Source organism: Microbacterium sp. PRC9, assembly GCF_031844125.1.
GTDB lineage: Bacteria > Actinomycetota > Actinomycetes > Actinomycetales > Microbacteriaceae > Microbacterium.
Genome location: NZ_JAUZUR010000003.1, coordinates 230,687 through 344,778, shown reverse-complemented (window position 1 = coordinate 344,778; position 114,092 = coordinate 230,687). Strand labels below are relative to the sequence as shown.

The window sequence follows — 114,092 nt, the reverse complement described above, 5'->3', positions numbered from 1 at the left end:
GAGATCCTGCTGGTCGCCTCGTACGTGCTCATCACGCTCGGCTCGACCGAGTCGCGCATCCGCACCGGCGTCGTCTACATCGTCGTGTCGCTGGTGTCGTCGATCCTCTTCCTCGCCGCGATCGCCATGATCTACGGTGCCCTGGGCACGGTGAACATGGTGCAGATCTCCGAGCGCATGGGCGAGCTGCCGCAGGAGACGCAGCTCATCCTGCACCTCATGCTGCTGCTCGCGTTCAGCATCAAGGCGGCCGTCTTCCCGCTGTCGTTCTGGCTGCCCGACTCGTACCCGACCGCTCCGGCGCCCGTCACCGCGGTGTTCGCCGGATTGCTGACCAAGGTCGGCGTCTATGCGATCATCCGCACCGAGACCGAGCTGTTCCTCGACAACGACGTGAACCAGCTGCTGATGTGGGTGGCGCTGGCGACCATGATCGTGGGGGTGCTCGGCGCCGTCGCCCAGGCCGAGCTGAAACGGATCCTGTCGTTCACGCTCGTGAGCCACATCGGCTACATGATCTTCGGGCTCGCGATCGCGACGCCCGCCGCGATCGGCGCGACGATCTACTACATGGTCCACCACATCGTGGTGCAGACGACCCTGTTCCTCGCCGTCGGCCTCGTCGAGCGCCGCGCGGGCTCGACCTCGATCCTGCGGGTCAAGGGCCTCATGAAGGCGGCCCCCGTGATCGCGGTGCTGTACTTCATCCCCGCGATCAACCTGGGGGGTCTGCCACCGTTCTCGGGCTTCATCGGCAAGTTCGCGCTGTTCGATGCCGCCGCGCAGGTCGGCACGCCGATCATGATGGTGCTGATGGTGGGCGGCATCCTCACCAGCCTCCTCACGCTCTACGCCCTCATGCGCGCGTGGAACCTCTCGTTCTGGCGTGAGGACGAGGACTCGGCCGAGACCGAGGCCCGCATCTCGTACCTGGGTTCGGCGCCTGCGGCCGGCATCGAGACCGAGCGTCGCGTCATCCCGAAGATCATGACCGCGGCGACCACCGGCATGGTGGCCATCACGGTCGCGCTCACCATCTTCGCCGGACCGCTGTACGACGTCTGCACGCGCATCGGCGAGGCGCTGCTGCAGCCGGTCTCGCTGACGCAGCTCGAAGACGACGCCGCGGGAACGGAGAAGGCGCCGTGAGCCCCGACCTGCCCCAGAGCCGGCTTCGTCGCGGATTCGCGACCGCGTGGCGGCAGCTGCCCTTCTTCGTGTGGCTCATCGCCCTGTGGATGCTGCTGTGGGGCCAGTTCACGTGGCTCGCATTTCTCACCGGACTCGCTGCGGCGCTCGTCGTGACGCGCGTCTTCCGCCTGCCGCCGGTGGAGCTGTCGGGTCGCGTGAACCTGTGGTGGGGCCTCGTCTTCGTCGTCGAATTCCTCCTCGCGGTCGTGCAGGGCTCACTCACCGTGGCATGGCAGGTGCTCGACTTCCGCCGCCGGCCCGGGGCCGCGATCATCGCCGCTCAGCTGGTCACCGACGACGACCTGATCATGACGCACACCGCGGTCACAGCATCCCTCATTCCGGGATCCCTCATCGTCGACACCGATCGCGACCGGCGCATCCTGTACCTGCACGTCATCGGCGTGCGCGACGACGCCGACGTCGAGAAGCAGCGCGCGAGCGTGCATCACTGGGAGGAGCGCATCGTGCGCGCCGTGGGCTCGCACGCGCAGCTGCAGGCGATGCGCGACGCCGCGCCCCACGGCACGGTGGATCGAGGAGGTGCCCGATGAACATCCTGCTGCTCGCGATCTACGTGATCTTCGCGGTCGCGGCGCTGCTCACGCTGTGGCGCATCGTCATCGGACCGTCGATCCTCGACCGAGCCGTGGCATCCGATGTTCTCCTCACGCTCGTGATGTGCGTGCTCGGTGCCGAGATGGCGATCAACCACCACACGCGCACGCTCCCGGTGCTGCTCATCATCGCCGCCGTCGGCGTGTTCGGATCGATCTCGATCGCCCGGTTCGTCGCGAGAAGGGACCAGGACCGCTGATGGACGCCATGCTCGATCTCGCCGCCGTGATCCTGATCCTCATCGGCGCGCTGCTGTGCCTGACCGCCGCGATCGGCGTGCTGCGGTTCCGGGATGTGCCGACCCGCCTGCACGCCGCGACCAAGCCGCAGGTGCTCGGGCTCATCCTGATCTGCCTCGCGATCGCGGTGTCGCTGCGGTCGTGGCCGGTCGTCGCCTTCCTGGTGCCGGTCGTGCTCATCCAGCTGGCCACCGCCCCGCTCTCGGCGCACATGGTGGGACGCCAGGCCTACCGCAACGGCACCGTCGACGAGACCGGCCTGTACGTCGACGAGCTCGCCGAATCCAAGCGCACTCCGCCCGCCTCGGGCGGCTGACGCGTCAGGTCGACCCGCTCTTCTGCCGCTCACGATAGGCCTTGGCCTTCATGCGGCTGCCGCACGTCGCCATCGAGCACCACTCGCGGCGATGACCGCGCGAGTGGTCGAGGTACACCTGCGTGCACTCGGGTCGCGCGCACTCGCGCAGCAGCGCCGTCTGCTCGCCGCCGATGATCTCGACGGCCTCGCGCGCGATGTGCGAGAGCGCCTGCCGCGGTGTGCCGGACCGCGCCCAGCCGTCGGGCGTGAGCGCGGCGGTGAGCGGAGGCGTCGCCGCGGCGGCGTTCAGCCTGTCGACGGCCTCGGGCGGGAGCGGCTGGTCGTGGAGGCGCGACCACACCAGCGCGTAGATCGTCTCGCGAACTTCGATCGCAGCACGGAGGTCTTCGGGGACGGATGCCTCGGCCCGGGGAACGAGGCCGGACTCGACGAACCATGCATCGAGGTCTGAGGGGGCGGCGAGCTTCTCGGTGGGTTCGTCGTTGCGGCGCGCGCGCAGCGTGCCGACGAAGTCGAGGCTGAGCGTCCCGCAGGGGAAGGCGTGGATCACATCACCATTTTGACAGGTAACGGGAATGCATGGCACGGTAGTCACCGTTCTAACCGGTAACGCACCGATCGAAGGAGAATCCCATGGACCTGAAGCTCGAAGTCGTCGTCATCCCCGTCGCGGACGTCGACCGTTCGAAGGCCTTCTACGAGAGCCTCGGCTTCCGCCTGGACGCCGACTTCCGCACCGAGCGCGGGCTCCGCGTGGTGCAGGTGACCCCTCCGGGGTCGGCAGCGTCCGTCATCTTCGGCGACAAGCTCACCACGGCAGAGCCGGGCTCGACGCAGGGGCTGCATCTCGTCACTGCCGACATCGCCGCCGCCCGCGCCGACCTCGTCCAGGGTGGCGCCGAGGTCAGCGAGCTGTGGCACGACGCCGACGGCGTCTTCCACTGGGCCGGCACCGACAACCGCGTCGCCGGGCCGCACCCGTCCGCCGACAGTTACGGCACATTCGCCTCGTTCGCGGACCCCGACGGCAACGGCTGGGTGATCCAGCAGATCGTCACGCGCGCACCCGGGCGCTGAGCGGGAAGGACACCGACGATGACACGGATGCCGCATCCCGACGCCGAAGCACTGCTCAGGGACCTCCTCACCCGCACCGCGGAGGCACACGGCCGTTTCGAGAGCGAGGACCTCGGCGGGGTCTACGACGAGGCGTGGCCCCGGTGGTACGCCGCCTTCATGGCGCGGGAGCTCGCCGCCGACGGGTACGTGATCGAGCGGGCGGCCTGACCCTCAAGGCTTCAGCACGAGGGTGTCGGTCGTGGCCGCCTCGACGGCCTCGGGAGTGAACGCCCAGGGCGTGAGCTCTGCCTTCTGCCACGACTCCACCTGGTCGATGTAGTTCGTGTGGAAGGCGTGGCCGCTCTCGCCGGTGAGCTGGTTCCAGCGTGACGCGTCGAAGTCCGACAGGTCGACGATCATCCGCATGGACGGCACGGTGACGGTCGAGAAGCTCTGGGTCAGATCCCAGCCGGTCGCATTCACGACCGACGAGCCGCCGCCGACCGGGAACGGCCCGCGGTTGAAGAGCCACTCGATCGCGGCGATGCCCGACTTGCCGAAGCTGCCGTTCTCGAGCGGAAGGGCGTGCAGGCCGCCCCAGTTCCACCGAGAGGGGTTGTCGCCCTGGGCGTCGACGAGTCGCTCGTACGCATCGATCGCCGAGCGCTTCAGCATGTCGGTCATGCCGTCCACGCCGAGCTCGTCATTGACCCACCAGGGCGACGTCTCGTCGTCGAGCAGGGCGTCCATCACGAGGAACTGACGGCCCTGCCCGGTCATCGGCGCCGCGTTCGCGCGCCCGTCGACGAACACGTTGCCGGCGAGGGTGTCCCACAGCACGTTCGCGTACGCGGCGGCCGCCGAGTCGGCGCTGCTCTGCGCGTCCCACTCCTGCAGCAGGTCGAGCGCCGCATCCGTCTCGTCATCGCCCGTGGTGATGCCGGCGTAGGCGGCCGTGAGGCGCATGCCGATGAAGGAATAGTTGTCGGCCTGGATCGCGTTGAGGTCGTCCGCCGTCACCGGGCCCTGGGCGATCGCGCGGTCGATCAGCTCCGTGATGCGGGCCGCACGCCAGCCGTAGTCCCAGTCCCGCGTGAGCGGGTAGGTGTAGTCCTGCGTGACGATCGCGTTGTTCGCGGTGACGATGTAGCCCTCGGTCGGGTTGTACGAGACCGGAAGTTCCTCGAACGGAATATATCCCTGCCACGCGTACGCCGAGTCCCACCCGGGCTGCGGCATCGAGCCGTCGCCGGCGCCACGGATCGGAAGCTTGCCGGGCGTCTGATAGCCGATGTTGCCGTCGACGTCGGCGTAGATGAGGTTCTGCGCCGGCACGTCGAACAGGGCCGCGGCGCCGCGGAAGTCGTCGAAGTCCTTCGCGGTGTTGAGGGCGAAGATGGCGGATGCCGTGGTCCCGGGCTGCAGTGCGGTCCAGCGCAGGCTCACCGCATAGTCGCCCTCGGGTGCGTCGGCGGGCGCCTCCGTCACGGTGCCTCCGGTGCCGATGTACGGGGCCTCGGCGATCGCGGTGAAGTCGTCGGTGAGGCCCGAGATGATCGGTCCGTTCGCCGTGGCACGCACGTCGAGCTCGACGTCTTCGGAACCCGCGACCTTGAACGTCTCGGTGTGCGTCTCGAGGGGCACGAGGGCGCCGTCGTACCAGTACGAGTCGCCCTCGACCTTCTCGAGGTAGAGGTCGGTGACGTCGGTGGTGAGGTTCGTGAAACCCCACGCGACGCGCTCGTTGTGGCCGATCACCACGCCGGGAAGCCCCGAGAAGCCGAAGCCGGCGACGTCGAACGGGCACTCCTCGGTCACGGTGGAGCACTTGAGCTGGATCTGGTGCCACACGCTCGGCAGCGACGCGCCGAGGTGCGGGTCGTTGGCGAGCAGCGGCATGCCGGTGTCGGTGACGCTGCCCGACACGACCCACGAGTTCGAGCCGATGCCCTCGCCGGCGTCGCCGACGAGCTCGCCGACGGCTTCGATCACGCTGCCGACCTCGGTCCATTCGATCGACGAGGTGGACGCGTCCGTCTCGGGGAGGTCGGGAGCCGTGCCGACCGCCGGCACTGTGGAGATCTTCGGCACGATCACCGGGTTCCGATCGAACGGGTACGCCGGGTAGAGCTGGTCGATCTCGGCCTGGGTGAAGTCCGGCGCCATCACCGCGCGCTCGGTCTCGCTCTCGATGTTGCTGCGAAGGTCCCAGGCCATCGCCTTGAGCCACGCGACCGAGTCGGCCGGCGTCCACGGCTCGATCTCGTAGTCGGAGTTCTGCAGCCCGAGAACGGCGTACTCGAACGACGCGTCGGCTCCCTGGTGATCGGCGAGGTACGCGTTCACGCCGTCGGCGTAGGCGTCGTAGTACGCGCGCTCGGTGGCGTCGAGGGCGTCGACCTCCTGTTCGGCGATGTCGTGCCAGCCGAGGGTGCGCAGGAACTTGTCGGTGCCGAGCTGCGACGCGCCGAACATCTCCGAGAGGCGTCCGCTCGTGACGTGCCGGCGGAAGTCCATCTCCCAGAAGCGGTCCTGCGCGTGCACGTAGCCCTGCGCGAAGAACAGGTCGTGCGACGAGTCCGCGGTGATCGTCGGGATGCCGAGCACGTCGCGCTGCACCGTCACCTCGGCCTCGAGGCCGGGCGCCTTCACCTCGCCGCTCAGCTGTGGGAACGAGCGCTGCGCCGTGTACGTGACAACACCCACCGCGATGAGGGCGAGCACCACGACGGCCGCGAGGATGCTGAACAGGATGATGCCGATCGTCCTCCCCGCGGACCGGCGATGCACGGTGTCGTCGACGGCGTACGGAGAGGGCTGGGGCTTCGACATTGAAAGGGCTTTCCGGGCGGGGTGGGGGGATCCGCGGTGCCGGACACCGCGACATTCGGTGTCACGCGCGTTCGGGTCACACCGGCACCATCCCGCATGCTAACCCCGAGTCGTGCCTCGCGCCGAATCGCGTGGGGTTTTCACCGCGCGACCGGGCTCTTGTCGGGAGCGCTGCGTGCTGTCAGACTCTTCCCGTCACTGGCCGATCTCAACTGGGGGAGATCCACTATGCCCATGCACACGCGCGCCTCGCGCAGGGCGACTGCTCTTGCAGCCGCCGTCTCACTCACCGCGGTCGTCGCGCTCGGGAGCGCCGCACCCGCATTCGCATCGAAGCCCGCCGACGGCACGCACAAGGTCGCGTACTGTCACGCGACGCACAGTGCGAAGAACCCGTACGTCTACATCGAAACCGACCAGCTCGCCGTCGTGCGCGCCCACGAGAAGCACCAGGATGACGAGGACATCATCCCGGCCTTCTGGTACGAGCGTCACGGCGAGGTGCTGTGGTTCCCCGGCAACGGGGACGCGTCGCAGATCGGCGACGGCACCTGCGACGGCGGCGGAGTCGGCTGAGAGGCACTGATCGACACGGATGCCGCGGGCCGCGGCATCCGTGTCGTCGGAGCGCCCGCTAACCGATGACGCTCGGCTGCAGGTCGCGGAGCGTCCGGAAGTGGGTCATTCGGGTGACGCCGATCGCGGCGATCGCGCCCGCGCCGACGAGCCAGGCGAGCAGCACGGCGAGGTCGAGCCAGACGCGGTCGGCGCTGCCGCCGTACATGACCTGGCGCATCGCGTCGACGACGTAGCCCATGGGCAGCACGTGGTGCAGCGCCGCCAGCGGTGCGGGCAGCGTCTGCCACGGGAACGTTCCGCCGGCGGTCACGAGCTGCAGCACCATGAGCACGAGGCCGAGGAACTGCCCGACCGAGCCGAGCCACACGTTGAGCGCGAGCACGATCGCGGCGTACGTCGCCGAGGCGAGCAGCAGGATGCCGAGGGTCGCGAGCGGGTGTGCGAACGAGAAGCCGAGCGCGAGCGAGAGCACGCCGAAGAGGCCGAGCATCTGCACGCCGCCCAAGAGGGCAGGGGTGGCCCACCCGGCCAGCGTGATGCGGATCGGCGAGTGCAGCGCGGTCACCGCGCGCTTCGAGACCGGCTTGACGATGAGGAACAGCGCGTAGATGCCGATCCAGCCGGCGAGTGCGGCGAAGAACGGCGCGAGGCCGGCGCCGTAGTTCTGCGCCTGCGTGAGCGACGAGCGCTCGACCTCGACGGGGGCGGCGAGGGTGTCGGCCTGCGCGTGGCGGGTGTCGGCGTCGTACGACGGCAGTCGGGCGGCGCCCGCGGAGAGCCCGTCGCGCAACTGTGTCGCGCCGTCTTCGAGCTGAGTGAGCCCGCTGTCGAGGGTTGCCGCGCCATCGCGCAGCTGTGCGGCGCCGTCGGCGGCCGTCGCGGTGCCCGAGGCGAGCGTGGACGATCCTGCCGCGACGGATGCTGCTCCCGCCGAGACCTGCTGCGCGCCGGAGTTCAGCCGGTCGATCTGCGCGACGGCTCCCTGCACGCGGTCGTCGACGGCATCGAGCCGCTCGCCGACCGGGTCGAGCGTGGCGAGCACATCATCGATCCGGGCCTGGTCGAGGCCGGCCTCACCGAGCTTCGCGGCGATGTCGTCGCGAACCTGCGGCAGTGCCGAGATCGCGGACGAGGATGCGGCGCCGATCCGATCGGCGATGGCGTCGAGCTGTGCGGTGCCTCCGGCGACCTGCGACGCGCCGTCGGCGACCTGTGCCGCGCCGGCGGAGAGCTGAGCGGCACCGTCGCGCAGCTGTGCGGTGCCGTCTGCGAGCTGCCCGGCACCGGAGGAGAGCTGCGATGCGCCGTCGCCGGCCTGCGCGAGACCGTCGACCAGCTGCGAGGCGCCGGTGGCAGCATCCGTCAACTGCACGCGGATGGTGTCGAGGGCGTCGAGCATCGTGAGACCCGCCTCGGCCACGACCTTCTCGGTGATCGTCGCCTGGATGCGCTCGACCGCCTGCGTGCCGATCGTCGAGGCGAGGTAGTTGTTGGCGTCGCTGGTGCGCAGCACGATGTCGGCCGTCCGCGGCTCGCCGGTGGTGATCGACGCGATGGCCGCCGTGAAGTCGGCGGGCAGCTCGATCGCGAAGTCGTAGTCGCCCTCGTCGAGTCCGGCGTCGGCCTCGTCGGCGGTGGCGAGGTGCCAGTCGAAGGTGCCGTCCTCGATGAGCTCCTGCGCGACCTCGTCGCCGAGATTGCGATCGGCGCCGTTGAGTTCGGCGCCGGTGTCGGCGACGACGAGCGCCACCGGCACCTGGTCGAGCTGGCCGTAGGGGTCGCGGTTCGCCCACAGGTACAGCCCGCCGTAGAGGATCGGCACGACCATGAGGGCGATCAGCGCGATGAGCGACATGCGGGTCGACGCGAGCCGCCGGAGCTCGGCGAGGATCATCTGGGGGACCTTCATGCCCGGCCCCCCTTCGTGGGTGCGGTGAGCCTGCGGACACGAGGTCGTCCGATGGTCCGGGGCGTTTCGGCTCGCTTCGCTCGCTCAACGACCGGAAGGGGGGTCCGCCCGGCGACCGAGAGGGAGGTCCGCGCGGCGACCGGGAGGGAGGTCCGTCCGGCGACCGGGAGGGAGGTCCGTCCGGCGACCGGGAGGGAGGTCCGTCCGGCGACCGGCTCCGACGCCTGGCCGGCGATCACGAGCACCGCGTAGCCACGCGCGGCGAAGTCCTCCGCCACGGCCCACCACACGGCAGGCTCGCCGCCATGGCGGTCGGGGGAGACCAGCACGATCGCCTCGACGCCCTTTCGCAGCGCCGCCAGCTCGCACAGCGCGCGCACGCGGGCGGCGGGGTCGACGTTCGAGACGGGAACGGATGCCTCGTCCCCGAGGCCGTGCTCATCCAGCCAGCGCCGCACCGCGACGGGGTCGGACCGGCGTCCGGCGAACATGAGCTCCTCGGCGGCGACGCCGGCGAGCGTGACGTTGGGCTCGGGCTCCGACACCTCGGGAGCATCCACCAGGGCGACCCGGCGGCGAAGTGCCGAGGCATCCGTCCTGCCGTCCAGCGTCACCCTGCCGGTGTCGGGGCGCATGCGGCCCGACGCGATGAGTCCGAGCACGGTCGGCCGCTGCGCGGTCTCGGCAGCGACCAGCGTCGCGACGCCGGACTCGAAGGCGGCCGAGGTCGCGGGCAGCGCGTGCTCGCGGCGGCCCTTGCCGACCGCATCGAGCGCGACCCTCACGCGCTCGCCGCCTCGGGGGTGGCGACGATCTCGGGGTGCTCGTCGAGCAGTGCGTCTGCCTGGCGCCACGACAGCCCGGCGATGCTCAGTACGGCGCGCACCGCGAGGTCGCGGGCGGCGGGCGACGAGGCGTCGATGCGGGTGATGACGGTGCGCGCGGTCTCTTCGACGAGGCGCGCGAGCGTCGGGGCGGCGACGTCGGTGCGCAGCACCTCGGCGTCCTGCCCATCGCGCACGATGCGCACGACGGTGCGGCGCAGCGGTGCGAGGGCCGTCGCCGTCTCGTCGAGGTGGGCTTCGTCGAGGGCGATCGCCGCGAGCACCTGCACGTGCGCGGCTTCGTTCCACAGGGCGGCGGCGAGACGGGCGAGTGCGACCCGCGCGTCGGCGTCGTCGATCGAGGCGGCGACGGCGTTGAAGCGTGCCGCGCCCTGCGCGACGAGCTCGCGCACCAGGGCGTCGCGGTCGTCGAAGTGGCCGTACAGCGCCCGGCGCGAGAGGCCCGCTTGGCGGGCGATGGCGTCGACGGAGGCGCGGGGGTCGTGCGCCAGGGCCACATGAGCCGCGGCGAGGATGCCCGCGCGGTTCTCGAGGGCGTCGCGCCGCGGACGGCGCGCAGCATCGATCGGGGAGGTCATGCCTCCAGGCTAGATAAGTTGCACAGTAGTGTGCAACTTATCTCGGTGACTCACGGGTGAGGTCCAGCTTTCGGCGACTCCACGCCCTCCACGGCTGCGAAGTCCGGACTTCGCAGGCGGGAGATTGCGCCGGGTTGCGAGCGGGGTCCTGGTTTCGCGGCTTTCTGTACGGAAACGGCTGCGAAGTCCGGACATCGCCCGTTGGAGGAGACGGTGGGGCCGCCAGGCGGAGGGGCGGGCGGAGGGGGGCAGTCCGGGTCAGTCGGTTCCCAGGTCGAATGCGGACGCCTCGTTCGCGGCATCCGTCGCCTCTGCGAGCTCTTCCTGCGCGGCGCTGTAGTTCTCGGCGCGCTCGGTGATCTCGCCGGCTTCGCCCTGCGTGAGGTGACCGACGAGCTCGCCCGTCGCGCCGCCGATGAGACCCTTCGACGCGTAGTACTCGAGGCGCACGCGCGAGTCGGCGATGTCGAGGTTGCGCATGGTGAGCTGGCCGATGCGGTCGGTGGGACCGAACGCGGCGTCGCCGACGCGCTCCATCGAGAGCTTGTCGGGGTGGTACGACAGGCGCGGGGCGGTGGTGTCGAGGATCGTGTAGTCCTCGCCGCGGCGCAGGCGCAGCGTCACCGAGCCGGTGATCGTCGAACCGACCCACTTCTGGATCGACTCGCGCAGCATGAGCGACTGCGGCTCGAGCCAGCGGCCCTCGTACATGAGGCGGCCGAGGCGACGGCCCTGCTCGTGGTACGTCGCGAGCGTGTCTTCGTTCAGGATGCCGTTGACCAGGCGCTCGTACGCGGTGAACAGCAGCGCCATGCCCGGCGCCTCGTAGATGCCGCGGGACTTCGCCTCGATGATGCGGTTCTCGATCTGGTCGCTCATGCCGAGGCCGTGGCGGCCGCCGATGCGGTTGGCCTCGAAGACGAGCGCGACCGGGTCGGCGAACTCGACGCCGTTGAGGGCGACGGGGCGGCCGGCCTCGAAGGTGACAGTGACGTCCTCGGTCTCGATCTCGACCGACGGATCCCAGAAGCGCACGCCCATGATGGGCTCGACGGTCTCGAGCGACACGTTCAGGTGCTCGAGGGTCTTCGCCTCGTGCGTCGCGCCCCAGATGTTCGCGTCGGTGGAGTAGGCCTTCTCGGCGGAGTCGCGGTAGGGGAAGCCGTGCTCGACGAGCCACTCGCTCATCTCCTTGCGGCCGCCGAGCTCGGTGACGAAGTCGGCGTCGAGCCAGGGCTTGTAGATGCGCAGGGCCGGGTTCGCCAGCAGGCCGTAGCGGTAGAACCGCTCGATGTCGTTGCCCTTGTAGGTGGAGCCGTCGCCCCAGATGTCGACCCCGTCCTCCTTCATGGCGCGCACGAGCAGCGTGCCGGTGACGGCACGGCCGATCGGCGTGGTGTTGAAGTAGGTGCGGCCGCCCGAGCGGATGTGGAACGCGCCGCACGCGAGGGCGCCGAAGCCCTCTTCGACGAGCGCGGGCTTGCAGTCGACCAGGCGCGAGACCTCGGCGCCGTACTCGAGCGCGCGGCTCGGGATGGCGTCGATGTCGTCCTCGTCGGGCTGACCGAGGTCACCGGTGTAGGTGCAGGGGATCGCGCCCTTGTCGCGCATCCACGCGACGGCGACGGAGGTGTCAAGGCCTCCCGAGAAGGCGATGCCGACGCGCTCGCCGACGGGCAGGGACTGGAGGACCTTCGACATGGCCTCAAGTCTAGTTAAGGGGACGGATGCCGCCCCGCGATGCGTCGGCCGTCACACCAGTCACGCCAGCAACAGTGGCGCCGCGCCGACGGGCCTGGCTAGGCTGACCGCGAGGTGTGAATCCGGTCGTGACTTCGGGAGTGTGACCGGCCCATTCGTCGCAGTGCCAGTGGACCGGGGGGTTACTTGTTCTCCAGAGCGCGCTCACGTATCGCGGCAGCCGTCACGATCCTCGCGGTGGCCGCCGCGACGCTGATCGCCCCGGCAGCCGTGGCCGCCCCGATCCTGCCCGATCCGCAGGCGGGCGACATCACGGCGGTGGCGACGCTCGACAAGACCGCGTCGGTCACCGAGGTCGCGCCCGGTGAGACCTTCACGTACACGCTGACCGTCGGCTGCTCGGCCATCACCGATCTCGGCTGCCGCGGCGCGGTGCTCACCGATGTCGTGCCGGCGCCCTTCGTGGTCGTGGAGGCCGTTGTCGGCGGCGGAGCCAACACCGCCGCCGAGCCGGTCATCAGCGGCAACACCGTGACGGTGACGTGGACGACGCCGCTCGGCGACGGCACCGTCGGCATCCTCGACAACACGACGGGCATCGTCGAGATCACGGCGCAGCTGCCCGCCGACGTCTCGTACGACGTCAGCGGAACGGCCGTGATCAACGAGGCCACGATCGAGGGCACGAACTTCGCGGACGAGGACGCCGTCGCCCCGGTGACGCCGATCGTGCCGCTGGAGCTCGCGACCACCGCGACCAAGACCTTCACCCCGACGGAGGCCATCGCCACGCCCGGGGCCGCGGTCTCGGCTGCACTCGGCGGCACGAACACCTCGAATGCGACCGTCGAGTCGCTGTCGATCCAGGATCCCGTCGACCCCGAGGCCGCGCCGAACCCCTTCGACTCGCTCGCCTTCGCCTCGTTCGGCACGGTGACGCCTCCGACCGGTGCCGACCCCGCCCTGACCACCTACGAGGTGTACGTCGACGGCGTGTGGGTCGAGGCACCCGGCGGGGCGCTTCCGGCCGGGGTCACGCCCGACGAGGTCAAGGGCACGCGCGTGACCTTCCGCGGGGCGATCCCTGCGGGCGCCACGGGCTCCGTCGCGCTGAACCTGACGGTGACGGATGCTGCGGCATCCGAGCCCGATGGAACCTCGGTGCCGAACGACGTGCGGTCGACGGTCGCGATCGGCGACGAGACCGCCACCGGCGACGCGGAGGCGTCGTTCACGCTTCGTCAGAACACCGTGACGGTGGCCGCCAGCAAGTCGTTCAGCCCGGACCTGGTCATCGCCGGCGAGTCGACCACCGTCACGATCGCCGGGCGCAACGCCTCGACGATTCCGATCGACACGCTGACGATCCGAGAGCCGGCGAGCGGGACGTTCCCCGATGCGTACACGTTCGGCGGGTTCACGGGGCCGGTCGACTGGCCGGCCGGCGCGACGTCGGGGGAGGTCGAGTACGTCCTCTCGGACGGGACCTTCGTCGTCGTTCCGTTCGCCGACGGCACGGTTCCTGCACTCCCCGACGGGGTGGACCCCGCCGACATCGCCGCGTTCGAGTTCACCTTCACGGGCGACATCATCCCCGGCGGCGAGACCGAGATCCCGTTCACCGTCGACACCGACCCCGACCTGACCGGACTCCCGCTCACCGTGCCCAACATCGTCGGCGTCGAGGGCGAGAACGCCGGCACCACGGGGACGGCCGAGGCGACAGACGACCTCTACATCTACGACGAGGTGCTCGAGCCGTACATCTCGAAGCAGATCCGGCCGACGCCGATCCTGGCGGTGCCCGGCGAGGTCGTCACGGTCACACTGAACGGTGGTCTCACCGAGCGCCCCTCCCCGCCGGACAACCCCACCGGCACCACCGGCCGCGCGCAGCAGGTCGTGATCCAGGATCCCGAGGATCCGGTCGAGGGCGACCAATGGTGGAACGCGTTCGACCTGACCGCGATCACGCAGACGCCGGTGCCGGCCGACTCGACGCTGACGATCGAGTACTACGACACGACGACCGGGACATGGGAGACGCTCGCCGGGCCGATCGACGGGCCGACGATCTACTCGCAGCAGGTGCCGTCCGACATCAGCGACGTCGCGGGCGGCGTGCGGTTCGTCTACGACTACACGGGTGACGCGGGCGGCTTCGCGCCCGGCACCGACTTCGCGCCGAACTTCACCTCATCGCTCCGAGCGGACGGCCGCTATACGGAGGTGCCACCGTTCAGCGATGACGAGAGCACCTTCGTGCCGAACTGCGCGCAGACGGATGCCTCGAGCGAGAACCCGAGCGTGCCCGACGGGCGGGCCGTGATCCCGCCCGACGACTGCCCCGTGCTCGAGCTCATTCCGCCGGACCCCGGCAACGCCGACCTGATCGACAAGTCGTTCGGCACGTCGAGCTCGGGCGGCACCAAGTCGGTCATCGCGCGCTCGGGAGACACGATCCCGTCGACGCTGCGCTGGTCCACCGGCGGCTACTCGAACCTCGAGCACGTCGAGATCACCGACATCGCCGCTCCCGAGACCACGGCGATCACGGCCTCGCTGTACAACGCGTTCGACCTGACCCGCATCAACGCCATCACGACGGCGACGGATCCCCTCATCACGTACGACGCCGTTCAAGCGGTACAGCTCTACAACGGCACCACGTGGGTGACCGCGGCGAACAACCCGTGCAACCCGCTCTGCGTCGGGCAGTTCCCGGGCATGAACCTCACGACGGCCGAGCGCGCCTCGACCGTGGGCGTGAAGCTGACCTTCGTCGAGAGCCCTGACCGCGCGGCCGCGTCGGCCGGCGACCCGACGGCGCCGCCCGTGGGATCGGGCGTCGCCCGCTCATTCGCGAACGACCGGCCCGTGACGCTCGTGTGGCAGGTGCGCGACGAGCGCCGCAGCGACGGCAAGGCGGTGCTCGGCGACGAGCTCTACAACCTGACGACGGACGGAGTCGTGCGCAACACGGCCAATGCCACCGGGTTCCCGGCCGACGGCGGCGACTCGTTGTCGGCGAACGACCAGGACGACGTCATCATCGTCGACGTGCCGCTGACGACGACGACCGACAAGAATTGGCAGGGCGGCCCGCTCGCGGTGCCGAACGACCCCGACATCCTTCCGAGCCAGTACCCGCTCAGCCGGGTCACCGTCACCACGCGGAACACGACGCCGGCCAGGATCGACATGCTGCAGATCACCGACACCGCCCCGGGCTCGGTGACCGATCGACGCCAGGATCCGTTCCAGGCGTTCACCTTCAACAACTTCGTCCGGATCGACCAACCGTCGGGGACGACGGGGACCGTGGTCACGCTGTCCTGCTTCGGCGGCGGTCCGATCGAGCTGACCCGAACCGAGGCGCTCGCGCTCACCCCGAACACGATGCCCTGCGACGTGTCGGGCGTGCAGGTGACCTACACCGGTCGCATCGCGTCGAACGCCGCGGGAGTGGTTGAATTCGACCTGCGGTTGCGTCCCTTCTGGCAGGGGACGACCGAGCGCGTGTCGGTCGGCGATTCGCCGATCGCCAACACGGCCGAGGGCGTCATCGCCGATGTCGACCCGTTCACGACCTGCCCGCCGCCGGAGGGCGCCCGCTGGGCCTGCGACGACGCGTCCGCGTCGATCGCACTCGAGGAGCCGACGTTCTCGGTCAGCGCAGGCAAGACGATCGCGCCGGCGCAGCAGAAGGAGAACGACTTCTCGCCGGTCACAGTGACGCTCACCGGTCAGCCAGGCGGATCGGCCCGCGCGTACACGATGCTCATGACCGACGACGACCCGACGTTCTGGAACGCGATGGACTTCGTCGGGCCCGACCCCGACTGGCAGCTGCCCCCGCCCATCGGCAAGGTGCAGGTGTGCTACCTCGACGGCGGCGACTTCACCGACGCGAACGTGGTCGCCGACACGGTCGGCGGCACCTGGACGTGCATGCCCCGTCTGGGAGACCTGTCGGTCGCGGCGGCCAAGACGTTCCTCGAGAATGCGCCGAGCACGCTGCACGGGCTGAGCTTCCAGTTCTGGTCGGATGTCGAGCTCGGCTGGACGAACCCGGTCAATCCGATCATCAACGTCCCGTTCTTCGTGGAGCGCCGTGCGGACCTTCGCACCGGCGAGCCCACCCCGACGACGCGCAGCGATCAGGTCCCCGCGCCGGGGGAGCAGGATGCGGGCGTCTTCTTCGACACGGTCACCGTCGAAGGCATCTCGGCCCAGGTCGGACTCGGAGATCGGCTCACCGCTGAGGAGACGGCCGAGGCGGAGTACCGCAACCTGCACCTGCAGGCATCCGTCAACGTGGTGAAGTCCCCGACCGGGGACGTGCGTCCGGGCGTGGAGATCCCGTTCACCCTCGCCTATACGAACACCGGCGAGCGGGCGCTGACCGACGTCGTCTTCACCGACCAACTGCCGTTGACCGCCACCGGCGAGCCGCAGCTGATCTTCAACCCCGACCGGGACCCGAGCGTCCCGCCGTGGTCGTTCGCGCTCACCGGCGCTGCCCCGACGCCGCCGGGCGGGGATCCGCTTCCGACCGACCCGGCCGACGTCGAGGTCGAGGACCTCGGCACGAGCATCGTCTTCACGATGCCGGAGGGATCGGTGCTCGAGCCCGGGCAGACGTACACCATCACGCTGCGCATGATGCTGCGACCCGGCCTCACGCCGAACGACTCCGTCACCAACACGGCGACGGTCGACGTGGCCGAGCCGCTCGACGAGTGCGTGCCCAGCTACGACGAGGCCACCGGACTGTGCGCCGACACCGCCACCGTGAGGCCGCTGGCGGTACCGGCGCTGAGCACCGTCAAGTTCGTCCGTGCCGACAACCCGCCGAACCTGCCGGACGTGCCGAACGTCCGCAGCGACGACGCGAACTTCACGTGCGAGGGCTCCGCGACGGCCGACGGGTTCTACCGCTACCCCTGTGTGCCGCTGACGCTGCCCGGCGACACCGAGACGTGGCGTCTGCACGTCACCAACGCGGGCACGGTGCCCATCTCGAAGCTCGTCTCGATCGACAACCTGCCGACCCCGGGCGACCAGGGTCTCATCGTGGTCATTCCGCGCGGCAGCCAGTGGCAGCCGACGTTCGTCGGCGACGCCGCCCTCATCGTCGACCCGACGACACCGGCGAACGCGCAGATCTCGCTGTTCTATTCGACGGCCTCCGTCCCCTGCACCGCAGACCTCAATCCCGTCGGCACCCCGTGCGCTCCAGGCGCCTGGCTGCCGCTGGACGACTCGGTCGACCCGTCGATCGTGCGCAGCATCAAGGTGACGGTGGACTTCCCCGGTGAGGAGAAGTTCGAGCCGGGTGACTCGCTCACGCTCCAGTTCACGACGCGCACCACTCCGACCGCGCAGGTCGTCAAGGATCAGCCGACGGCGTACAACACGATCTCCACCGGCGGCGCGGCGCTCAGCGGCGCGGCGACCGTGCTCGTGCCGGCCACCGAGGGGCGCCGCGTGGGCGTCGCGTACCCGACCGGCTCGATCGCGCTGCAGAAGATCGTTTCGGGCCCGGCCTCCGGGTTCGCCCCCGATTCGTTCCCGGTGCAGCTCGTCTGCACGATAGACGGCATCCCGGTGCAGGGACTGCCCGAAGTCGACCTCGTGCCCGGCGCGGATCCGACGGTGATCGACGGGCTGCCGCTCGGAGCCGAGTGCACGGCCACCGAGGGTCAGTGGGGCCAGACGCAGACCGACATCGGCACCGCGACCGTCACGCTCGACACCGAGGAGATCGGGCTCGTCACGGTCGAGAACATCTACGACGTCGCCGCGCTGCGCATCAGCAAGGCGGTGGACACGGATGCCGTGGACAGTGGAGGCGACCCGATCCCGTATGGTCCGTTCACCTTCGGGGTCACGTGCGAACTCAACGGCCAGCCGGCGTACGCCGACGGCTACGGCCCCGACGCGCCCATGGTCGAGGAGATCACCCCCGATCAGACGTGGGCGCTCGACGGGCTCCCCGTCAACGCGACGTGCACGGTCGAAGAGACCGACGCCCTCGGCGCCGAGGGCACCACGATGCAGGTCGACTCGGACGAGCCCGTCGAGGGCACGTCGGTGGACGTGACGATCCAGGACGAGACCGAGGTGCAGGTGCTCGCGACGAACTCCTTCGGGGCCGGATCGTTCCGCATCGTGAAGCAGCGCACCGGAGACGCCGCCGAGGTCTTCGGCGCCGGGCCCTTCGAGTTCGCCGTCGTCTGCACTCTCGACACCGGCGGTGCGATCCCCCGCATCGTGTGGGCCGGGTTCCTCACGCTCGACGAGGGCAACGGCTACGAGGCGCGGGTCGACGACGTGGCTGCGGGAGCGAGCTGCACAGTCCGGGAGACGGAGGACGGCGGGGCGACATCCGTCGAGATCCGCACCTCGCCGTTCGTCGTCGAGTCCGGCGGCACCGAGGTGGTCACGGCCGTCAACACCTTCGATGCCGGATCGCTCACGGTCACCAAGGTGATCGACGGTGACGGCGCCGAGCTGTGGGGCGCCGGGCCGTTCACCGTCGTGCTCGCGTGTGTCGACCAGGATGGCGAGCCGGTGGATGTACCGGACGCCGAACAGGTGCTGAGCGCTGACAGCGAGACGCCGTACACCTACACGTGGTGGCCGCTGCTCATCGGTCTGGAGTGCACGCTCACCGAGACCGACACCGGCGGCGCGCACGCGACGACCATCACGGATGCCGAGGGCGAGCCGGTCGAGACCATCGAGGTCGTCGAGGGCGAGACCGACGTCACGGTGACCAACACGTTCGACGTCGGGCAGATCGAGGTCCTGAAGACCGTGTCGGGCGGCGACGCGTCGCTGCACCGGACCGACACGTTCGAAGTGACCGCGTCGTGCACGTGGAACGGCTCCGCGATCGACGTGCCCGGTGGCGCCGTGCGTGAGCTCACGACGGCTGCGCCGGTCGTCTACGAGGACCTCCCGGTCGGCGCCGAGTGTGCCGTGACCGAGACCTCGAACGGCGGAGCGGATGCCGTCACGTACACGCCGGCGGATCCCGATGGTGCGAACCGCGCCGTCGTGACGGTCGGCGGTGAGGACGCAGCATCCATCACCGTCGACAACCGGTTCGACAGCCCGCTGCCGGCGACGGGCGCGGACGGGGCGCGCGTCGCGGGACTCGGGGCGATCGGTGCGCTGGCGATCCTCGCGGGTGTGTTCGCGATGGTGGTCGTGCGTCGACGGAGCCGGAGCGTCTGACGACGATGGGCGGGTGCCTCATCGCACCCGCCCATCTGCGGCCTCCCCCGGCGGCGCTGATCAGATCGCCAGCGTGTGGCGCGCGGCCGGGGCGCCGTGACGTGTGGACCGCTTCTCGCGGTACCGGCCGATGAGGATGATGATCGAGCCGATCGCGAGGAAGCCGGCCAGGATCACGCCGATGTAGGTGAACGCCGACGAGTAGCCGCCTGCACCGTGCGGGTCCAGGAACGGGTACGGGTACCACCACGGTGTGGTGCCGTCGGGGTTCGCGACGCGCTCGCCGCGGACCATCGTGTACGTCGTCCATGCCAGCGGGTAGCCGACGAGCACCGCGAGCGACCACCAGGGCAGCGCCCGCCGGCGCGGGGCCAGCAGCAGGTCCAGCGCGAAGTAGATCGGCAGGACCACGTGCAGCACCTCTGCCGCGTACTTGTCGAGCATCGCGATCCCGGCGGAGTCGCCGAGCGCGATGGCCGACGGCAGTCCGCGCAGCAGCGCGTTGTAGACCAGCCCGAGCAGCAGCACGGGCCCCGTGACCGCCGCCAGGGCCAGCGCGATGCCGAACGGCTCGCGCACGGAGCCCGGGTGCCGCATCGCCCATGATGCGGCCACGAACAGTGTGACGATGCTGAGCAGCGTCGACACGATCGTGAACAGGCTGAAGTAGTTCGCCAGCACGTCGCCGAGGCCCTGCCCCTGGCGCGCTGCGCGGTCTACGTTGACGATGAATCCAGCGACGACTCCGGAGATCCCGGTGAGTGCCGCGGCGATTCGAAACCATGCCCAGTGCATGTCCTACCCCTTTCGACATCACGCGCTTTGCGTGTCGTTCTGCCCCGTGCACAGATGTACTCCCGTCGATACGGGGGTGTATCAAACCTTTGTGTCGGCGGCGTGTGGAAAACGCGCGCCCGGCACCCGGTGTTGTCAGGAAGCTACAACTTGTCCACCGTTTGGTGGACATCGTCGACAAAAGCCGCGGAAATCCGGGCGTGTCCTCCGTTCGGGGGACACGATTCAGCCTCTGTGACCGGCTGGTCGCGCGTCAGTCCGGCAGGGCGGAGGAGGGGACGGATGCCGCTGCCCCGGCGTCATCCGACGCGCCGGCAGCCGCACCTCGGCGCCGTCCCCACCACACGACGAGGGCCCCGACGGCGACGATCGCGGCCGCGATCCCGATGACGTAGAGGACCACCGAAGGCCAGCCGCCGGGGTTGTTCGGGTTGAGGAACGGGTACGGGTACCAGAACGGGTCACCGCTGACCGGGTTCGTGATGAGCGGTCCGCGGATCATCGTGTAGATCACCCACACGATCGGGAACGCCACCACGCTCCAGAGGCTCCGCCAGCCGAGGGCGCGGCGGAGCGGCCCGAGGAACACGTCGAGGAGCAGGAAGATCGGGGCGATGAGGTGCAGCACCTCGTTGGACCACGGGATCGGGGCGCTGCCCTGCGGCAGCTCGATGCCCCGCAGCAGGGTGTTGTAGACGATGCCCGTGATGATCATGTAGGTGCTGACGCACGCCAACGCCACCGCGAGACCGTGGGGCTCAGCATCCGCTCGGCGTCCCTTGGTGAGGTACCACAGCGCCGCCCATGCGAGCACGACGGCCGCGGCGGCATTCGAGAGGATCGTGAAGAAGCTGAAGAAGTTCGCGATCGTCGTGGTGACGTCGCGGCCGAGCTCGATGGCCGTGCCGATCGACTTCGCCAGCTGCGCCGAGATCGCGGCGGCGATCAGCGCCGCCATCACGAGTCGCAGCACCGTCCACACCGTCGCCCATCCCCGCGTGCGCGTCATGCGCTCACCATATCGAGTGGGGAGTGTCGCGGCGCGTCGCGGTGTGACTCCGCGTGGCACGCGTCGGCGCGAGGGCGGCACGAGTCGGGCTAGCCTCGGCCGCGGCGGAGGGACCGCCGTGCCCGAACCGAGGAGGACCACCGTGCCGACGCTGCTGGAGGACGAGGCGCTGCAGTTCGTGCGGGACCTGATCCGCATCGAGACCGTGAACACCGGCGTCGCCGCGACGATCGGCGACGGCGAGACCCGCGCGGCGCGGTGGGTGCAGGAGCGCCTGGCCGAGGTCGGCATCGCGTCGGAGCTCGTCGAGTCGCGCCCCGGGCGCGGCTCGCTCATCGCGCGCGTCCCGGGGAGCGATCCGGATGCCGGCGCCCTGCTCGTGCACGCGCACCTCGACGTCGTGCCCGTCGAGGAGAAGGACTGGACGCACCCGCCGTTCGGCGCCGACGTCGAGGACGGCTACCTCTACGGCCGCGGCGCCGTGGACATGAAGAACTACGCGGGCACGATCCTCGCGGTGGCGCGGCACTTCGCCCGCGAGGGGATCGTGCCGCGGCGCGACCTCGTGTTCGCGTTCCTGGCCGACGAGGAGAGCGGCGGCGTGTGGGGCGCCGGATGGCTGGTCGAGAACCGGCCCGACCTGTTCGCGGGCGTCACTGAGGCGCTCAGCGAGGTCGGCGGATTCTCGGTGCCGCTGGCCGACGAGCCCGGCGACGACCGCCGCGCGTACCTCGTCGCCACCAGCGAGAAGGGTGTCGCCTGGTCGACGCTGCGCGCCCGCGGCCACGCCGCGCACGGCTCGCGGCCCACCGACGACAACGCCGTCGTGCGGCTCGCGCAGGCCGTCGCGGCCGTCGGGGCCCACCGGTTCCCGGTCGTGCGCACGCCTGCGCTGCAGCGCTTCCTCGACGTGTTCGGTGCGGCGCGCGGTCTGGCGTTCACCGATGAGTCGCTCGCGGACGACCTCGAGAGCCTCGGATTCGTGTCGTCGCTCGTCGGCGCGACGACACGCAACACCGCGACCCCGACCGTGCTCGACGCCGGCGACAAGACGAACATCATCCCGGCGGAGGCGGCGGCGCGGCTCGACATCCGCATCCTCCCCGGCCAGGACGACGCGCTGCGCGAGGGCCTGCGCGAGCTCGTCGGCGACGACATCGACATCCGCGAGGGGCGCTGGTGGTCGGCGACCGAGGCTCCGGTCGATGCGCCGATCATCGACGTCCTGCAGGATGCGATCTCGGTCGACGACCCCGACGGCGTGGTCGTGCCGTACCTGCTGCCGGCCAGCACCGACAACAAGCACTTCGCGAAGCTCGGCATCCACGGCTACGGGTTCGTCCCGCTGCGCGTGCCCCGCGACTTCGATGTGTTCGCGCAGTTCCACGCCGCCGACGAGCGGATCCCCGTCGACGCGCTCCACTTCTCGGCGCGGGTGACCGAGCGGATCCTGCGGACCGCCTGACGACCGCTATCGAGACGGCGCCTCCGCGGTGGGTGCGCCCGATTCCTTCCACGCCGGGAAGCCGCCGTCGACGTGGGCGACGTTGGTGAAGCCCTTCGCGCGGAGCTGTTCGGCGACGGGACCGGAGCCGCGGATCGAGCCGCAGACGATGACGATGTCCTGGTCCCAGTCGGTGATCTCGGCGAACTTCTCGGGCGAGTCGATGAGGAACTGTGCGTCGAGGTTGTCGCGATCGCCGCGGATGGAGCCGGGGATCACGCCGTCGCGCTCGCGGCCGGCGTCGCTGCGCACGTCGATGACGAGGGCGCCCGCGGCGGCGCGCCCGGCGGCCTCTTCGGCCGTGATGAGCGGCGCGTCGAAGGTGGGCTCGGCCGCGGTGTCGGTGGTGTCGGTCATGGCGGGGTGATCCTTTCGGACGGACGGACGGACGTCGGACGGACGGATGCCGCTCCTCGGCGCCACGCTACGGCCGGCGCGCGCCGCTCCAGGCATCCGTCCGTCACACGGCGCCATGATCCGTCACGCGCCGTCGCGAGCGGCCCGGGTCTGTGACGCCGCGCGACGTCGCATGGCCCCGCGCGACGAAGCCGGGCCGGGTCCATGCCACGGGCGCCGTAGCGTCTGGGGACATCCTTGGGAAGGCGGATTGCTCATGGTGCGGTACGAGTCCGTGATCGAGTCCATCGGGGGCACGCCGCTCGTGCGCGTGCATCGCCTGGCGGCAGGGCTGCTGCCGAGGGTCTACGTGAAGCTGGAGCACCAGAACCCCGGTGGCAGCGTCAAGGATCGCGCCGCGCTCTCGATGATCCGCGCCGCCGAGCGCGACGGTGCGCTCCGCCCGGGCGGGACCGTGGTGGAGGTGACCTCCGGCAACACCGGCGTGGGTCTGGCGCTCGTGGCGGCGCACCTCGGCTATCGCGCGGTGATCTTCACGTCGAGCCAGATCGCGGCGGAGAAGATCAGCCTGCTCCGGGCGTACGGCGCCGAGGTGCGACTCGTCGACGCGTTCGTGCCGAAGGGGCACCCCGACAGCCTGTCCGCGGCCGCAGACAGGTTCGTCGACGGGACGCCCGGCGCCTGGCGTGCCGACCAGTACGACAACCCCGCCAACCCCGCCGCGCACGTCGGTTCGACCGGCCCGGAGATCTGGGCCGACACCGAGGGGGCCGTGACGCACTTCGTCGCGAGCGTGGGCACGGGCGGCACCATCTCGGGCACGGGCCGTGCGCTCAAGGAGCTCAGTGGTGGGGCGGTGCGCGTGATCGCGGCCGATCCGGCCGGCTCGTCGTACTCGGGCGGCGACGGCAGCCCGAAGTACATCGAGGGCGCCGGCCACACGGTGCACCCCGAGGCGGACGAGGACATCTGGCCGCAGTCCTTCCACCTCGACGTCGTCGACGAGTACGTCACCGTCGACGATCGCGAGGCGATCCTCACCGCCCGGCGCGCGGCCCGCGAGGACGGACTGCTGCTGGGCGGTTCTGCCGGCACCGCGCTCGCTGCGGCGCTGCGGCTGGCCGGACGGCTCGGCCGCGACGACGTGGTCGTGGCCCTCGCGCCCGATTCCGGACGCAACGCGCTCTCCACCTATTTCGACGACGAGTGGCTCGCCGACCGGGGTTTCGTCTTCGAGCAGCGCGATGCGCCGACGCTGGAGGGTCTGGTGGAGGAGCCCGCGGCGCGCGTGGGCCTGCACCTGTCGGTGGCCGAGGCGGTGGAGCGTCTCGAGGAGAGCGGGACGGATGCTGCGGCCCCGGTGCTCGCCGTATACCTGCGCAGCGATCACGAGGCGCCGTTCTCCGCGCGTGACGCTGCCGGTCTCGTGACCCTCGACGGCCTCCGGCGCGCGCTCGCCGCCGGTGCCGGGGAGGGCCTCGTGCGTGACCACGTGGCCGCGCCACCGCCCACCGTCGGCATCGGGCGCTCGCCCGGCGAGGTGCTCGCGGCGCTGGATGCTTCGCATCCCGGCTGGGCGGCAGCATCCGTCCTGCGCGATGGAAGGATCGTGGGAGTGATCACCCGGGAGACCCTCGTCGCTCACACCGATCGTGCCGATCGCCTGGTCGTCGCGCGATGACCGCGGAGCTGCTGCAGACGGATGCCGCGCACACCGGTGCGTCGGGTCCCGCGTCGACGGCCGCGACAAGTGGCTTCCTGGTGCGGACCGCCCGCCCTGACGAGTACGACCGGGTCGGCGAGGTGACCTACCTCGGCTTCGGGCACGGCGAGCCCGGCGCGACGCAGCCCGACGCCGAACGGCTCGCGCTGCTGCACGGGGCGGCCGCGCGGGCGGAGGCCGGCGACCTGCTCGTGGCCGTCGATGACTCGGGGGCGATCCTCGGCACGGCGAGCCTCCTGCGCGCCGACAGTGCTCTGGTGCGGCAGTCGCGGGGTGGCGAGGCGGAGCTGCGCCTGCTGGCGGTGCTGCCCGAGGCACGCCGCCGGGGGATCGGCGAGGCGCTCATGGCCGAGGCGATCGCCCGCGCCCGGACGTGGGGTGCGCCGGCCCTGGTGCTCGACACCGGCCCGCAGAACGAGCGGTCGCAGCGGCTCTACCACCGCCTCGGCTTCGACCGGCTGCCGGAGCGGGAGACGATCCCGGCGTCACGCGGGGGTCTCCTCGCCGTGTTCCGCCTCCCCCTCGGGTGATTCGCGGGGCCGTCAACCGCCGAAGCGCTCGGCCTGCATCCGCGCGGCCGCAGTCGCGGGGTCCTCATCCCACGTGCGCGGTCGGGCACCCTCGAGCACGCGGCTGAGCGGCACCCAGCCGACCCACCGCAGAGGCTCCCACGCGGTCGCCGGCGTCAGCGCCTCGAGGGCGCGGTACTCGTCGACGCGCACGCGGTCCCAGGCATGCACCACGCGGCCGTCGTCGAGGCTGAGCCCGACATGACCCCAATCGCGGCGCTCGCCGAAGAGCTCGCCGACGCTCTCGTAGAAGACGAGCGCGTCGGCCGGCGGCGCGCCGGTGTTCCCGACTGCGCCATAGAGACGCGCAGACTCCGCCGCATCGTCGCCGCCGAACATCTCGAGGTCGTTCGAGCGCTCGATCGCGTCCTCCACGAACGCCAGGCAGCGCGTCGCGTACGCCGTCGAGCCTTCGTGGGCGAGCGCCCACGTCCGGGCGTTGACTCCGCAGGTCGCCACGTCGAAACTCATCGCCAGCAGGCTAGCGAACGCGCCGGTCCCGCGCATGCGCGCGGGCTGCGACGGTCAGAACGGCGCGTCGTCGTGGTCCGCCGACCGGAACACGGGAACTGCGCGTTCCGGCTTGACGAGGTACGGGCGACCCGCGGGGGAGGTCCAGAGGATCGCGCCGCCCGACCCGGCGACCTGTTCGATCGTCCAGTCGGTGTGGTGTCGGACTGTGTGATGACCTTCGCACAGCGGCCCCAGATTCGTCAGTTCGGTGCTTCCGCCGAGCGCCCAATCGACGTTGTGGTCGATGTCGCACCGGGAAGCCGGCATCCAGCAGCCGGGTCCCATGCACCGATCCGCGCGCCACTTGACCAGCTTCTGAAGCGCCGGCGGGGGCCGGTACTGGTCGCGACCGACGGAGAGCACCATGCCCGTCTCGGGGTGGGTGAGCACCCGCGTCCAGCCGGGCGCGCCGCCCACCAGTTGCCGCGCCAGGGGCAAGGGGATAGGCCCGATGCCCTCGACGACCGGCGGGCTGATCCCCGCGGCCGCGCGGGACGCGTCGGACTCGTGGAGGAGAGCGAGCACCGGGACCGTGACGAAAACCGTCGCCCGCAGACCACGCGCCTGCTCGGGATGAGCCTCGACAGCACCGTCGACGAGGAGGTCGAGCACGACATCGGCGCGCGCCTGGTCGAGGGTGCGCGTGTCGCCGTCGGCCGCCTTGACGACCTTGGCCATCGCGGTGGCCCGTGAATGTACGGCGGTGATCGCAACCATGGGAGCGTAGAGATGCAGCCATCCCATCCCGTCGTTGTCGGGCTCGACGGCGATCCGGCGCCTCGTCACGGCCCGCTCATAGCGTTCGGTGAGCGTCGCTGATCGCACGGTGTCGATGAGCGAACGAAGCTTGCGCCGGAATGTTCCCACCGGCTCCGCCTCCGCCAGCGCGAGGCCCGGCGCGAGCACCTGCGTGCGGAACTCGGGTTCGAGTTCGTTCACCGCGGAGACGAGGATCGAGGCGTGCCGCTCCGTGATGCGCGCGCGCTCCATCGAGGCCAGCACCGCCGGGTAGGTGTGCACCATCGCCTCTGCGAGGGCGAGCAGGTCACCGGCGGCCTGCTCGGTGATGCGCAGCGCGGCCGCGAGTTCGAGCCGAACTCCCCGCTCCACAACGTCGGTCAGAACCCTGCCGTTGCGGGTCGCCTCGCGAAGTGCCTCACGCCGCATCACGTCGATGCGCACCAGTCGCTGCGCGGCGAGCACCGTCATCATGTCGGCCGCCTCGAGGACGAGATCGAGCTCATCCGGAAGCACCAGGTGGGGGAGCTCCGAGTCGATGAACATGCTCCGACCATAGAACATACCTCCGACACTGCGACCCTTGCGAGTGCGTCCATGATGGAAGGGTGCCGTCGACCTTCACGCTGGTGACCGAGACCCCGTTGTCGGTCGAAGCGCTCTTCGATCTGTCGCTCGACATCGACGCCCACGTCGCCTCGATGGCGAGGTCGCGTGAGCGAGCCGTCGCCGGCGTCGTGAGCGGGCGGATCGGCCTCGGTGAGACGGTCACGTGGCGTGCTCGTCATCTCGGCGTCTGGTGGACGATGACCTCGCAGATCACGACGCTCGACAGGCCGACCCGGTTCGTCGATCAGCAGGTTCGGGGTCCGTTCCGGAGCTTCATCCACGAGCACCGGTTCGAGCGGCTCGAGGCCGGTTCCCGCATGACGGACACCGTCACGCTCGCCTCCCCGGTCTTCGGGTCACTCGCTGAGCGGCTGGTGCTCGTGCCCTACCTGCGCCGACTCATCCGCAACCGCAACGCGCATCTCCTCGCGGCCCACGGCTGAGCCGGCTCCCGGCCGATCGCCCGGCCGATCGCCCGGCCGATCGTCAGGCCGCGAGCTCCGCGCTCTCGCCCACCTCCGGCAGCCCGAGGTTCTCCCGCAGCGTCGTTCCCACGTACTCGGTCGGATAGATGCCGCGTTCCTGCAGCTCGGGAATGAGGCCGTCCACGATGTCGTCGAGTCCCTCGGGCACGAGGTACGGCGAGACGTTGAAGCCGTCGACGGCGCCCGCTTCCACGTACTGCTGCACCCGGTCGGCGATCGTCGAGTACCCGCCCACGAAGGTGCGCAGCGACGACCGCTTGATGACGAACTCGCGGATCGAGAGGCCCTCGGCGGCCGCGCTCTCGCGCCACTCGCGCGCCGTCTCGACCGCGCGGCGGCCCTGGAACAGCGACCCGCGCTGCCCGTCCACCTCGTCGACGACGGGGTCGACGTCGGGCAGGGGTCCGTCGGCGTCGAACTCGGAGAGGTCGCGGCCCCAGATCGGCTCGAGGAAGCGGATCGCCGTCTGCGGCGACACCTGCGCGCGCGTGACCCACTCGGCCTTCTCGCGGGCCTCGGCGTCGGTCGCCGCCAGGATGAACTGGGCACCGGGGAAGAACTTGAGGTCGTCCTCGCTCCGTCCGTGGCGAGGGAGACGCCGGCGCACGTCGGCGGCGAACGCCACGGCGTCCTCCAGACCCGGATGCCCCGAGAAGATCACGTCCGCGCTGGATGCCGCGAACTCGCGGCCCTCGTCGGAGTCGCCGGCCTGGAACAGCACCGGCCGCCCCTGCGCGCTCGGCGGCAGCGGCGCGGGACCCTCGAACGACACGAGCTGATCGGCCACCGACACGGGCGTGCCGACGCCGTCGGCTCCGGCATCCCACAGCCGCTGCGCCGCGGCCACGAACTGCGCCGCGCGTCGGTAGCGGTCGGCGTGCTCGAGGTAGCCGCCCCGACGGAAGTTCGCACCGGTCCAGGCGTTGTCGGTCGTGACGATGTTCCAGCCGGCCCGACCTTCGCTCAGCAGATCGAGCGAGTTGAGGCGCTTCGCCAGGTCGTACGGGTCGTTGTAGGTGGTGTTCTGCGTGGCCACGAGGCCGATGCGCTCGGTGACGGCGGCCAGCGCGGCGAGCTGCGTCTGCGCGTCCGGCCGGCCGGCGATGTCCAGGTCGTGGATGCGCCCGAAGTGCTCGCGCAGCCGCAGGCCCTCACCGAGGAAGAAGGCTGAGAAGAGCCCGCGCTCGGCGGTCTGCGCGATGCGGCGGAACGATTCGAAGTCGTACTGCGACCCGCTGCGGTCGCTCGACCAGATGGTGCCGAAGTTGACCCCCTGGAAGAAGACACCGAACTGGATGCGACGGGACGTGGTCATGCGAACTCCTTCACAGCGGCATAGCGATTGACGGGCCTGTCGAGTCCGAGCGCGTCGCGCAAGGTCTCCCCGGCGCGCGGCGAGCGGAACCCGACCCGCTTCCGCAGCGCCGGCAGCACCGCGCGGCCCACCTCCTCGAGATCGACATCGAGTTCGGCGGCGCGCAGGCGGACGCCGTCCACGGATGCTGCGAGCTCGGCGAGCAGAGCGACCAGACCGCCCGCCTCGCCTGCGTAGCGCAGGCGCCCGACCTCCGGCCAGGACCCCAGCACGGACAGCCGCCGAGCCGCGGACACCCCTCGGGCGTCGAGCACCACTTCGACCTCGGCCCAGACGAGGCTCGCGCCTGCCGCACGTGCGCGGGCGGCAGCATCCGAGATCTCCGCCGGATCGGCACCCGTGACCAGCGCGACGTCCGCACCCGCGGTGCCCGCGGGCGCCACCACCACGAGCTGCCCCTGCGGCGGCCGTGGCGTGATGAGCGGGCCCTTCACCGAGAAGCTCTCGCCCTCGAAGTCGACGTAGTGCAGCCTGTCGGCGTCGAGATACCGGCCGGTCGCGACGTCCTGGATGACGGCGTCGTCCTCCCACGAGTCCCAGAGCCGGCGCGCGGCCTCGATGACGTCCGCGCGCTCGCGGTCGAGCTCGGCGTCGGTCAACGCCTCGCGTCCGTACGCGGCGGCTTCGCGCGCGGACCCGGAGGCGGCGGCGATCCAGCCCGCGCGGCCGTTCGAGGTCCAGTCGAGGCTCGCGAGCTGCGTGGCCACGTGGAACGGCTCGCTGTAGGCGACGTGCGCGACCGGCACGAGCCCGATGGCGGAGGTGAGCGGCGCGACGAACGCCGCGCGCTGCACGGCGTCCAGACGCGCGACCGCATCCCCCACCGGCAGCGGTGAGTCGTCGAACGTCACGGCGGTGAAGCCGAGCCGCTCGGCGCTCGCGACGCGCGAGGCGAGCACGCGGGGCGACAGCGCAGCGGAGGCGGAGGATGCCGCGGGGTGCGCGCCGTGGGCATCCAGCTCCAGGGCGACAGCGAACGGGGTGTCGGACATGCGAGCCACGGTAGGTCTCCGCACCCGCACGGGGCCGGACTGCGTCGCCGGGTTCCGGAGTGTGACGCCGCGTTGCAGACCGTCACGATCCGTGTCGCCTGACGGCCCGCGCGGCTGGGCGGTCGGCCCGGCGGGGCCCTACCGTCGGCCTACCGGCGCAGCCCGCAAACCCCCGCGCCCCGACCGAGGAGCCCCTCATGACCGACACACTTCCGCGCCAGGCAGGCGCCGCCGAGGCCGCCCCGCCGTCGTCCGCGGCGTCGTCGCGCGTCGACCTGGGCGACCTCCGCGTGGTCCACACCCGGCACTGGTTCCGGTGGTCGATCGGCATCGTCGTGCTGTTCGTCGTCGCCCAGTTCGCCTGGTCGCTGGTGACGAACGAGAACTACGAATGGGACGTCTTCGCCCACTACTTCCTCTCGGAGCCGGTGCTGCGGGGCGTCGGCATCACGCTGGCACTCACCGTGATCTCGGCGACCATCGGCTTCTTCCTCGGCACGCTCCTCGCGCTCGCCCGTCTGGCGAAGTCGCCGCTGCTCAACTCCGCCGCCTGGGTCTTCATCTGGTTCTTCCGCTCGGTGCCGCTCGTGGTGCAGATCATCGTCTGGTACAACCTCGGCTACCTGTATCCGACCCTCGGCCTCGGCACCCCGTTCACGACCGACTTCTGGATCGTCGAGTTCCCGACCGTGCAGCTCATCAGCGCCTTCGCGGCCGCCATCCTCGGCCTCAGCCTCAACCAGGCGGCCTACTCGGCGGAGATCATCCGCGGCGGCCTGCTGTCGGTCGACCAGGGCCAGCTCGAGGCGGCCGCGGCACTCGGCATCCCTCCTCGTCGCCGGTTGACCCGCATCATCCTTCCGCAGGCGATGCGCTCGATCGTCCCGAACGCCACGAACGAGGTGATCGGCCTCGTCAAGGGCGCATCGGTGGTGTTCGTGATCGCGATCCCCGAGGTGTTCTACGCGGTGCAGGTCATCTACAACCGCAACAGCCGTGTGATCCCGCTGCTGCTCGTCGCGGTGGTCTGGTACACGATCATCACCACGATCCTCAGCATCGCGCAGTACTACATCGAGCGGCACTACGCCCGCGGCACGGTGCGCGTGCTGCCGCCGACGCCCGTCCAGCGGGCCCGTCACTGGCTCGGCGTGCAGTGGGCGCGTCTCGGGGACTCCGGTGCGTCCCCACCTCCTCTGGAGGGATCGGATGCTGCGCCCCTGCCCACTGCGGCACAGCACAGCAACGGCAACGACGCGAAGTTCGGAGGGCGCTGACATGAGCACCGTCACGGAGACCCCTACGGAGACCCCCACGAAGGGCCTCGTCGAGATCCACAACGTCCACAAGAGCTACGGCGGCGTCGAGGTGCTGCGCGGCATCGACCTGACCGTCGAGCCGGGCGAGGTCGTCGCGATCCTCGGGCCGAGCGGCTCGGGCAAGTCGACGCTCCTGCGCACGATCAACCACCTCGAGAGCGTCGACCGCGGCTCGGTCACGGTCGACGGCCAGCTCATCGGGTACGAGCTGCGCGGCGGCAAGCTCTACGAGCTGCGTGAGCGGGAGGTGCTGGAGCGCCGCACGCAGATCGGCATCGTCTTCCAGAACTTCAACCTCTTCCCGCACCTGACCGCTCTCGAGAACGTCACCGAGGCGCCCGTCGCGCTCGGCCGGCTCTCGAAGGACGACGCCCGCGAGCTCGCGCTGGGCCTGCTCGATCGCGTGGGACTCGCCGACAAGGCCGAGCACTACCCCCGGCAGCTGTCGGGCGGGCAGCAGCAGCGCGTCGCGATCGCGCGCGCCCTCGCGCTCAAGCCCAAGGTGATCCTGTTCGACGAGCCGACCAGCGCGCTCGATCCGGAGCTCGTCGGCGAGGTGCTCGACGTCATCCGCGACCTCGCGCAGCTCGGCACGACGCTCGTGATCGTCACGCACGAGGTCGGGTTCGCCCGCGAGGTCGCCGACCGCGTCGTGTTCCTCGACGGCGGCCGCGTCATCGAGCAGGGTCCGCCCGCCGAGGTGCTGGTCGCACCGAAGCATCCCCGCGTCCAGGACTTCCTCGCGAAGGTCCTGGCCTGAACCCCCCGAGATCTCGCCTTCGAGTCCTCACCCGAGAAATGGAAACACAGCAATGGCACTGAGCAAGAAACAAGGCATCGCGATCGGCGTCGGCGTCGTCGCGGTGGCCGCGATCGTCGGCGGCATCGTCTGGGGCGTCAACCAGAACGCCCCGGCCGAGGCGGCCGCCCCCGAGGCGACCGAGGAGTCGGCGAACGTCGCGACCGACGACATCCAGTGGGTTCGCCTGGACGAGCCCGTCGCCGAAGCCGTGGAGGCGCTCGAGGCGAGCGGCTTCGAGCCGGTCGAGCCGGGCAAGCTCACGGTGGCGCACTCCGCGTACGTCCCCCCGCTGGGCTACATCCCCGAGGGCGAGACGAACCCCGCCGGCACCGAGCCGAACATCGGCGCCCTGATCGCCGACGCGCTCGGCCTCGAGTACAACCCGGTCGTCGTCGCGTGGGCGGACTGGCCCCTCGGCATCCAGTCCGGCAAGTACGACCTCATCACCTCGAACGTCACGGTGACCGAGGAGCGCAAGGAGCTCTACGACTTCGCGAGCTACCGCGAGGACCTCCTCGGCTTCTACGTGAAGAGCGACAGCGACATCGAGAAGATCGAGGAGGCCGCCGACATCACGGGCCTCAAGATCGCGGTCGGCTCGGGCACGAACCAGGAGCAGGTGCTGCTCGCGTGGAACGAGGAGCTCGAGGCCGCCGGCGAAGAGCCGGCGGAGCTGCAGTACTTCGACGACAACGCCGCGACCGTGCTGGCGCTGCAGTCGGGCCGCATCGACGCGACGTTCGGTCCGAACGCGACGTCGGCCTGGGCCGCTCGCGAGACCGGTGACACCAAGCTCGTGGGCCTCGTGCCCGGCGGCTGGCCGCTGACGGCGAACATCGCCGCCGCGACCGCCAAGGGCAACGGCCTCATCGAGCCCGTGGCCATCGCGCTCAACCACCTCATCGAGAACGGCCAGTACGACGAGGTCCTCAAGATCTGGGACCTCACGTCCGAGCGCGTCGACGAGAGCCTCGTCAACCCGCCGGGACTGCCCAAGTCCTGACAGATCGGCACAGGATCGGAGGTTTCGGACGACACGCCGGGGACGGATGCCGCCACCCGGCGTGTCGCCGAGAACCTCCGATTCTGTGCCCTCGTTCTCCACGTCTGCACCACGTCTAGGGAGCACCCATGTCCCGCGTTCCGCTCTCCGTCCTCGACCTGTCGCCCTTCGGCTCGGGTCAGACACCCGCCGACGGCCTCCGCGCCAGCATCGGCCTGGCGCGCGCGGCCGAGCGCCTCGGCTACCGGCGCTACTGGGTCGCCGAGCATCACTTCAACCCCGGGATCGCCGGCGCCGCGCCGCACGTGCTGCTGGCTTCCGTCGCGGCGGTGACGCACAGCATCCGTATCGGCACCGCCGCCACCATCATCGGCAACTACTCGCCGGCGCAGGTCGCCGAGGCCGCCGGCGTCGTGGCGCAGCTGCACCCCGGCCGGTTCGACCTCGGCATCGGGCGCTCGGGATCACGCAGCGCCGCGGCGGCCGCGCTGCCCGCCGCACCGGAGGATCGCGTCGTCGACGGGCTCCTGCTGCCCGCCGCCCGTCCGTTCGCCGGGTTCGACTCGGAGCGCTTCGTCGTGCAGGCGCGGCTGCTCGGCCGAACCGAGGCCGACGCCGAGCGCTTCGCGGACGAGGTCGCCGACATCCTGTCGTTCTTCGACGGCACGTTCTCACCCCCCGAAGACGTGCCGATCCACGTCACGCCCGCCGAGCGCGCCGACGTCACGGTGTGGATCCACGGCTCGACTGCCGGCCCGAGCGCACGTCTCGCCGGCGAGCTCGGGCTTCCGTTCGGCGCGAACTACCACGTCGCCCCCGGCTTCGTGCTCGAGGCGATCGCCGAGTACCGCGCCGCGTTCCGCCCGGGCCGCATCGCCGAGCCCTACGTCATCGTGTCGGTCGACGCCGTCGTCGCCGAGACGGATGCCGCGGCCCGCCGTATCGCCGCGGGTTACGGTCGATGGGTGCACAGCATCCGCGCCGGCCATGGCGCCGTCCCCTTCCCCTCGCCCGACGAGGCCGCGGCCGATCCGCTGACGGCTGAGGAGCTCGCGGTCGTCCGCGACCGCCTCGACACGCAGTTCGTCGGTTCGCCCGAGACCGTGGTCGAGCGGCTCGAGACGCTGCAGCGGGTGACCGGCGCCGACGAGCTCCTCGTCACGACGGTCACGCACGACCCCGTGGACCGGGTGCGCTCGTACGAACTGCTGGCCGAGGGGTGGGACGCCGAACCCGACGCGAGCGCCGGGGCTGCAGCATCCGTGTCTTCCGAATGGACCATCCGGCTCGTGCGCACCGAGGAGTACGAGCGGGCGGGTGACGTGACCGCACAGGCGTACCTCTCGAGCTACGACAAGCTGTCCGACGAGTACGTCGCCTCGCTGCGCGACGTCGCCGGCCGCGTGCGCGAAGGCGACGTATGGGTGGCCGTCGAGCCCGACGGGGAGATCCTCGGCACCGTGTGGGTGGCGCGGCCGAACCGCCCGCTCGCGGAGGTCGCGCGGCCCGGAGAGACGGACTTCCGGCAGCTCGCGGTGGCTCCCGCCGCCCGCGGTCGGGGCATCGGCGAGGCGCTCACCCGCCACGTCATCGACCTCGCGCGCGAGCGGGGCTCGCACCGCGTCGTGATGAACAGCGGCCCCGAGATGACCGGCGCCCACGCGCTGTACGCCAAGCTCGGCTTTCGGAGGCTCTCGGAGCGCGAAGGGCTGTGGGAGGTGCAGCCCGGCCGCTTGATCGAGCTGTACACGTTCGGCTACGACCTCGCGCCCGAGCCCGCAGACGCGTCGCCGGGTGAGCGGGCGTGGACCCTCGAGACGGTCCCCTGGGACGACCCGCGCGCCGAGGAGCTCCGCGCGGAGATGGACGTCGAGGTCTCGCCGCGCTACGCGGATCGGCTCACGGATGCTGCACCCGCCGCTGCGGAGGAGGCTCAGCGCACGTTCGCGGTCGACCCCGACACGATCGTCGCGACGGTGCTCGCCGTGGACGCCGCAGGCGACGCGGTCGGTCACGCGGCGCTGCGGGATCTCGCCCACGACGGCACCCGCGACCTCGAGGTGAAACGCGTATTCGTGAAGCCGCGCGCACGCGGCACGGGTGCGAGCCGCGCCCTGATGCGAGAGCTCGAGCGCATCGCGCAGGATCGCGGGGCCGGCCGCCTGATTCTGCAGACCGGCGACCGCCAGCACGACGCGGTCGTGCTCTACGAGCGCATCGGGTACCGCCCGATCCCCATCTTCGAGCCGTACACGGCGTTCGCCTTCTCGCAGTGCTTCGCGAAGGAGCTCGCTGCGCCGGTGGGAGCCCGCGGTGCCGTCGGTCGATCCTCCTGAGACGAGGAGTCTCAAATGCTGCATGATGGGTTCAGCATTCGGGACGGGAGCCTTCCATTTCGACACCTCAGCAGCCGACTGATGAGCTCGAAGAGTTCACGCAGCTGATCAGTCAGGAGCAGATGTTCGGCGGTCCGCCGCGGCGCGCGGCGGATCCCGAGGCGCGGCGCCGCCGACGGCGCATCGGCTGGATCGTCACGGCGATCGTGCTCGTCGTGCTGCTCGCCGTTCCCAGCGGGTACGTGTGGTGGGCACTGACGGCACCGGTGAGCGCGCCACTCGTCGAGACGCAGAAGCCGCCCGTGACGGTGCCGGCGGCTGCCGCGGTCGCTCTGCCGTCCACCGGCGCTTCGGCGATCGCCGTCGCCGGTGGCGACGAGTACCTCGGGGCCGAGGCGAGCGGCATCTGGGCGACGAGCGGGACGAGCGAGCCGCAGTCGATCGCGAGCATCACCAAGGTCGTCACGGCGCTCGTGATCCTCGATCGGCATCCCCTGGCGGATGCCGCGGATCCCGGGCCGACGATCACGTTCAGCAAGGCCGACCACGACCTCTACGACCAGTACTACGTGCGCGGCGCGACCATCGCGGCGATGCCGACGGGCAGTTCGATGTCGCTGCACGACGCGCTCGCGACGATGCTCATCCCGTCGGCGAGCAACTACGCGGAGGCCGTCTCGACGTGGGCGTTCGGCTCGCAGGGCGCGTTCCGCGGTGCCGCGCAGCGGTGGCTCGCCGCGAACGGCCTCACCGGCACCACGATCGTCGAGCCGACCGGCCTCGACGCGCGCAACACCAGCACCCCGGCCGACCTCATCGCGCTCGGCAAGCTCGCCGCCGCGAATCCGGTCATCGCGAGCATCGTCGCGACGCGCTCGCTGACGCTGCCCGGTCCTGGCGCGATGCAGAACACCAACGACCTCCTCGGCAGCAACGGGATCACCGGCCTGAAGACGGGCAACCTGGGCGAGGGTACCTACAACCTGCTGTTCACCGCATTCCTCCCCGTCGGAACGGCGCAGCCGCTCAGCGTGACCGGGGTGGTGCTCGGCGGCTTCACCCGCGCGAACGTCAATCACGACGTGATGAGGCTGATCGACAGCATCCGTGCCGGCTTCCACGAGGTGCCGCTCGCCAAGCGCGATCAGCCGGTCGGCACGATCACGACGAGATGGGGTGAGTCGGCGCAGATCGTCGTCTCGGACTACGCGACGATCTTCACGTGGTCCGACACCCCGATCACCGTCGAGATGACGACGACCACGCCGAAGACGTACACCGACGGCGAAGAGGTCGGAAGCATCACGTGGACCGCGGGCCCGAACACGGTGACGGTTCCGATCGAGATCGAGGGCACCATCGTGCCGCCGACGGACTCCTGGCGTCTCACGCACCCGGGCGAGCTCGGCGGGGAGTAGGACTGCGGCGGGCGGGCTCACTCAGCGGCCCGCGCGGACGCGCAAGGCGCGGAGATAGCGGCGGCGGGCGACCGCCTGCGCGATCAGCAGTGCCGGATACAGCGCACGCCAGCGCCCGCGGCCAGGCCGCGTCAGCGAGCGGATGGTGAGGCTCACCGAGCCACCGGTGCGGTGCACGATGAACGCCTCTTCTCCGGTGACCGGGTGGCCAGGGAGGGTGCGGTAGGCGAAGCCGACGCGGTCTTCGCCGTCGACGACGGCGACGACCTCGACGGGCTCGCGCACCGACAGCCCGAACGGGTGCGCCGTGATGACCGGGCGGTCGCCGGGTCGGACCGCGGCTGCCGCCGGCGAGACGGTGAAGCCGCTCCGGGTCTTGACGCCCCACCGCAGCACCTCGGTGCTCGCCCAGGTCCAGATCTCCGGTCCGTCGCCGAGGCGGGTGGACTTCTCCCAGCGTCGGAAGCCCTCAGGATGCTCACGCCAGTCCGTGCTCGCAGGCTGCGTCAGGGACATCCGTTCGCCGTCGTCCACGCTTCGATACTGCCACCGCCCTGTTCAGTGGGACCCTGCGTGGGGATAGTGGACTATGGCCGCCGCGCCGCAGCTGCCCACGCGGGAGGATTACCTCGCGTGCCTGGCAGAGACTCCCCGCACCGTCGCCACGGCGGCGGGGCCGGTCGAGTACGCCGAGCGCGGGACCGGTGAGGCGGTGCTCGCAGTCCACGGCACGCTCGGCGGCTGGGATCAGGGGCTCGTGGCGGGGGAGTTCCTGCGCGTGAACGGCTTCCGGATCATCGCGCCGAGCCGGCCCGGATACCTCGGCACGCCGCTGTCGACGGGGCGCTCCTTCCCGGAGCAGGGCGACGCGCTGGCGGCGCTGCTGGATGCGCTCGGGATCGAGCGCATCCTCGTGATCGCGGCGTCGGGCGGCGGGCCGGCGAGCTACGAGCTCGCTGCGCGGCATCCGGATCGGGTGAGAAAGCTCGTGGAGGTCGACGCCGTGTGCATCCCGGGCCGGCCTCCTCGTCTGGCATCGAACCTCCTCGCCTGGGACTGGGCCGCCAAGATGCAGCTGTGGTTCCTGCGGCATGCGCCGAGGCAGGCGCTTGGCGCGCTCATGGGCGGCGCCGGCACCGAGAGCCGTGCCGTCGTGTCGGCGCGGGCGAAGGAGCTCGCCGCGATTCCCGGCCGGACCGACACGATGGAGGCGACGCTGCGGGCATCGCTCGGTGCGAAGCGGCGCCGCGCGGGGATGAAGAACGACTACACCGAGCTCGTGCCGGCCGCGCTCGAGCGCATCACGTGTCCGACGCTGATCGTGCACGCGCGGTCGGACCGGGTCGCACCTCCCGCCAACGCCGAGTACGCCCACGCGCGCATCGCCGGCTCGGAGCTCTACTGGATGGACGGGTCGCACGTCGCGATCGCCCTCGAGGCCGCCGACAGGGCCCCGGCGCACGTGGTGAGCTGGCTGCGCGGCGACGGGTGAGCGGGGCTCTGTCGCAGGGCAGGCGGCCGGACTAAGGTCGGGGCCGTGAAGCGAATGTGGCCGTTCCTCGTGCCCGGCGTGATCCTCGCCGCGGTGGGGCTGGTGTGGACGCTGCAGGGCGTCGGGGTGCTGCAGGGATCGGCGATGACCGGGTCGACGCTGTGGGCGTCGATCGGACCGATCGTGCTTGTCGTGGGGCTCGTGCTGATCGGCATCGGGATCGCGCGGCGCCGGCGGCGCACCCCCTGATCGGCAGGAATCGGTCGGTGCCTGGCGACCGCGCCGCACCGACGTGACCTATCGTGACCGGATGAGCGCGATCGACATCCAGCGATGGACGGCCTTCTCCTCCGAACCCGCGGGAGGGAATCCCGCCGGTGTCGTGCTGGACGCAGATGGACTGACGGATGCTGCGATGCTCGGCATCGCCGCAGACCTCGGGTATGCCGAATCGGCGTTCGTCGTCGCCGGTGACGACGGCCGTCGGGCCATCCGCTACTTCTCGCCGCTCGCCGAAGTGCCGTTCTGCGGTCACGCCACCGTCGCTGCGGCGGCAGCGATCGCTGAGGCCGACGGCGACGGCGCGATCGCGTTCGAGACTCCGGTCGGCGTCGTCGAGATCGTCACGGCGACGGACTCCGGTGAGCGGCGCGTCTCGTTCACCAGCGTCGAGCCCGGCACGGCCCCGCTGCCCGCGGAGGCCCTGGCCGACGTGCTCGGAGCGATCGGCCTGACGGACCGGGACCTGCACCCGGACTTCGCCCCCGCGCAGGCGTTCGGCGGCAACTGGCACCCGCTCGTCGTGCTCGCCGACCGGGAGGTCTTCGACGGGTTCGCGATCGATCCCGACCGCGCCCGTGCGGTGCTCGACGCGCGGAGATGGCCGGCGACGATGATCGTGCTCTGGCCCGAAGGCGCCGGCAGGTGGCACGCCCGCAATGTCTTCCCGGTCGGCCCGATCATCGAGGACCCGGCCACCGGAGCCGCGGCGGCCGCGACCGGCGGGTACCTCCGCGCCGGCGGCGCTGTCGAGACCCCGGCGCGCGTCGTGATCCTCCAGGGGAGCCACGTCGGCCGGCCGAGCGAGCTCACCGTCGACATCCCCGAGACGGGCGGGATCGTCGTGTCGGGATCGGCGGCGCGGATCGGCTGACCACCCGGGTTCCGCTGCCTCACCCAGTGGCGACCGACCTTCTTGACAGTGCCCTCGAACGCGAGGACCGTCGATTCAAACCGGTGCCGACGCCCGCACGCACCGTGCGGTCGCTGTGCCCGTTTGCGTCGATGGGAAGGTCGACCATGTCCATGAAGGTGATGGATTCGCTGCGGGGCAGCGTGAAGGGTTCGGTCGTCGAAGAAGGCGACGACGGATACGACGAGGCGCGGGTCGTCTACAACGCGATGATCGACCGCCGACCCGCCGCGGTCGTGCGGTGTCAGGATGCCGCGGATGTCGCGGCCGTCGTCCGCGCCGCCGCTGAGGATGGGAGCGGCCTCGCGGTGCGAGGCGGAGGTCATAGCGTGCCGGGGTTCGGCACCGCCGACGGCGCGCTCGTCGCGGATCTGGGAGACCTCACCTCGGTCGCGGTCGACCCGGCGTCCTCGACCGCCGACGTGGGTGGCGGGGCCACCTGGGGGATGTTCAATGAGGCGGCGGCACAATTCGGCCTCGCGACGACCGGCGGCATCATCTCGACGACGGGCGTCGGCGGCCTCACGCTCGGGGGCGGCATCGGGTATCTCGCCCGCGGCTACGGCTTCTCGTGCGACAACCTGCTCGCGGCCGAAGTCGTGCTCGCCGACGGCCAGATCGTCACCGCCAGCGCGGACGAGGAGCCCGACCTGTTCTGGGCTCTGCGCGGCGGGGGAGGGAACTTCGGCGTCGTGACCAAGTTCACCTTCCAGCTGCATCCGGTCGACGAGATCTATGGCGGCCCGATGTTCTTCGAGCTCGCGGACGGTCCGGCGATCCTGGCCTACTTCGCCGATCATGTGCGGACCGCACCGCGCGAGTTCGGCGGGTTCCCCGCGTTCCAGATCGCTCCTCCGCTGCCCTTCGTGCCGGAGGACCGCGCCGGGGAGCCGTTCGTCGCGGTGGTCTTCTGCATCAACGGCCCGGCGTCGGAGGCCGAGAAGATGGTCGAGGGGTTCCGCGACGTCGCGAAGCCGGTGGCCGAGATGGTGGGCCCGATGCCCTACCCGGCGATGAACGGTCTCTTCGACGGACTCGTTCCTCCCGGCCTGCAGCACTACTGGAAGGCGGCGTTCCTCGACGAGCTCACGCCGGAGTCGGTGGCCGCCCACATGGAGCACGGCCCGCGAGTGCCGACGGTCAACTCGACGGTCCACTTCTACCCGATCAATGGGGCGTGCCACGACGTGGCGTCCGACGCGACGGCCTTCGGGCATCGCGACGCGAACTTCGCGCTGGTGATCGCCGGGATGTGGCCGGATCCGACGCAGAACACCGCCAACACCGCGTGGGTGAAGGATTACTACGCGGCGATCGAGCCCTTCTCGCAGCCGGGCGGCTACATCAACTTCGCGTCGCAGGACGACCAGCCGAAGGCCTCCAGCAACTACGGTGCGAACTACGACCGCCTGCGGGCGGTGAAGCGCGCGTACGACCCGGACAACATGTTCCACCTCAACCAGAACATCGTGCCGTAGCGGCGGGTCGGCAGGCAGGACCCTCGTTCGCTCAACGAGCGGGGGTCGTGTGTGTTGCACGTCGCAGCGGCGCCGGAACCTCCGCGCGTGTGCCTGCCCGCCGGAACGCTGGATCCGCTGACGCCACGAGCGCCACCACCGAGCCCACCGCGCACGTCGCGAGTGCGGCCTGCAGCGTGGCGACGGTCGAGACGCCCGACGACGTGAGAAGGATGCCGGTGGCCAGGGCCACCAGGAAGGTCGCGGCCAGCCGCTGCGTGAGCTGCAGGAACGATGCCGCTACGCCGTGCAGCTCAGCGGGCGCGAACGAGAGGGTCGTGGCACGCACCACCGGCTCCACGAGGCCGCCGCCGATTCCCAGCCCGATCTGGGCGGCCGCGGCGACGACGAAGAGCACTCCGTCCGGCAACAGCGGCGCCGCGATCGCGAGCCCGGTGAACAGCGCCGCCTGCAGGCCCAGGCCGAGCCACACCGTGGCCGAGGACCCGATACGCCCCACCACCCGCAGACTGAACAGCGAGCCGACGAGCCGCGCCAGCGCGCCCGGCGCGAACACGAGCGCGATCGCCAGCGCCGACAGCGCCGGCGACTGCAGGAAGTACAGGGTCACGACCGACCCCGCCGCCAAGCCGCTGCCGAACCACAGCAGCGCGACCACGTTCCCCACGACGAAACCGCGCGAGCGCACCAGCGCCGGCGCGAACAGCGGAAGCCGTCCACGCCGTGCGTACCTGCGTTCCCACAGCACCAGCACGAGCCCGAGCAGCACCGCCGCGCCGACGACAGCCAGGCCGGACACGCCCGAGAGCCCCGGCTCCACGACGGGCAGGGTCAGCGCCACCACCACGAGGCACAGCAGCACGATGCCCGGCAGATCGAGCCACACCCGCTCCGACCCCGAGGGCTCCGGTCGGGCGCGGGGGCCCGGCATCCCGCGCCATCCGAGGACGAAGGCGGCGATCACCAGCGGCAGGGGAGTCAGCAGCACGACGCGCCATGCCACGTCGGCGGGAACGGCGACGATCACCACGGCCGCGAGCACCGGGCCGAGCACGCCCGCGAGCCCGCCGACGGCGGTGTACGCGGCGAGGGCGCTCAGGCGGGCCCTGCCGGTGAACAGGTCCTGGATCGCGCCGAGCACCTGCGCGCTGATCACGCCGGCACCCAGCCCCTGCACGAACCGGGCCGCCACGAGTACGACGATCGTCGGGGCGACCACGGCCGCGACGCCTCCGACCAGGAAGATCCCGAGGCCGACGAGGAACAGCGGCCGGCGCCCGTACACATCGCCCAGCCGCCCCGAGGGGATCAGCCCGAGCCCGAACGTCAGCGAGAACGACGCGAGCAGCCACTGCACGCCCGCGGTGGAGCCGCCCAGCGACGCGCTCACGGCCGGTGCCGCGTAGGTGATCACCACCGCGTCGAACAGCGTTGCGAAGCCCGCCGCGAGGCACGCCCAGAGGGCGGGCCGCGCGTGCGACCGCTGCCGTTCCCTGCGACCGCTGCGTCGCACGACGCCGCGCTCGCCGGAGACGGCAGCAGCCGCCTCGCGGACCGCGCTCTCGCCACTCATGCGGTCGTGAGCTCGCGCTCCCGCTGACCGAGCGGGTCGGCCTCCGTCCACAGTGTCGTCGGGAACTCCCGCCGCAGCACCGGCGCGACGTCCTCGGCGAACCGCTCGAGGATCTCGAGCTGCTGCGCGAACGGCACCGTCGTCGGCAGGCTGATCGACTGCAGGTCGTGCCCGAGCCGGCCGTGGAACCGCGCGATCTTGTCGATCACCTGCTGCGGCGTGCCGACGAGCGCGGGGCCCTCGGCGACGGCGTGCTCGATGTCGCGGAACGGCGTGTTGTTCCCGGGCACGTTGGTGGCGGCGACGATCGCGTTGTACACCGGGCCGTACTGCGCGATCGCCTCCTGTGTCGTGTCGGCGATGAAGAGCGCTCCCGAGCCCGCAGCGACGAATGCGCCCGCCGGATCGTGGCCGTGCCGCGCGAACTCGGAGCGGTAGTGGTCGACCAGCACCCCGTAGTTCTCGAGGGGCTGGATCGCGTTCGCGCTGAACAGCGGATCCCCGAAGCGCGCGGCGAGCCCCGCAGAGAAGAGCGTCGTCGCCGAGCCGTGCCACACGCGCGGCGCTCCGGCGAAGGGTCGCGGCAGCGTGGTGACGCCGGTCAAGGCCCGTGTGAACTCGGTGCCCGGCCACGTGACGTCCTCCTCACGCCAGAGCGTCCGCAGCAGCTCGTACTTCTCGGCGAGCAGCTCCCACTGGTCGTCGATGTCGAGCCCGAACAACGGGAACTGCGCGACCTCATTGCCCTTGCCGATCGTGAGGTCGAGGCGCCCGCCCGACAGCTGGTCGATCGTCGCGTAGTCCTCGGCCACGCGCACCGGATCCAGCACCGAGAGCACGGTCACGCCGGAATTGAGACGGATGCTGCGCGTCCGGGCCGCGATCGCACCCAGCAGCACCGTCGGCGACGACGAGATGAAGTGCCCGGCGTGACGCTCACCGATGGCCACAGCATCCAATCCCAGCTCTTCGGCGCGGATCGCCTGCTGCAGCGTCTCGGCGAACCGCTCGGCGGGCGAGACCTGGTGGCCCGTGATCGGGTCGGCGCGGTAGGGGACGATGTCGAGCAGCTGGAACCTCATGCGGCCACCCCCGGCGCGACGAGCTCGGCGTTCGAGATCACACGGGCGAGCGGCGTCTTCTCGCCCGCCTCGATGCCGATCGGCAGGCGGTTGCCCTCCGGCGGCAGCGGGCACGTGGCGAAGTCCGTGTACGCGCAGGGCAGGTTGACGGCGCGGTTGAAGTCGATCGTGGTCCAGCCGTCGGCGTCCGGTGCGTCGATGCCCACCGAGCGGTTCGCGGCGTACGTGGTGATGCCGCTCGTCGCGTCGGTGAACAGCACGAGCAGGTCGCCCGGCGCCTTGCCCTCGAACGCCGTGAGCGAGAACTCCTCGCCCCGCCACGAGAACTCGAGCACGCCGGGGGCGTCGTAGACGTGGGTGAGCCCGTCGACGGCGGCGCCGACCTCGGTCGGGACGGGTGCATCGAACGGGCGGAAGCGCGCCGCGACCCGCCAGCGCGGGTTCGGGACGTACGTCGGAGTGCCCGAGTACTCCGCGAGGAACGGGTGATCGGCCCGGCGCGGACGCAGGATCGTGTGGCCGCCGCGGATCGCGATCTCGACGGCGCCGGCGATGTCGCCGTCGGTGAAGGTGGGGGTGACGCTGCCGCGTTCGGCGATCTCGCCGAACGCGTGCGTCCCCGTGATCGTCGCGCCGTCGAGAGTGAGGCTCTCGCCGTCGGCGAGCTCCACTTCGACGCCCTCGGCGCCGAGGCGCCACGTGCCTGGCGCACCCGGCAGGGTGATCGGGTCGGCCCCGAGCCAGTGCAGACCGGTGATCGCGAAGAAGCCGAGGGCGTCGGCGCGCCGCGTCTCGTGCGTGCGGTGCCAGTCCTCCCATTCGCGCCCGAACACGGCGCGATCGACATCGGAGTTGAGGGTGGTGGTCATGGGTGCTCCTCGGTGGGGTGGATGGGGAACGGATGCCGCGGCCCGCGCAGCATCCGCGTTCAGGCGGTCGCCGGCTCCGCGACGCGGGTGCGCCTCGCGGTGCTCGTGTCGGCGTGGAACGTGCGCACGGCGTGGTCGAGCGCGTCGACGGTGAGGGCGATCGAGTCGAGGTCGATGCGCTCGTCGTTGCCGTGGAAGAGCCGGCGGAAGGTGCCGTAGTCCCAGCGCTCGCTGAGCACGCCGAACCCGTAGGCCGGGATGCCCCGGCGCCGGTAGAAGCGGCCGTCCGTGCCGCCCACGCCCAGCATCGGCAGCAGCTCGGCGGACGGGTAGGCGCGGCGCACCGCGCTGCCGAGCGCATCGAAGAGCGGAGTGTCGATCGGAGACAGGGTGGACTCGCCGAACCAGTCGCCCTCGATCTCGATGTGCTCGATGAGATCGCCGAGCGCGTCGCGGATGAGGCCTTCGACGTCCGCGCGGGTGACGTCCGGCAGGATGCGGATGTCGAGCTGCACGGTCGCGGTGCCCGGGATGACGTTGCCCTTCTCTCCGGCGCGCACGATCGTCGGCGAGATCGTGGTGTGCGTCGAGGCGTGCGCGAACCCGTCGAGGGTGCCGAGGTGCGGCAGGCCCTCGTAGAACCGGTCGGGGTCGGTGAGTGCGGCCCGGATCTCGGGGTCGAGATCGAGCGCCCCGGCGTACGCGCGCCACTGCGGGGTGATGACAGTGGTGCCGCGGTGCCGTGCGAGGCGGGTCACGGCCTCCGCCGCGATGACCGCGGCGTTGCGCGAGCCCCACGGCGCCGAGCCGTGCCCGGGCGCACCGGTGACGCGCAGCAGGCGGCCGGCGCCACCCTTCTCGCCCACCATGACACCGAGGTGCGGCTGCGCGCCGGCGTGGGCGCCGCCCGATTCGGTCAGCACGTAGTCGGCGTCGATGAGATCGAGGCGGTGCTCGGTGAGCCAGCCGACGCCGAACCGGCTGCCGTTCTCCTCGTCGGCGACCGCTGCGAAGACGAGGTCGCCGCGCGGCCGGAACGATCCCGTCGCGATGGCGCGCGTCACCACGGCGTACGCGGCAGTGAGATTGAGCATGTCGATCGCGCCGCGGCCCCACAGCACGCCGTCGACGATCTCGCCGGCGAACGGGTCGCGTGACCAGCCCGACGGCTCGACGGGCACGACGTCGGTGTGCCCGACGAGCGCGAGCGACGGCGCACTCGGATCGGTGCCCTCGATGCGCACGATGAGCGACTGGCGGCCCGGATGCGGCTCGACGACGACGCCCTCGAGCCCGGAGCCTTCGAAGAAGCGCTGGAGCGTCTGCACCTGCCGGTCCTCGTGACCCGAGTCGGGCGTGCCGTCGTTGACGGCGGCGTTGCGGATCAGCTCCTGCAGCAGATCGGTCGTCTGCTGCGCCAGTGTTGCCTGCGCGCTCATGCGGCAGCCTCGCCCGCGAGCGCCGGCGCCGACAGCGTCGCGCCCGGGATCGCCTCGATGAGCCGGCGCGTGTACTCCTCGCGCGGCGCGCCGAGCACCTGCGCGGTCGAGCCCTGCTCGACGATGCGGCCGTGCTGCATCACCGCGACGCGGTCCGAGATCTCGCGGACCACGGCGAGGTCGTGGCTGATGAACAGGTACGACACCCCGACATCGCGCTGCACCGCGGCGAGGAGGTCGAGGATCTGCGCCTGCACCGACACGTCGAGCGCCGACACCGCCTCGTCGAGCACGACGAGATCGGGACGCAGCGCGAGCGCGCGTGCGATGGCCACGCGCTGCCGCTGGCCGCCCGAGAGCTCGGCCGGCCGCCGCGACGCGGTGCTCGCCGGCAGCGCCACCTGGTCGATCAGCTCGCGCACGCGGCGCGCCCGCTCGGCCTTGTCGACGCCGAACGCCCGCAGCGGCTCGTCGATCACCTCGGCGATCGTGAAGCGCGGGTCGAGAGACGCGAACGGGCTCTGATAGACGAGCTGGAACCGCCGGCGCAGCGCGCGCAGCTCTTCACGACTCGCGGCGACGAGATCGTCTCCGTCGAAACGGATGCTGCCCGCCGACGGCTTCTCGAGCCGCAGCGCCAGTCGCGCCGTCGTGCTCTTGCCCGACCCCGACTCGCCCACGATCGCGAGCGTCTCGCCCCGGTCGATGCGGAACGTGACGTCGTCGACGGCGAGGAGCTTCTCGCGGCCGGGGAGCGGGAACTCCTTGCGCAGGCCCGTGACTTCGAGCAGCGCCGGGGTGGCAGCATCCGGTTCCGTCCGCAGCGGCCGCTCGGACACGCGCGGCGTCCCGCCGCGCAGCCCGGGTGCCGCGGCGATGAGCGCGCGGGTGTACGGGTGCTGCGGGTTCTCGAGCACCTGGCGTGCGGTGCCCGTCTCGACGATCTCGCCGTTCTGCATCACGATGATGCGGTCGGCGCGGTCGGCGGCGACGCCGAGGTCGTGCGTGATGAGCAGCACGGCGGTGCCGAGCGTCGACGCCAGCGTGTCGATGTGGTCGAGGATCTGCTTCTGCACAGTGACGTCGAGCGCGCTCGTGGGCTCATCGGCGATCACGAGCTTCGGCTCGGCGGCCAGCGCCGTCGCGATGAGGGCGCGCTGCTTCATGCCGCCCGAGAACTGGTGCGGGAACTGCCTGGCGCGTGCCTCGGGCTCGCCGATGCCGGCCAGACGCAGCAGCTCGACGGCCTGCGCGTCGGCGCCGCGGCGCGTGGCGAGGCCGTGGATCACGAGCGGCTCGCCGACCTGGCGACCCACGCGCTTGACGGGGTTCAGGCTCGTCGTCGGGTCCTGCGGGATGAGCCCGATCGCGCGACCGCGCACCTCGCGCCACGCGCGACGCGAGAGCCCGGTGAGATCGGTGCCGTCGAAGACGATCGAGCCGGCGTCCACCGACGCGTTCGAGGCGAGCAGGCGGATCACCGCGTGCGCGGTCGTGCTCTTGCCCGAGCCCGACTCGCCGACGATCGCGACGACCTCGCCGCGGTCGACGGTGAAGCTCACGTCGCGCACGGCAGGCCGCGATTCGCCGCCCAGCGTGTACGAGACCGACAGGTTCGAGACCTCCAGCAGCGCGGTCATCGGATTCCCCCGTTGCGCTCGAGGGCGCGCGAGACGCGGTTGGCTGACAGCACGACGGCGACGATCACGAGGCCGGGGAAGGTCGTGAGCCACCACGCGACGGCGAGATAGTCGCGCCCGCCGGCGACGAGCGAGCCCCACTCGGGTGTGGGCGGCGGTGCGCCGAAGCCGAGGAACGACAACGACGAGATCGCCAGCACCATGACCCCGAACTCGAGGGCGGCCAGCGCCACGACGGGTCCGGACGCGTTCGGCAGCACGTGCCGGCGCAGCACCGTGTACCAGCGCACGCCCGACACGTGCGCGGCCTCGACGTAGACGGCGGTGGCGATCTGCAGCACCTCGGCGCGCATCACGCGGGAGAACGAGGCGATGCTTGCGAGTCCGACCGCGATCGCCACGTTGAGCGTGCCGAATCCGAGCGCCGTGATGAGCGCGAGCGACAGCAGCAGGCTCGGGATCGCGAGCAGCACGTCCATGAAGCGCATGATCGCGTCGTCCACGATGCCCCGGAGGAAGCCCGCGAGCAGGCCGAACAGCGACCCGACCGCGAGGCCGACGATCACGGCCACCGAGGTCGCGGCGAGCGAGGTCGCAGAACCGTAGACGACGCGGGCGTAGAGGTCGCGGCCGAGGTTGTCGGTGCCGAAGAGGTGCTCCGGGCTCGGCGGCAGCAAGCGGTCCTGGGGGACGCCGACGATCGGGTCCCACGCGGTGAACCACGACGGCACCAGCGCCCACAGCGTCACGAGGGCGAGCACGAGGATCGACGCGACCAGGGTCGGCTGCTTCAGCACGGCGATCACCGGGCGAAGCGCGAAGCGGCGGGACGCAGCATCCGCTCGCACTTCTCCGAGGGCGGCCGCGCGGGGGCTGCCCGACGGATCGGCGTCGGGGTCGACGATCGATTCGAGGACGGGATCGTGCGGCTCGAGGGTGCGCGCGGGCGGGGAGAGCACGTTCGGGGCGATCATGGCGGCTCCTGTCAGGCGGCGACGAACGCCGTGCGGGCGAGCGTGATGCGGCGGTCGATGAGGGGGTAGACGAGGTCGACGACGAGGTTCGCGACCACGAAGACGAGGGCGGCGAAGACGACGACGGTCTGCACGACGGGCACGTCGCGGTTGTTGACGGCGGTGACGACGAGGCGCCCGATTCCGAGGCGCGAGAACACGGTCTCGGTCACGACGGCGCCCGAGAGCAGACCGCCGATGAGCACGCCGACCATCGTGAGCGAGGGGATCGCGGCGTTGCGGAACGCGTGGCCGAGCTGCACCCGGCGCTCGCTCGCGCCCTTCGCGCGCACGATCTCGACGTACGGCTGGGCGAGGGTCGATCGCAGGCTCCGCGACAGCAGCTGCGCGATGAAGGCGCCCGAGGGGATCGCGATCGTGATCGCCGGCAGCACGAGGCTCTCGAAGCCCTCGTTGCCCATCGAGGGGAAGAGGCGGATGCGGAACGAGAAGGCCTGCAGCAGCAGGAGGCCGATCCAGAACACCGGGATCGAGACGCCCAGCGGCGGCAGCGACGACAGCACGTTGCGCAGCCACTGCGCGCGGGCGAGCGACGCCGACAGCGCGAGGACGACGCCGAACACCACCGACAGCACGAACGCGAAAGCGGTCAGCGCGAGCGTCGGGGGGAGCGATTCGAGGAGCAGATCGGATGCCGGGCGGCCGGTCTGCGTCGAGACCCCGAAGTCTCCGGTCAGCGCCTTGCCCAGGGCGACGAGGTACTGCTCGTACAGCGGGCGGTCGAGCCCGAGCTCGCTGCGCAGCTGCGCCACGAGCTCGGGATCGATGGCCTCCTGGTCGCCGCCGCCCGCGAAGAGCGTCGCGGCGTCCCCCGGGAGGAGATACAGGATGAGGAACGAGATCGTGTACGCGGCCCACAGGACGATCACGCCCTGCCCGATCCTCCGGGCGATGTATCGACCCCACATGATCTCGTTCCTCATCCCTTTCGTTGTGCGATGCGCCCGGTGCGGGCTTACTCGGCGATCCAGGCGTCGTAGAAGTCCAGGCGGCTGGAGGCCTCGAAGCCGAGCCCCTGCACCTTCGACGCGGCGGTGATCGTGGTCGACAGCTGGTAGATCGGGATCGAGTAGCCGCCCGTGATGAGCAGCTCCGCGGCCTCGTCGACGACCTTCTGACGCTCGGCCGGGTCGATGATCGCGGCCTGCTCGTCGAGCAGCTCGTCGATCTCGGCGGGCTCGGTGCGCTTGGTGGCGTTGTTGGTGCCGCTGACCGAGAACACCGTGCGCAGCACGTCGGGGTCGGCGCGCGTCAGGTTGCCGTAGGAGAAGTCGTACGTGCCGTCGGCGTTCGCGGCCTGCACGTCGGCGATGCTCGCGAAGGTCAGCTGCAGGTCGATGCCGATCTGGCGCAGCTGCTGCTGCACGAGCTCGAGCACCTCCTTGGGCGACTGCCAGTAGGTGACGTGGAAGCTGAGCTTCTCGCCGTCCTTCTCCCGGATGCCGTCATCGCCCTCGGTCCAGCCCGACTCCTCGAGCAGCTCGGCGGCGGCCTTCGGGTCGTACTCGAGCACGTCGCTCAGGTCGGTGAAGTACGGCGTCGACGAGGCGAGCGGCGACACGGCGGGCACGTCGTCGGGGCCGAGGAGGGTCGACGTGATCTGCTCGCGGTCGATGCCCTTCTGGATCGCGAGACGCACGTTCTCGTCGGCGAGCTTCTCGGTCGACTGGTTCGCGTACAGGTTGTAGACCGAGCCGGGGTTGGCGCGGTTGAGGCTCCAGAAGTCCTCGCCCTCGAACAGCACGGCGTCGGCCGTCGCGATGCCCGTGGTCGCGTCGATCTGACCCGACTGCAGGCTGCCGGTGCGGTTGCCCGACTCGGGGACGACCTTGTAGGTGATCGTGTCGAGGTACGCCTCGCCGGTGTGGGCGGCCGTCGACGGGCCCCACTCGTAGCCCTCGCGGCGCTCGAGCACGGCGCCCTCGTTTGGCGTGTAGCTCTGCACCGAGAACGGACCCGAGCCGATGTAGTCGCCCAGGCAGCGGTCGGCCTGGCTCACCGCGGCGGTCGCGGGCGACAGGAGGCCGAGCGAGAACGTCGAGGTCGCCTGCAGGAACTGCGCGCTCGGCTCCGAGAAGTTGACGATGACCGTCTGCTCGTCCGGCACCTCGATGCTCTCGAGGTCGGCGAGGTACGACGAGCCGAGGCTCGCCTTCGCGCCCAGCGCCTGGATCGCCTCGAAATTGGTCTTGACGGATGCCGCGTCGATGGGCTCGCCGTCGGCATACGTGGGGCCGTCCTGCAGCGTGAACGTGAAGCTCGTGGCGTCGTCGTTCACCTCGTAGTCGGTGGCCAGCCACGGCAGGATCTCGCCGGTCTCGGGGTCCTGGATCGTCAGCGATGCGACGGTCTGTCGCGCGATCGCGATCGCGTCGTTGTTGCCGACCTGCTGCGGATCGATGCACTGGCTGTCGACCGAGATCGCGAAGGTCAGGTTGCCGCCCGTGACGGGCTCCGCCTCGGCGGATGCGGTGGGTGCGGCGTCGCCGGCGCCGGTCGCGCACGCGGTGAGCGCGAGCGCGACCACGCCGATCGCCGCCAGCGCGGCGGTACGGGGTCGGGTGAACGACATGGGGTCTCCAGAAGCTGTGATGGTGCGAGGCGCGGCGGTGGTGCCGGCTCGTGGTCTCAGCGTCTCGGAGAGGCGGTGCGCGGCTCGATCGGTGATGTCACGCGGCGTGAACGTCGGTCACGATCGTTCACGCCCCGTCATCCGGCGTCATGTTCCGCAGTCACTTCGTGCGGGTCCCGCGCCCTATCCGCGACCCGAAGTGACTGCGGAGCCCGCGGCGTGGAGGCTCCGCAGTCACGTTTGGCGGGTTCGTGGGCCATGCACCCGCAAAAGGCGACTGCGGAACAGAGGAGCAGCGGCGGGAGGGCGGAGCCGAGGATGGGGGGCCCGGATCAGGGGGCGACCGGAACCGCGACGCCGAGATGGGCGGCGATCGCCCCCGCCACGACGTCGGTCTGGCGCAGCGACAGCGAGTTCGCCGCCGGACGCGTGAAGGCGCCGGCCTCGGTCTGCGAGGTGAAGGGGCCGATCGCGAACAGCGCGTCGTGGGGCGCGCCGTCGGGGCGCAGCACCCGGCCGTCGTCGGCGACCCGCACGCGTCCGAGCGAGCCCGAGTACTCGGCATCCGTCACGCGCAGCACGCTGCCGTGGACGGTCGCGAGCTCCCGCAGCGCCGCGTTGGTGCTGAGCTCCGCGTCGGCGGCCGGCAGCCATGCGTCGACGAGCGCGCCGGCGACCGTCTCGCCCGGCACGCGGAGACGGGATGCTGCGAACCCGCGCGGCTCGACGACCACGTCCACGTCGGGTCCGAGGAAGCGCACGACTCCCGCATCGGCGAGGGCGAGCAGCTCCTCCAGCCGGTGCGGGGGCGGACCGCTCGCGAGGTAGCTGAAGAACGTATGCCAGCGGACGGGCAGCGTGTACGCCCGCGAGCGGGCGGTGAAGCGCTCCTTGGGGATCTCCGACAGCGCCATGAACGACAGCAGCGCGGCGATGAACACGCCCTGTGCGGGGCTGCGCTCCTGCGTCGTCCGCAGCTCGAGGTCGTCGATGATGTGCGCCCGCACCCGGTCGTGAGCGTCGTCGGCGTCGGCGAACTCCGCGTCGGCGAACGGCCGGTCGAACGCGGCGACGTCGAACCGGTCGAGCGGATCGGGCACCGCGGCGGCGATCGCGGCGCGCAGGGCCGGGTCGTCCCACGCGTGCGCCTGCAGGAGGGCGCGGAGCTCGTCCCACGTGCCCGTGACCCGCTCCGGATGCCCCGTGAAGAGCTCGCGGTAATGCCCGTGCAGCAGCTCGGCGGCGACCAGCGGCCACACGTCGCGGTCGAAGTCGATCGGGCGCCCCGCGTCGACGAGCGCGGCGACCACGTCCGGCGTCAGCACGTCGCGCTCCGGGGGCGAGCCCTGCAGCGTCGACGTCACCTTCGACCGGTACGGCACCCCGCGCCGCGATCCGAGGTGCAGCCGAGGCTCCTGCCCCGACGGCACGTAGCGCAGGGCGCCGTCGGCGCCGCGGTCGAAGCGTCCGCCTCGGCCCTGAGTGAGGAGCACGACGAGGTCGACAGCGGCGAGGCCCATCCCGCGCACGATCACGTCGGCGCCCGGGGCGAGCGTCGACAGATCGGCGTCCGCGGTGAACGCGGGACCCACGTACGCGAGCCGCTCGCGGACCGCGGCCGCCGCAAGCGCTGCTGACGCCGGGTCGGGCTCGCGTTCGGTGTGGCCGAGGCAGTAGGCGACAGCATCCGTCTCGATCACTCGACCGCTCGCGAGCGAAACGGCGTGCTGTCCCGACGACGACGTCCGCACCGAGGTCACCTCGTCGACATGGAGCCGGATCCTCACGCCCTCGGGCGCGCTCGCCGCGGTGCGGCGGAAGAACCAGTCGAGGTAGTGGCTGTGCAGGCGCCGCGTCGGAAAGCCTTCAGGGGTGAGTGCCCGCGCCTCGGCCTCCGACAGCTCGTCGAGGTCGACGTCCGGGAGTTCGCCCGCGCGCCACAGGTCCAGCCACTCGCTGAGCGAGGGGCCGGAGCGCACCGGCCCCTCGATCGTGCAGCTGTCGTCGGTGAACACGGTGACGTCGCGCGTCATCGAGTTGAGCTTCAGCAGCGGCGACTGGGCGTGCCGCCAGATGCGGCCGGCACCGGGGGGATGCGGGTCGACGAGGTCGATGTCGAGCAGCGTGTGCTCGTCCGCGCGCGCCAGCACGCGTTCGAGGAGCATGATCGCCCGGGGGCCGGCTCCGACGAACAGCAGGCGCGCGCGGCCGGTCATCGGGCGGCGAGCGCCGGTGCGGCGACCGGCGCCGGAAGACCGAGCAGATCGCGCAGTGTCGCGCCCTCCTCGTACGACCGCCGGTACGAGCCGCGCTCCTGCAGCAGCGGTACGACGCGCTCGGCGAACTCGTCGAGGCCGTGCGGCGTGAGGTGCCCGACGACGGTGAAGCCGTCCGTCGCGCGCTCCTGCACATAGCGGTCGATCTCGGCCGCGATGTGCTCGGGCGTGCCCACGAAGGTCGGGGCGGCGGTCAGGCGGATGACGGTCTCACGGATGCTGAGCCCCTCGGTCTCCGACAGCTCGCGCAGCTTCGCGATCCTGGCGCGCACCGCCGCGTGCCGGTTCGCCCAGCCGCGCGCGGTCTCGGACCCGGTGTCGGGGTCGACATCCGGAAGGGGGCCGTCGGGGTCGTAGCCGGACAGGTCGCGGCCCCACACCTGCTCGACGTACGTGAGCGCGACCTCGGGCCGCACCTGCTGCAGCGCGACCTCGCGGGCGCGCTCGCGTGCCTCCGCGTCGGTGTCGCCGATGGAGAACGTCGCCGCCGGGAGGATCTTGAGCGAGTCCTCCTCGCGTCCGTAGGCGGCGAGCCGGCCCTTGACGTCGTCGTAGAACGCGCGCGCGGCAGCGAACTCCTGGTGCAGCGAGAAGATCACCTCGGCGTGCTCGGCGCCGAACGTGCGCCCGTCCGCCGAGTCGCCGGCCTGCACGATGACGGGGCGTCCCTGCGGGGAGCGGGGGACGTCGAACAGGGCGTCGACGTCGAACTGCGGGCCGCTGTGGCGGACCCGCGCGGGGACGCCGTCGTCGAGGAAGGCGCCGGTCGCGGCATCCGCTCGTACATCACCCTCGCTCCACGAGTCCCACAGCTCTTTCGCGAGAGCGGCGAACTCACGGGCGCGCTCGTAGCGGTCGGCGTGGTCGAGGTAGCCGCCGCGGCGGAAGTTCGCACCGTGGAAGGCGTCGGAGCTCGTCACGGCGTTCCAGCCCGCGCGGCCGCCCGAGAGGTGGTCGAGGGTCGCGAGCTCGCGCGCCAGCTCATAGGGCTCGTTGAACGTCGTGTTGAGCGTGCCGACGACGCCGACGTGCTCGGTGATCGCGGCGACCGCAGCCAGGATCGACAGCGTGTTCGGGCGGCCCAGCACGTCGAGTTCGTGGATGCGGCCCTTGTGCTCGCGCAGTCGCAGCCCTTCGGCGAGGAACACGTAGTCGAACAGCCCGCGCTCCGCCGTCGCGGCGAAGTGCTCGAACGACGAGAAGTCGATCTGGCTGCCGGCCGTCGGGTCGGTCCAGACGGTGGTGCTGTTGACGCCGGGGAAGTGCGCGGCGAGATGGATCTGACGGACGGGACGGCTCACAGCGCGAACTCCTCTTCTCGGGCATAGCGGCTCTCGGGGCGTGCGAGATCGAGGCGGGCGCGGAGCGACCCGCCGTCGTCCTCGCGGAGTGTGCCGGTTCCGCGCAGCAGGGGCACGACCTGCTCGGCGATCGCCACGACGTCGGCGGGCTGGCGGGCAGGGCGCAGGCGCACGCCGTCGACACCCCCGGCGGCGAGCTCGCGCACCGCGTCCGCGACGTCGCCGGGCGTGCCGACGACGATGCGGGCGTCGGAGGCGAGCTGCTCGCCGTCCCACTCGTCGAGTCGCGCCAGCGCCTCGTGCGCCGCGGCCGGGGTGTCTTCGATCAGCACGAGCAGGTCGGCGAAGACCCGCACGGGCTCGTCACCGCTGCGCAGGTCTTCGGCGGCAGCATCCAGCTCCGAAAGGATGCCGGGCAGGGCGAACCCGGGTCGCCCGCCCTCGACGTGGGGTGTGATGAACACGACGTCCGCGTGCTCCGCGGCCAGGCGGTACGGCACCGTCTGGTGCGCGAGCACCGTGATCAGCGGGCGACCCTGGGGCGACCGGGGCACGATCGAAGCGCCGGTGATCGAGAAGAACTCGCCCTCGAAGTCGATGTTGTGCACGCGGTCGGCGTCGAGGAAGCGGCCTGCCGCGGCATCCCGGATGATGGCGTCGTCCTGCCACGAGTCCCACAGGCGCGCCAGCACGTCGGCGAACTCGCCGGCTTCGCGGAACGCCGCGAGGATCTCGGGGGAGTCCTCGACGCGCCCCGACGCGGGGATCGCGTCGACGCCAGAGGCGCGCCGGCCGAAGTTGGCGCGCTCAGCGGCCGAGGCGCCCGCGACCAGCCGAACACCGGCGCGGCCGCGGCTGGCGAAATCGAGCGTCTGGATGCCGGTGGCGACGTGGAACGGCTCGGGGTGCGCGGTCGTGACGGTGGGCACCAGGCCGATCCGGCGCGTCAGCGGCGCGACGTACGACGCGATGAGCACGGCGTCGAGGCGTCCGCGGACGCGGTCGCGGCGGAGGGCCTCGGCGGACTCGAAGCGGTCGGGGAGGGCGAGGGCGTCCTCGATGGTGGCGAGGGCGATGCCGGCGTCGTCTGCCGTGCGCAGCAGATCGCGCCAGTAGCGCGCCGATGTCAGCTCGTGCGGGCGGGCGGTGGCCTCGCGCCACGCGGCGGGGTGCCAGCCGGCCCGTTCGAGGGCGACGGCGAGGTGAACCTGGTCGGTCACGAGAATTCTCCTTCTTCGCACGAGGCGATCCGCTGTTCACGATTCCCGCGGGGTCGTGCGTACGTCCAACCCCGATCGTCACGGGAGGACTCGCGGCGCCAGAAGGCGTAACGAAGCATCCGGATAGGATGGGGTGTAACCGTCCGATAACGGGGGAGTAGCCCATGCCAGGCATCGTGATCGTCGGAGTCCAGTGGGGAGACGAGGGCAAGGGCAAGGCCACCGATCTCCTGGGTGAGCGCACCGACTGGGTGGTCAAGTTCAACGGCGGCAACAACGCCGGCCACACGGTCGTGATCGGCGACGAGAAGTACGCGCTGCACCTGCTGCCGTCCGGCATCCTGTCTCCCGGCGTGAACGCCGTGATCGGCAACGGCGTCGTCATCGACCTCGAGGTGCTCTTCTACGAGCTCGAGGCGCTGCACGCGCGCGGTCTCGACACCTCGCGCCTGCGCGTGAGTGCCAACGCGCACATCATCACGCAATACCACCGCACGCTCGACAAGGTCACCGAGCGCTTCCTCGGCAAGCGCCAGATCGGCACCACCGGTCGCGGCATCGGGCCGGCCTACGCCGACAAGATCAACCGCGTCGGCATCCGCGTGCAGGACCTCTTCGACGAGAACATCCTGCGCCAGAAGGTCGAGGGCGCCCTCGACCAGAAGAACCACCTGCTGGTCAAGATCTTCAACCGCCGTGCCATCACCGCCGACGAGATCGTCGACGACCTGCTGTCGTACGCCGAGCGTCTGCGCCCGATGGTGGCCGACACCTCGCTGCTTCTGGGCGACGCCCTCGACGCGGGCGACGTGGTCGTCTTCGAGGGCGGCCAGGCGACGATGCTCGACGTCGACCACGGCACCTACCCGTTCGTCACGTCGTCGTCGGCGACCGCCGGTGGCGCCGCGACCGGCTCCGGCGTCGGACCCAACCGCCTCGACCGCATCGTCGGCATCGTGAAGGCGTACACGACGCGCGTCGGCTCGGGACCGTTCCCGACCGAGCTGTTCGACGAGAACGGCGACTTCCTTCGCTCGCGCGGCTTCGAGTTCGGCACCACGACGGGCCGCCCGCGCCGCGTCGGCTGGTACGACGCGCCCATCACGCGCTACGCGACCCGCATCAACGGCATCACCGACCTCGTGCTGACCAAGCTCGACATCCTCACCGGTCTCGACCAGATCCCGGTCTGCGTCGCGTACGACGTCGAGGGCGAGCGGTTCGACGAGGTCCCCGTGAACCAGTCCGACTTCCACCACGCCAAGCCGATCCTCGAGTACTTCCCCGGCTGGAAGCAGGACATCTCGGGTGCGCGCACCTTCGACGAGCTCCCGCGCGAGGCCCAGGAGTACGTCCTCGCGCTCGAGGCGATGAGCGGCACGCGCATCTCGGTGATCGGCGTGGGCGCTGCCCGCGACGCCGTGATCGTGCGCCACGACCTCGTCGACTGATCCTTTCCGGGTCGTTGAGCGAGCGAAGCGAGTCGAAACGCCCCGAGCCCTACGGAGGGTCATGAAGTTCTGGCTGGGCGGGTACACCGCCGACATGGGGGGCAGCGCGTCCGGATTCGGGATGCTGCTCGCCGGCGCCGCCGACGACGCCTCCGCGGGCGGCGCGCTGGCGTTCGCCGGCGAGGTCGCGACGACCGACTCGCCGTCATGGCTGGCGCCGCATCCCGGCTCGCTGACGGTGGCGCCGGGGGACGTCGTCTACGCCGCGCTCGAAGCGCGGCAGCAGGTGCAGGCGTTCCGCCGCACCGGCGAGGCGACGTTCGCGCCGCTCGGCGCCCCGGTGGCTGCCGGCGCGGCGGTGTGCCACGTGGCGGTGTCGCCCGACGGCCGCTTCCTCATCGCGAGCTGCTGGGGTGACGGACGCGTCGTTCGCATGACCCTGGATGCTGCGGGCCGTCCCTCGTCGCCGGTGATCGCTCCTGCCGCGACCGACCCGTACGGACCCGACGGCGCCGCGGAACAGGCCGGCGACATCGACCTCGCCGCGGCCGCCCGCGCACTGCGCGAGGCCGCCGGCGAGGAGTACGCGCACCTCGTCCCCGACCATGACCGCGAAGAGCCTGCCGCCACGGACGGAGCACAGGACGAAGCATCCGCTTCCCGTCCCTCCCGTGCGCACCAGGCGGCGTTCCTGCCGGGTGGGCTCATCGCGACGACCGATCTCGGCTACGACGTCGTGCGGTTCTGGCGTGACGGCGCGAACGGGCTGCGTCAGGTGCACCAGGTCGCGCTGCCGCAGGGCAGCGGGCCGCGGCACATGGTGTGGCACCCGAGCGGGCATCTCTACGTCGTGACCGAGTTCTCCTGCGAGCTGTTCGTGCTCGCCCCGGCCGTCGACGGCACGTGGAGCCTCGTGGGCGGTACGCCGCTCGGCGCCGGGACCCTCCCGGGCGACAGCGCCGCCGAGCTCGCCGCGTCGCGTGACGGCGAGTTCCTCTACGCCGGCGTGCGCGGCAGCAACACGCTCGCGACCCTCCGTGTGCGGGGCGCCGGCGAGTACGTCGAACCGGTCGCCCTCGTCGACGCCGGCGTCGACTGGCCCCGGCACCACGTGGTGGTGCGCGACATCCTGCTCGTCGCCGGGCAGCTGTCGCACGAGGTCGCGTCGCTCACGCTCGACGTGCGCACGGGGGTTCCGGGCCGCGTGCGACAGCGCACGGACGCCCCGTCGCCGACCTGCCTGCTCCCTGTGCGCTGACTCCCGGCGCAGGTCCCCCGCGACCCGGCGATCCCATCCCCGCGCCGCCGCGCCCCGCCGCGCGCAATCGCGACGAGACCTCACAACAGCACCTGGTGGAGACGCCCCTGAGTGCGTTTGTGCGGTCTCGCACGCGGGAGTCCGCGGCGACCTCTTGTCGAGCCGCCACAGCATGGGTGCGCCGAACGTGACGAGACCGCACAACAGCACCTGGTGGAACCCCCCTGAGGTGCGTTTGTGCGGTCTCGTGCTGCGCAGGCGCCCGTCAGATCTTGGCGTCCTGCTTCGGGATGAAGACCTGCTTGATGATCAGGAGGATCGAAGCCGTCACCGGGATCGCGACGAGCGCGCCGAGGAGGCCGAGCAGCGTGCCGCCGACCATCGCGCCGATCACGACGAGGGCACCGGGCACCGAGATCGCCTTGTTCATCACCTTCGGCGTCAGGACGTACGCCTCGAGCTGCATGTAGACGAGGTAGATGACCGCGAAGATCAGCGCCGGGACCCAGCCCGTGAAGAGCGCGAGCGTCGTCGCCGTGAGCCAGTAGAGCACCGAACCGATCAGCGGGATCAGCGTGATGAGGAACGCGAGCACGCCCATGAGAGCCGGGAACGGCAGCCCCAGGAACAGATGCAGCAGGAACGCGACGACCGAGTTGCAGAACGCCAGCACCACCATGCCCATGAGGTACGCGCCGATCGAGTCGGTGATCTGATCGGTCATCGCCGCGGCCTTCTTGCGGTTGCGGGCCGCGGCGAAGCGGTTGAAGGCGACCTTCATGTTGGGAAGGCCTGCGAGGAAGTACAGGCTCAGCACCAGCACGATGATGAGGCCGGAGATGGTCGTGCCGACGCTCACCGCGAAGTTCACCACGCCGCCGCCGATCGCGGCGATGTTCGCAGGGTTGGTGAGGAACTTCTCGACCTGGTCGGTGATCTGACCCACCTGCGACCCGAACGTGTCGCTGAGCCACCCATAGAAGTCGGACTTCTGGAAGTTCGCGATGGTGGTCGGCAGGTCCGTGAAGAACGCGCTGATCTGCTTGATCAGGGTCGGCACCACGAGCAGCAGGATGCCGGCGAGCACGAGTGCGAACGCCGTGTACACGATCACGATCGCCCACGGCCGCGAGACGTTGTGCCTCCCGAACCATCGCACGACGGGATCGAGGCCGAGCGCGGCGAACAGCGCGAAGACGACGTAGATGATGATCGTCGAGAGGTTCCAGAACGCCAGTCCCAGGGCGACCGCCGCCAGCGCGCCGAGCGTCAGCACGAGCCCCAATCGGAACGGGCTGTTGAGGTTCGCCCAGAACGTCTTGCCCGCGGGCGCCTCGCCGGTGAACACCGGGGTGTCTTCGGGTGCGGTGTCTACGGCGCCGTCGACGGACGCGGAGGTGGTGGTCTGGCTGTCCGTGCCGGCCGCAGCGTCGACGGACAGCGGTTCAGCGGCCTCGGCTGCGGTGGCACCGAGGGTGGGCGAGGCATCGGTCATGGGACACACTCTAGGGCTGGGGAGTGCGCGGGCGGAGGTACGCGCGGCAAACTCCGCCCGGATCGCCTGGCCCGCGTCATCCCGGAGGAACGTGCCGGTCGCTCGGGTATCGTCGAGGGGCGAGAAGGAGCGCCATGACCGAAGACCCCACGACGACGCTTGCACGGCTGCGCAGCAGCATCGACAACATCGACGCCGCCCTGGTGTATCTGCTCGCCGAGCGCTTCAAGGCGACGAAGCAGGTCGGCCATCTGAAGGCCGAGCACGGCATGCCCGCCTCCGACCCCGCCCGCGAGGAGCAGCAGACCGCGCGCCTGCGCAGTCTCGCCGAGCAGGCCGACCTCGACCCGGCCTTCGCCGAGAAGTGGTTCAACTTCGTGGTCGCCGAGGTCATCCGCCACCACACCGAGGCTGCCGACTCCCGCTGAACTTCCGTTTCACGTGGAACCAAAGATGCTGCCACCCGGCGATCACGCCGGGTGGCAGCATCCGTTCCGACTCACAACCTCGCTCAACGAGCGGGAGGTGATCAGGGAACCGTGCGCCGGAGGGTGAGGTAGGAGATCCCGCCGAGCACGAGCGTCAGGAGGAGTCCCCACGCGGCGAGGCCGACGGCGCCCAGTCCGACCAGCGACGAGATGACCTCGCCCCACACCTCGAAGCGGGTGATCGCCCAGATCGCCACGAGCAGGAGTACGCCGACGCCGACCCAGATGAGCGTCAGCACGAGCGCACCCGAGCGCTTGTAGACGGTCGCCGACCAGAACCCCAGCATGAAGATGAGCATCGCCATCACGAAGTAGAAGAAGGCAGCTCCGAGCGCGCCGTCCTCGACGACCCAGTCGAGGGCGAAGAAGTACCCGTTGATGCCCCAGCCGTTCGTCGCCTGCTCGATCAGCCCGCCGATCGCGAACACCGCCGCCAGCAGCGCGGCGCACATCGCCGCGGCGAGCATCGTGCCGAAGAAGAACTCCCGGCGCGTGACGCTCATCGCCTGCGAGAACGGGAAGGTCAGCGTCAGCGACGAGATCCCCACGAACAGCAGGATCCACAGCGGCGCCTGCGAGCCGCCGCCGTAGAACGGGCCCTCCAGGCCCGACGAGTTCAGGATCGCGTAGATCGCGATCGACATCGCGAACGAGGCGCCGAGCACGATCAGCGGCACCCAGACGAACGTCTGCTTGTTGATCAGCTGCATGCGCACGACGTTGACGGTGCGGTTCATCGCAGTGCTCCTTCCTCGGATGCCGCGGACCCGGCCGCGTTCTGCGTGGTGCGTACGATCAGCTGCTGCAGCGAGACCGGCGCGACGTCGAGGCCGGCGGCCGCGAGTCGCTCGCGGTCGGCGAGCGACAGCGCGCCGAGGACGGTGACGGATGCCACGTTCCCCAGGCTCTCGCGGTGGATCACCTGTCGGCCGGCGACGAACGCGTCGACGGCGCTCGCGTCGCCCACGATGTTCGCGGCGCGGTCGCGCACGGCATCCGTCGCCTCGTCCATCACGATGCGCCCGTGGTCGATGACGAGCACACGCTCGATGAGGTTCGACACCTCGTCGATGAGGTGGCTCGAGAGGATCACCGTGCGCGGGTGCTCGGTGTAGTCCTCCAGCAGCCGGTCGTAGAAGATCTGCCGTGCGACGGCGTCGAGGCCGAGGTACGGCTCATCGAAGAACGTGATCTCGGCGCGCGAGGCGATGCCGATGATCACGCCGACCGCCGACAGCTGCCCGCGGGACATCTTCTTGATGCGCGTCTTCTGGGGCAGCTGGAAGTCGTCGATGAGCTGCGCGGCGAGCTCGTCGTCCCAGGCGGGGAAGAAGAGCTTCGCCGCGCCGAACGCGTGCTTCGGCAGCGCGTCGTCGGGATACTTCTGGCTCTCGCGCACGAAGCACATGCGCGAGAGCACCTTCGCGTTCTCGTACGGCTGCATGCCGAACACCCGCACGTCGCCCGACGTCGCGAAGTTCTGCGCCGTGAGGATCGACATGACCGTCGTCTTGCCGGCGCCGTTGCGGCCGAGCAGGCCGTAGATGGTGTCCTTCTCGATGGTGAAGCTCACGTCGTCCACCGCGACGACGTCGCGGTAGCGCTTGGTGAGATTCTTCACCTCGATGACGTTGTTCCCGGTCGTCATCGTGCGTTCCCTTCCGTGGTGGTCGCGACGTGCGCCCCGGCGCGGTCGCGGATGAGCTGTTCCAGATCATCGGGCCCGAGCCCGAGCTTGCGGGCCTCGGCGAGCAGAGGCTCGACGAAGCGGTCGGCGAATGCGGTGCGGCGTTCGTTCATCAGGAGTTCGCGCGCACCGGGCGCCACGAACATGCCGATGCCGCGCCGCTTGTACAGCACGCCCTTGTCGGTCAGCATCGCGACTCCCTTCGCGGCGGTGGCGGGGTTGATCCGGTAGAAGGCGGCGAGCTCGTTCGTCGACGGCGCCTGCGCCTCTTCGGCGAGGCTGCCGTCGATGATGGAGTCCTCCACGCTCTCGGCGATCTGGAGGAACAGCGCCCGGCCTTCATCGATCACATCAACTCCGCTTGGTCGGTTAGTTACTTGACTAAGTAACCATGGAAGTCGGACGCCGTCAAGCCCCGTTCCTCCGACGGCCCGGGTTGCCGCTCGCCGTGCTATCACGCGTGCGCGAGGTACCGAAACGGCCGATCGGTGTCGAATTTGCGAGCCCTGGGGCCGCATGAAACGGTGGTTGAGGCCTTCACGGGCCCCTCCCGACCAGTCCGCGGTCTCCGGTGACGCCTGAGCGTCAGACCGGTGAGCGTATGGTCGGCGGCCGCGGCGCGGATCCGACATCCGCCGCAGGAACGGCCGCCACCCGGGCGCGACCGATGCAGCTCCTGCACCGGAGCTGCCGAGGTGCACAGTGACAGTTCCGCCTGCCATCGAGGCGAGGAACCTCTTCAAGGTCTTCGGACGCAATCCCAAGGACGCCGTCAAGCGGCTCCGTGCCGGCGCGACGCGCGCCGACGTCGCCGATGCCGGCTCCGCCGCCGTGATCGACGCGAGCTTCGTCGTGCAGCCCGGCGAGATCTTCGTGATCATGGGTCTCTCGGGCTCGGGCAAGTCGACGGTGCTGCGCATGCTCAACGGGCTGCTGCCGCCGACAGCAGGCGACGTGTTCGTGCAGGGGCAGAGCGTCACCAAGGCGTCTGCCAAAGCGCTGCGCGGCATCCGTCAGCGCTCCATCTCGATGGTGTTCCAGCACTTCGCGCTGCTGCCGCACCTCACCGTGCTCGACAACGCCGCGTACGCCCTCGAGATCCAGGGCGTCGGACGCGACGAGCGCCGTGCGCGGGCGCGCGAGATCCTCGACAAGGTCGGCCTCGGCGATCGTGCCGACGCGATGCCCGAGGAGCTCTCGGGCGGCATGCGTCAGCGCGTGGGCCTCGCCCGGGCGCTCACGTCGGGCACCGACATCCTGCTCATGGACGAGGCGTTCTCCGCGCTCGACCCCCTCATCCGGCGCGAGATGCAGGAGCAGCTCATCGAGCTGCAGCGCGAGCTCGGTCGCACCATCGTCTTCATCACGCACGACCTCAACGAGGCGATGTTCCTCGGCGACCGCATCGCGGTGATGCGCGACGGCCGCATCGTGCAGAACGGCACGCCCGAGGAGATTCTCACCGACCCGGCGAACGACTACGTCGCCCAGTTCGTGCAGGACGTCGACCGCGCTCGCGTGCTGACCGCCGGCTCGGTCATGGCTCCCCCGGTCGCCACGACGCCGGTGAGCGCCGGCGTCCGCGGCGCGCTGCGGGTCATGCGAGACCTGCAGGTCGGCTCGGTGTCGGTCATCGAGAACCGTCGGTATCTCGGGTCGGTCACCGACCGCGCCGTCATCCGCGCCGTCAAGGACGGCCGCACAGACCTGCGCTCGCTCGTGCGCAACGGCCGGCCGGCCGTGCACGTCGACGATCCGCTCACCGACGTCGTCGAGCGCGCGGTCGAGAGCCCCGTGCCGGTCGCCGTCATCGACGACGCCGGACGCCTCGTGGGCACGATCCCGCGCGTGACCCTGCTCGCAGCCCTCGGCGACGTGCCGCCCGTGACCCGCGAGAACCCCATCATCGATGTGCCCGCCACCGTCCCGGCGAGCGTCATGACCGAGACCCTCGAAGTCGTCGACCAGACCGGCGCCGTGCCGGCCGGCCGTGCGGCCGCGCCGACGGAGGTCGGCGCCCACGAACACGCCGCCGCGGAAGGAGCCCTGCGATGAACGACCTGATCCGCCTCCCGCTGGGCGACGTCGTCGAGACCGGCGTCCGCTGGGTGATCGACGCGCTCGGCGGCTTCTTCGACGTCGTCGCCGTGATCTTCCGCGGCCTCTACGACTGGCTCGACGCCTCGCTCTCGACGCCGCCGTTCTGGGTCGTGATCCTCGTGATCGCCGCGTTCGCCTACTGGTCGAAGGGCCTCGTGCTCGCCGTCGGCAGTGCCCTCGGCCTCCTCGTGATCGTCGCGGTCGGCCAGTGGTCCAACGCGATGGACTCCCTCGCGCTCGTGATCCTCGCCGCCGTGGTGGCGGTCGCGATCGCGGTGCCGCTGGGCATCTGGGCCGCGCGCAGCGACCGCGTCTCGAAGACGCTGCGGCCGGTGCTCGACTTCCTGCAGACGATGCCCGCCTTCGTCTACCTCATCCCCGCGATGCTCATCTTCGGCGTGGGTCCCGTGCCCGGCATGGTCGCGACCATCGCGTTCGCGCTCGCGCCCGGCGTGCGCCTCACCGAGCTCGGCATCCGCGGCGTCGACCCCGAGATCGTCGAGGCCGGCCACGCCTTCGGTGCCTCACCCGGACGCATCCTGCGTCAGATCCAGCTGCCCCTCGCCCTGCCGAGCATCATGGCGGGCGTCAACCAGGTCATCATGCTCAGCCTGTCGATGGTCGTCATCGCGGGCATGGTCGGCGCGGGCGGCCTGGGCGGCCAGGTCGTGCAGAGCCTCAGCCGCATCGACATAGGCCTCGGCGTCGAAGCAGGCCTCTCGGTCGTCATCCTCGCGATGATCCTCGACCGCGTCACGTCGGGCTTCTCGCAGCCGCGTACCCGCACGCCGCGCGCCGCCGGCGACACGAAGGCGCACACGGATGCTGCCACCCCGGCATCCGCGACCCCGAAGCCCGAGCAGACCGAGGCTGCGGCATCCATTTCCGAGGACACGAGGGCAGAGCGACCCGAGCCCGTCCGGGTCTGACCCGACAGGAGAGGAATCGACATGACCAAGCGACGCATCATCGCCGCCGGACTCGCCCTGGCGGGGACCGCCGCTCTGCTCGTCAACGGCGCGCTCGTGCAGACGGGCGTCGGCGGCTCCGACAAGGGGCACCTGACGATCGCCGTGTTCAACGGCTGGGACGAGGGCATCGCCGCGTCCGAGCTGTGGAAGGCGGTGCTCCAGGAGAAGGGCTACACCGTCGACCTCGAGTACGCCGACCCGGCCGCCGCGTACACCGGCATCGCGAAGGGCGACTACGACCTCACGCTCGACACGTGGCTGCCGCTCACGCACGCCGACTACATGGAGACGTACGGCGACCAGCTCGTCGACCTCGGCGCCTGGAACGACGAAGCCAAGCTCACGATCGCCGTGAACGAGGACGCCCCCATCGACTCGCTCACCGAGCTCGCCGCGAACGCCGACGTGTTCGGCAACCGTCTGGTCGGCATCGAGGCGGGGTCAGGGCTCGTGACCGTCACGCAGAACGATGTGATCCCCGGCTACGGCCTGGAGGGCATGGAGTTCGTGACGTCGTCCACGCCCGCGATGCTCACCGAGCTGCAGGCGGCGACGGACGCCGGACGCGACGTCGCCGTCACCCTCTGGCGACCGCACTGGGCGTACAACGCGTTCCCGCTCAAGGACCTCGAAGACCCCGACGGCCTGCTCGGCGATGCGGAGGGCATCCACACCGTGGCGTCGACCTCGTTCGCCGACGAGTTCCCCGAGATCTCGGACTGGCTCGAGGCCTTCCGCATGGACAACGAGCTGCTGTACTCGCTCGAGGACGCCATGTTCGGCGCCTACGACGGCGACGACTACGGCCCCGTCGTGGCGAAGTGGGTCGCCGACAACCAGGAGTACGTCGACAGCCTGACCGCCTCCGGTCGTTGAGCGAGCGAGGAACGAGCGAAGTCCATCGTCTTCGACGGCGCCCGCAATAGGGTGTGGGCATGACGGTGGCCTTCGTTCTCGGTGGCGGTGGCGTGCGCGGTGCCGTCGAGATCGGGATGCTGCGGGCCCTGCTCGAGTCCGGCATCCACCCGGATGTCGTGGTCGGCACCTCGATCGGCGCCATCAACGGGGCCCTGGTCGCCAGCGACCCGACGCCGGCCGTGATCGAGCGCCTGCTCGACGCCTGGACCTCGCCCGAGGCGAACGCCGTCTACGGCGACTCGCTGTTCGCCCAGTTCACGCGCCTCGTGAAGACCAAGACGCACCTGAACTCGCCCGCGCCGCTGCGGCACCTGCTCGAGCGGTCCCTCGGAGCCGACACGACCTTCGAGGACCTCGCGGTCCGGCTGCGCGTGGTCGCTGCGAGCATCGAGCGTGCGGCCGAGCAGGTGTTCGAGTCGGGGCCGCTCGTCGAGGCGATCCTCGCATCGGCCTCGGTGCCGGGACTCCTGCCGCCGACCCGCATCGGCGACGAGCACTTCATCGACGGCGGCATCGTCAACTCGATCCCCATCGGGCAGGCGGTCGAGGTCGGCGCGACGACGGTCTACGTGCTGCAGGTCGGGCGCATCGAGACGCCGCTGGTCGCCCCGCAGTCGGCAGTCGACACCGCGCGCGTGGCCTTCGAGATCGCCCGCCGCCACCGCTACGCCCGTGACGTCGCCACGCTTCCCGAGGGGGTCGCCCTCCACGTGCTCCCGAGCGGCGGCGGGCTCGACGGCGACGACTCGCTCATGTCGTATCGCCGCATGGACACCGTCCGCCGCCGCATCGACGCCGCCTACGACGCCAGCTGCGCGTTCCTCGCCGAGCGCGGGCTGGGCGCCGAGAGCGGGGATTCGTGATGCGGATGCTGCCCACCTGGGTGCGCCGCATCCTTCTCGCCCCGCTCGTGATCGTGGCGGCGCTCGTGATGCTGGTGCTCACTCCGCTGTGGCTGCTGGTCGCCCTCGCGCTGACCTCGCTCGTGCCCGGACGGTTCCGGCTGCCGCGCGTGCTGTGGCTCGTGACCGTGTACCTGCTGTGGGACGCGATGCTCGTGATCGCGCTCTTCGCCCTCTGGATCGCTTCGGGCTTCGGCTACGCGCTGCGCCGGCCCGGTTTCGTCACCGCGCACTACCGCCTGGGCGCCTGGGCCCTGCGGCTCCTGTTCTGGATCTTCGGCGGCGTGCTGCGGCTCACCATCACGACGACCGGCTCGGACGACGCGGAATCCGCCACCGGCCGCGCCGCGTTCGAGGCGCTGTTCGCCCCCGGCACCCCGCTCGTGGTGGCGAGCCGGCACGGAGGCCCGGGCGACTCGTTCATCCTCATCCACACGCTGCTCAACGAGGTCGCGCGCCGGCCCCGCATCGTGCTCAAGTACACGCTGCAGTGGGACCCGGCGATCGACATCCTGCTGCACCGGATCCCGGCGCGCTTCATCGTGCCGTCGGGGTTCGGGCACGGGCGCAAGGGCGGCGGCGCGGCGGTGGAGGCAGCGCTTCGCGACCTCGCGACCGACCTCGGCCCCGAGGACGCGTTCGTGATCTTCCCGGAAGGCGGTCAGGTCAGTCCGACGAGGCGGCGCTCGCGCATCAAGCGGCTGCGCGACGCGGGCCGGGAGGCGATGGCCGAACGCGCCGAGGCGATGACCCACGTGATGGCGCCGCAGCCGGGCGGCATGCATGCCGCGCTGGATGCCTCACCCGACGCCGACGTCGTGTTCATCGCCCACACCGGACTCGAGCGACTCCACACCCTGCGCGACATCTGGCGCGAGCTGCCGATGGACAAGGGCATCACGATGCGCGCGTGGCGCGTGCCGCGATCGGAGATCCCCGACGACCTCGACGCCCGCGCCGCGTGGCTCTTCGACTGGTTCGCCCGCATCGACGGCTGGATCGACGCCCACCCCGAGCTCGCCGCCTGAAGCCGCAGCGGCGTCTCCGCCCTTCCAGCTCGCTCGTTCCACGCGTGGCACGTGACGGGCGGGTGCCGTCGCTCGTTTGCTCGCGCCCTCATCGATGGGCGGCACTACTCCTGAGGATAAGGACGCGGGAGACGTCCTTATCCTCAGGAGTCATCGGCCGCGGCCGTGGCATGCAGGCCTGCTCTCATCGGGGTGCCTCCTGTCGACCGAGCGAGGAAGGAGCTGCTCAGGATCTTCGGGTGCGCGGGATCAGCGGTGGGGCTTGGGATGTGTCACGCGGCCGGGCGCATCGCCGTTCCCGCGCGAGGGCACTGGCCACGTCGCACCGGGAGGCGGCGTCGTGCTCGGGCGCTTCGGTGCGGGCAGGGGGTCGGCGATGAGCTCGGGCGCCGCCGGGGCTTCCGCGCGCGGCGGGGCCGCAGCTGGGCCCACGCGCCCGGAGGCTCCGGGCGACGCGTCAGCGGCGTCTGGAGTGGGCGTGGGGACCGTCACCGTCGTCGATGAGGTGACAGGCCCGAGTTCGAGCATGACCTTCTTCTCGAGCACCTCGATGGCCTCGTCCGAGATCGACAGGAGCCCGTCGAGCTCCTCGCGCACGCGGCGGTAGGCGAGCTGGCGCTCGGCGGGCGTCGCGGCCTCGTCGATCGCGACGGTGAGCAGCTTCTTCGCGGTGTCGAGGCGCTTGCGCTCGTCGTCGGTGAAGGTCGAGTCGCGCAGGCGCCGTGCGTCGCGCTCGGCGACGTCGAAGGCCACCTCGAAGTCGGCGACCGCGTTGCGGTACTCGGCGAGCTGCTCCTTCGGGAGGCGCGCTTTCGCCGACGCGGGACGCAGCCCGTCGGCGATGCGCTTCGCCCGCAGGAACGCGGCGGTGAGCGGTTGGCGTCCGTCGCTCATGGCGGGGAACGCGATGATCTTCGCGACGTCGAGCTCGTACTCGAGCCAGCGCGCCGTGACGGCGTCGTGCGTCGCGAACAGCCGCTCGAGCTGGGTCACCTGCGTCTCGCGGGACGCCGACGCCCCCTGCGAAGAAGCCGCGGTCGCCGTCGGCGCGGTGATCGGAGGGAGGGATGCCGCCGGCACCGCCTTGCCGCGCGCCGCCGCCTGGGCGGCCTTGAGCTCGGCCTTCGCGTGCATCACCTCGAGGCGGCGCTTGTGGCGCATGCGCGCGCCGCGCTCCCAGGCATTGCCGACCATGCCGAGGACACCCATGAGTGGGAAGACGAGCCACCAGAAGTTGCCCGCGAACTCCCAGAACGCTTGCACACTGTCATGCTAACGGCCGGTCGCCGCCGCGTGGTCGGCTCAGGGCACCCTGCCAGCGGGCGGTTCGCTCTGGCGAGGCGGGGGGATCCGCGCGATGAGCGCGGGAAGACGATCGGCGATCTCCGACAGCACCGCTGCGGCGGCGGTGAGTCCGGCGGCGGCCGTCGTTCCGGCCGACGACGGACGCGGTGCGCCGGGAACGCCCGACTGACGCTCCGCCTCCGCGAAGGTCGCCTCGAGGTGGCGCACGGCGACCCGGTACTCGAGGAACTGCTGCGGCGTCACGCGGTCGCGCAGGGTCGGGCGCTTCGCGAGGGCTTCACGTTGAGCGCGCAGGAAGACGACGGTCGCGGGATGCCGCGGGTCGGTCATCTGCGGATACGCCAGCGCCTTGTCCACGTCCGTCTCGTAGGCCAGCCATCGCGTGTTGACGCTGTCGTGTGCGGCGTAGAGGCGGTCGATCGGAAGCGGGTCGCGGGTGGATGCGGCGCGGTACTGGGCGTAGCCGGCCTTCACCCGCGTGCGGCTCGCGCGCAGGGCGAGGGAGGCGGTCTTCTCGTCCTGCCGCGCGGCCTGCAGCTCGCGCCGCGCCTCGGCGGCATGCGCGGCCGGGACCGAGGAGCGGGACTTGGCGGTCAGCAGATCGGCCTGCGCCGTGCGCAGGCGCGCCTTCGCGGCGACGAGGTCGCGGTAGGCCTGGGACTCCTCCGCGCGGGCGGCATCGAGCTCCAGGCGTCGTGCCCGGCGGCTGCGCGTCGTCATGCCGGTATAGGCAGCCGCCCCGGCGCCCACGGCCGCCGGACCGATCCACCACCAGCTCGAGACGATGAGGAGGATGGGCTCCACCCTGCCATGATAAACGCGATATAGCGCGGTTGTCGCCGGGAGTCTGCTGACACCTCGGCCACCCGCCGCGACCTCAGCCGAAGAGGAGGGCGAAGACGGTGGCGCCGCCGCCGACGAGGATGAGGGCGACGATCGTCACCCACGCGATGATCTTGACGCGCCGCTGCCGGGTGTCGTTGAAACCGCTGTACTCGTCGTCTTCCGCCGCCATGCGACCCATCCTATGTTCGTGTCGACCGCGGATCAGGCGGTGTGCTCGGTGATGATCGGGCCGAAGGCGTCGGGCAGCGTCGAGGTCGAGAGGCTCCGCAGCTCGGCGAGCGGGACGGTGAACAGACCCTGCACCTCGAGCGCGGGCTCATCGCCGTCCGCGGCTGCGTCGGTCACGCCGATGCGCAGCACCGGGTAGCCCCGGCCCTCGCACAGTCCGCGGAACTTCACGTCGTCTTCACGAGGCACCGAGACGATGACGCGGCCCGTCGATTCCGAGAACAGGGCGGTGGCGGCATCCACCCCGTCGCGCTCCTGGATCTCGTTCAGCCACACGCGCGCGCCGACGCCGAAGCGCATGGCGGCCTCGGCGAGGGCCTGTGCCAGGCCGCCCGACGAGAGGTCGTGCGCCGACGAGATGAGCGACTGCTGGCCGCCGGCGTGGAGCAGCTCGGCGAGCTTCTTCTCCTGCGCGAGGTCGACCGCCGGCGGGCGTCCGCCGAGGTGGTCGTGGATCGTGCCGGCCCACTGCGAGCCCGACAGCTCGGTCGAGGTCACGCCGAGCAGGTAGATGTTCTCGCCGGCGTCCTGCCAGCCCGACGGGATGCGCCGGGCGACGTCGTCGATGATCCCGAGCACGCCGACGACGGGTGTCGGGAAGATCGGCTGGTCGCCGGTCTGGTTGTAGAACGACACGTTGCCGCCGGTGACGGGGACGCCGAGTTCGAGGCATCCGTCCGACAGTCCGTCCACGGCCTGCGAGAACTGCCACATGACCTCGGGGTTCTCGGGCGAGCCGAAGTTGAGGCAGTCGGTGACGGCGGTCGGCTCTGCGCCCGAGACGGCGACGTTGCGGTACGCCTCGGCGAGGGCGAGCTTGGCCCCCTGGTACGGGTCGAGCTGGCAGTACCGGCCGTTGCAGTCGGTGGCGATCGCGAAGCCGAGACCCGAGTGCTCGTCGACGCGGATCATGCCCGCATCGTCGGGGAACGACAGCGCCGTGTTGCCCATCACGTAGTAGTCGTACTGGTTCGTGATCCACGACGTGTCGGCGAGGTTCGGGCTCGCGACGAGCTTCGTGAACTGCTCGCGCAGCGTCTCTCCGTCGGTCGGACGCGGGAGAGCGGATGCCGAGTCCTCACGCAGCGCATCGATCCACGTGGGGTAGGCCACGGGGCGCTCGTAGACGGGCCCGTCGACCGCGACGGTCGAGGGGTCGACGTCGACGATCTGCTCGCCGTGCCAGAAGATCTGCAGGCGCCCGTCGCCGGTCACCTCGCCGAGGACCGAGGTCTCGACGTCCCACTTGCCGACGACCTCGAGGAACGCGTCGAGCTTCTCGGGCGCGACGATCGCCATCATGCGCTCCTGGCTCTCGCTCATGAGGATCTCCTCCGGCGTGAGCGTGGGGTCGCGCAGCAGCACCTTCTCGAGGTCGACGCGCATGCCCGAGCCGCCGTTCGCCGCGAGCTCGGAGGTCGCGCACGAGATGCCGGCGGCGCCGAGGTCCTGGATCGCCTCGACGAGCTCGTCGCGGTAGAGCTCGAGGCAGCACTCGATGAGCACCTTCTCGGCGAACGGGTCGCCGACCTGCACCGCGGGGCGCTTGGTCGGGCCGCCGTCGGCGAAGGTGTCGGAGGCGAGGATGGATGCCCCGCCGATGCCGTCGCCGCCGGTGCGGGCGCCGAACAGCACGACCTTGTTGCCGGCGCCGGTGGCGTTGGCGAGCTTGAGGTCCTCGTGGCGGAGGACGCCCACCGCGAGGGCGTTGACGAGCGGGTTGCCCTGGTACACGGCGTCGAACACGGTCTCGCCGCCGATGTTGGGCAGGCCCAGGCAGTTGCCGTAGAACGAGATGCCGCTCACCACGCCGTGGACGACTCGCGCCGTGTCGGGGTTGTCGATGGCGCCGAAGCGCAGCTGGTCCATGACCGCCACGGGTCGCGCACCCATCGAGATGATGTCGCGCACGATGCCGCCGACGCCGGTCGCGGCGCCCTGGAACGGCTCGATGTAGCTCGGGTGGTTGTGCGACTCGACCTTGAAGGTGACGGCCCAGCCTTCGCCGATGTCGACGACGCCGGCGTTCTGGCCCATGCCGACCATGAGCCGTTCCTTCATCTCGTCCGAGACCTTCTCGCCGAACTTGCGGAGATAGATCTTCGAGGACTTGTAGGAGCAGTGCTCCGACCACATGACGGAGTACATCGCCAGCTCGCCCGACGTGGGGCGGCGGCCGAGGATCTCGCGGATCCTGTCGTACTCGTCGGGCTTGAGACCGAGCGCCGCGTACGGCTGCTCCTTCTCGGGCGTGGCGGTGGCGTTCTCGACGGTGTCGGCGACAGAGGTCGATGCGGGGGTGGTCACGCGGCTCAGCTCCAGAAATTCGGGGATGCCGGACCTCAACAGTCTAGTTCGGCACGGGACGGGGTGACGGATCCGGGCGGCGGCGGCATCCGTGACAGCAAAAGGGGTTGACGGATGCTGCCACCAGGGCTAACGTACAACCAAATGGTTGTAGGAATTGAGCTCAGCGATGACGAGATCGACCGCGTGTTCCACGCATTGGCGGCGGCGACCCGGCGCGACATCCTGCGTCGGACGCTCGCAGGCGAGTACTCCGTGTCGGCTCTCGCTCGCGAGTACGACATGTCGTTCGCGGCGGTGCAGAAGCACGTCACCGTGCTCGAGGCCGCCGGCCTCATCGTCAAGCGCGCCGAAGGCCGTGAGCGCCTCGTCCGGGCGGACCCCGAGATGATCGCCCGCGCCCGCGCGCTGCTCGCCCGCTACGAGGAACTGTGGCGCGCACGCATCGACCGGCTCGATGCGCTGCTCGCCGAACCCGCCGGCACGCCCGGCACCACCGAAGAACCGAAGAACGATCACCGCAGGAACGAAGGAGAATGACGATGCCCGTCACCGACGTGACCACCGATCCCGAAGCGCTCACCATGACGCTCACGGCCGAGTTCGCAGCTCCCGTCGAGAGGCTGTGGGAGGCCTTCACCGAGCCGCGGCAGCTCGAGCGGTTCTGGGGCCCTCCGGGCTACCCCGCCACCTTCACCGAGTTCGACCTCACGGCGGGCGGTCGCGCCCGCTACCACATGACGAGCCCCCAGGGCGAGGAGTATCACGGGGTGTGGGAGTTCCTCGAGATCGACGGCCCGCGCACGTTCACCGCTCTCGACTCGTTCGCCGACGCGGAGGGCACAGTGCTGGCAGAGATGCCGACCTCGCGCATGGTGTTCGCCTTCGACCAGACCCCGACGGGCTCGCGCCTGGTCAACACCACCCATTTCGACTCCGCCGAGGCGCTCGAGAAGGTCGTCGCGATGGGAGCCGTCGAGGGCTCGACGATGGCGATCAACCAGCTCGACCGCGTGCTCGAGGGGCTTCGCGCCTACTCGGCCGGCAAGGGCACCCAGACCGAGATCCTCGACGACACCCACGTGCGCATCACGCGGCTCATCGAGGGCTCGATCGACCTTGTGTGGCGCGCCCATCAGGAGCCGGAGCTCATGCAGCAGTGGCTGCTCGGCCCCGACGGCTGGCGCATGTCGGTGTGCGAGATCGACCCGTCCGTGGGTGGGAAGTACCGCTACCAGTGGGAGCCGCTCGAAGGGACCGCGGGCGAGACCTTCGGCTTCGACGGTGAGACGCTGCTCACCGAGGCACCGCACCGCGCGGTCACCACCGAGCACATGACCGGAACCGAGTTCCCCTCGACGCTCAACGACCTGAACCTCTACGAGGAGGACGGCGCCACCCTCATCACGCTGCTCATCGAGTACCCCGACAAAGAGACGCGCGACATCGTGCTCGCCACCGGCATGACCGACGGCATGGAGGCCAGCTACGGCCGCCTCGAGGGCGTCCTCGCGCAGGTCTGAGTCGGAGGAACAGCCGAGATGACCGAGAACACCGTCGAGCGGACCGTCACCACCCACGTCGTGGGCGAGGGCGAGGACGCGATCGCCTACGACGTGCACGGCGACCTCGCCACGGCGAGCCCGGATCGCCCGCCCCTCTTCCTGTTCGCGGGGCCGATGGACGCGACCGGATTCGAGCTGCTCGCCGGGCAGATCGATGACCGTCCGGTCGTGACCTACGACCCGCGCGGTGCCGGCCGCAACCCGGTCGGCACCGCGGACATCAGCCCCGAGCAGCACGCTGACGACCTTCATCGTGTCATCGAGGCGCTCGGCGCCGGTCCGGTCGACGCCTTCGGCTCCAGCGGCGGGGCCGTGAACCTCCTCGCCCTGCTCGCGGCTCACCCGGACGACGTGCGGATCGCCGTGGTGCACGAGCCGCCACTGGCCGAGCACCTCCCCGATCGTGATGCGGTGCTCGCGGTGGTGGCCGACATGAAGCGCACCTACGCCGAGCAGGGCGACGGCGCCGCCATGGCGAAGTTCATCCCGTTCGTGATGCTCGACGGCCAGGTCCCCGACGACTACCTCGACCAGCCGGCACCGGACCCGGCGATGTTCGGGATGTCGCCCCAGGACGACGGCACGCGCACCAACCCGCTGCTGCGCAACATGCCGGCGATCATCGAGTACCGCATCGACGTCGGGGCCCTGCGCGCGCGAGGCGACCGTCTCGTGATCGCGGCGGGCGTCGAGTCGGGCGCGACGATGGCCGCGCGCGGCGCACGCACCGCAGCAGCCGCGATCGGCGTTCCGGTGGCGGACTTCCCCAGCCACCACGCCGGCTTCACCGACCAGCCGGGGTTCCCCGGCGATCCCGCGGGCTTCGCAGTCCGGCTCCGCGAGGTGCTGGACTGACCGACGCTGCGAACCCGGGGGACGGAGGCTGCGGCATCCGTCCCCCATAGCATTGCAGGGTGGACTTCTCCTTCGCTTTCACGCCCGATCTGATCGCCGTGTTCCTGACGCTGTTCGTCCTCGAGGTGGTGCTCGGCGTCGACAACGTCATCTTCATCTCGATCCTCGCGTCGAAGCTCCCCAAGGAGCAGCAGGCCAAGGCCCGCAACCTGGGCCTCACCCTGGCGATGCTGATGCGCGTCGTCCTCGTTCTCTTCGCCGGGTGGATCGTGACGCTGAAGGAGGAGGTGTTCTTCATCGGGGAGCTGGGCTTCTCGTGGAAGGACATCATCCTCATCGCCGGTGGTCTGTTCCTCGTCTACAAGGCGGTGACCGAGATCCACCACAAGCTCGAGGGCGCCGAAGAGGGGCACGGCGCGGGCGGCGGCAAGAGCATCACGTTCGGGTCGGTCATCGCGCAGATCCTCGTGCTCGACCTCGTCTTCTCGCTCGACTCGGTCATCACGGCCGTCGGCATGACGGAGAACCTCGTCGTGATCATCACGGTCGTCGTGCTGTCGTTCGGCATCATGCTGTTCGCGTCGCGCTACATCTTCGCGTTCGTCAACAAGCACCCCACGGTGAAGATGCTGGCCCTGTCGTTCCTCTTGCTCATCGGCGTGTTCCTGGTGGCCGAGGGCTTCGGCTTCCACATCGACAAGGCGTTCATCTACGGCCCGATGGCGTTCGCGATCTTCGTCGAGGCGCTCAACCTGTGGGCGGCGGCCTCCAGGGCCAAGCGCGAGCAGCGCCGCCGCACCCCCGTTCAGCTGCGCCCGCAGTACCCCGACGTCGACGAGTCGGTCGCGGTGGCCGCTGCGCTGTCGCACGCGCCGGGTGCAGGCTCGGTCGGTCTGTCGTCGAAGCCCGTGGCGGGGGATGCCGCGCCCACCGCCGACGAGGAGCGCCAGGGCCTCGGCTGACACCGGGCCCGGCGCCGCGCGAGACGGCGGCCGGCGCGGGAGGATGTCGCCATGCTCACCGTTCGCGTCACCGCACCGCACGACCTGGCCCGAGAGCTCTGCAATCGCCTCCGTGACGAGCCGACCGTCAGCGACATCGTCTACGTCCCGGCCGCGACTCCCGGTGGCGGAGGCGACCTCCTCCACTTCGAGATGGCGCGGGAGAACGCCAACAACATCATGCGCATGCTCCGTCATGCCGGCGTGCCCACGCACGGCTCGATCGTGGTGAGCGAGCCGATCGCCGTGCTGTCGGATGCCGCGGACGCCGCCGAGCGCGCCGCGCCGGGGCATCCCGCGGACGGAGTGCTGTGGGCGCAGCTCGCTGACCGCTCTCGCGAGGACGCACGGCCGTCGTGGGCGTTCTTCGCCTTCTTGCTGCTCGCGACGCTCATCGCGGGGATCGGGCGCGTCCTCGATCAGCCGATCCTCATCATCGGGGCGATGGTGGTGGGTCCCGAGTTCGCGCCGCTTGCGGCGATCTGCTACGCCATCGTGCGTCGCAAGCGGGGGATCGCGGGCATGGCGTCGGTCACGCTGTTCGGCGGCCTCGCGCTCAGCACGGTCATCGCGTGGGCGATCTGGACGGTCGTGTACGCCCTCGGGCTCATCACCTACGAGGATGCGACCACCGGCCCGGCCACCGAGTTCATCGTCTCGCCCGACGCGTGGTCGTTCGTCATCGCGCTGCTGGCGGGCATCGCGGGAGTGCTGTCGCTGACCACCTCGAAGTCGTCGGCGCTCGTGGGCGTGTTCATCTCGATCACCACGGTGCCCGCCGTCGGCACGCTCGGCGTCACGCTGGCCGTCGGCGCGTGGGACGAGGCGCTGCGCTCCGTCGTCCAGCTGGTGGTGAACCTCGCGGGCCTGTTCATCGCCGGGATCGCGACACTGTTCGTCCAGCTGCACATCGGTCGCCGCATCGGACTGCGCGTCGCCGCGAGGCGGGCCCGGCGCGCGGCGGCGTGACGCCGGTCAGAGCCGCGGCGCGGGTCAGGCGGCGGCGTCGGCGAGGAGGCGGTAGCCCATGCCCGACTCCGTCAGCAGGTGCGCGGGGTTGCCCGGGTCGGACTCGAGCTTCTTTCGCAGCTGCGACATGTACAGCCGCAGATAGCCGGTGTCGGCCACCTGCTCGGTGCCCCAGATGTCCTTGAGCAGCGCCTGCCGTGTCACGAGCGAGCCGGGGTTGCGTGCCAGGAACTCGAGGATCTTCCACTCGGTCGGCGTGAGGTGCACGCGCTCGCCCGTGCGCGTCACCGTCTTGGTCGAGAGATCCACCACGACGTCCCCGAAGGTGACGACGGGGACACCGGATGCTGCGGTCACGCGTCGCGAGAGCGCCCGCAGCCGTGCGAGCAGCTCGTCGATCTGGAACGGCTTGGTGACGTAGTCGTCGGCGCCGGCATCCAGCGCCTCGACCTTGTCGGCGGAGCCGGTGCGGCCCGAGACGACGATGATCGGGGCCGTGGTCCAGCCCCGCAGCGCCTCGATGACCTGCACGCCGTCGAGGCGCGGCATCCCGAGGTCCACCATCACGATGTCGGGATGCTCCTTCGCGGCGAGGGCGATCGCCGCGGCCCCGTCGGGTGCGGCGAGGACCTCGTAGCCGTGCGCGGCGAGCGTGATCCGCAGCGCGCGGACGAGCTGCGGATCGTCGTCGGCGATCAGGACCTTCACGGCAGCGACCTCTCGTCGGCGGGGATCGCGTCCGCGACCGGCAGCGCGATGACCATCGTCAGGCCTCCTCCGGGGGTGTCCTCGGGGGCGAGCGTACCGCCCATGCCCTCGGTGAACCCCTTCGACAGGGCGAGCCCGAGTCCGAGTCCGGCGGTGTTGTCGGTGTCCCCGAGCCGCTGGAACGGGACGAACATGTCGTCGCGGCGCTCCGGCGAGACGCCGGAGCCGTGGTCGACGACGCGGATCTCGGCGGTGCGGCCCAGGCTGCTCGTCGCGACGCGCACGCGCGATCCCGCCGGGCTGTAGCGCGCGGCGTTCGCGAGCACGTTCACGAGCACCCGCTGCAGCAGCACCGGGTCGGCCTCGACGTGCGGCAGATCGGGGTCGAGGGCGAGTTCGAACCGGTCGGGGCCGGCGCCGAGCTCGTCGAGCGCAGCCAGGACGACGCCGGCGGTGTCGACGGACTGCAGCGACACCGCGAGCACGCCCGCCTGCACGCGGCTGACGTCCAGCAGGTCGGTGACGAGCGCCGACAGCGTCGCGAGCGACTCGTCCGCCGTCGCGAGAAGTTCGGCCCGGTCCTCGGGTGAGAGGTTCGGCCCCGCGGCGCGGAGCCCGCCGACGGCGGCGACGGCAGCGGCCAGCGGGCGGCGCAGGTCGTGGCTCACGGCCGACAGCAGTGCGCTGCGCACCTGGTCCGTCTCGGCGAGGGCTCCCGCCTGCCGTGCCGTGGCGGTGAGGTCGGTGTGCTCGAGGGCCGCCGAGAGCTGGGCGGCGACGGCGTCGATGAGCCGGCGTTCGGAGGCGTCGAGCACGTGGCCGTGCAGCTCGAGCATCGCGGGCGGACCCCCGTTGCGGCGCGCGACCGTCACGGCCTCGTAGCGGCCGTCGCGCACGGGCTCGCCGTCGGTCGCGACGACGGAGCCGTCGGCGTCGACCAGGCGCACGCCGGCCAGCCCGAGCGATTCGCGCGTGCGGCTGATGAGCGCGGGCACCGCGGACTCGCCGCGCAGCACGCTGCCCGCGACGTTCGCGAGCAGCTCGGCCTCCGCCTCGGCGCGCCGGGCGGATCGCGCCGCGCGCGCCGCGCGGTCGACGATGAAGCTCACCAGCACGGCGATCACGACGTAGAGGATGAGCGCCCAGACGTTCCGCGGATCGGCGACCGACACCGTGTAGTAGGGCGCCACGAAGAAGTAGTTCAGGGTGAAGCCCGACATCACGGCGGCGAAGACCGCGGGCCAGATGCCGCCGACGAGCGAGACCAGGACCACGAGCAGCTGGTACGCGAGGACGTCGCTGGTGATCGTGTCCTCGCTGCGCAGCGAGACCAGCAGCCACGTGAGGAGCGGGCCGCCGATCAGCGCGAGCGCGAACCCGAGCACGCGGCGGCGGACGCTCAGGGCACCGCCGGTCACGCGCGGCAGCGGGAAACGGTCGCCCGCCGCGTCATGCGTGACGATGTGCACGTCGATGTCGCCGGACTCGCGGATCACCGTCGCCCCGATGCCAGGGCCGGTGAAGAGCGTCGCGAGGCGGCCGCGTCGGCTCACGCCGATCACGAGCTGCGTCGCGTTCACCGAGCGGGCGAACTCGACGAGCGCGCGCGGGATGTCGTCGCCGACGACCTGGTGGTACGTGCCGCCGAGGGACTCGACGAGCGCCCGCTGTGCGGCGAGGGCGCCCGGGTCGCCCGAGCGGAGGCCGTCCTGGCTCGACACGTGCACCGCGAGCAGCTCGCCGCCCGCCGACCGCGCGGCGATGCGTGCGCCGCGGCGCAGCAGCGTCTCGCCCTCGGGACCACCGGTGAGCGCGATGACCACGCGTTCGCGCGCCTGCCACGCACCCTCGATGCCGTGCTCCGCGCGGTAGGTCTTGAGGGCGCTGTCGACCTCGTCGGCCAGCCACAGCAGCGCGAGTTCGCGCAGGGCCGTGAGGTTGCCGAGCCGGAAGTAGTTCGACAGGGCCGCGTCGATCCGCTCGGCGGGGTAGACGAGCCCCGCGGAGAGGCGATCGCGCAGCGACTGGGGTGAGAGGTCGACCACCTCGACCTGGTCGGCGGCGCGCACCACGGCATCCGGAACCGTCTCGCGCTGCGCGACCCCCGTGATCTGCTCGACGACCCCGCCGAGCGACTCGATGTGCTGCACGTTGACCGTCGTGATGACGTCGATGCCCGCGTCGAGGAGGTCGGCGACGTCCTGCCAGCGCTTGGGATGCGTCAGGCCCGGCGCGTTGGTGTGCGCGAGCTCGTCGACGAGAGCGATCTCGGGGCTGCGCTCGAGAACACCCTCGAGGTCCATGTCGCTGAGTTCGACGCCACGGTGCGACACGAGCGTGCGGGGCACGACGGGAAGTCCGTCCATGAGCGCGGCGGTGGCGGCGCGCCCGTGCGTCTCGACGACCGCGATCACGACGTCGCGCCCGTCCTCGGCGAGGCGGCGGCCCTCCTCGAGCATCTCGTACGTCTTGCCGACGCCGGGCGCCGCGCCGAGCAGCACTCGCAGCTTGCCGCGCTTCACGTGCTCACCCTATTTCTTCCTGGCTGCCCCTGGTTTGGGGCGGATCCTGTCCGTTGGGGCGCGACTTCTCCGCCCCAACGGACACATCGCGCCCCAGACGCGGGAGGGGGAACGGATGCTGCAGCCCCGGGCAGGGTCACGAGCCCAGCGCGTCGAGGGCGAGGTTGAGCTCGACGACGTTCACCCGCGGCTCGCCGAGATAGCCGAGGTCGCGCTGCTGGATGTGCGCCTCGACCACGCTGCGCACCTCCGACTCCGTGAGCCCGCGGGCCGCCGCGACCCGGGGCACCTGGAGCAGCGCGTACGCGGGGCTGATGTGGGGGTCCAGGCCCGAGCCCGACGCGGTCACCGCGTCGGCAGGCACCTGCGACGGATCCACGCCCTCGAGCTCGGCGATCGCGGCCCTGCGCTGCTCGATGGCCGAGACGAGGTCGGGGTTCTCCGGGCCGAGGTTCGAGCCGCTCGACGCCCCGCCGTCGTACCCGTCGCCGGCGGCGGACGGACGCGACTGGAAGTACTGCGCAAGCGCCGCGCCCGAGGGATCCATGAAGGACTGCCCGATGAGCGCCGACCCGACGGTGTCGCCCGCAGAGTTCTGCACCAGCGAGCCGTTCGCCTGCCACGGCAGGACGAGCTGACCGATGCCGGTGACGAGGAGGGTGTACCCGACGCCGAGCACGAGGGTGAAGACGAGCATCGCGCGGACGGCGACGCCGGTCGTGCGGACAGTGGAGCGGGTGGTGGACATGTGCGTCTCCAGAAGGGCTCAGAAGCCCGGGATGAGGCTCACGACGAGGTCGATGAGCTTGATGCCGATGAAGGGGGCGATCACGCCGCCGAGCCCGTACACGAGCAGGTTGCGGCTGAGGATCTGCGAAGCGCTCGCCGGACGGTACTTCACGCCCCGCAGCGCCAGCGGGATGAGGATCACGATGATCACGGCGTTCAAGATGATCGCGCTTGTGACCGCCGACGCGGGCGACGACAGCTGCATCACGTTGAGCGCCGCCAGGCCCGGGAACACCCCCATGAACATCGCCGGGATGATCGCGAAGTGCTTCGCGATGTCGTTGGCCAGCGAGAAGGTGGTGAGCGCGCCACGCGTGATCAGCAGCTGCTTGCCGATGCGCACGATGTCGATCAGCTTCGTCGGGTCGGAATCGAGGTCGACCATGTTGCCGGCCTCCTTCGCAGCGGAGGTGCCGGTGTTCATCGCGACGCCGACGTCGGCCTGGGCGAGGGCGGGGGCGTCGTTGGTGCCGTCGCCCGTCATCGCGACGAGGTTGCCGCCCTCCTGCTCCCTGCGGATCAGTGCGAGCTTGTCCTCCGGCGTCGCCTCGGCGAGGTAGTCGTCGACGCCCGCCTCCTTCGCGATGGCAGCGGCCGTCAGGGGGTTGTCGCCGGTGATCATGACCGTGCGGATGCCCATCGACCGGAGCTCCTCGAACCGCTCGCGCAGACCGTCCTTGACGATGTCCTTGAGGTGGATCACCCCCAGCACACGGCCCGCGCCGGAGGGATCGAGCTCGGCGACGACCAGCGGCGTGCCGCCCGACTGCGCGATGGCGTCGGTCTCGCTCGTCAGGTGGGCGCGCACCGCGGTCGGGACATCGGATCCGGATGCTGCGAGCCACGCGATCACGGCAGACCCGGCGCCCTTGCGCACCTGCGTGCCGTCCGCGAGGTCGACGCCGCTCATGCGGGTCTGGGCGGTGAAAGGGATGACGGTGGAGCCGGCGGGCTCGCTGACGTGCACACCCTGCACCGCGGCCAGCTCGACGACCGAGACGCCCTCCGGAGTGGGATCGGCGAGCGACGAGAGCGCGGCCGCCCGTGCGAGCTCGTCCTCGCCGACGCCCGGCAGCGCGACGAAGTCCGAGGCGCGGCGGTTGCCGTACGTGATCGTGCCCGTCTTGTCGAGGAGCAGCGTCGTGACGTCGCCCGCGGCCTCGACGGCGCGGCCCGACATCGCGAGTACGTTGCGCTGCACGAGGCGGTCCATGCCGGCGATCCCGATCGCCGAGAGCAGAGCGCCGATCGTGGTCGGGATGAGGCAGACCAGCAGCGCGATCAGCACCGGGATGCTCACGGGAGACGCGGCGTACGAGGCGATCGGGTTGAGCGTCAGCACCACGATCACGAACACGATCGACAGGCTCGCGAGCAGGATGTTCAGCGCGATCTCGTTGGGCGTCTTCTGCCGTGCGGCCCCCTCGACGAGGGCGATCATGCGGTCGACGAACGTCTCGCCCGGCTTCGACGTGATGCGCACGACGATGCGGTCCGACAGCACGCGGGTGCCGCCGGTGACGGCCGAGCGGTCTCCGCCCGACTCGCGCACGACCGGCGCGGACTCGCCCGTGATCGCCGACTCGTCGACGGTCGCGATGCCCGCGACGATGTCGCCGTCGCCCGGGATCAGCTCGCCGGCCGACACGATGACGACGTCACCGAGCTTCAGGTCGGACGACGAGACCTCGACCGTCTCGGTGCGCTCTCCCGCGGCATCCCTTCCTCCGTCATAGGCGATGACGCGACGCGCCACGGTTGAGGTGCGGGTCTTGCGCAGCGACGCGGCCTGAGCCTTGCCGCGCCCCTCGGCCACCGACTCCGCGACGTTCGCGAACAGCACCGTGAGCCACAGCCAGACGGCGATGCCCCACGTGAAGCCGAAGGGCACGGCGGTGCCGCCGGACTGCTCGGGGCCGCCGAGGAACGGCTCGGCGATCGCGATCGCCGTGGTGAAGGCGGCGCCCACCCACACCAGGAACATGACGGGGTTGCGCCAGAGAGCCGCGGGGTTGAGCTTGCGCAGCGCGCCGGGGACGGCCGCCCACAGCTGGGCTGCGCTGAACGCCCGGGAGGACGGCTTCGGCGGCTGGGGCGCGACCGTGCCCGCGACAGGGCGTGCGGTCGGCTCCGCCTCCCCGGCGGTTGAGCGAGCGAAGCGAGACGAAACGTCGGTGGACATGTCAGACGAGCCCTTCCGCCAGGGGACCCAGCGTGAGAACGGGGAAGTAGGTGAGTGCGGTGATCACGACCGCGACGACGGCGAGGAGGCCGACGAACTGCGGGCGGTGGGTGGGGAGGGTGCCGGCCGTCGAGGGCACCGGTGTCTGGGCGGCGAGCGAGCCCGCGAGAGCGAGCACCAGCACGATCGGCAGGAACCGGCCGAGCAGCATCGCGACACCCAGCGCCGTGTTGAGCCACGGCGTGTTCGCGGTGAGTCCCGCGAACGCCGAGCCGTTGTTGTTCGCCGCCGAGGTGAACGCGTAGAGCACCTCGCCGAGGCCGTGGACGCCCGGGTTCCAGATCGAGGTCGACTCCATGTCGGAGCGGATCGCCGGGATGCCGAAGCTCAACGCCGTGCCCGCGAGCACGAGCGCGGGCGTCACGAGGATGTACAGGCTCGCGAGCTTGACCTCTGTCGGCCCGATCTTCTTGCCGAGGTACTCGGGCGTGCGGCCGACGAGGAGGCCGCCGACGAACACCGCGATCACGGCGAGCACGAGCATGCCGTAGAGGCCCGACCCGACGCCGCCGGGGGCGATCTCGCCGAGCATCATGTTGATCATCGGGATCATGCCGCCGAGTGCCGTGTACGAGTCGTGCATCGAGTTCACGGCGCCGGTCGAGGTGAGGGTGGTCGCGCCGGCGAAGAGCGTCGAGCCCCAGATGCCGAACCGCGCCTCCTTGCCCTCCATCGCGGCGCCGGCGAGCTCGGGCGCGGTGCCGAGGCCCAGCGACTCGAGCCATGTCACCGCCGCGATCGACGCGACGGCGATCGTGCTCATGACGGCGAGGATCGCGTAGCCCTGACGGTCGTCGTTCACCATGCGGCCGAACGCCCGCGGCAGCGCGACCGGGATCGCGAGGATCAACAGGATCTGCAGCACGTTCGACCACGGCGTCGGGTTCTCGAACGGGTGCGCGGAGTTGGCGTTGAAGAATCCGCCGCCGTTCGTGCCGAGGAGCTTGATGGCCTCCTGGGAGGCCACCGGCCCGCCCGGGATGGACTGCGTGCCGCCCGCGACGGTGCCGACGTCGACGAATCCGTTGACGTTCTGCACGACCCCGGCGGCGATGAGCGCGATCGCCGACACGACGGCGAGCGGCAGCAGCAGGCGCGTGATCCCGCGGGTGAGGTCGACCCAGAAGTTGCCGATCGTCGCGGACCCGCGCCGCGCGAAACCACGGACGAGCGCGACGGCGACGGCGAGGCCGACGGCCGCCGACACGAAGTTCTGCACGGCCAGGCCCGCGAGCTGCACGGTGTAGCCCATGGTCAGCTCGGGAGAGTACGACTGCCAGTTGGTGTTGGTCACGAACGACACCGCGGTGTTGAACGCGAGGCCCTCGGGCACGGCGGGCAGGCCCAGGGAGTACGGCAGCACGGCCTGGAAGCGCTGCAGCGCGTAGACGAAGAGCACGCCGACGGCGGAGAAGGCGAGCACACCGCGCAGGTACGCCTGCCACGTCTGCTCGGAGCGAGGGTCGACGCCGACGAGGCGGTACATCCCGCGCTCGACGCGCCAGTCCTTGTCTGCGCTGTAGACACGGGCGATCCCGTCGCCCAGCGGTCGGTAGAGGAGCGCCAGGATCAGGATGACCGTGGCGATCTGCAGGACGCCGGTCCACACGGTGGCGGTGTCCATCAGAACTTCTCCGGCTTCACGAGCGCGACGACGAGGTAGACGATCGCGGCGAGGCCGAGCGCGGCGCCCACGAGAGAGAAGACGATCATCCCCGCGCCTCTCCGCTCGTCGCTTCGCGCCGGGCGGAGCCTCGGGCGCGTGGGCCCAGCTTCTCCACCGCCTTGGCGACGAGTCCGACGAGCGCGAACAGCGCGAGCGTCAGGGTGAGGTAGATGACATCGAGCACGGGGTCTCCTGGAAGGTGCGGTTCAGGTGCGGATTCGATGCAACTCCGGGACGGATGCTGCATCCGCCGTCCTCACGGAATCCGAACGCCGTCCCGCCCGACGCTCACGGCAACCAGACGCATCAGCCATCCCGCCGTTGAATTGACACCACTCTGATGTCACTCTGACGTCATGCAGATCGCGACCCACGTCGAGGAGCTCCAGCGTCAGCTCGCCGCCGCCGCACCTCCCGATGACTCCGAAGTGGCGGCGCGTCTCGCGGCGGCGCTCGAGCCGGCGGTGCGGCTCGCGATCCTCGAGGCGCTGTCCGAGGCGGCGGGCGAGATCACGCGAGAGCTCGCGCCCGGGTCCGTGGACGTGCGCCTGCGCGGGCGCGACGTCGAGTTCGTCGTCGCACGGCCCCAGACCGAGCCCGCGACAGCGGGCGCGGTCACCACCCCCAGCGGTCCGGTCGTGCTCGCGGCCGCAGCATCCGATGATCCCGATGACGCCCCTGCACGCACCACCCTGCGCCTGCCCGACTCGCTCAAGGCGCGTGCCGAGGCGGCCGCGACTGCCGACGGGCTCTCGCTCAACACGTGGCTGGTGCGCGCCGTCGCCGCGGCCGTCGAACCCGCACCCCCTGCGGCCCGCGGTTCGAGCTCCGCCTACACCGGCTGGGTACGCTGATGCCCACGTTCCCCGTGTCGGGCCCGGCCGCGGTGCGCATCGAGCTGCAGATGGGCCGCATCGACGTCGTCGCCGAACGACGGCGCGACCTCGCGGTCGAGGTCGCGCCGGCGAACCCGCACCGCGCGGGCGACCGCAGCGCGGCCGAGGCGGTGCGGGTGACCCAGGCGGGATCCGACCTGCGCATCGTCGGCCCGGTGCGGTTCAACCTGTTCGGCTCGGGCGACTCCGTCGACGTGTCGGTGCGCATCCCCACCGGTTCGGACGTCTCGCTCGCGCTGAAGTACGGCTCGATCCGCGTCGCCGGCGCGGTCGGCACCGCGCGGATCGCGCTGGACTACGGCGACGCGACCCTCGAGCGCACCGGTCGCGCAGACCTCGGTCTCGGGCACGGCGAGCTGCGCGTCGAGCATGTGCGCGGCGACGCCGACGTCGACATCAAGTCCGGCCGCGCGCGCATCGGCATCGTCGACGGGGCGCTGCGGCTCAAGGGATCCGACGCCGGCATCGACGTCGGTTCGGTCTCGGGCGTCGCCGACATCGCGACGTCGAGCGGCGTCGTGCACCTGGGCGACCCAGGCCCCGCGCTCACGGTGCGATCGGCCTACGGCCCGGTGCGCGTCGGCGACCTCAACGGCGGGACCGCGCGGGTGGAGGCGTCGTACGGCGCGGTGGACCTCGGCATCCGCTCCGGCACCGCGGCGTGGCTCGATGTGTCGAGTCAGCACGGCGTCGTGCGCAACGAGCTCTCAGCGGCCGCGGGTCCGGTCGAGGGAGAGGCGTCGGTCGAGCTCTACGCCCGTGCCGGGTACGGCGACATCACGGTGCACCGCACGCACCCCGTCGCCGGCGGCGACTGAGGATCACGCGGGCAGGGGCGGGTTCGGACGCCCGGGGCGTTTCGACTCGCTCGTTCCTCGCTCGCTCAACGACCGGGGGTGCGGGTGTCGCCGCGCCTCAGGCGCGGGCGGTCGCGTCCTCGAAGGCGACCCACGCGAGCATCGCGCACTTCACGCGGGCGGTGAACTTCGAGACGCCCGAGAGCGCGGCGGCGTCGCCGAAGACCTCTTCGTCCAGGGGGATCTCGCCGCGTGAGCGCAGCGCTTCGCGGAATCCCTCGATGAGAGCGGATGCCTCGGCCCGCGGCATCCGTTCCTCCTCCTCGATGAGCGCGGCGAGCATCGACGCCGACGCCTGCGAGATGGAGCAGCCGGCGCCGTCCCACGTGACCTCGTCGACGGTCGTGCCGTCGGCGGACAGGCGCACGCGGAGGGTGATCTCGTCGCCGCAGATGGGGTTGCGCTGGTACGACGTGGCGACCCGGCCCTCCTCGGCGCCGAGGCCCTTGCCGTGCGGGCGCTTGGAGTGGTCGAGGATGAGCTCCTGGTAGAGCGATTCGAGGCCGCTCATGCGCCGGCTCCGAAGAACGAGCGCACACCCGACAGCGCGTCGAGGAACACGTCGACGTCGTCCGCCGTGTTGTAGAGCGCCGACGACGCGCGCACCGAGGCGGTGAGCCCGAAGCGGCGGTGCAGCGGCTGCGCGCAGTGGTGTCCGACGCGTACGGCCACGCCCCGCGCGTCGAGGAACTGCCCCACGTCGTGTGCATGCACGCCGTCGACGTCGAACGCCCAGAGGCCCACGCGTTCCGCGCCCGGTGCGTCGCCGAGCAGCCGCACGCCGGGGATCGCGCGCAGGCCGTCGCCCATGCGCGCTTCGAGCGACTTCTCATGCGCATGCACCGCGTCCATGCCGACGCCGTTGAGGTACCGCACCGCAGCCGCGAGCCCGATCGCCTGCGACACCGGCTGCGTGCCGGCCTCGAAGCGCTGCGGCGGCGGCAGGTACGACGCCTCGTCGAGGGTCACGGTGGCGATCATCGAGCCGCCGGTGAGGAACGGCGGCAGGGCCTCGAGCACCTCGGCGCGGCCGTAGAGGCCGCCGACGGCGTAGGGCCCCAGCATCTTGTGCCCCGAGAAGACCGCGAGGTCGACGCCGAGCGCCGGGAAGTCGAGCGGCAGGTGCGGGGCGGACTGGCACGCGTCGAGCACGGTCACCGCGCCGACGCCCTGCGCGAGGGCGACGAGGTCGGCGACCGGGTTCACGATGCCCAGCACGTTCGACACGTGCGTGAACGCGACGATCCGCGTGCGCTCGCCGATGAGGGTGGCGGCAGCATCCGTGTCCAGGGTCCCGTCGTCACGGACGGGGATGTGGCGCAGCACCGCGCCGGTGCGGGCGGCGAGCTCCTGCCAGGGGATGAGGTTCGCGTGGTGCTCGGTCTCGGTGATGACGATCTCGTCGCCGGGCTTCAGCGCGAAGCGCGCGCCGGCGGGGGCGCCGCGACCGACCGATGCGTTGCCGATCGCGTAGGCGACGAGGTTGAGGCCGGCGGTCGCGCCGCTCGTCCACACCAGCTGCTCGGGGCGTGCGCCGACGAAGCCCGCGACCGTCGTGCGGGCGTCCTCGAAGAGCTCGGTGGCCTCGGCCGCGAGGGTGTGCGCCCCGCGGTGGACGGCGGAGTTCGCCCGCGTGAGGAAGTCGACTTCGGCGTCGATGACCGCCTGCGGCTTCTGGCTCGTCGCGCCCGAGTCGAGGTAGACCAGGCGCTCGCCGTTCACGCGCTCGCCGAGGAGCGGGAAGTCGGCTCGCAGCACAGCGGCGTCCAGAGGCGCGGCCTGGGAGGGGGCGGGGGCGGCAGAACTCACCCCTCAAGGCTACGCGGGATGCCGCCTCCTGGCGCCGGGTGCTCGTTCGGGGGGCGCCCCCGGCGCCGGGCAACCGTCAGGGCTTGGTCGGCACCGGGGGTTCGGGGGCATCCGCCTTTTCGGGCGGTCCTCCGGGGCGCACGGCACGACGGCCGACGCGGTGCACCTGCGGCGCCGTGCCGCGACCTGCCCGCTCGTCGCCGGGCAGGACGTGCGATCGGCGTCCGTAGATGAGTTCGGACGAGTCCAGGAGCCACGGCACGAGGGTGATGGAGACGCCGTGCACGAGCATGAGCTGCTGAGCGATGCGGCGGGCGCGGCGGTTGTGCAGGATCGACTCCCACCAGTGCCCGACGATGTACTGCGGCAGGTAGACGGTGACCACCGACGACCCGTGCTCCTCGCGGTACCTCTTCACGAACTCGGCGATCGGGCTCGCGTACATGCGATACGGCGACTCGATGATCTTGAGCGGGATCGGCATGCGGTGCGCCCGCCACTCCTCCTCGAGGGCGGCGGCGTCCTCCTTCGTCACCGAGACGTGCACCGCGAAGGTCTTGTCGTGCTTGGCGGCCAGGGCGTAGTCCACGGCCTTCACCACCGGCTTCTGCAGCTTGTTGACGAGGATGAGGGCGACGTCGCCCCTCGAGCCGAAGTGGGTCTGGTCGTCCATCGCGATCTCGTGCTCGACGTCGCGGTAGTAGCGGTGCACGCCCACCATGAGGAACGACAGGATCGGGATCGCGAGGAACACGAGCCACGCGCCGTGCGTGAACTTCGTGATGGTCACGATGATGAGGACGGATGCCGTCATGGTGGCGCCGAGCGAATTGATGACGAGACCCTTGCGCAGGCCGAAGAGCTCGGTGCGCGCGGATTCGCTGCGCCGCGCGTCGGCCGGGAGCTCCCGGATCGCCCGGATCCCCCGCATCCAATGCCGGATCATGCCGATCTGGCCGATCGTGAACGAGACGAACACGCCGATGATGTACAGCTGGATCAGGTTGGTGAGGTTCGCCTGGTAGACGATGAGCACGCCGATCGCGACCAGACCCAGGATGATCATGCCGTTGGAGTAGACGAGGCGGTCGCCGCGGGTGTTGAGCGCCTTGGGCGCGTACCCGTCGCGGGCGAGCACCGACCCGAGCAGGGGGAACCCGTTGAACGCCGTGTTGGCGGCGAGCAGCAGCACGACCGCGGTCGCGGCCTGGATCACGAAGAACGGGATCGAGTTCATGCCGAACACGGCCGACGACACCTGCGCCATGAGGCTCGGCTGCGGGTTGGAGCAGTCGAAGCCGATGAGGTCGCAGGGGTCCTCGGCGTAGTGCACGCCCGAGACCAGCGCGATCGCGGTGAGCCCGGCGAAGAGCAGGATCGCGATGCCGCCCATCATCGCGAGCGTCGACTGGGCGTTGCGCACCTTGGGCTTGCGGAACGCCTGCACCCCGTTCGACACGGCCTCGACGCCGGTGAGGGCGGAGCAGCCGCTCGAGAACGCGCGCAGCACGAGCAGGATGACGGCGGCCTGCGTGAGGCTCTCGGTCTGCACCTCGTACTGGGCGCTGGAGGCGACGGGCGGGTTGCCGGTGACGATCTGGAAGAGCCCGACGAGGATCATGATCCCGACCGAGCCGATGAAGAGGTAGGTCGGGATCGCGAACGCGCGCGACGCTTCGCGGACGCCGCGCAGGTTCACGATGACGATCAGGATGACGAAGCCCACCGCCAGCTCGACGCGCCAGGGGTTGAGGCCGGGCAGCGCCGAGATGATGTTGTCGACGCCGGAGGCGACCGACACCGCGACCGTGAGCACATAGTCGACGAGCAGCGCGGAGGCCACGATGACGCCCGGGATCTCGCCGAGGTTCTTGCGCGCCACCTCGTAGTCGCCGCCGCCAGAGGGATACGCCTTGATGAGCTGCCGGTAGCTGATCACGACGACGATCAGCAGCACGATGACCGCGGCGGCGACCCAGGGGGCGAACGCGAGGAACGCGAGCCCGCCGGTGAGGAGGATGAGCAGCAGCTCCTGCGGGGCGTACGCGACGGACGACAGCGCATCCGAGGCGAAGATGGGCAGCGCCAGCTTCTTGGGGAGCAGGTGCTCGTCCGAGTCGGTGGACGCGAGCGGATCCCCCAGGATGAGGCGCTTGGCGATCGGCTTCTCATCGACCGACGGCTCACGGCTTTCGTTCGTCACGGCCCGTAAGGCTACTCGTGAGGAGAACGTGAGGATGCATCCAGACGACCATCCTCACGAAATCCATGCGGTGCCTCTCTGGGACACTCGTAGCGTGGACGAGCAGATCATCCTCGGTGTGCTCGCGATCACCCTGGGGGTGGTCGTGGGGGTGCTGCTCTTCGTCCCCTTCGTCGCGCTCAGCTACCGCCGTCGGGGCGGATTCGGCGTCGGCCGCTTCGTGGTCTGGGGCGCCGCGCTCGTCTACGTGATGGCGATCTGGACCTACACGCTCCTGCCGCTGCCCCACCCCGACACGATCGCGTGCGCGGGCGTGAACATCGACGTGACGGCGATCGCCGCCGACCTGCGCGGGGCCATCGTGCGTCGAGGCAGCGGGTTCGCGACGGATCCCGCCGTGCGGCAGCTGCTGCTCAACGTCGTGCTCTTCGTACCGCTCGGCTTCTTCCTCCGTGTGCTGGGCGGACGCGGCGTGGTCACGGCCCTCGTCGTCGGCGTCGGGCTGTCGGGGTTCGTCGAGGTCACCCAGCTCACCGGGGTCTGGGGCCTCTACCCGTGCGCCTACCGCGTGTTCGACGTGGACGATCTGCTCACGAACACCCTGGGCGCGGTGCTCGGCTCGCTGCTCGCGCTCGCCGTGCCGCGGCGCTACCGCGGGTCGCCGCGCCTGCCCGACGCGGACCGGCCGCAGCCCGTCACGCGCGGGCGGCGCCTGCTGGGAATGCTGTGCGACGGGCTCGCCTCCTGGGTGCTCACCCTCACGGTGGTCGTCGCGGTGCAGCTCGTGCTCTACCTGCTCGGTGCGGACGCCGCCGTGCGCGACGGATCCGCGGCGAACCTCATCGGCTCCGCGGTGCCGATCGTCGTGTGGCTCGTCGCGACGCTCGCGACGGGCGGCACGATCGGCGACCACGCCGTGCAGGTGCGCTTCACCGGCGGGCCGCTCCCGGTCGGGCTCGCGCGCTTCCTGCGCTTCGTCACCGGCATCGGCGGCTACCTCGTGCTGAACGCGCTCCCCGGCGCGTGGACGTTCGTGGCCTCGGTGTTCGCGGTGGTGTCGATCGTGCTGGTCTTCACGACCGACACCCGTCGCGGCCTCCCCGGTCTCGCGTCGGGTCAGCGCCTCACCGACGCGCGGGAGCTGCAGGAACCGGATGCTGCGCCCCCGGGTCCCAGCCACGCCCGGTGACGCGCGGTGTCATCGTCGCAGGGCCGGTGCGGTGCGGTCGCCCCGGGAGTAGAATCCGGCTGATCACCGCCTGGGGTCGTCAGCGCCGACGAGCTGCGGGGATCGGGGGTGCGATATGGCTACCAAGCTTCCCTCCTCCGGGGCCATGCCGGAGGGGCAGGAACCGGGCTGCGACACGTCCGGCCTGATCCTGGTCCACAGGATCTTCCGCTGGCTCTACCGCGAGCTGCCGGAGCTCGTGCGCCGCGTGCCCCCGGGCGACGTCGAACGTGCCGCGGTCGTCGGCCGGTACGCCCACCTCGACTTCTTTGCGCTGCACATGCACCACGAGACCGAGGACGCCGCGCTGTGGGACAAGCTGGTCTCGCGCGACCCCGGCTGCGCGCTGCACGTCGACCAGATGCGCGCGCAGCACGCGGAGGTCGCGTCTCAGCTCGCCCTGATCGAGCCGCAGCTCGAGCCGTGGCTGCGGACGGCGGATGCCACACTGCGCGATGCGTTCGCCGGCGACATCGAGCATCTCCGCGACACCCTCACCGCGCATCTCGGGCAGGAGGAGGACGACATCATGCCGGTGGCCGGCGCCGTCCTCTCCCAGCAGGAGTGGGACTGGATGGAGGAGCACACGCGGGCCGAGCTCATGGCGCACCGCAAGGAGCTCGGCAAGGACATCATGTCCCTCCAGCTCGGACTGCTGGTCGCCAGCGTGCCCGAGGCCGAGCGCGACGAGTGGATGCGCACGAACGTCCCCGCGCCGATCCGCCTGCTGTACCAGCTGCTGATGAAGCGGCAGTACGACAGGGCGATGCGGGAGCTCTACCCCGACCGCCCGGTTCCCGCGATGGTGTGACGGCCATGTGGAGACGCGTGACGCTGGACGTGCATCTCGACCACCCGCCGGCTCGCGTGTTCCCGTACTTCGCCGACCCCGGCACGTGGCATGACTGGGCGCCCGCGGTCGAACTCCGCAGGCGCGTCGGCGACGGACCGCCGAGCGTAGGGAGCCGCTGGACCGCGGTCGACCACATCATCGGCCCGTTCCGCGTCCGCTTCGAGGACGTGCTCGAAGTCGTCGAGCCCGACGAGCGGGTCGTGTGGCACTCCACCTCGCCCTGGAACTCGCGCGTCGAGTACGCCTGCTCCGCCGAGGGTCGCGGGACGCGCGTGCACGCCGACTACGGGGGCGACGTCGCGGGGTGGCTGCGGCTGGTCGCCCTGCTTCCCACGTTCGTCCTGGCCCGCATCCTCATGCGCGACTTCCGCGGGCTCCAGCGGCTGCTCGATGCAGAGGACGCCCGCGCGGGAGCCGTCACCGAATCCGCCTGACGCCCTCGGCGCCGACACCGGAGCGAACGGATGCTGCGGCCCGCAGCATCCGTCCACCGCCTACGCCGTCGGCGTGCCGAGGAACTCGCGCGCGGCGACCACGAGCGCGTCGACGCCGCGGCCCAGCGTGGGCTGGAGCACGGGGGCGAAGAACGGCGAGTGGTTGGTCGGGATGTCGCGCTCGACCGTGCCGGCGGCGGTGGCCGCGGCGAAGGCCGCCGGGTCGACGCCGCCCCAGAACCAGAACACCAGCGGCACGCCGGCCTCGCGGGCGAACCACGAGACGTCCTCGCTGCCGGTGAACATGCCCGGGTCGATCACGGTGCCGTCGCCGAACGCCCCGTCGAACGCGGCGGTCAGGCGCGCGGTCGCGCCGGCGTCGTTGATGGTCGGAGGAAGCGTGTGGTCGGTGACGATGACCGGCGGCTCCTCGGCGCCGGAGGCCAGCGCCTCGGCGCGGACGATGCGCTCCACCTTCTCGAGCACGCGGGCGCGGGCCTCGTCGTCGGGGTAGCGCAGGCTCAGCTCGAGCCTCGCCTCGGCGGGGATGATGTTGTTCTTCAGACCCGCGTGGATCGAGCCGACGGTCACGACCGCGACGTCGCGGGGGTCCACTTCGCGCGACACGATCGTCTGCAGCCGCATGACGGTGGCCGCGGCCATGACGATCGGGTCGATCGTCGCCTGCGGACGCGAGCCGTGGCCGCCGCGGCCCAGCAGCGTGACGGTGAGGCCGTCGGATGCCGCCATCTGCGTGCCGCTGCGCACGCCGATCGTGCCTGCGGGCAGCGGCGTGACGTGCTGGCCGAGCACGATGTCGGGCTTCGGGAAGCGGTCGAGCACGCCGTCGGCGATCATCGCCTGCGAGCCCGCACCGTACTCCTCGGCGGGCTGGAAGACGGCGACGATCGTGCCCGACCACTCGTCCTTCGTGGCGACCAGGCGCTCGAGGGCGCCGAGCAGCGCGGTGACGTGCATGTCGTGTCCGCACGCGTGCATGACCGGCACGTCGTTGCCGGCCGGGTCGGTGCCGCGAGCCGTGCTCGCGTACTCGAGACCGGTCTGCTCAGGCACCGGCAGCGCGTCCATGTCGGCCCGCAGCCACACGACGGGACCTTCGCCGTTGGAGATCCGCGCAGCGACGCCGGTCTTGCCGATCCCCTCCTCGAACTCGATGCCGAGCCCCGTCAGGTGCTGCGCGATCACCCCCGCCGTGCGGGTCTCCTGGAAGGACAGCTCCGGATGCCGGTGCAGATCGACGTAGATCGCTTCGAGGTCGAGGGTCATGCGGTCGAGCCTACGCGGCCGCGCCGCCGCGCCCCCTCCCGCTCCGCAGTCCGTTTCGGCGACCTCTCACCCCACCACACCCGCACAACGTGACTGCGGAAGCAAAGACGTTCTGTGCTGCGCAGTCACGTTGTGCGGGTGCGGGCGGGGTGGACGCGCCAGAAGTGACTGCGGAGCGCGGGGGGAACGGGCGCGGGGGGACGAGCGCGGGGGCGGGGGCGGGGCGGGGGCGGGGGGAAGGAACGGGGGCGGGGTCACCGCACCAGCTGGTCGCGGCGCCGGGCGAGGTACGCACGCTCGGCGGGGTTGCCGGTGAGCTGCACGGCGCGGTCGTACGCCGACCGCGCCTCCTCGCTGCGCCCGAGCCGGCGGAGGAGGTCGGCGCGCGCCGCGTGGTAGGCGTGATAGCCGTCGAGAGGTGCGCGCAGCCGGTCGAGCTCGGCGAGCGCGACGTCGGGACCGTCGATCTCGGCGACCGCGATGGCGCGGTTGAGACGCACGATGGCGGACGGATCGGCGGCGAGCAGGCGGTCGTAGAGCGCGACGATCTGCGACCAGTCGGTGTCGCGAGCCGACGGGGCGGCGGTGTGCACCGCGTTGATCGCGGCGAGCAGCTGGTAGCGACCCGGCGGCTCTCCGCCGGCGGCGACGGCAGCGATCCGTTCTCGGACCAGCGCGTGGCCCTCGACGATCAGAGCGCGGCTCCACGCCCCGCGATCCTGCTCTTCCAAGGTCACGAGCTCGCCCGTGCGGGACACGCGTGCGGTTCGCCGCGCGTCGATGAGCAGCATCAGCGCGAGGAGTCCCGTCACCTCGCCCTCATCGGGAAGGAGCGTGCGCAGGAGCCGGCCCAGGCGGATCGCCTCGTCGGTCAGGTCCGCCCGCATCGGGTCGTCGCCGCCGGTCGCCAGATAGCCCTCGTTGAAAATGAGGTAGACCACCGCGAGCACGCCGGCGAGCCGCCCTCGGAGATCGGTCGCCGATGGCACCCGATAGGGGACGTGCGCGGCCGCGATCTTCGCCTTCGCACGGGTGATCCGTCGCGCCATGGTGGTCTCCGGCACGAGGAAGGCGTGGGCGATCTCGGCGACCGTGAGCCCGCCCAGCAGCCGCAGCGTCAGGGCGACCCTGGCCTCCATGGCGAGGACGGGATGACAGCAGGTGAAGATCAGCCGGAGCCGGTCGTCGTCGATCGGTCCCGTCTGCTCGGGAGGAGAGTCGTCGGACAGCATCAGCGCCGCCTTGTGCTTGTCGTCGCGGCGCGACTCACGTCTCAGCCGGTCGATCGCCTTGCGCGTCGCGGTGGTGGTGAGCCACGCACCCGGGTTCGGTGGCACGCCGTCACGCGGCCAGCGCTCGACGGCGGTCGTGAACGCCTCCGCGGCGGCGTCCTCGGCGAGGTCGAGATCGCCGAAGCGGCGGGCGAGCCCCGCCACCACCCGCGCCCACTCCTCGAGGTGGGCGCGGGTGAGCGCCTGATCGACGGCGGGGCCGGTCACGACTCGGACGCGTGCCGCTCCACGATCTCCGTCATGTCGGAGGGGAAGCGGTGCACCTCCTGCGGCCAGTCGAGGGCGACGGCCAGTCGTCCCGCCCAGTAGCGGGCAGCCTCGTCGTCGGGCACGTCCACGACGGTGAACCCGCCGAGGTGCTCCTTGGTCTCGGCGAACGGACCGTCGGTGAAGACCGGCGAGCCGTTGTCGCTGACGACGCTGCAGACCGCGGTCGAGGCGTCGATGCCCCCCTCCGCGAAGAGGAAGACGCCCGCGCTCTTCATCTCCTCCAACAGCGCCTGCGAGGCCTCGCTCTTGCTGCGCAGCTGGTCGGCCGTCTGCGGGGGCACCCACTCGTCGTTGAATGCGATCAGGTACTTCGGCATTGTCGTCTCCTCTCATCGGGACGAGGACCCCGTCGTGGACCCTCCGTCGCGGCGCCCGAACGGGCCCGCACACCTGATCCACGAACGGTGAGGCTCCGATACGACACTATTCCCGAGACCGGTGAAGAAGTCGCGACACCGTCACTGCGGCAGGCGCGCCGTGGAGCCCCGCACGATGAGCTCGAAGGGCAGCTCGCCCGGCCGGTGGACGGGGGTCTCGGCATCCGTCGATTCCAGCGCCTCGAGGATGGCGTCCGCGGCGCGCTCGCCCTGGCCGAGGGGGAACTGGTCGACCGTGGTGAGGCGGAAGAACTCGCCGAGCTCGTGGCCGTCGATGCCGATCACCGACAGATCCTCGGGCACCCGGTAGCCGAGCTCGCGTGCGGCGAGCAGTGCCCCGATCGCCATCTCATCGGATGCCGCGAAGATCGCGGTCGGCCGGCTGCCGGGCTTTCCCAGCAGCTGCTTGGCGGCGCGGAAGCCGCCCTCGATGGTGAAGTCGGCGGGCTCGAACAGCGACGGGCTGACCTCGATGCCGGCGTCGGCCAGGGCGAGCTCGAAGCCCTGCCGGCGCTGCGTCGGGATGTGGAAGTCGATGTCGAACTCGGGGCTCGCGCCGATGTGCGCGATCCTGCGATGGCCGAGCGCGAGCAGGTGCTCGGTGGCCAGCCGCGCGACGGCCACGTCGTCGACCGTGAGGGTCGTGAGCAGCGGATTGGGCCCGCCGATCGCGATCACCGGCAGGTCGAGCTCGACAAGACGCTCGGTCTCCTCCTGGCCGAGCTCGAGCGAGATCGCGATGACCCCGTCCACGCGCTGGCGCCGCAGGAACGTGTCGAAGATGTCGTGCCGCTCGCCGCGGTCGGCGGTGAGGCTGTAGAGGGTGATGTCGTAGCCGCGGCGCATGAGCGCCGAGGCGATCCCGCTCAGCACGGTCGAGAAGAACCAGCGGTCGAGGAACGGCACCAGCACGCCGATGTTGCGCGTGCGGCCCGAGGCGAGGCTCGAGGCCGAGGCCGACACCACATACCCGAGGCTCTTGGCGGCCTCCTCGACCTTCGCCTTCGCGCCCGCCGAGACGTGCCCGCGTCCGCTCAGCGCGCGTGAGACGGTCGCCGTCGAGACCCCCGCCGCGCGGGCGACCTCGTCGATGCTGACCACGTCGTCACCGTACCTTCTCGGAGCCCAGCTCGCGTGTCAGGCGGTCTCGATCCAGACCGTCGTGTCGCCCGGGAGCTCGCCGTCCGCGACAGGGCCGCTGGACGCGATCACGATACCGCCCGGCAGCGAGATCGGCGTGGAACCGGTGTTCGCGATGACGGTGACATTCCCGTTGCGGAATGCGACAGCATCCGTTCCGTATCCGTCGATCCATTCGAGCGACCCCGCGCCCAGCGACCGTGCCCGGCGCTCGGCGAGCAGTGCGCGGTAGAGCTCGAGCGTCGAGCCCTCGACGCCGGTCTGCGCGTCGCGGGCGAGCGTCGCCCACTCGGCGGGCTGAGGCAGCCACGACGCACCGGTCGCGTTGAAGCCGTAGGCCGGGGCATCCGCGTTCCACGGGATCGGCACGCGGCAGCCGTCGCGGCCGTACCGCTCGCCGTTCGTGCGGAACCACGTCGGGTCCTGACGGGCGTCGCCCGGGATGTCGATGACCTCGGGAAGCCCGAGCTCCTCGCCCTGGTAGAGGTAGGCGGAACCGGGCAGGGCGAGCATGAGGGTCGTGGCCGCGCGGGCGCGGGCGAGCCCGACCTCGCGGATCGGCTGGCCGGGGGAGTCCGGGCCGATGCCGTGACCCTGCGGGTTCTCGGCGGTCAGCGCCAGGCGCGATGCGTGGCGCACGACGTCGTGGTTCGAGAGCACCCACGTCGAGGGCGCGCCGACACCCGGGAACGCGTGCAGCGACACCTCGATGACCTCGCGGAGGTCGGCGGCGTTCCACTTCGTCTCGAGGTACGGGAAGTTGAAGGCCTGGTGCATCTCGTCGTGACGCACCCACTCGGCCGTGCGCGCGGCGGTGGGCAGCCACGCCTCCGCGGCGAGGGCGCGGTCGCCCTGGTACTCCTCGAGGATCCTGCGCCAGTCGCGGTACACCTCGTGCACGGCGTCCTGGCCCCAGTACGGCACGTTCTCCGCCTCGCCGCCCATCGAGCCGGCCTCGGGGTTCGGGATGTAGTCCGGCAGCCCCTCCGCCTTCACCAGGCCGTGGGCGACGTCGACGCGGAAGCCGTCGACCCCGCGGTCGAGCCAGAAGCGCAGGATGCGGCGGAACTCCTCGCGGACCTCCTCGTTGGACCAGTCGAAGTCGGGCTGCGACGAGTCGAACAGGTGCAGGTACCACTGGCCCGGCTCACCGTCGGCCTCGACGACGCGCGTCCATGCCGGACCGCCGAAGACGGACTCCCAGTTGTTGGGCGGGAGCTCTCCGTTCTCGCCCTTGCCGTCGCGGAACATGTAGCGCGCGCGCTCGGTGCTGTGGGGAGCGGCGGCGAGGGCCTGCTGGAACCATTCGTGCTGGTCGGACGAGTGGTTCGGGACGAGATCGACGATGACACGGATGCTGCGCTCATGCGCCGCGGCCAGCATGTCGTCGAAGTCGGCCAGGGTGCCGAAGAGCGGGTCGACGTCGCAGTAGTCGCTGACGTCGTAGCCGGCGTCCTTCTGGGGCGAGCGCTGGAAGGGGCTCAGCCAGATGGCGTCGATGCCGAGGTGCGCGAGGTCGTCGAGGTGCGAGGTGATGCCGGGGAGGTCGCCGATGCCGTCGCCCGACGCGTCGGCGAAGGAGCGGGGGTAGATCTGGTAGATGACGGCGGTGCGCCACCACTCGCCACCCACGGTGGTGAGGAACGCGTCCGTGCGCTCGATGGTCTCTGCGGAAGTCATCCGGCCAGCATACTGCAAGCGCTTACACTCCCTCGTAACGAATGACGCACAGGGGCCGGGCGTAGGGTTGGCGGGTGCTGTCCGAAGCCCTCACGCGCGCCGAATCCCTCATCCGCACGATCCCCGACTACCCGGAGCCGGGCGTGCAGTTCCGCGACATCACGCCTCTGCTGGCGGATGCCTCGGCGCTCCGCACCGTCATCCACGCGATGATCGCCCCGTTCGAGGGGTCGTTCGACGTCGTCGCCGGGGTCGAGGCGCGCGGGTTCCTGCTCGCCGGCGCCGTCGCGATGGAGGCCGGCGTGGGCCTGGTCCCGATCCGCAAGGCGGGCAAGCTGCCTCTGCCCGCAGCATCCGTCTCCTACGCGCTCGAGTACGGCACCGCCACGATCGAGGCGCACGACGACATCGCCGGCGGCATGCGGGTGCTGCTGGTCGACGACGTCCTCGCGACCGGTGGCACGCTCGTCGCGGCGCACGAACTCGTCGAGACGCTCGGCGGAGTGGTCGTGGGCACCGCGGTGCTCATGGAGCTGACGGCGCTCGGAGGCCGAGAGGTCGTCGGCGACGTCCACACCGTCTTCACCGCCTGACGTCGCCCCCGCCGTCGGCATCGGCGGTCACCCGTCCGAGCGGGGTCCCGGGAGCGTGTCCTGCGGACCCGTGCGCGGAGTGAAGTGCGGAATCGGTGCCGGGCGCTCGGCGCGGGGCTGATGCGACGGTTCGGGCGCTGCCGGGAGCGTGGCGTCGCCCTCGAACGACATGAGCGGATCCTTGCGGCTCGCGTGCTGGGGGAACCGCCGACCTGTCACGGTGTTCGCGACGACCTTCATGACGAAGAACTTCGCCGTCGGGCTCCACGACGCGAGCCGGCGGACACCGCTGTCGCGGATCTCGTCGTCACGGGTGACGCGCTCCGCCCTGCCGCGGATCACGACGCTCCAGTAGTGGTCGTCGTCGGTCGCCCCGTCGACCTCGAAGGCGACCATCGGGTGCTGCGCGATGTGGAGGAGCTTCGCGTCGCGCGCCGTGCGGATGTACAGGGCGCCCTCGTGGGCGACGTAGTTGACCGGGAAGATGTCGGGCGCACCGTCGGCGTTGTCGACCGCGAGCCGGCCGAGTTCGGCGGTCTGCAGGTACTCCCAGCACGCCGAAGCGGCAAGCCGCTCCACCTTGGGGGGCTGGCCTGCATTCGGGGGATCGCTCGGGGAATCGTTCATCGCGCACCACTGTCCGTCCCCTCCGGTCTACCTCAGAGCGGCGGAGAACTGAAGGGGGAGCGTGCCGGCTCAGCCGCCGAGCACGACGTTGATCGGCGGCTCGCCGGCGGCGAGCCGCTCGATCTGCGTGCGCACGAGCTTCGCGACCCGGGGCCGCATCGCGCTCGACGCGCCGCCGACGTGCGGGGCGATGAGCACACCCGCAAGGCCCCACAGCGCATGGCCGTCGGGGAGGGGCTCGGGGTCGGTGACGTCGAGGGCGGCGCGGATGCGTCCGCGACGCACGTGGTCGACGAGCGCGTCGGTGTCGACGAGGGTGCCGCGGCCGACGTTCACGATGAGCGCCCCGTCGGGAAGCGCCGACAGGAACGCGTCGTCGACGAGCCCCTGGGTGGCCTCACCGCCGGGCAGCGTGAGGATCACGATCTCGGCGTGGGGGAGCAGCTCGGGCAGCTCGTCGATGCCGTGCACCGCGACGCCGTCCTCGACGCGGGCGCGCGACGCGACGGGGGTGAGTTCGACCTCGAACGGCTCGAGCCGCGCGGCGACGGCCTTGCCGACGCCGCCGTAGCCCAGCAGCAGCACGCGGCGGTCGGCGAGGCTCTGCGCGAAGACCGGGGCCCAGCGGCCGGCCGCGGTGTCGACGGCGAATGCGTCGATGTGCCGCTGCGCAGCGATCGCGAGACCCACCGCGAGCTCGGCGGTCGACGTCTCGTGCACCGACGCCGCGTTCGCGAAGACCAGACCCTCGGGCAGGATGGCGGCGACGCCGTCGTAGCCGATCGACTGGCCCTGCACCAGCCCGACCTCGACGCCCTCGAGACGTTCGAGCACGCGCGCCATCGACATGTACGGCGGCACGACGATGTCGAACCGGTCACGCGGGGCGGCAGCATCCATCGGCCACACCACCAGCTCGACCCCCTCGGGCAGGGCGCCCAGATCCGCGGCGAGCTGTTCGGTGGGGACGCTGACGACGAGATTCCGGGTGTCTGTGCTCACCCGCTCCACGCTACCGGCGCGGTGCGGGGCGGGCGTCACCGGGCGGCGCTACGCTCGCGTCGAGCGACGACCGCGACGGGCGGCCGCGCCTGGGCGGAGGAGGCGGAGATGGTTCCCGAGATCAACTACTGGGCGGTGCTGATCGCGACGGCGTCGAGCATGGTCGTCGGCTCGATCTGGTACACGCCGAAGGTCTTCGGCACGAGATGGGCGAAGCTCGCGAACGTCGACATGAACCGACCGGGCGCAAGCGCCGTGGTGCCGATCGTGGTGACGGTGTTCGTCAGCTTCGTGACCGCGTGGGTGCTGGCCGGCGCCTCGTCGATCGCCTGGCACTTCTACGGCGGCAGCTACCTCTGGGCGGCGCTGCTGACCGGCGTGATCCTGTGGGCGGGCTTCACGGCGGCGCGCTTCATCACCCACGACGCCTTCGAGGGGCGGCCGTCGTCGCTGACCGTGCTCAACATCTCGCACGAGCTCGTCACGATCATCGTGATGGCGCTCATCATCGGCGTGTGGCCGCCGGCCGGGACGGTCTAGAAGCGGGACGGATGCTGCGGCTCAGGCCGCGGCGCCCACCACGGCGGCGATGGCCGACGTGAAGAACGACAGGCCGTCGACGCCCGACCGCATCGCGGCGGCGGTGTCGGGACCGAAGCCCGGCTCGACGGCGTGCTCGGGGTGCGGCATGAGGCCGACCACGTTGCCCCGCTCGTTCGTGAGGCCGGCGATGTCGCGCAGCGACCCGTTCGGGTTCACGCCGAGGTAGCGGAAGGCGACGAGGCCCTCGCCCTCGAGGCGGTCGAGTTCGGACTCCGAGGCGATGTAGCCGCCGTCGGCGTTCTTGAGCGGGATCACGATCTCCTGGCCGGAGCCGAAATCGCTGGTCCACGCGGTGTCGTTGTTCTCGACGCGCAGCTTCTGGTCGCGGCGGACGAACTGCTGGTGCGCGTTGCGGATCAGGCCGCCCGGCAGCAGGTGCGCCTCGACGAGCATCTGGAAGCCGTTGCAGATGCCGAGGATCGGCATGCCCTTGGCCGCAGCATCCTTCACCTCCGCCATGATCGGCGCGAGCGCCGCGATGGCTCCGGCGCGCAGGTAGTCGCCGTAGCTGAACCCGCCGGGGAGGACCAGCGCGTCGACGCCGTCGAGGTCGTGCGAGCCGTGCCACAGGGCGACGGCCTCGCCGCCGGCGATCTCGATCGCGCGCTGCGCGTCGCGGTCGTCGAGCGAGCCCGGGAAGGTGATGACCCCGATGCGGGCGGTCATTCGACGACCTCGATGCCGACGACGTCCTCGATCACGGAGTTGGAGAGGATCTCGTCGGCGATGCGCCGGGCCTCGGCGAGGACCTCGTCGGTGACCTCGCCGTCGACGGTGAGCTCGAATCGCTTGCCGATGCGCACCGCGCTGAAGTCGGAGACGCCGAGACGCGCGAAGGCGCCCGAGACGGCCTTCCCCTGCGGGTCCAGAAGCTCGGCCTTGGGCATGACGTCGACGACGATGGTGGGCATCGGGATCCTCCTGGCGGCCGGAGGCCGCAGCTATCGGTCGTTGAGCGACGAGCGCAGCGAGGAATCGAAACGCCGGATGTCGCGGGCAGGGGTCCCCTCCAGTCTACGGGCCGTGCGCGCGGCGTTTCTCCGGCCGTCCAGAAGCCCTGCCCGAAGCGCTGCGCGAGCCCCCGTGACACAACCGTGATCAATCCATGGGAGCGCTCCCTTGACTTCGTGGGAGCGATCCCATAACGTTGCGTCTCGATCGATGGGAACGCTCCCACGACCACCACGGCACGGTTCCCTCCGCGCCGATCCTGCAACACACACGACCCTGACAACACAAAGGAGTGACAGTGAACGCACGCGCCTTCCGCAGAAGCGCCGTGGCAATCGCCGCATTCTCGGCTTCGGCCATCGTCCTCGCCGGCTGCGCCGGTGGCAGCGGAGACGAGGCCGGTGGCGAAGACGGCGAGATCACGCTGACCCTGGCCACGTTCAACGACTTCGGGTACGACGACGAACTCCTCCAGGAGTACATGGACGAGAACCCGAACATCAAGATCGTCCACAACAAGGCCGCCATCACCGACGACGCCCGCACGAACTTCTTCGCGAAGCTCGGCAAGGAGGGCCTCGCCGACATCGAGGCGGTCGAGGTCGACTGGTTCGCCGAGGCCATGCAGTACTCCGACCTGCTCGCCGAGGTGCCTGACAGCGCCAAGGGCCGCTGGGTCGAGTGGAAGGAAGCGGCCGCGACCGACGCCGACGGCCGTCTCGTCGGCTTCGGCACGGACATCGGCCCGCAGGCCGTCTGCTACCGCGCCGACCTGTTCTCGGCCGCGGGCCTGCCCTCGACGCCCGACGAGGTCGCCTCGGCGATCGACGGCGACTGGGACACGTTCTTCGACCTGGCCGACCAGTACAAGGCTGCGACCGGCAAGCCGATGCTCGACTCCGCGAACTCCGCGTTCCAGGGCATCGTCAACCAGATCGAGTTCCCGTACGACGAGCCCGACGGCACCGTCGTCGCGACCGACAACCCCGACCTCGAGGCTGCGTACAACCTCGTCGTCGAGCGCGGCATCCCGAACTCGGCCTACTCGGGCCAGTGGTCGGACGACTGGAACGCGTCGATGGCCAACGGTGAGTTCGCCGCGATGCTGTGCCCGCCGTGGATGCTCGGCATCATCTCGGGCAACGCGCCCGAGGTCACCGGCTGGGAGATCGCGAACGCGTTCCCGAACGGCGGCGGCAACTGGGGCGGCTCGTACCTGACCGTTCCGGCCAACGGCAAGAACGTCGACGAGGCCCTCAAGCTCGCCGACTGGCTGACCGCTCCGGAGCAGCAGGAGAAGACGTTCGTCAACGTCGGCGCCTACCCGAGCGCCCTCGACGCGCAGAGCGCTTCGTCGATCACCGACTCGAAGAACGAGTACTTCGCCGACGCGCCGACCGGCACGATCTTCGCGGACCGCTCCGCGGCGATCACGGTCACCCCGTACAAGAGCGCGGACTACTTCAAGTACAACACCGCGCTCCAGGACGCCATCACCCGCGTCTTCGACGGCACCCAGGACGCCCAGGCGTCGTGGGACGCGTACGTCGCCGAGGTCGAGGCCTTCTGATAGGCCGACACTGACGATCCGGTCCGCGCCCGCGGACCAGGTCTGACAGCAGAAGCGGAGTGCGTGCGGGTCCCCCCCCGGCCCGCGCGCACTCCGCCTCCACGCCCACCCCTCGACACCCGAATCGGAGCCACCGGTGACCACGACCGCCACCCGTACGACGGCATCCGGGCCGGCCGATCGGCCCGATCCGGAGCGCCAGCCGCGCGTCCTCTCCTTCTCCCACCGCCTCAGCCGCTGGGACCTGAAGCTCTCCCCGTACCTCTACATCTCGCCGTTCTTCATTCTGTTCGCGATCGTGGGGCTCTTCCCGATCGTCTACACGGCGGTGATCTCGTTCCAGGAGTGGGACCTCGTCCGCAACTCCGGCACCTTCGTCGGATTCGACCAGTACGTCTGGATCCTGTCCCAGGCCGACTTCTGGATCGCCCTGCGGAACACCTTCAGCATCTTCCTGCTCTCGTCGGTGCCGCAGCTCATCCTGGCGCTGTTCATCGCGGCGATGCTCGACAAGAACATCCGGGCCAAGACCTTCTGGCGGATGAGCGTCCTGCTCCCGTACGTCATGGCCCCGGTCGCCGTCGCGCTGATCTTCAGCAACCTCTTCGGCGACAACCACGGACTCGTGAACAACGTGCTCACGAACCTCGGGCTGGACCCGATCGCGTGGCACAAGGACCCGTTCTGGAGCCACATCGCCATCGCCACGATGGTCAACTTCCGCTGGACCGGCTACAACGCCCTCATCCTCCTCGCCGCCATGCAGGCCGTGCCGCGCGAGTACTACGAGGCGGCGACCGTCGACGGCGCCAACGCCTTCCGCCAGTTCTGGAGCATCACGCTCCCCTCGCTCAAGCCCACCCTGATCTTCGTCATCATCACGTCGACGATCGGCGGCCTGCAGATCTTCGACGAGCCCCGCATGTTCGACCAGACCGGCCGCGGCGGTGCCGCCGGCCAGTGGCTCACGATCACGCTGTACCTGTACAACATCGGCTGGGGCGAGTTCAACTTCGGCCGCGCCGCCGCCCTGGCGTGGATCCTCTTCATCATCATCCTGGCGATCGGCCTCATCAACCTCGCCATCACCCGTGCCCTCGTACGCGACGAGGGCGGACGCGGGGTCATCCAGCGCCGCCGCCGCGGCCGGAAGGGAGCCCAGCAGTGAGCGCCATCAGCACCCCGCCCCTCGCGGTCGTCGAGGAGAACCTGCCCAACGCGCGCCGGAGCCGGCGGACCACGAAGATCCGCGGCGTGCGCGCCGGGGTCTGGGTGTACGTCGGTCTCGGAGTCGTCGTGGTCTCGGCGCTCTTCCCCTACTACTGGTCGTTCCTGATCGGCTCGGGCGACGCGTCGACCATCAACAACCCGAACATGTCGTGGCTGCCGGGCGGCAACTTCATCGACAACGCCCTGAAGGTCATCAACGACCCTGCCGTGAACTTCTGGCAGGCCCTCTGGAACTCGATCTTCAGCTCGACCGTGATCGCGGCATCCGTCGTCCTGTTCTCGACCCTCGCCGGCTGGGCGTTCGCGAAGCTCCGCTTCCCGGGCGGCAAGTGGCTGCTCGCCTTCGTGGTCGCCACCATGGCGGTGCCGATGCAGCTCGGCGTCGTGCCCCTCTACCTGCTCTTCTCCGACCTGGGCTGGACCGGGCAGATCGGCGCCATCATCATCCCCGCGCTCACCAGCGCGTTCGGGGTGTTCTGGATGACGCAGTACCTGTCGCAGACCGTGCCGGACGAGCTGATCGAGGCGGCGCGCGTGGACGGGGCCAACATGCTCCGCACGTTCTGGACGGTCGGCGTGCCCGCCGCACGCCCCGCCGCCGCGATGCTGTTCCTCTTCACCTTCGTGGGCGCGTGGAACCAGTTCTTCTGGCCCTTCATCGTGCTCGACCGGCAGAGCCCCACGCTCCCGGTGGCACTCTCGCTCCTGCAGTCGAACTACTTCGTCGACTACTCGGTCGTGCTCGCCGGCGTGCTCCTGGCCACCATTCCGCTCCTCATCGTCTTCGCCTTCACGGGCCGGCAGCTGGTCAGCGGCATCATGGCCGGCGCCGTCAAGGGCTAGACCCTTCCCGTTCCCCACAGCCTTCGGCATCCTGACACCGACGTTCCCCGAGAGGATCATTGACCTCATGACGACCGCGATCCCTCGCGCCTTCCCCCAGGACTTCCTGTTCGGCGCCGCGACCGCCGCCTTCCAGATCGAGGGCGCCGCCCACGAAGACGGCCGCCGCGACTCGATCTGGGATGCGTTCTGCCGCGTGCCGGGCGCCGTCATCAACGCCGACAACGGCGACGTGGCGTGCGACCACTACCACCGCTACGGCGATGACGTGGCGCTCATGAAGGAGCTGGGCCTGCAGACGTACCGCTTCTCGACGTCGTGGTCGCGCGTGCGGCCCGACGGCGGGGCGGTCAACCTCCAGGGACTCGACTTCTACAAGCGACTGGTCGACGAGCTGCTCGGGGCCGACATCCTCCCGTGGCTGACGCTCTACCACTGGGACCTGCCGCAGGCGCTGCAGGAGAAGGGCGGCTGGGCGAACCGCGACACCGCGGACCTCTTCACCGAGTACGCGCTGACGATGCACGACGCCCTGGGCGACCGGGTCGACGTGTGGACCACCCTCAACGAGCCGTGGTGCTCGTCGTTCCTCAGCTACACCGCGGGCATCCACGCGCCGGGCCACTACAGCGTCGAGGAGGGCGTGCTCGCCGCGCACCACCTGCTGCTCGGGCACGGCCAGGCCGTGCGCGAGCTGCGCTCTCGTGACGAGTCGCTCAAGCTCGGCATCACGCTGAACCTCACGGTCGCCGAGCCGGTCGACGAGAGCGACCCCGCCGACGTCGACGCGGCACGTCGGATCGACGGCCAGTTCAACCGCTGGTTCCTCGACCCGATCTTCCGTGCGCAGTACCCCGCCGACATCGTGGAAGACATCCGGAAGGTGGATGCTGCGGCCATCGCCGCGTGGGAGACCGCCGTGCGCCCGGGTGACCTCGAGACCATCGCGACGCCCATCGACACGCTCGGTGTGAACTACTACCACGGCGAGTACGTGGGCGGACGAGAGCCGGTGAACCCGCCGATCGGCGGCGACGCGCCGACCGACCGCCCCGCCCGCTCGCCGTACCCCTCGCACGAGGGCATCTACTGGCACGAGCGCGGCCTTCCCCGCACGCCGATGCAGTGGGAGGTGCAGCCCGAGGGGCTCACCACGCTCCTCGAGCGGGTGTGGGACGAGTACGCGCAGCAGGCCGGCACCGTGCTCTACGTGACCGAGAACGGCGCCGCCTACGACGACGAGCTCGTGGTGGAGGGCGACGTGAAGCACGTCCACGACGCCGATCGCGTCGAGTTCCTGCGCGGACACCTCGGGGCGATCCTCGACGCGGCCGAGGCCGGTGTCGACGTGCGCGGATACTTCTACTGGTCGCTGCTCGACAACTTCGAGTGGGCGTGGGGCTATGAGAAGCGGTTCGGGATCGTGCGGGTGGACTACGACACCCAGGAGCGCACGCCCAAGGACAGCGCGCTCGAGTACAGCCGCATCATCGGTGCTCGGGCGATCGACCTGGAGTCCGCGCGCGCGGCGACGGTCGCGTCGTAGCACTGCGCCGCGCGGAGTCGTGGCGCAGTAGCATCCGGGAAGGAGGGGACAGGAATGAGCACCGACGCCATGCGGCCTACCCAGCGGGGAGCCGGCAGCGCACACGCCGTGACGATCGAAGAGGTCGCCGCCGCGGCGGGGGTCTCCCGTTCGACGGTCTCCCGCGTGGTGAACGGCTCGACCGCCGTGAGCCCCGAAGCCCTGGAGTCGGTGACCCGCGCGATCAGCGAGCTCAACTACGTCCCCAACCGCGCCGCCCGGTCACTGGCGAGCCAGAAGACGCATGCCATCGCGCTGATCGTCCCCGAGGACACCACCCGGTTCTTCGGCGACCCGTTCTTCGCGGCGATCGTGTCGGGCATCAACTCGCGCCTCAGCCGCTCGGACTACGTGCTCAACCTCTTCATCGCGAGCGACGACCCGGGCGATAAGACCACGAGCTATGTGCGCTCGGGTGCGGTGGACGGTGCGATCGTGGTCTCGCACCACACCAGCGACACCTTCATCGACCGCATCGCGAGCGTCGTGCCTGTCGTCTACGGCGGCCGCCCGGTGCGCGAGCGCGACCGTGACTACTACGTCGACGTCGACAACGTCCGTGGGGCCTACGACGCCACGGTGTACCTGATCGAGAGCGGCCGCCGCCGCATCGCGACGATCACCGGCCCGCGCGACATGCCCGCCGGCGTCGACCGCCTGCAGGGGTATCGCGACGCGCTCGCCGCGTGGGACCTCGACGAGATCGCGGTCGAGGACGGCAACTTCACCGCCGACGGCGGTGCCGACGCGATGCGCCGCATCCTCGCGACCGGAGCCCAGCCCGACGCGGTGTTCGTCGCCAGCGACCTCATGGCGCGCGGCGTGCTGACGGTGCTGACGGCCGCGGGACTCCGCGTCCCCGAGGACGTCGCGATCATCGGCTTCGACGACTCCCCGGTGGCCACCTCCGTCACGCCGCAGCTGACGACGATGCGCCAGCCGTCGTTCGCACAGGGCGAGCGCATGGCCACGGTGCTCGTCGACCTCCTCGCGGGTCGGCATCCGCGTCACGTCACGATCCTCGAGACCGAGCTCGTCATCCGCGAATCCGTCTGACCCGCCCCTGCTCCCCTCCCCACCGCCCCCTCGTTCCGCAGTCACTTTTCGCGGCCGCGGGGCGGCGGCACCCGCACCTTGCGACTGCGGAACACCGAAGACCTTCGCTCCGCAGTCGGGTTTGGCGGGAACGGGGGCCGCGAAGCCGCACGATGTGACTGCGGAAGGCGACGTGGTTTGGGGGGATGGGGGGGAACTCAGGCGCGGCCGGGAACCGTCGCGTGCAGGAGGTTGCGCCAGGGGTCGTCGAAGGCCACCGTGCGGCCGTCGTCGCGCACCTCGAGGCCGTGGTGGCGCAGGCGTTCGGCGAGCTCGCCCAGCGAGTCGGCGTCGGGGAGGGCCAGATCGACGCGGCCGAGGCCGAGCGCCGGCATCCGCGGGCCGGCGCCGCGCGAGTTCCAGACGTTCATCGCCATGTGGTGGTGGTAGCCGCCGGCGCTCACGAACAGCGCCTGGTTGCCGAGCTCGGCGGTCTGGTCGAAGCCGAGCGCGTCGACGTAGAAGGCGCGGGCACTCGCGACGTCGCCGACCGACAGGTGCACATGACCGACGGATGCTGCGTCCTGCCCCGTCCCGCCGCTCGCGGCCCGCTCCGTCAGGTGCTCGCGGAGGAAGCCGTTGGGGTCGAGGTACAGCGTCGCCATCTCGACACTGCCGTGGGTCCACGACCAGTCGGTCCGGGCCCGGTCCCAGTACAGCTCGACGCCGTTACCCTCGGGATCGGTGAGGTAGAAGGCCTGGCTCACGAGGTGGTCCGCCGAGCCGGTGAAGGTCTGCGGCGCGCGCTGCGCGACGCTGTAGAGCGCGGCCGCGAGGGCCTCCTGCGTCTCGAAGAGGATCGCCGTGTGGAACAGCCCGGCCGCGCCGGGGCTCGCGTGGCGCAGGGCGGGCTCGTGCTTCAGGATGACGACCGGCCGACCCGCGCGCCCGAGCACGACCTCGTCCCCCTCAGCCGAGAGCACCTGGAGGGTGATGACGTCGCGGTAGAACGCCGTCATGCCGTCGAGGTCGCCGACGAGAAGCGTCACGGCGCCCATCGAGGTGGCGGCGGCGAGGCGGTCAGGGTGCGCGATCTCATTCACGTGTAGCTACAACCATTTGCGCGCAGCATCCATTCCCGATCCATTCCCGCTTCATCGCTACGGTCGTCCGGGTTTGGGGCGCGATTCCTCCGTTGGGGCGCACACATCGCGCCCCAACGGACAGAATGCGCCCCAAACCCCAGAAACAGGGGGGACGGATGCTGCGGCTCGGCGCTACTTGACCTGCGAGTCCTGCGGGTCGCCGCCGAGCTGGCCGACGGCGGGGAGCGGGCCGCCGTCGTCGGCGCCGGTCTTGCGCCAGCGGGCGATCGCGTTGCCGAGGTGGTAGATCAGCAGGGCCGCGGCCGCGCCGATGACGATCGCGCCCAGCTGGAAGTCGCCCCACACCATGGTGAAGCCGGCGATCGCGATGACGAGCGAGACGGCCGCGGTGTACTGGTTCACCGGGCGCGAGAAGTCCACGCGGTTGTCGACCCAGATCTTGATGCCGATGATGCCGATGAGGCCGTACAGGGCGGTCGTCACGCCGCCGAGCACGCCGGCCGGGATCGAGTTGAACACCGCGCCGACCACCGGCGACAGCGACAGCAGGATCGCGAAGACGCCTGCGACCCAGTACGCGGCCGTCGAGTACACGCGGGTCGCCGCCATGACGCCGATGTTCTCGCCGTACGTCGTCGTGCCCGAACCGCCGAAGGTGCCCGCGAGCACCGTCGCGGCGCCGTCGGCGATGAGCGCACGGCCGGTGTACTGGTTGACGGAGGACTCGGTCATGGTCGCGACGCCGCGCACGTGTCCGACGTTCTCGGCGATGAGCACGAGCACGACAGGCAGGAACATGGCGATGACGCTCCAGGTGCCGGGGTTGCCGAACGTCGGGAACTGGAAGGTCGGCAGGCCCACCCACTGCCCGTTCGCGACGAGCTCGTTCACCTGCGTGAAGTCCACCTCGCCGCGCAGCAGCGCCACGATGTAGCCGACGATCACGCCGAGGAAGATCGAGATGCGCCCGAGGAATCCGCGGAACAGCACGCTGCCGAGGATCACCGCCACGAGCGTGATGGTCGCGGTGATCGGCGCCTGCTGGAAGTTCTGCCACGCGACCGGGGCGAGGTTGAAGCCGATGAGCGCGACGATGGCGCCGGCGACGACCGGCGGCATGAGCTTCTCGATCCAGCCGAGCCCCGCGAACTGGACGATGAAGCCGACCGCGGCCAGCAGCACGCCGACGGCGACGATGCCGGCGAGGGCCGAGCCCATGCCCTGCGACGCGGTCGCAGCGGTGACCGGTGCGATGAACGCGAACGACGAGCCGAGGTAGCTGGGGAGGCGGTTCTTCGTGATGAGGAGGAACAGCAGCGTTCCGATGCCTGAGAAGAGGAGCGTCGTCGAGACCGGGAAACCCGTCAGCACCGGCACCAGGAACGTCGCGCCGAACATCGCGATGACGTGCTGCGCGCCGATCGCGACCGTCGCGGGCCAGTTCAGCCGCTCGTCGGGCTTCACCACCTTCCCGGGTTCGACGGTCCGGCCGTTGCCGTGAATGGTCCACAAAGGCATGCGCGCTCCTTGCGCTCGGGTGATGGTGCGAGGATCACCCTAGCGAGCGGGTGCGCGCGAGTTGCCTCGGCCACGCGGCATCCGAGAGGCTGGACGGATTCCGGCTCGCACCCGGACCTTCGATGCAGAACCGACGGAGAGACGTGACCGACCCAGCGACCCTGCCGACACCGCCCGCCCTCGAGTTCCGGGGACTCCACAAGCGCTTCGGCGAGAAGGTGGCCGTGGCCGACGTCAGCCTGCGCGTGCCGGCGGGATCGTTCTACGGGCTGGTGGGCCCGAACGGCGCCGGCAAGACCACGACGCTGTCGATGGCGACCGGACTCCTCATGCCGGACGCGGGTCAGGCGCTCGTGCACGGGGTCGACGTGTGGCGCGAGCCGGTCAAGGCGAAGGCGATGGTCGGCAACCTCGCCGACGGCGTCAAGCTGTTCGACCGCCTCACGGGCGAGCAGCTCGTCACCTACAACGGGCTGCTGTTCGGTCTGCCGCACGACGAGATCGCCCAGCGCACGGCCGATCTGCTCTCCCTCATGGACATGACGGATGCCGCGGGCACGATGGTCGTCGACTACTCGGCGGGCATGACCAAGAAGATCGCGCTGGCGTGCGCCCTGGTCCACGCCCCGCGGCTGCTCGTGCTCGACGAGCCCTTCGAGTCGGTCGATCCGGTGTCGGCGGCGAACATCGAGGACATCCTCGCCGGCTATGTGGCCGGCGGCGGCACCGTCATCGTCTCGAGCCATTCGATGGACCTCGTCCAGCGCATGTGCGACCACGTCGCGATCGTCGCGGCGGGCCGGCTGCTCGTCGCGGGCACCGTCGACGACGTGCGGGCGGGGGAGTCCCTGCAGGACCGCTTCGTCGAGCTCGTCGGCGGCCGCCGCCACACGGAGGGGCCGGAATGGTTGCGACGCTCCTGAGGCTGCGGTTCCGGGTCCTCGGCAACCAGCTCGCGCGCAGCCCGTGGCAGCTGGTCGGGTTCATCCTCGGTGCCCTCTACGGCGCCCTGATCCTCGTGGGCATCGTCGCGGGCCTCGTCGCGCTGGGCTTCGCCGACGTCCGGCTCGCGGGCATCGTCATCGTGGGCGCCGGGTCGCTGGTGACGCTGGGGTGGGCCCTCATCCCTCTCGTGGCGTTCGGCGTCGACACGACGCTCGACCCGGACCGCCTCGTCGTGTTCCCTCTGACGACCTCGCGGATGATGGTCGCATTGACGCTCGCCGCGGTCTGCGGCATCCCGGGCATCATCACGTCGGCTGCCGCGATCGCGACGATCGCGACATGGGCGCACTGGCCTGCGGCGCTCGTCGCCTGGCTGGTGAGCACGCCGCTGGCGGTGCTCACGGCGGTGGTCGCCTCACGCGCCGTCGCGACGGTCGCCTCCGGCTTCGGGGGAGGTCGACGCTTCCGCGAGGTCGCCGGCATCCTCATCTTCATCCCGCTCATCCTGGCGGGGCCCATCATCGTGGGGCTCGCCAACGGAGTCACCGTGAACGCCGACACCATCGCCGAGCTCGTGCCGCTCCTCGGCTGGACGCCGCTCGGCGCCGCATGGGCCGTGCCCGCCGACGCGGCCGCCGGCGATCTGCCCGCCGCCGCCGCGAAGCTGCTCATCGCGCTCGCCACCCTCGCGGCGCTGTGGCTGCTCTGGCGCGCCTCGCTCGCGCGCTCCCTCGTGCGGCCCCGGCTCACGTCGGCCGCCGCCGTGCGGGCCGGGTCGATCGGATGGTTCGGCCGCGTGCCGAGCGGTGCCGCGGGTGCGGTCTTCGCGCGGTCGCTGACGTACTGGACGCGCGACCCGCGGTATCTGCGCCAGCTCATCGCCGTTCCGCTCGTGCCGGTGCTGCTGTGGTTCTACGCCCGCGACGGCGACCCGTTCGTGGCGCTGGCGTTCTCGGCGCCGATCATCGCGTTCATCATCGGCATCGTGGTGTACGCCGACATCTCGTACGACGGCACGGCGTTCGGC

Annotated in this window: 102 protein-coding genes (2 of these 102 running past the window's edge); 48 read left to right on the top strand and 54 right to left on the bottom strand. The window is 70.9% G+C overall.

Features of this window, described 5'->3' with window-relative positions; translation table 11 throughout:
- The 4 genes in view from Q9R33_RS08535 to mnhG are tightly spaced (each overlapping or abutting the next) and all read left to right on the top strand, a layout consistent with a single transcriptional unit that may run on beyond the window.
- Window positions 1-1,149, top strand: the 3' portion of a protein-coding gene (locus Q9R33_RS08535; protein WP_310244292.1) for a Na+/H+ antiporter subunit D. It extends 435 nt beyond the left edge of the window; 1,149 of the gene's 1,584 nt are visible here — the last part of the coding sequence; the start codon falls outside the window, past its left edge; it ends in the stop codon at window positions 1,147-1,149.
- On the top strand, window positions 1,146-1,745 hold the full coding sequence (locus Q9R33_RS08530) for a Na+/H+ antiporter subunit E (RefSeq protein WP_082496791.1): 600 nt from the start codon (window positions 1,146-1,148) through the stop codon (window positions 1,743-1,745). The genes Q9R33_RS08535 and Q9R33_RS08530 overlap by 4 nt, the downstream gene beginning before the upstream one ends.
- The gene (locus Q9R33_RS08525) at window positions 1,742-2,008 is read left to right on the top strand and encodes a monovalent cation/H+ antiporter complex subunit F (protein WP_311293483.1); all 267 of its coding nucleotides are present in this window, start codon (window positions 1,742-1,744) and stop codon (window positions 2,006-2,008) included. The genes Q9R33_RS08530 and Q9R33_RS08525 overlap by 4 nt, the downstream gene beginning before the upstream one ends.
- On the top strand, window positions 2,008-2,364 hold the full coding sequence (gene mnhG, locus Q9R33_RS08520) for a monovalent cation/H(+) antiporter subunit G (protein ID WP_311293482.1): 357 nt from the start codon (window positions 2,008-2,010) through the stop codon (window positions 2,362-2,364). The genes Q9R33_RS08525 and mnhG overlap by 1 nt, the downstream gene beginning before the upstream one ends.
- Window positions 2,365-2,368: 4 nt before the next feature.
- Here mnhG and Q9R33_RS08515 read toward each other — a convergent pair whose 3' ends face one another.
- On the bottom strand, window positions 2,369-2,917 hold the full coding sequence (locus Q9R33_RS08515; RefSeq protein ID WP_311293481.1) for an ABATE domain-containing protein: 549 nt from the start codon (window positions 2,915-2,917) through the stop codon (window positions 2,369-2,371).
- Window positions 2,918-3,000: 83 nt separating this feature from the next.
- On the opposite strand from Q9R33_RS08515, the gene Q9R33_RS08510 reads away from it, so the two are divergent.
- Together Q9R33_RS08510 and Q9R33_RS08505 are read left to right on the top strand one after the other, a co-directional pair.
- Window positions 3,001-3,444, top strand: coding sequence for a VOC family protein (locus tag Q9R33_RS08510; protein WP_311293480.1), 444 nt, complete (start codon window positions 3,001-3,003; stop codon window positions 3,442-3,444).
- A gap of 27 nt (window positions 3,445-3,471) precedes the next feature.
- Complete coding sequence (locus Q9R33_RS08505; protein WP_311293479.1) at window positions 3,472-3,654, top strand: hypothetical protein; 183 nt, start codon at window positions 3,472-3,474, stop codon at window positions 3,652-3,654.
- A 3-nt stretch (window positions 3,655-3,657) separates the two neighbouring features.
- Here the strand turns inward: Q9R33_RS08505 and Q9R33_RS08500 are convergent, their stop codons facing one another.
- The gene (locus Q9R33_RS08500; protein WP_311293478.1) at window positions 3,658-6,258 is read right to left on the bottom strand and encodes a penicillin acylase family protein; all 2,601 of its coding nucleotides are present in this window, start codon (window positions 6,256-6,258) and stop codon (window positions 3,658-3,660) included.
- 234 nt (window positions 6,259-6,492) lie between these two features.
- Here Q9R33_RS08500 and Q9R33_RS08495 point away from each other — a divergent pair, with 234 nt between their 5' ends.
- Complete coding sequence (locus Q9R33_RS08495; RefSeq protein WP_311293477.1) at window positions 6,493-6,834, top strand: hypothetical protein; 342 nt, start codon at window positions 6,493-6,495, stop codon at window positions 6,832-6,834.
- 58 nt (window positions 6,835-6,892) lie between these two features.
- Here Q9R33_RS08495 and Q9R33_RS08490 read toward each other — a convergent pair whose 3' ends face one another.
- The 4 genes from Q9R33_RS08490 to argG form a co-directional block, all read right to left on the bottom strand.
- Window positions 6,893-8,746: a YhgE/Pip domain-containing protein gene (locus Q9R33_RS08490; protein WP_311293476.1), complete on the bottom strand. Its 1,854-nt coding sequence runs from the start codon at window positions 8,744-8,746 to the stop codon at window positions 6,893-6,895.
- The gene (locus Q9R33_RS08485) at window positions 8,743-9,531 is read right to left on the bottom strand and encodes a hypothetical protein (RefSeq protein ID WP_311293475.1); all 789 of its coding nucleotides are present in this window, start codon (window positions 9,529-9,531) and stop codon (window positions 8,743-8,745) included. The genes Q9R33_RS08490 and Q9R33_RS08485 overlap by 4 nt, the downstream gene beginning before the upstream one ends.
- Window positions 9,528-10,169 (bottom strand): TetR/AcrR family transcriptional regulator, encoded by a 642-nt coding sequence (locus tag Q9R33_RS08480; protein WP_056365435.1) that lies wholly within the window; start codon window positions 10,167-10,169, stop codon window positions 9,528-9,530. Before Q9R33_RS08480 ends, Q9R33_RS08485 begins: the two co-directional genes overlap by 4 nt.
- 258 nt (window positions 10,170-10,427) lie before the next feature.
- Complete coding sequence (gene argG / locus Q9R33_RS08475) at window positions 10,428-11,870, bottom strand: argininosuccinate synthase (protein WP_056365431.1); 1,443 nt, start codon at window positions 11,868-11,870, stop codon at window positions 10,428-10,430.
- A 237-nt stretch (window positions 11,871-12,107) separates the two neighbouring features.
- On the opposite strand from argG, the gene Q9R33_RS08470 reads away from it, so the two are divergent.
- Entirely contained in the window at window positions 12,108-19,115 is a 7,008-nt protein-coding gene (locus tag Q9R33_RS08470; RefSeq protein WP_311293474.1) for a DUF5979 domain-containing protein, read from the top strand.
- A 60-nt stretch (window positions 19,116-19,175) separates the two neighbouring features.
- Here the strand turns inward: Q9R33_RS08470 and Q9R33_RS08465 are convergent, their stop codons facing one another.
- Window positions 19,176-19,910: a Pr6Pr family membrane protein gene (locus tag Q9R33_RS08465; RefSeq protein ID WP_056365426.1), complete on the bottom strand. Its 735-nt coding sequence runs from the start codon at window positions 19,908-19,910 to the stop codon at window positions 19,176-19,178.
- A gap of 253 nt (window positions 19,911-20,163) precedes the next feature.
- Window positions 20,164-20,919, bottom strand: coding sequence for a Pr6Pr family membrane protein (locus Q9R33_RS08460; protein ID WP_311293473.1), 756 nt, complete (start codon window positions 20,917-20,919; stop codon window positions 20,164-20,166).
- Between the two features lie 142 nt (window positions 20,920-21,061).
- Between Q9R33_RS08460 and Q9R33_RS08455 the strand changes: the two genes are divergently transcribed.
- Window positions 21,062-22,384 carry a M20/M25/M40 family metallo-hydrolase gene (locus Q9R33_RS08455; protein WP_235560090.1) on the top strand — a complete coding sequence of 441 codons (1,323 nt, stop codon included), beginning with the start codon at window positions 21,062-21,064 and terminating at the stop codon, window positions 22,382-22,384.
- A 6-nt stretch (window positions 22,385-22,390) separates the two neighbouring features.
- Here Q9R33_RS08455 and Q9R33_RS08450 read toward each other — a convergent pair whose 3' ends face one another.
- Window positions 22,391-22,780 (bottom strand): rhodanese-like domain-containing protein, encoded by a 390-nt coding sequence (locus Q9R33_RS08450; protein ID WP_311293472.1) that lies wholly within the window; start codon window positions 22,778-22,780, stop codon window positions 22,391-22,393.
- A 256-nt stretch (window positions 22,781-23,036) separates the two neighbouring features.
- Between Q9R33_RS08450 and Q9R33_RS08445 the strand changes: the two genes are divergently transcribed.
- A complete protein-coding gene (locus tag Q9R33_RS08445) occupies window positions 23,037-24,461 on the top strand; it encodes a pyridoxal-phosphate dependent enzyme (protein ID WP_311293471.1) in 1,425 nt (474 codons plus the stop codon).
- Window positions 24,458-25,033, top strand: a complete 576-nt coding sequence (locus Q9R33_RS08440) for a GNAT family N-acetyltransferase (protein WP_311293470.1) — start codon at window positions 24,458-24,460, stop codon at window positions 25,031-25,033. Before Q9R33_RS08445 ends, Q9R33_RS08440 begins: the two co-directional genes overlap by 4 nt.
- 12 nt (window positions 25,034-25,045) lie before the next feature.
- On the opposite strand, the gene Q9R33_RS08435 is transcribed toward Q9R33_RS08440, so the two are convergent.
- Together Q9R33_RS08435 and Q9R33_RS08430 are read right to left on the bottom strand one after the other, a co-directional pair.
- Window positions 25,046-25,543 (bottom strand): hypothetical protein, encoded by a 498-nt coding sequence (locus Q9R33_RS08435; protein WP_311293469.1) that lies wholly within the window; start codon window positions 25,541-25,543, stop codon window positions 25,046-25,048.
- Between the two features lie 54 nt (window positions 25,544-25,597).
- A complete protein-coding gene (locus tag Q9R33_RS08430) occupies window positions 25,598-26,869 on the bottom strand; it encodes a DUF222 domain-containing protein (protein WP_311293468.1) in 1,272 nt (423 codons plus the stop codon).
- A 62-nt stretch (window positions 26,870-26,931) separates the two neighbouring features.
- On the opposite strand from Q9R33_RS08430, the gene Q9R33_RS08425 reads away from it, so the two are divergent.
- Window positions 26,932-27,375: an SRPBCC family protein gene (locus Q9R33_RS08425; protein WP_311293466.1), complete on the top strand. Its 444-nt coding sequence runs from the start codon at window positions 26,932-26,934 to the stop codon at window positions 27,373-27,375.
- Window positions 27,376-27,418: 43 nt separating this feature from the next.
- On the opposite strand, the gene Q9R33_RS08420 is transcribed toward Q9R33_RS08425, so the two are convergent.
- Together Q9R33_RS08420 and Q9R33_RS08415 are read right to left on the bottom strand one after the other, a co-directional pair.
- Entirely contained in the window at window positions 27,419-28,732 is a 1,314-nt protein-coding gene (locus Q9R33_RS08420; protein WP_311293465.1) for an LLM class flavin-dependent oxidoreductase, read from the bottom strand.
- Complete coding sequence (locus Q9R33_RS08415) at window positions 28,729-29,784, bottom strand: LLM class flavin-dependent oxidoreductase (RefSeq protein ID WP_311293464.1); 1,056 nt, start codon at window positions 29,782-29,784, stop codon at window positions 28,729-28,731. The genes Q9R33_RS08420 and Q9R33_RS08415 overlap by 4 nt, the downstream gene beginning before the upstream one ends.
- Window positions 29,785-29,981: 197 nt before the next feature.
- Between Q9R33_RS08415 and Q9R33_RS08410 the strand changes: the two genes are divergently transcribed.
- The 5 genes from Q9R33_RS08410 to Q9R33_RS08390 all read left to right on the top strand — a co-directional run bounded on the left by Q9R33_RS08410 (window position 29,982) and on the right by Q9R33_RS08390 (window position 36,662).
- On the top strand, window positions 29,982-31,061 hold the full coding sequence (locus tag Q9R33_RS08410; RefSeq protein WP_311293463.1) for an amino acid ABC transporter permease: 1,080 nt from the start codon (window positions 29,982-29,984) through the stop codon (window positions 31,059-31,061).
- Between the two features lies 1 nt (window position 31,062).
- Window positions 31,063-31,863 (top strand): amino acid ABC transporter ATP-binding protein, encoded by an 801-nt coding sequence (locus tag Q9R33_RS08405; protein WP_311293462.1) that lies wholly within the window; start codon window positions 31,063-31,065, stop codon window positions 31,861-31,863.
- Between the two features lie 52 nt (window positions 31,864-31,915).
- Window positions 31,916-32,908, top strand: coding sequence for an ABC transporter substrate-binding protein (locus Q9R33_RS08400; RefSeq protein ID WP_056365393.1), 993 nt, complete (start codon window positions 31,916-31,918; stop codon window positions 32,906-32,908).
- 128 nt (window positions 32,909-33,036) lie between these two features.
- Window positions 33,037-35,244 (top strand): LLM class flavin-dependent oxidoreductase, encoded by a 2,208-nt coding sequence (locus Q9R33_RS08395; protein WP_311293461.1) that lies wholly within the window; start codon window positions 33,037-33,039, stop codon window positions 35,242-35,244.
- Window positions 35,245-35,366: 122 nt separating this feature from the next.
- Window positions 35,367-36,662 carry a D-alanyl-D-alanine carboxypeptidase gene (locus Q9R33_RS08390; RefSeq protein WP_311293460.1) on the top strand — a complete coding sequence of 432 codons (1,296 nt, stop codon included), beginning with the start codon at window positions 35,367-35,369 and terminating at the stop codon, window positions 36,660-36,662.
- 21 nt (window positions 36,663-36,683) lie between these two features.
- Here the strand turns inward: Q9R33_RS08390 and Q9R33_RS08385 are convergent, their stop codons facing one another.
- On the bottom strand, window positions 36,684-37,196 hold the full coding sequence (locus Q9R33_RS08385; RefSeq protein ID WP_311293459.1) for a DUF1990 domain-containing protein: 513 nt from the start codon (window positions 37,194-37,196) through the stop codon (window positions 36,684-36,686).
- Between the two features lie 55 nt (window positions 37,197-37,251).
- On the opposite strand from Q9R33_RS08385, the gene Q9R33_RS08380 reads away from it, so the two are divergent.
- From Q9R33_RS08380 to Q9R33_RS08365, 4 genes are all read left to right on the top strand, one after another.
- On the top strand, window positions 37,252-38,154 hold the full coding sequence (locus Q9R33_RS08380; RefSeq protein WP_311293458.1) for an alpha/beta hydrolase: 903 nt from the start codon (window positions 37,252-37,254) through the stop codon (window positions 38,152-38,154).
- 54 nt (window positions 38,155-38,208) lie between these two features.
- Window positions 38,209-38,403, top strand: coding sequence for a hypothetical protein (locus tag Q9R33_RS08375; protein WP_311293586.1), 195 nt, complete (start codon window positions 38,209-38,211; stop codon window positions 38,401-38,403).
- A gap of 61 nt (window positions 38,404-38,464) precedes the next feature.
- Complete coding sequence (locus tag Q9R33_RS08370; RefSeq protein ID WP_311293457.1) at window positions 38,465-39,307, top strand: PhzF family phenazine biosynthesis isomerase; 843 nt, start codon at window positions 38,465-38,467, stop codon at window positions 39,305-39,307.
- 146 nt (window positions 39,308-39,453) lie between these two features.
- Window positions 39,454-40,824: an FAD-binding oxidoreductase gene (locus Q9R33_RS08365; protein WP_311293456.1), complete on the top strand. Its 1,371-nt coding sequence runs from the start codon at window positions 39,454-39,456 to the stop codon at window positions 40,822-40,824.
- 31 nt (window positions 40,825-40,855) lie between these two features.
- Here the strand turns inward: Q9R33_RS08365 and Q9R33_RS08360 are convergent, their stop codons facing one another.
- The 11 genes from Q9R33_RS08360 to Q9R33_RS08310 form a co-directional block, all read right to left on the bottom strand.
- Entirely contained in the window at window positions 40,856-42,397 is a 1,542-nt protein-coding gene (locus Q9R33_RS08360; protein WP_311293455.1) for an MFS transporter, read from the bottom strand.
- The gene (locus Q9R33_RS08355) at window positions 42,394-43,479 is read right to left on the bottom strand and encodes an LLM class flavin-dependent oxidoreductase (protein WP_311293454.1); all 1,086 of its coding nucleotides are present in this window, start codon (window positions 43,477-43,479) and stop codon (window positions 42,394-42,396) included. The genes Q9R33_RS08360 and Q9R33_RS08355 overlap by 4 nt, the downstream gene beginning before the upstream one ends.
- Window positions 43,476-44,348, bottom strand: a complete 873-nt coding sequence (locus Q9R33_RS08350) for a DUF1684 domain-containing protein (protein WP_310244361.1) — start codon at window positions 44,346-44,348, stop codon at window positions 43,476-43,478. The genes Q9R33_RS08355 and Q9R33_RS08350 overlap by 4 nt, the downstream gene beginning before the upstream one ends.
- A gap of 59 nt (window positions 44,349-44,407) precedes the next feature.
- Window positions 44,408-45,787 carry a M20/M25/M40 family metallo-hydrolase gene (locus Q9R33_RS08345; RefSeq protein WP_311293453.1) on the bottom strand — a complete coding sequence of 460 codons (1,380 nt, stop codon included), beginning with the start codon at window positions 45,785-45,787 and terminating at the stop codon, window positions 44,408-44,410.
- Window positions 45,784-47,427, bottom strand: a complete 1,644-nt coding sequence (locus tag Q9R33_RS08340) for an ABC transporter ATP-binding protein (protein WP_311293452.1) — start codon at window positions 47,425-47,427, stop codon at window positions 45,784-45,786. The genes Q9R33_RS08345 and Q9R33_RS08340 overlap by 4 nt, the downstream gene beginning before the upstream one ends.
- Window positions 47,424-48,401 (bottom strand): ABC transporter permease, encoded by a 978-nt coding sequence (locus Q9R33_RS08335; RefSeq protein WP_311293451.1) that lies wholly within the window; start codon window positions 48,399-48,401, stop codon window positions 47,424-47,426. Before Q9R33_RS08335 ends, Q9R33_RS08340 begins: the two co-directional genes overlap by 4 nt.
- Window positions 48,402-48,412: 11 nt before the next feature.
- Complete coding sequence (locus Q9R33_RS08330) at window positions 48,413-49,384, bottom strand: ABC transporter permease (RefSeq protein WP_235560088.1); 972 nt, start codon at window positions 49,382-49,384, stop codon at window positions 48,413-48,415.
- 32 nt (window positions 49,385-49,416) lie between these two features.
- Window positions 49,417-51,033, bottom strand: coding sequence for an ABC transporter substrate-binding protein (locus Q9R33_RS08325; protein WP_311293450.1), 1,617 nt, complete (start codon window positions 51,031-51,033; stop codon window positions 49,417-49,419).
- Between the two features lie 332 nt (window positions 51,034-51,365).
- Window positions 51,366-53,249 (bottom strand): FAD/NAD(P)-binding protein, encoded by a 1,884-nt coding sequence (locus tag Q9R33_RS08320; protein WP_311293449.1) that lies wholly within the window; start codon window positions 53,247-53,249, stop codon window positions 51,366-51,368.
- Window positions 53,246-54,610 (bottom strand): NtaA/DmoA family FMN-dependent monooxygenase, encoded by a 1,365-nt coding sequence (locus Q9R33_RS08315; protein ID WP_311293448.1) that lies wholly within the window; start codon window positions 54,608-54,610, stop codon window positions 53,246-53,248. The genes Q9R33_RS08320 and Q9R33_RS08315 overlap by 4 nt, the downstream gene beginning before the upstream one ends.
- A complete protein-coding gene (locus Q9R33_RS08310; protein WP_311293447.1) occupies window positions 54,607-55,830 on the bottom strand; it encodes an LLM class flavin-dependent oxidoreductase in 1,224 nt (407 codons plus the stop codon). Before Q9R33_RS08310 ends, Q9R33_RS08315 begins: the two co-directional genes overlap by 4 nt.
- A gap of 164 nt (window positions 55,831-55,994) precedes the next feature.
- Here Q9R33_RS08310 and Q9R33_RS08305 point away from each other — a divergent pair, with 164 nt between their 5' ends.
- Together Q9R33_RS08305 and Q9R33_RS08300 are read left to right on the top strand one after the other, a co-directional pair.
- Complete coding sequence (locus Q9R33_RS08305; protein ID WP_056365353.1) at window positions 55,995-57,281, top strand: adenylosuccinate synthase; 1,287 nt, start codon at window positions 55,995-55,997, stop codon at window positions 57,279-57,281.
- A gap of 61 nt (window positions 57,282-57,342) precedes the next feature.
- Window positions 57,343-58,539 carry a beta-propeller fold lactonase family protein gene (locus Q9R33_RS08300; RefSeq protein ID WP_311293446.1) on the top strand — a complete coding sequence of 399 codons (1,197 nt, stop codon included), beginning with the start codon at window positions 57,343-57,345 and terminating at the stop codon, window positions 58,537-58,539.
- A 265-nt stretch (window positions 58,540-58,804) separates the two neighbouring features.
- Here the strand turns inward: Q9R33_RS08300 and Q9R33_RS08295 are convergent, their stop codons facing one another.
- Window positions 58,805-60,034 (bottom strand): AI-2E family transporter, encoded by a 1,230-nt coding sequence (locus Q9R33_RS08295; RefSeq protein WP_056365346.1) that lies wholly within the window; start codon window positions 60,032-60,034, stop codon window positions 58,805-58,807.
- A gap of 134 nt (window positions 60,035-60,168) precedes the next feature.
- Between Q9R33_RS08295 and Q9R33_RS08290 the strand changes: the two genes are divergently transcribed.
- Window positions 60,169-60,462 carry a chorismate mutase gene (locus Q9R33_RS08290; protein ID WP_045302127.1) on the top strand — a complete coding sequence of 98 codons (294 nt, stop codon included), beginning with the start codon at window positions 60,169-60,171 and terminating at the stop codon, window positions 60,460-60,462.
- A gap of 101 nt (window positions 60,463-60,563) precedes the next feature.
- Here the strand turns inward: Q9R33_RS08290 and Q9R33_RS08285 are convergent, their stop codons facing one another.
- From Q9R33_RS08285 to Q9R33_RS08275, 3 genes are read right to left on the bottom strand one after another with little or no spacing between them, the layout of a single operon-like run.
- Window positions 60,564-61,259, bottom strand: coding sequence for a hypothetical protein (locus Q9R33_RS08285; protein ID WP_311293445.1), 696 nt, complete (start codon window positions 61,257-61,259; stop codon window positions 60,564-60,566).
- Entirely contained in the window at window positions 61,256-62,170 is a 915-nt protein-coding gene (locus Q9R33_RS08280) for an ABC transporter ATP-binding protein (RefSeq protein ID WP_311293444.1), read from the bottom strand. The genes Q9R33_RS08285 and Q9R33_RS08280 overlap by 4 nt, the downstream gene beginning before the upstream one ends.
- The gene (locus tag Q9R33_RS08275) at window positions 62,167-62,559 is read right to left on the bottom strand and encodes a GntR family transcriptional regulator (protein WP_310244397.1); all 393 of its coding nucleotides are present in this window, start codon (window positions 62,557-62,559) and stop codon (window positions 62,167-62,169) included. The genes Q9R33_RS08280 and Q9R33_RS08275 overlap by 4 nt, the downstream gene beginning before the upstream one ends.
- Before the next feature lie 352 nt (window positions 62,560-62,911).
- On the opposite strand from Q9R33_RS08275, the gene Q9R33_RS08270 reads away from it, so the two are divergent.
- From Q9R33_RS08270 to Q9R33_RS08250, 5 genes are read left to right on the top strand one after another with little or no spacing between them, the layout of a single operon-like run.
- A complete protein-coding gene (locus Q9R33_RS08270; protein WP_311293443.1) occupies window positions 62,912-64,264 on the top strand; it encodes a betaine/proline/choline family ABC transporter ATP-binding protein in 1,353 nt (450 codons plus the stop codon).
- A complete protein-coding gene (locus tag Q9R33_RS08265) occupies window positions 64,261-65,238 on the top strand; it encodes an ABC transporter permease subunit (protein WP_311293442.1) in 978 nt (325 codons plus the stop codon). Before Q9R33_RS08270 ends, Q9R33_RS08265 begins: the two co-directional genes overlap by 4 nt.
- A gap of 21 nt (window positions 65,239-65,259) precedes the next feature.
- Complete coding sequence (locus Q9R33_RS08260) at window positions 65,260-66,156, top strand: glycine betaine ABC transporter substrate-binding protein (protein ID WP_311293441.1); 897 nt, start codon at window positions 65,260-65,262, stop codon at window positions 66,154-66,156.
- A gap of 59 nt (window positions 66,157-66,215) precedes the next feature.
- Window positions 66,216-67,061, top strand: a complete 846-nt coding sequence (locus tag Q9R33_RS08255; protein WP_311293440.1) for a patatin-like phospholipase family protein — start codon at window positions 66,216-66,218, stop codon at window positions 67,059-67,061.
- On the top strand, window positions 67,061-68,128 hold the full coding sequence (locus tag Q9R33_RS08250) for a 1-acyl-sn-glycerol-3-phosphate acyltransferase (RefSeq protein WP_311293439.1): 1,068 nt from the start codon (window positions 67,061-67,063) through the stop codon (window positions 68,126-68,128). Before Q9R33_RS08255 ends, Q9R33_RS08250 begins: the two co-directional genes overlap by 1 nt.
- 249 nt (window positions 68,129-68,377) lie before the next feature.
- Here the strand turns inward: Q9R33_RS08250 and Q9R33_RS08245 are convergent, their stop codons facing one another.
- From Q9R33_RS08245 to purL, 4 genes are all read right to left on the bottom strand, one after another.
- On the bottom strand, window positions 68,378-69,391 hold the full coding sequence (locus Q9R33_RS08245) for a hypothetical protein (RefSeq protein WP_311293438.1): 1,014 nt from the start codon (window positions 69,389-69,391) through the stop codon (window positions 68,378-68,380).
- Window positions 69,392-69,430: 39 nt separating this feature from the next.
- Window positions 69,431-70,237: a hypothetical protein gene (locus tag Q9R33_RS08240; RefSeq protein ID WP_056365323.1), complete on the bottom strand. Its 807-nt coding sequence runs from the start codon at window positions 70,235-70,237 to the stop codon at window positions 69,431-69,433.
- A gap of 73 nt (window positions 70,238-70,310) precedes the next feature.
- Window positions 70,311-70,448, bottom strand: coding sequence for a hypothetical protein (locus tag Q9R33_RS08235; RefSeq protein ID WP_181911767.1), 138 nt, complete (start codon window positions 70,446-70,448; stop codon window positions 70,311-70,313).
- Between the two features lie 32 nt (window positions 70,449-70,480).
- Entirely contained in the window at window positions 70,481-72,814 is a 2,334-nt protein-coding gene (gene purL / locus Q9R33_RS08230) for a phosphoribosylformylglycinamidine synthase subunit PurL (protein WP_311293437.1), read from the bottom strand.
- A gap of 144 nt (window positions 72,815-72,958) precedes the next feature.
- Here purL and Q9R33_RS08225 point away from each other — a divergent pair, with 144 nt between their 5' ends.
- The 5 genes from Q9R33_RS08225 to Q9R33_RS08205 are packed head-to-tail and all read left to right on the top strand — an operon-like array spanning window position 72,959 to window position 77,204.
- Window positions 72,959-73,354, top strand: coding sequence for a metalloregulator ArsR/SmtB family transcription factor (locus tag Q9R33_RS08225; protein WP_311293436.1), 396 nt, complete (start codon window positions 72,959-72,961; stop codon window positions 73,352-73,354).
- A gap of 2 nt (window positions 73,355-73,356) precedes the next feature.
- Window positions 73,357-74,337: an SRPBCC family protein gene (locus Q9R33_RS08220; protein ID WP_056365314.1), complete on the top strand. Its 981-nt coding sequence runs from the start codon at window positions 73,357-73,359 to the stop codon at window positions 74,335-74,337.
- Window positions 74,338-74,355: 18 nt separating this feature from the next.
- On the top strand, window positions 74,356-75,234 hold the full coding sequence (locus tag Q9R33_RS08215; protein ID WP_311293435.1) for an alpha/beta hydrolase: 879 nt from the start codon (window positions 74,356-74,358) through the stop codon (window positions 75,232-75,234).
- A gap of 59 nt (window positions 75,235-75,293) precedes the next feature.
- Complete coding sequence (locus Q9R33_RS08210) at window positions 75,294-76,196, top strand: TerC family protein (RefSeq protein ID WP_311293434.1); 903 nt, start codon at window positions 75,294-75,296, stop codon at window positions 76,194-76,196.
- A 51-nt stretch (window positions 76,197-76,247) separates the two neighbouring features.
- Entirely contained in the window at window positions 76,248-77,204 is a 957-nt protein-coding gene (locus Q9R33_RS08205; protein WP_311293433.1) for a DUF389 domain-containing protein, read from the top strand.
- 24 nt (window positions 77,205-77,228) lie between these two features.
- Here Q9R33_RS08205 and Q9R33_RS08200 read toward each other — a convergent pair whose 3' ends face one another.
- The 7 genes from Q9R33_RS08200 to Q9R33_RS08170 all read right to left on the bottom strand — a co-directional run bounded on the left by Q9R33_RS08200 (window position 77,229) and on the right by Q9R33_RS08170 (window position 85,315).
- Window positions 77,229-77,912, bottom strand: coding sequence for a response regulator (locus Q9R33_RS08200; RefSeq protein ID WP_056365303.1), 684 nt, complete (start codon window positions 77,910-77,912; stop codon window positions 77,229-77,231).
- Window positions 77,909-80,434 carry a DUF4118 domain-containing protein gene (locus tag Q9R33_RS08195; RefSeq protein ID WP_056365300.1) on the bottom strand — a complete coding sequence of 842 codons (2,526 nt, stop codon included), beginning with the start codon at window positions 80,432-80,434 and terminating at the stop codon, window positions 77,909-77,911. Before Q9R33_RS08195 ends, Q9R33_RS08200 begins: the two co-directional genes overlap by 4 nt.
- A gap of 136 nt (window positions 80,435-80,570) precedes the next feature.
- Entirely contained in the window at window positions 80,571-81,182 is a 612-nt protein-coding gene (kdpC, locus tag Q9R33_RS08190) for a potassium-transporting ATPase subunit KdpC (protein ID WP_311293432.1), read from the bottom strand.
- A gap of 18 nt (window positions 81,183-81,200) precedes the next feature.
- The gene (kdpB, locus tag Q9R33_RS08185; RefSeq protein WP_311293431.1) at window positions 81,201-83,405 is read right to left on the bottom strand and encodes a potassium-transporting ATPase subunit KdpB; all 2,205 of its coding nucleotides are present in this window, start codon (window positions 83,403-83,405) and stop codon (window positions 81,201-81,203) included.
- Window position 83,406: 1 nt separating this feature from the next.
- Entirely contained in the window at window positions 83,407-85,089 is a 1,683-nt protein-coding gene (gene kdpA, locus Q9R33_RS08180) for a potassium-transporting ATPase subunit KdpA (protein ID WP_311293430.1), read from the bottom strand.
- A complete protein-coding gene (locus Q9R33_RS08175) occupies window positions 85,089-85,178 on the bottom strand; it encodes a potassium-transporting ATPase subunit F (RefSeq protein ID WP_045302164.1) in 90 nt (29 codons plus the stop codon). The genes kdpA and Q9R33_RS08175 overlap by 1 nt, the downstream gene beginning before the upstream one ends.
- Window positions 85,175-85,315, bottom strand: a complete 141-nt coding sequence (locus tag Q9R33_RS08170; protein ID WP_311293429.1) for a hypothetical protein — start codon at window positions 85,313-85,315, stop codon at window positions 85,175-85,177. The genes Q9R33_RS08175 and Q9R33_RS08170 overlap by 4 nt, the downstream gene beginning before the upstream one ends.
- 172 nt (window positions 85,316-85,487) lie before the next feature.
- On the opposite strand from Q9R33_RS08170, the gene Q9R33_RS08165 reads away from it, so the two are divergent.
- Entirely contained in the window at window positions 85,488-85,985 is a 498-nt protein-coding gene (locus tag Q9R33_RS08165) for a toxin-antitoxin system HicB family antitoxin (RefSeq protein WP_310244453.1), read from the top strand.
- Window positions 85,985-86,845, top strand: a complete 861-nt coding sequence (locus tag Q9R33_RS08160) for a DUF4097 family beta strand repeat-containing protein (RefSeq protein WP_310244456.1) — start codon at window positions 85,985-85,987, stop codon at window positions 86,843-86,845. The genes Q9R33_RS08165 and Q9R33_RS08160 overlap by 1 nt, the downstream gene beginning before the upstream one ends.
- A gap of 97 nt (window positions 86,846-86,942) precedes the next feature.
- On the opposite strand, the gene sufU is transcribed toward Q9R33_RS08160, so the two are convergent.
- The 3 genes from sufU to Q9R33_RS08145 form a co-directional block, all read right to left on the bottom strand.
- Window positions 86,943-87,395 (bottom strand): Fe-S cluster assembly sulfur transfer protein SufU, encoded by a 453-nt coding sequence (sufU, locus tag Q9R33_RS08155; RefSeq protein WP_310244457.1) that lies wholly within the window; start codon window positions 87,393-87,395, stop codon window positions 86,943-86,945.
- Window positions 87,392-88,693, bottom strand: coding sequence for a SufS family cysteine desulfurase (locus Q9R33_RS08150; protein ID WP_311293428.1), 1,302 nt, complete (start codon window positions 88,691-88,693; stop codon window positions 87,392-87,394). Before Q9R33_RS08150 ends, sufU begins: the two co-directional genes overlap by 4 nt.
- Window positions 88,694-88,769: 76 nt before the next feature.
- A complete protein-coding gene (locus Q9R33_RS08145; protein WP_311293427.1) occupies window positions 88,770-90,896 on the bottom strand; it encodes an APC family permease in 2,127 nt (708 codons plus the stop codon).
- A gap of 94 nt (window positions 90,897-90,990) precedes the next feature.
- Here Q9R33_RS08145 and Q9R33_RS08140 point away from each other — a divergent pair, with 94 nt between their 5' ends.
- From Q9R33_RS08140 to Q9R33_RS08130, 3 genes are all read left to right on the top strand, one after another.
- Window positions 90,991-92,085: a VanZ family protein gene (locus Q9R33_RS08140; RefSeq protein ID WP_311293426.1), complete on the top strand. Its 1,095-nt coding sequence runs from the start codon at window positions 90,991-90,993 to the stop codon at window positions 92,083-92,085.
- A gap of 115 nt (window positions 92,086-92,200) precedes the next feature.
- Window positions 92,201-92,935 carry a hemerythrin domain-containing protein gene (locus tag Q9R33_RS08135; RefSeq protein WP_082496785.1) on the top strand — a complete coding sequence of 245 codons (735 nt, stop codon included), beginning with the start codon at window positions 92,201-92,203 and terminating at the stop codon, window positions 92,933-92,935.
- 17 nt (window positions 92,936-92,952) lie between these two features.
- Complete coding sequence (locus Q9R33_RS08130; RefSeq protein ID WP_056365267.1) at window positions 92,953-93,411, top strand: SRPBCC family protein; 459 nt, start codon at window positions 92,953-92,955, stop codon at window positions 93,409-93,411.
- Between the two features lie 60 nt (window positions 93,412-93,471).
- Here Q9R33_RS08130 and Q9R33_RS08125 read toward each other — a convergent pair whose 3' ends face one another.
- The 5 genes from Q9R33_RS08125 to Q9R33_RS08105 form a co-directional block, all read right to left on the bottom strand.
- Window positions 93,472-94,698, bottom strand: coding sequence for an amidohydrolase (locus Q9R33_RS08125; protein ID WP_056365265.1), 1,227 nt, complete (start codon window positions 94,696-94,698; stop codon window positions 93,472-93,474).
- Window positions 94,699-94,952: 254 nt separating this feature from the next.
- Window positions 94,953-96,197: a DUF6596 domain-containing protein gene (locus Q9R33_RS08120; RefSeq protein ID WP_311293425.1), complete on the bottom strand. Its 1,245-nt coding sequence runs from the start codon at window positions 96,195-96,197 to the stop codon at window positions 94,953-94,955.
- Window positions 96,194-96,577, bottom strand: coding sequence for a YciI family protein (locus Q9R33_RS08115; protein WP_056365258.1), 384 nt, complete (start codon window positions 96,575-96,577; stop codon window positions 96,194-96,196). The genes Q9R33_RS08120 and Q9R33_RS08115 overlap by 4 nt, the downstream gene beginning before the upstream one ends.
- Window positions 96,578-96,718: 141 nt before the next feature.
- Window positions 96,719-97,738, bottom strand: coding sequence for a LacI family DNA-binding transcriptional regulator (locus Q9R33_RS08110; RefSeq protein ID WP_045296269.1), 1,020 nt, complete (start codon window positions 97,736-97,738; stop codon window positions 96,719-96,721).
- 36 nt (window positions 97,739-97,774) lie between these two features.
- Complete coding sequence (locus Q9R33_RS08105; protein WP_056365255.1) at window positions 97,775-99,457, bottom strand: glycoside hydrolase family 13 protein; 1,683 nt, start codon at window positions 99,455-99,457, stop codon at window positions 97,775-97,777.
- Window positions 99,458-99,531: 74 nt separating this feature from the next.
- Between Q9R33_RS08105 and Q9R33_RS08100 the strand changes: the two genes are divergently transcribed.
- Window positions 99,532-100,050 (top strand): adenine phosphoribosyltransferase, encoded by a 519-nt coding sequence (locus Q9R33_RS08100; RefSeq protein WP_311293424.1) that lies wholly within the window; start codon window positions 99,532-99,534, stop codon window positions 100,048-100,050.
- Between the two features lie 27 nt (window positions 100,051-100,077).
- Here the strand turns inward: Q9R33_RS08100 and Q9R33_RS08095 are convergent, their stop codons facing one another.
- Together Q9R33_RS08095 and Q9R33_RS08090 are read right to left on the bottom strand one after the other, a co-directional pair.
- Entirely contained in the window at window positions 100,078-100,677 is a 600-nt protein-coding gene (locus Q9R33_RS08095; protein ID WP_311293423.1) for a pyridoxamine 5'-phosphate oxidase family protein, read from the bottom strand.
- Window positions 100,678-100,746: 69 nt separating this feature from the next.
- Window positions 100,747-101,679 (bottom strand): 2-hydroxyacid dehydrogenase, encoded by a 933-nt coding sequence (locus Q9R33_RS08090; protein ID WP_311293422.1) that lies wholly within the window; start codon window positions 101,677-101,679, stop codon window positions 100,747-100,749.
- A 108-nt stretch (window positions 101,680-101,787) separates the two neighbouring features.
- Between Q9R33_RS08090 and Q9R33_RS08085 the strand changes: the two genes are divergently transcribed.
- Entirely contained in the window at window positions 101,788-102,219 is a 432-nt protein-coding gene (locus Q9R33_RS08085; protein ID WP_056365243.1) for a DUF1761 domain-containing protein, read from the top strand.
- Window positions 102,220-102,240: 21 nt separating this feature from the next.
- Here Q9R33_RS08085 and purQ read toward each other — a convergent pair whose 3' ends face one another.
- Window positions 102,241-102,948 (bottom strand): phosphoribosylformylglycinamidine synthase subunit PurQ, encoded by a 708-nt coding sequence (gene purQ, locus Q9R33_RS08080; RefSeq protein WP_310244488.1) that lies wholly within the window; start codon window positions 102,946-102,948, stop codon window positions 102,241-102,243.
- On the bottom strand, window positions 102,945-103,193 hold the full coding sequence (purS, locus tag Q9R33_RS08075; RefSeq protein ID WP_056365237.1) for a phosphoribosylformylglycinamidine synthase subunit PurS: 249 nt from the start codon (window positions 103,191-103,193) through the stop codon (window positions 102,945-102,947). The genes purQ and purS overlap by 4 nt, the downstream gene beginning before the upstream one ends.
- 368 nt (window positions 103,194-103,561) lie before the next feature.
- Between purS and Q9R33_RS08070 the strand changes: the two genes are divergently transcribed.
- The 5 genes from Q9R33_RS08070 (at window position 103,562) to Q9R33_RS08050 (ending at window position 109,517) form a co-directional block, all read left to right on the top strand.
- Window positions 103,562-104,803 carry an ABC transporter substrate-binding protein gene (locus Q9R33_RS08070; RefSeq protein WP_311293421.1) on the top strand — a complete coding sequence of 414 codons (1,242 nt, stop codon included), beginning with the start codon at window positions 103,562-103,564 and terminating at the stop codon, window positions 104,801-104,803.
- Between the two features lie 136 nt (window positions 104,804-104,939).
- Window positions 104,940-105,971, top strand: a complete 1,032-nt coding sequence (locus tag Q9R33_RS08065) for a carbohydrate ABC transporter permease (protein WP_056365232.1) — start codon at window positions 104,940-104,942, stop codon at window positions 105,969-105,971.
- Window positions 105,968-106,876 carry a carbohydrate ABC transporter permease gene (locus Q9R33_RS08060; protein WP_056365228.1) on the top strand — a complete coding sequence of 303 codons (909 nt, stop codon included), beginning with the start codon at window positions 105,968-105,970 and terminating at the stop codon, window positions 106,874-106,876. Before Q9R33_RS08065 ends, Q9R33_RS08060 begins: the two co-directional genes overlap by 4 nt.
- A gap of 67 nt (window positions 106,877-106,943) precedes the next feature.
- Window positions 106,944-108,422: a glycoside hydrolase family 1 protein gene (locus tag Q9R33_RS08055; RefSeq protein ID WP_056365225.1), complete on the top strand. Its 1,479-nt coding sequence runs from the start codon at window positions 106,944-106,946 to the stop codon at window positions 108,420-108,422.
- 54 nt (window positions 108,423-108,476) lie between these two features.
- Window positions 108,477-109,517 carry a LacI family DNA-binding transcriptional regulator gene (locus tag Q9R33_RS08050; RefSeq protein ID WP_082496782.1) on the top strand — a complete coding sequence of 347 codons (1,041 nt, stop codon included), beginning with the start codon at window positions 108,477-108,479 and terminating at the stop codon, window positions 109,515-109,517.
- Between the two features lie 197 nt (window positions 109,518-109,714).
- Here Q9R33_RS08050 and Q9R33_RS08045 read toward each other — a convergent pair whose 3' ends face one another.
- Window positions 109,715-110,554: a VOC family protein gene (locus Q9R33_RS08045; RefSeq protein ID WP_310244993.1), complete on the bottom strand. Its 840-nt coding sequence runs from the start codon at window positions 110,552-110,554 to the stop codon at window positions 109,715-109,717.
- A 219-nt stretch (window positions 110,555-110,773) separates the two neighbouring features.
- Window positions 110,774-112,120, bottom strand: coding sequence for a solute carrier family 23 protein (locus Q9R33_RS08040; RefSeq protein ID WP_310244504.1), 1,347 nt, complete (start codon window positions 112,118-112,120; stop codon window positions 110,774-110,776).
- Between the two features lie 122 nt (window positions 112,121-112,242).
- Here Q9R33_RS08040 and Q9R33_RS08035 point away from each other — a divergent pair, with 122 nt between their 5' ends.
- Both Q9R33_RS08035 and Q9R33_RS08030 read left to right on the top strand, forming a co-directional pair.
- The gene (locus Q9R33_RS08035; protein WP_396654075.1) at window positions 112,243-113,043 is read left to right on the top strand and encodes an ABC transporter ATP-binding protein; all 801 of its coding nucleotides are present in this window, start codon (window positions 112,243-112,245) and stop codon (window positions 113,041-113,043) included.
- Window positions 113,025-114,092: the 5' portion of a hypothetical protein gene (locus tag Q9R33_RS08030; RefSeq protein ID WP_311293419.1), read on the top strand. Its footprint extends 510 nt past the window's final position; only the first 1,068 of its 1,578 coding nucleotides appear in the window; its start codon is at window positions 113,025-113,027; its stop codon lies beyond the right edge, outside the window. The genes Q9R33_RS08035 and Q9R33_RS08030 overlap by 19 nt, the downstream gene beginning before the upstream one ends.

Bases quoted from the DNA above. Each gene is read 5' to 3' on its own strand.
- Q9R33_RS08525 (WP_311293483.1), top strand. From the start codon at position 1,742: ATGAACATCCTGCTGCTCGCGATCTACGTGATCTTCGCGGTCGCGGCG.
- mnhG (WP_311293482.1), top strand. From the start codon at position 2,008: ATGGACGCCATGCTCGATCTCGCCGCCGTGATCCTGATCCTCATCGGC.
- Q9R33_RS08510 (WP_311293480.1), top strand. From the start codon at position 3,001: ATGGACCTGAAGCTCGAAGTCGTCGTCATCCCCGTCGCGGACGTCGAC.
- Q9R33_RS08505 (WP_311293479.1), top strand. From the start codon at position 3,472: ATGCCGCATCCCGACGCCGAAGCACTGCTCAGGGACCTCCTCACCCGC.
- Q9R33_RS08500 (WP_311293478.1), bottom strand. From the start codon at position 6,258: ATGTCGAAGCCCCAGCCCTCTCCGTACGCCGTCGACGACACCGTGCAT.
- Q9R33_RS08495 (WP_311293477.1), top strand. From the start codon at position 6,493: ATGCACACGCGCGCCTCGCGCAGGGCGACTGCTCTTGCAGCCGCCGTC.
- Q9R33_RS08490 (WP_311293476.1), bottom strand. From the start codon at position 8,746: ATGAAGGTCCCCCAGATGATCCTCGCCGAGCTCCGGCGGCTCGCGTCG.
- Q9R33_RS08480 (WP_056365435.1), bottom strand. From the start codon at position 10,169: ATGACCTCCCCGATCGATGCTGCGCGCCGTCCGCGGCGCGACGCCCTC.
- argG (WP_056365431.1), bottom strand. From the start codon at position 11,870: ATGTCGAAGGTCCTCCAGTCCCTGCCCGTCGGCGAGCGCGTCGGCATC.
- Q9R33_RS08465 (WP_056365426.1), bottom strand. From the start codon at position 19,910: ATGCACTGGGCATGGTTTCGAATCGCCGCGGCACTCACCGGGATCTCC.
- Q9R33_RS08460 (WP_311293473.1), bottom strand. From the start codon at position 20,919: ATGACGCGCACGCGGGGATGGGCGACGGTGTGGACGGTGCTGCGACTC.
- Q9R33_RS08450 (WP_311293472.1), bottom strand. From the start codon at position 22,780: ATGACCGACACCACCGACACCGCGGCCGAGCCCACCTTCGACGCGCCG.
- Q9R33_RS08445 (WP_311293471.1), top strand. From the start codon at position 23,037: ATGGTGCGGTACGAGTCCGTGATCGAGTCCATCGGGGGCACGCCGCTC.
- Q9R33_RS08440 (WP_311293470.1), top strand. From the start codon at position 24,458: ATGACCGCGGAGCTGCTGCAGACGGATGCCGCGCACACCGGTGCGTCG.
- Q9R33_RS08435 (WP_311293469.1), bottom strand. From the start codon at position 25,543: ATGAGTTTCGACGTGGCGACCTGCGGAGTCAACGCCCGGACGTGGGCG.
- Q9R33_RS08430 (WP_311293468.1), bottom strand. From the start codon at position 26,869: ATGTTCATCGACTCGGAGCTCCCCCACCTGGTGCTTCCGGATGAGCTC.
- Q9R33_RS08420 (WP_311293465.1), bottom strand. From the start codon at position 28,732: ATGACCACGTCCCGTCGCATCCAGTTCGGTGTCTTCTTCCAGGGGGTC.
- Q9R33_RS08415 (WP_311293464.1), bottom strand. From the start codon at position 29,784: ATGTCCGACACCCCGTTCGCTGTCGCCCTGGAGCTGGATGCCCACGGC.
- Q9R33_RS08410 (WP_311293463.1), top strand. From the start codon at position 29,982: ATGACCGACACACTTCCGCGCCAGGCAGGCGCCGCCGAGGCCGCCCCG.
- Q9R33_RS08405 (WP_311293462.1), top strand. From the start codon at position 31,063: ATGAGCACCGTCACGGAGACCCCTACGGAGACCCCCACGAAGGGCCTC.
- Q9R33_RS08400 (WP_056365393.1), top strand. From the start codon at position 31,916: ATGGCACTGAGCAAGAAACAAGGCATCGCGATCGGCGTCGGCGTCGTC.
- Q9R33_RS08395 (WP_311293461.1), top strand. From the start codon at position 33,037: ATGTCCCGCGTTCCGCTCTCCGTCCTCGACCTGTCGCCCTTCGGCTCG.
- Q9R33_RS08390 (WP_311293460.1), top strand. From the start codon at position 35,367: ATGTTCGGCGGTCCGCCGCGGCGCGCGGCGGATCCCGAGGCGCGGCGC.
- Q9R33_RS08380 (WP_311293458.1), top strand. From the start codon at position 37,252: ATGGCCGCCGCGCCGCAGCTGCCCACGCGGGAGGATTACCTCGCGTGC.
- Q9R33_RS08375 (WP_311293586.1), top strand. From the start codon at position 38,209: ATGTGGCCGTTCCTCGTGCCCGGCGTGATCCTCGCCGCGGTGGGGCTG.
- Q9R33_RS08370 (WP_311293457.1), top strand. From the start codon at position 38,465: ATGAGCGCGATCGACATCCAGCGATGGACGGCCTTCTCCTCCGAACCC.
- Q9R33_RS08365 (WP_311293456.1), top strand. From the start codon at position 39,454: ATGTCCATGAAGGTGATGGATTCGCTGCGGGGCAGCGTGAAGGGTTCG.
- Q9R33_RS08360 (WP_311293455.1), bottom strand. From the start codon at position 42,397: ATGAGTGGCGAGAGCGCGGTCCGCGAGGCGGCTGCTGCCGTCTCCGGC.
- Q9R33_RS08355 (WP_311293454.1), bottom strand. From the start codon at position 43,479: ATGAGGTTCCAGCTGCTCGACATCGTCCCCTACCGCGCCGACCCGATC.
- Q9R33_RS08350 (WP_310244361.1), bottom strand. From the start codon at position 44,348: ATGACCACCACCCTCAACTCCGATGTCGATCGCGCCGTGTTCGGGCGC.
- Q9R33_RS08345 (WP_311293453.1), bottom strand. From the start codon at position 45,787: ATGAGCGCGCAGGCAACACTGGCGCAGCAGACGACCGATCTGCTGCAG.
- Q9R33_RS08340 (WP_311293452.1), bottom strand. From the start codon at position 47,427: ATGACCGCGCTGCTGGAGGTCTCGAACCTGTCGGTCTCGTACACGCTG.
- Q9R33_RS08335 (WP_311293451.1), bottom strand. From the start codon at position 48,401: ATGATCGCCCCGAACGTGCTCTCCCCGCCCGCGCGCACCCTCGAGCCG.
- Q9R33_RS08330 (WP_235560088.1), bottom strand. From the start codon at position 49,384: ATGAGGAACGAGATCATGTGGGGTCGATACATCGCCCGGAGGATCGGG.
- Q9R33_RS08325 (WP_311293450.1), bottom strand. From the start codon at position 51,033: ATGTCGTTCACCCGACCCCGTACCGCCGCGCTGGCGGCGATCGGCGTG.
- Q9R33_RS08320 (WP_311293449.1), bottom strand. From the start codon at position 53,249: ATGACCGGCCGCGCGCGCCTGCTGTTCGTCGGAGCCGGCCCCCGGGCG.
- Q9R33_RS08305 (WP_056365353.1), top strand. From the start codon at position 55,995: ATGCCAGGCATCGTGATCGTCGGAGTCCAGTGGGGAGACGAGGGCAAG.
- Q9R33_RS08300 (WP_311293446.1), top strand. From the start codon at position 57,343: ATGAAGTTCTGGCTGGGCGGGTACACCGCCGACATGGGGGGCAGCGCG.
- Q9R33_RS08295 (WP_056365346.1), bottom strand. From the start codon at position 60,034: ATGACCGATGCCTCGCCCACCCTCGGTGCCACCGCAGCCGAGGCCGCT.
- Q9R33_RS08290 (WP_045302127.1), top strand. From the start codon at position 60,169: ATGACCGAAGACCCCACGACGACGCTTGCACGGCTGCGCAGCAGCATC.
- Q9R33_RS08285 (WP_311293445.1), bottom strand. From the start codon at position 61,259: ATGAACCGCACCGTCAACGTCGTGCGCATGCAGCTGATCAACAAGCAG.
- Q9R33_RS08280 (WP_311293444.1), bottom strand. From the start codon at position 62,170: ATGACGACCGGGAACAACGTCATCGAGGTGAAGAATCTCACCAAGCGC.
- Q9R33_RS08265 (WP_311293442.1), top strand. From the start codon at position 64,261: ATGAACGACCTGATCCGCCTCCCGCTGGGCGACGTCGTCGAGACCGGC.
- Q9R33_RS08260 (WP_311293441.1), top strand. From the start codon at position 65,260: ATGACCAAGCGACGCATCATCGCCGCCGGACTCGCCCTGGCGGGGACC.
- Q9R33_RS08255 (WP_311293440.1), top strand. From the start codon at position 66,216: ATGACGGTGGCCTTCGTTCTCGGTGGCGGTGGCGTGCGCGGTGCCGTC.
- Q9R33_RS08250 (WP_311293439.1), top strand. From the start codon at position 67,061: ATGCGGATGCTGCCCACCTGGGTGCGCCGCATCCTTCTCGCCCCGCTC.
- Q9R33_RS08235 (WP_181911767.1), bottom strand. From the start codon at position 70,448: ATGGCGGCGGAAGACGACGAGTACAGCGGTTTCAACGACACCCGGCAG.
- Q9R33_RS08225 (WP_311293436.1), top strand. From the start codon at position 72,959: ATGGTTGTAGGAATTGAGCTCAGCGATGACGAGATCGACCGCGTGTTC.
- Q9R33_RS08220 (WP_056365314.1), top strand. From the start codon at position 73,357: ATGCCCGTCACCGACGTGACCACCGATCCCGAAGCGCTCACCATGACG.
- Q9R33_RS08215 (WP_311293435.1), top strand. From the start codon at position 74,356: ATGACCGAGAACACCGTCGAGCGGACCGTCACCACCCACGTCGTGGGC.
- Q9R33_RS08205 (WP_311293433.1), top strand. From the start codon at position 76,248: ATGCTCACCGTTCGCGTCACCGCACCGCACGACCTGGCCCGAGAGCTC.
- kdpC (WP_311293432.1), bottom strand. From the start codon at position 81,182: ATGTCCACCACCCGCTCCACTGTCCGCACGACCGGCGTCGCCGTCCGC.
- kdpB (WP_311293431.1), bottom strand. From the start codon at position 83,405: ATGTCCACCGACGTTTCGTCTCGCTTCGCTCGCTCAACCGCCGGGGAG.
- kdpA (WP_311293430.1), bottom strand. From the start codon at position 85,089: ATGGACACCGCCACCGTGTGGACCGGCGTCCTGCAGATCGCCACGGTC.
- Q9R33_RS08175 (WP_045302164.1), bottom strand. From the start codon at position 85,178: ATGATCGTCTTCTCTCTCGTGGGCGCCGCGCTCGGCCTCGCCGCGATC.
- Q9R33_RS08165 (WP_310244453.1), top strand. From the start codon at position 85,488: ATGCAGATCGCGACCCACGTCGAGGAGCTCCAGCGTCAGCTCGCCGCC.
- Q9R33_RS08160 (WP_310244456.1), top strand. From the start codon at position 85,985: ATGCCCACGTTCCCCGTGTCGGGCCCGGCCGCGGTGCGCATCGAGCTG.
- sufU (WP_310244457.1), bottom strand. From the start codon at position 87,395: ATGAGCGGCCTCGAATCGCTCTACCAGGAGCTCATCCTCGACCACTCC.
- Q9R33_RS08135 (WP_082496785.1), top strand. From the start codon at position 92,201: ATGGCTACCAAGCTTCCCTCCTCCGGGGCCATGCCGGAGGGGCAGGAA.
- Q9R33_RS08125 (WP_056365265.1), bottom strand. From the start codon at position 94,698: ATGACCCTCGACCTCGAAGCGATCTACGTCGATCTGCACCGGCATCCG.
- Q9R33_RS08115 (WP_056365258.1), bottom strand. From the start codon at position 96,577: ATGCCGAAGTACCTGATCGCATTCAACGACGAGTGGGTGCCCCCGCAG.
- Q9R33_RS08105 (WP_056365255.1), bottom strand. From the start codon at position 99,457: ATGACTTCCGCAGAGACCATCGAGCGCACGGACGCGTTCCTCACCACC.
- Q9R33_RS08095 (WP_311293423.1), bottom strand. From the start codon at position 100,677: ATGAACGATTCCCCGAGCGATCCCCCGAATGCAGGCCAGCCCCCCAAG.
- Q9R33_RS08085 (WP_056365243.1), top strand. From the start codon at position 101,788: ATGGTTCCCGAGATCAACTACTGGGCGGTGCTGATCGCGACGGCGTCG.
- purQ (WP_310244488.1), bottom strand. From the start codon at position 102,948: ATGACCGCCCGCATCGGGGTCATCACCTTCCCGGGCTCGCTCGACGAC.
- purS (WP_056365237.1), bottom strand. From the start codon at position 103,193: ATGCCCACCATCGTCGTCGACGTCATGCCCAAGGCCGAGCTTCTGGAC.
- Q9R33_RS08055 (WP_056365225.1), top strand. From the start codon at position 106,944: ATGACGACCGCGATCCCTCGCGCCTTCCCCCAGGACTTCCTGTTCGGC.
- Q9R33_RS08050 (WP_082496782.1), top strand. From the start codon at position 108,477: ATGAGCACCGACGCCATGCGGCCTACCCAGCGGGGAGCCGGCAGCGCA.
- Q9R33_RS08045 (WP_310244993.1), bottom strand. From the start codon at position 110,554: ATGGGCGCCGTGACGCTTCTCGTCGGCGACCTCGACGGCATGACGGCG.
- Q9R33_RS08040 (WP_310244504.1), bottom strand. From the start codon at position 112,120: ATGCCTTTGTGGACCATTCACGGCAACGGCCGGACCGTCGAACCCGGG.
- Q9R33_RS08035 (WP_396654075.1), top strand. From the start codon at position 112,243: ATGCAGAACCGACGGAGAGACGTGACCGACCCAGCGACCCTGCCGACA.